This window comes from Vibrio cincinnatiensis (assembly GCF_022113815.1).
Classification (GTDB): domain Bacteria; phylum Pseudomonadota; class Gammaproteobacteria; order Enterobacterales; family Vibrionaceae; genus Vibrio; species Vibrio cincinnatiensis_A.
Genome location: NZ_SGOM01000006.1, coordinates 57,672 through 173,014, shown reverse-complemented (window position 1 = coordinate 173,014; position 115,343 = coordinate 57,672). Strand labels below are relative to the sequence as shown.

The following is a 115,343-nucleotide window of genomic DNA, read 5'->3' as shown; positions in this document are numbered from 1 at the left end:
TTGGCGAGTTTGGCAGTCGTTGGAGCTTAAGCAACCTGAGTATTTTGCAGGACACAGTCTTGGTGAATATTCGGCTTTGGTTTGCGCGGGCGTTATTGATTTTCAACAAGCGATTAAACTGGTTGAATTGCGCGGTCAATTGATGCAGGAAGCGGTACCGGCTGGAACCGGTGCTATGTATGCGATTATCGGTTTAGACGATGACGCTATTGCGAATGCTTGCCAGCAAGCAGCCCAAGGCCAGGTTGTCTCTCCGGTTAACTTTAACTCACCAGGTCAAGTTGTGATTGCTGGTCAAAAAGAAGCGGTAGAGCGTGCGGGTGTGTTATGTAAAGAGGCGGGGGCCAAACGAGCGCTACCACTGCCCGTTTCTGTGCCTTCTCACTGCGCATTAATGAAGCCAGCAGCGGAGAAACTGGCGTTGGCATTAGCGAACCTTGAATTTAATACACCTAATATTCCAGTGATCAATAACGTTGATGTTATTGCAGAAACGGATCCGGAAAAAATTAAAGATGCACTAGTTCGTCAATTGTATAGCCCAGTACGTTGGACTGAAGCCGTACAGAAAATGAGTGATGCTGGGGTTGAAAAACTGTTTGAAGTTGGCCCAGGCAAAGTCTTAACGGGTTTAACAAAACGTATTGTAAAAACCTTAGATGCAGCGGCCGTAAATGATCTTGCATCATTGGATGCTGCAAAATAAAGTAGGGAAAAAACATGGCTGAATTTATGAGTCTTGAAGGTAAGGTTGCTTTGGTTACGGGCGCAAGCCGTGGTATAGGAAAAGCGATTGCGGAAACATTAGTTGCTCGTGGTGCGACGGTTATTGGTACGGCGACCAGTGAAAGTGGTGCGGAAGCGATCAGTGCTTACCTCGGTGATAATGGGCAAGGATTTGCTTTAAATGTCACCGATACCCGTTCAATTGAAGCAGTATTAAAAGCGATTACTGAACAGTTTGGTGGTGTCGATATTTTAGTGAATAATGCGGGTATTACCCGTGATAATCTATTGATGCGAATGAAAGATGAAGAGTGGACGGATATTCTCGATACCAACCTCACTTCAATTTTCCGCTTATCGAAAGTGGTATTACGTGGCATGATGAAAAAACGCCATGGTCGTATTATTAATGTGGGTTCAGTGGTTGGTACAATGGGCAACGCTGGACAAACAAACTATGCGGCAGCAAAAGCGGGTGTGATTGGCTTTACTAAGTCAATGGCTCGTGAGGTTGCATCGCGTGGTGTGACGGTTAACACAGTTGCGCCAGGTTTTATTGAAACTGATATGACAAAAGCGCTGAATGATGAGCAACGTGCTGCTACACTAGCACAAGTCCCTACAGGTCGTTTAGGTGATCCGCGGGAAATCGCTTCAGCCGTTGCATTTTTAGCATCATCTGAAGCGGCTTACATCACCGGTGAAACATTGCATGTCAATGGCGGGATGTACATGGTTTAATACTGATTGTTTGGTGAAGTTGGGGTAATAATGTAAGCTTATACCGACTTCTCGTAACAGTTGGTTCTGATCTGCGCAACATTTGTGCATGATTTATATCAATAATGGTGTGAATTTCGGTTAAAATCGGCAAATTTGTGGTTTGACCAGCAAGGTCCCTCTTGCAACTTTCACTAGTTCGAATAAACTACGGAATCATCGCATTAGGCGAAATCTGTAAAGGAAAAGAAAACATGAGCAACATTGAAGAACGCGTAAAGAAAATCATCGTTGAACAGCTAGGTGTAGACGAAGCAGAAGTGAAAAATGAATCTTCTTTCGTTGAAGATCTAGGTGCTGATTCTCTAGACACTGTTGAGCTAGTAATGGCTCTAGAAGAGGAATTTGATACTGAGATTCCTGATGAAGAAGCAGAGAAAATCACTACTGTTCAAGCTGCGATCGATTACGTAACCAGCAACGCTCAGTAATGTTCTCCCCAGGCGGCCCTCTGGCCGCCTGAGTTTTTCTCATTCTTCTATCCCTCTCATAGAATTTTTCAATTCCGGAGAATAAGATCGTGTCCAAGCGTCGTGTCGTTGTCACTGGCATGGGTATGTTGTCACCAGTGGGCAACACAGTGGAATCTTCTTGGAAAGCCCTGCTAGCTGGTCAAAGTGGTATTGTTAATATTGAGCACTTTGATACTACAAATTTCTCAACTCGTTTCGCAGGTTTAGTTAAAAATTTTAACTGCGAAGAGTACATGTCTAAAAAAGATGCCCGTAAAATGGATCTCTTCATCCAATATGGTATTGCTGCGGGTATTCAAGCGTTAGACGATTCAGGTTTAGAAATTACACCAGAAAATGCTCACCGTGTTGGTGTGGCTATCGGTTCTGGTATCGGTGGTCTTGACCTGATTGAATCGGGTCACCAAGCTTTAATTGAAAAAGGTCCACGTAAAGTGAGTCCGTTTTTTGTACCATCAACCATCGTGAATATGGTTGCGGGTAACCTTTCTATCATGCGTGGTCTACGTGGCCCAAACATTGCTATTTCGACTGCTTGTACAACAGGATTGCATAATATCGGCCATGCAGCGCGAATGATCGCGTATGGTGATGCAGATGCCATGGTTGCGGGCGGTAGTGAAAAAGCGTCCACTCCGCTAGGTATGGCGGGTTTTGGTGCGGCTAAAGCACTCTCGACTCGTAATGATGAGCCACAAAAGGCCTCTCGTCCTTGGGATAAAGAACGTGACGGATTTGTGTTGGGTGATGGGGCGGGTGTGATCGTCCTTGAAGAGTATGAGCAAGCGAAAGCTCGTGGTGCTAACATCTATGCTGAAGTCGTTGGTTTTGGTATGTCAGGTGATGCTTATCACATGACATCACCAAGTAGTGATGGTTCTGGTGGCGCACTTGCGATGGAAGCAGCCATGCGTGATGCTGGTGTGACAGGTAGCCAAATTGGTTATGTGAATGCACATGGTACATCTACCCCTGCGGGAGATGTTGCTGAAGTAAAAGGTATTAAACGTGCTTTGGGAGAAGATGGCTCTAAGCAAGTTTTGGTTTCTTCAACTAAGTCGATGACTGGTCATTTGCTGGGGGCCGCGGGTTCCGTGGAAGCGATCATTACCATCCTTTCTTTGGTTGATCAGATCGTTCCGCCAACCATAAATCTTGATGATCCTGAAGAAGGGTTAGAGATTGATTTGGTTCCTCATACCGCGCGTAAAGTTGATGGTATGGAATATGCGATGTGTAACTCGTTTGGCTTTGGTGGTACAAACGGTTCATTGATTTTCAAACGCATATAATTCCATCTTTGACTTAACTTGTATTTCAACGGCTTAGTGCTTAGCATTAGGCCGTTTGTTTTTTTCAGGGAATCGAATATGTATTGGCACAATGGGAAAGTCGTTGATTCAGTGAGTGTTGCTGATCGCTCTTTTCAATATGGTGATGGTTGTTTTACGACGATGCTAACCAAGTGTGGACGTATTCAGCACTGGGACTATCATCGTGAGCGTATGGAAGCATGTCTTGAGCGGTTAGGTATTATGATGCCTGATTGGCAACGGGTGAATGACACGTTAGCGAATGTTATTACACTAGATGAAAAAGCGGGAATAAAACTGCATGTAAGCCGAGTTGGGAACGGGCGGGGATACAGTCCTGATCAACAGCGGCCAGCGAATATAACGATTCATCCTTTTGATTACCCTGAATATTATTCCCAGTGGCGAAAAGTAGGCCTCACACTTGGGGTTTGCTCACAAAGAATGGGGCGTAACCCTCTATTGGCCGGGCACAAACATAATAATCGTTTAGAGCAAGTCTTGCTTAAAGGTGAAATGGATCGGGCGGGTTATCCTGATGGCGTTTGTCTTGATCTCGATGGTTTTATTGTGGAAACCACAATGGCAAATCTTTTTTGGATAAAAGGAGATGAGTTATATACCCCAAATCTGTGCCATGCCGGGGTTTCCGGTGTTGCTCGACGTATTATTCTACAATCGGCGGCATCGTTAGGTTTAACCGTACAGCTTGGTCATTTCCCTGTGGAAGATCTTTACCAAGCAGATGAAGTATTTATATCTAACGCACTGTTAGAAGTGGCACCTGTCACTAGCATTACTTCTCACCATTATACTATTGGCACTTATGTGCGTGCTTTTCAGGAGATATTTGATTCGTGATTAAAAAGTTATCGGTCTTGCTATTAGCACTTTTGATACTGGGGCTTATCAGTGCTTTCTATATAGTGAAATCATCGGACGATTACCTTGCACAACGTTTATCCATTTCTAAGCCGCAGCAGATCACCATTCATTCTGGAACCAGTTTAAATGGCACTTTGTCCTTGCTGATGAAAAAGGGATGGATTGACGATAATTTTGCTGCCAAATTGATTCGTCATTTGCATCCTGAGCTGACACAAATCAAAGCTGGGACTTATCAGTTACTTCCGGATATGTCGCTACAAGACAGTCTTACTTTGTTGGTCTCTGGTCGAGAATTTCAGTTTGCGATTACCTTTGTGGAAGGGAGCCGGTTTAGTGACTGGCGTGAAATCTTAGCGAACACTTCAGAGTTGAAACAAACCATCAATAACCTTTCCGAAGCGGAGATTGCCCAACAACTTGGTCTTGAGCATAAACAATTGGAAGGATTGTTTTTGGCTGAAACCTATCACTTCACAAAAGGTGAGGTAGATATTGATATTTTAAAACGGGCGCATCGTAAACTGGATCAAACATTGACTCGGGCATGGGAAAAGCGTCAAGCTGACTTACCGCTTGCTTCACCATATGAAGCGCTGATTCTTGCATCTATTATTGAAAAAGAGACAGCGATTGATGCGGAAAGGGAACGAATCGCTTCAGTTTTTATTAATCGACTCAATAAGCGCATGCGACTACAAACCGATCCTACTGTGATTTATGGTATGGGAGAGCGTTATAATGGGCGCATTCGTAAGGCCGATCTTCGTGAACCAACGGCTTATAATACTTATGTGATCAATGGATTGCCTCCGACGCCTATTGCTATGGCTGGGGAAGCCTCGATTTATGCCGCCTTGAATCCAGAGCAGAGTACTTATCTATATTTCGTCGCTAGCGGTCAGGGTGGACACGTTTTTTCTAAAACATTAACAGAACATAATCGCGCAGTACGCGCCTACTTAAAACAGCTTAGAAACCAATAATGAAGACAAAATTTATCGTAGTTGAAGGGCTAGAAGGGGCTGGGAAAAGCACCGCAATTCAAGCTGTCATCAATACACTTTATGAACACGGTATTTCGCAGGTCACGCAAACGCGTGAGCCAGGAGGCACCGTATTGGCTGAAAAGATGCGAGCCTTGGTCAAAGAAGAGCATTCAGGTGAAGTCCTTCACGATATTACGGAAGTTTTACTCATGTATGCTGCCCGAGTTCAATTGGTCGAGAACGTAATTAAACCGGCCTTAGAAAGTGGGCATTGGGTAGTGGGAGATAGACATGATCTTTCTTCGCAAGCTTATCAAGGTGGTGGACGGCAAATCGATCATCGAACCATGTCTCAACTAAAGCAGATTGCTTTGGGGGATTTTTGCCCTGATTTTACCCTATATTTAGATATTGACCCTAGGGTTGGCCTCGAGCGTGCTCGCGGGCGAGGAGAGTTAGACCGAATTGAAAAAATGGACATCAGCTTCTTTGAGCGAACAAGAAAACGCTATTTGGAATTAGCTGGTATTGATACGTCGATAGTTATCATCAATGCTGAACAGCCGATTGAAGCGGTGAGTGATGATATTCAACAAGCACTCAATCATTGGTTAGCAACGAGTCAAGGCCAGCAATGAATTCCCTTTACCCTTGGTTAATACCAGCCTGGATGGGATGGAAAGCGCAACTGGATAGTGCGCGTTTTGCCTCTGCGACCTTGATCTCAGCTCCAGAGGGGTGTGGTGCATTTCAAGTGGTTGAACGATTTGCTCAAGCATTGATGTGCACGACACACCCGAGCGAGCCATGTGGTTTCTGTCATGGGTGTGAACTGATGCGCTCAGACAGCCATCCTGATTACCATCGGATTCGTCCTGAGAAAGCGGGAAAAAATATTACCGTTGATCAAATTCGTTATGCAAACCGTTTAGCGCAAGAGTCTTCTCAGCTATCTGGATTTCGACTGATTGTTATTGAACCTGCGGAAGCCATGAATGAATCAGCGGCGAATGCATTATTAAAAACGCTCGAAGAGCCAGCTGAAACGTGCATTTTTGTTTTAGTGACAGCAAAGACAAGCCAATTACTTGCAACCGTGGTGAGTCGATGCCAAAAAATTACTGTTCCAGAACCAAGTTCTCAAATGGTGAAAAAGTGGTTAGAGAAAGAGTTTGGTGAACCTATCCCTAATTTCGCTGCGCATATACACGGTAATGCGCCATTAGTCACCCAAAATGCCATTTTATCGGGTGAGATGGATCACTATGTTGAAATTGAGCGGCAATTTGTTTCAGCTTTACAAGGTGATCTCTCCGCCTTACTCGCTTGCAGTAAATTGCTTAGTGCTCAGCCATTAACCTATTTGAATTGGATTTGGTTTTTACTGACTGATGCCCAAAAAGTTGCTTTTGGAATCATTGATTCTTATTTTACACCGGGCAGTCAGAGCGTTTCCACTACGGTTTCTTTGGCACTTTTACAGCAGCAGACAGAGAGCTTAGCTAAGCTGATAGAGCAGTTACGCCTATTTAGTGGATTGAATGCTGAGTTGTTAATCACCGATTGGCTATTTAAATTTAATGAGGATTCATGTTTGTAGATTCACACTGCCATCTTGATAAATTAAATTATCAAGAGTGCTATAAAAGCATCGATGATGTGATTGCTAAAGCTGAGCAAGCAAAGGTTAAACAGTTTTTATCTGTTGGAGTCACGCTGGATTCATTTCCATCTATGTTGGAGATGATTGAGCCTTATGATCAAGTCTATGCATCTTGCGGTGTTCATCCTCTCGATGTGATGAGTGATTTTGAACTTGATCGGTTTCGTGAATATGCGAGCCATTCAAAAGTGGTCGCCATTGGAGAAACAGGGCTCGATTACCACTATCAACCAGAAACGGCAGATTTGCAGAAATTGAGATTTTCTCAACAGATTGATGTTGCAGTCGATCTCAACAAGCCTTTAATCATTCATACTCGACACGCTCGGCAAGATACCTTGTCTATACTTAAGCAAGGCGGAGCAGAGCGATGTGGCGGGGTGATTCACTGTTTTACTGAAGATCTCCCCTTCGCTGAAGCTGCTATGGCGTTGGGCTTTTATATTTCGATTTCCGGAATAGTGACGTTTCGTCAAGCAACAGAACTGAAAGAAGTGGTTAAACAGTTACCTCTTGAGCGGCTACTGATTGAAACCGATTCGCCCTATTTAGCTCCTGTTCCACATCGAGGTAAAGAAAATCAACCTGCGTATGTTGTTGAGGTTGCTGCTTATATTGCTCAGTTAAAAGGTGTCGCCTTGCATGATGTTGCAGAAAAAACTAGCAAAAACTTCCAAGATCTTTTTTTGCGATAGAAATCTAATAAGTTATTAAAAAAGTGATGCAAATAGGTTTTTTTGTGTAGTTTTTCGCATTTTGCTCTTTTTTTGTGCGTGTTTACTAAATCTGTTGTTTTTTGCAGCAAAAACATCAAAAGTGTAATTTTGTTACGAAAAATAACAATAGTATTTATTTTATTTACTCGACGAAATTAATCAATGGCTTGATTTTATTCTTATAAAACAATTGGTTATTGTTTATTGGTGGTGAGAAAAAGCACAAGATAGTTTGTGATCTGCCTATTACTTTGAAACTAAATTTCTTAACTAACTAGAAAGTTTGAGGGGCATCAAGATATATTTAGAGGCGGAAAATATAATACATTTTGTGGTTACATTTTCATTGGGTGCTAACATTTAGGCTACGGGGGTGTGCCGTTAGAACCCAAAAAATTCTAATAACTTAATCAGGAGCATAAACATGTTTAAAAACGCTTTTGCTAACCTGCAAAAAGTAGGTAAAGCTCTGATGCTTCCAGTATCAGTCTTACCTGTTGCAGGTATTTTGCTTGGTGTAGGGGCGGCTAACTTTAGTTGGTTGCCAGAGGTAGTTTCTCACCTAATGGAACAGGCCGGTGGTTCAGTCTTTGGTCAAATGGCTCTGCTATTTGCTGTTGGTGTGGCTTTAGGTTTCACTAATAACGATGGGGTATCGGGCCTTTCTGCCATTGTAGGTTACGGCATCATGGTTGCTACGCTGAAAGTAATGGCGGGCGTTATGGGTGTTGATGGCATCGAAACAGGTGTACTTGGTGGTATCTTAGCGGGTGGTGTTGCGGCTTGGTCATTCAACCGTTTCTACAAAATCCAGTTACCAGAGTACTTAGGTTTCTTTGCTGGTAAACGTGCGGTACCAATCATTACTGGTTTCTTAGCCATTGCTTTAGGTCTTGTTCTTTCATTTATTTGGCCTCCAGTTGGTAATGCGATCGCTTCATTCTCTGATTGGGCTGCAAACCAGAGCCCAGTAACAGCATTCGGTATTTACGGTATTGTTGAGCGTTCACTGATCCCATTCGGCTTACACCACATTTGGAACGTACCTTTCTTCTATGAAGCTGGTTCATGTGTGACCAACTCTGGTGAAGCGGCTCGTGGTATTATGACCTGTTTCCTAACGGCTGATGATGCTAGCCGTGCTGCTGGTAATGGTTTTGGTCAGCTTGCTGGTGGTTACCTATTTAAAATGTTTGGTCTTCCTGCCGCTGCCTTTGCTATCGCGCATTGTGCTAAACCTGAAAACCGTGCAAAAATCATGGGTATCATGGCGTCAGCGGCATTAACCTCTTTCTTAACTGGTATTACAGAACCTATCGAGTTCTCTTTCCTATTTATTGCTCCTGTACTGTATGCTGTTCACGCTGTTTTAGCTGGCTTAGCTTATGTGCTGACTAATGCTTTAGGTGTTGTACACGGACACACATTCTCAAATGGTTTCATTGACTTTGTTGTTCAATCACCACGTGCTGAGAATATGTTACTGCTTGTTGGTCTTGGTATTGCTTACGCAGTTCTTTACTACGTTGTGTTTACTTTTGTGATTCGTACTTTGAATCTAAAAACACCGGGTCGTGAAGATGAATCAGCAGATGCAAATACTTCTACTGGCTCAGAACTCGCAGGTGATTTGGTGGCGGCTTTCGGCGGTAAAGAAAACATCACTAACTTAGATGCTTGTATCACTCGTCTACGTGTTTCTGTTGCTAAGACAGAAGTTGTTGACCAAGCGAAATTGAAACAACTTGGTGCTGCGGGTGTTGTTGTTGTCTCTGGTGGTGTGCAAGCTATCTTTGGTACTAAATCTGATAACCTAAAAACAGAAATGGATGAGTGGATCCGTAACCACGGTTAATTCTCATTTTTTCTTTCCCCTATAAATAAGGAGGCTTCGGCCTCCTTTTTATTGGTCATTATCACCCCATCGTTCCCTTGCTTGATTCATTTCATAGTGATAAATCCTACAGCAGATTTGGGTTCCCTTTACCTACCATTGACATAATGATTGATGCCTACCGATAAAGTGGACTTATTGCTTGTCGGGTTCTGCTTGTGTAACACGATAGGCCTGACGTATTGATGAGAAGACAGGATAAAGTGAATGAATAAAATAGGAATAGTCGCATTAATATCAGCTGTTGCAGGCAGTGTTTATGCACAGCCAGAACCCAATATTAAAGTTGGGATGGCGGTCGATCAGCAACTCAGTGTGGTGCTAGAAGCGAATGATCAATATCGATTTATTGTCGGAAATGATGGTGCGGCATTTGATTATCTAGCGAAGCGAGGAAACTTTGAACAGGCTGAAATTCCTTTTGATTGGTATATTGGAGTCGGGGCATGGGCCGAATGGGATGATGATTTTGGCGCACGTATACCGCTTGGTGTTGATTGGCCCATTAATACCAACTTTACCCTTTATGGGCAAGTACATCCTGAATTGAATATGCATTCTGGTATTGAGCTACAAGTTGGTGCTGCAGTGGGTGCAACCTATCGGTTTTAAAACAAAAAACCGGTCGTACGATTGACCGGCTTTTTGGCATAAAAAGCGAGGGTTACGATTGTTTTTCCATGGCTTTTTTAATACAAATGATCGCTCCACCCCATGTCAGCCCTAGGCCGATGACCATCATGATAATTGCACTTGTTGTCATTAGTATGCTTCCTTACGGCTGGTTAAGTTAACGATTACTCCAATTACGAGTAAGAAAAGGATCATTGCCCAACCTAATGTGAGGTCGTAGCCGCCATATCCTTCAGTGAGCAGTGCTCTGAACTTCGTGGCGACAATAATTGCGAGTACCACCGGAGACACAAAGCGTAAACAGATATCAAACCATACGCCGATGGTAAAATCAGAAATGCTATTAACGTATTTACGCGCCTCTGAAACTTTCATCAACCAAGTCATTAAAATGAGCTCAATCAAGCAACTGCTCATGATCCCTACGTTATTTGCAAAGTGGTCGACTAAATCAAGCAGTAATAGGCCACCATTCGTTGCAAAAGCCATGGAGATAACAAAACCAGAACCGATAACAACATTAGCGGCTTTCTTACGGCTCCAGCCCAGTTTGTCGATAATTGCTGAGGTTACTGCTTCTAAAATGGAAATGTGTGAACTTAGTCCAGCAACCACCAGTGCTAAGAAAAACAGAGGCCCTAAAATATAAGGAATTGGTAATAGGTTAATGGCTGCGGGTAGCGTTACAAAGGCTAATCCTACTCCAGCAGAAACTACTTCGGTTAGTGGTTTTCCTTGCTCTTGTGCCATGTAGCCTAATACTGAGAAGATCATAATACCGGCCAAAATCGAGAAACCACAGTTGATCAACACGGTCATGAATGCGTTGTTGGTTATGTCTGATTTTTCAGGAAGATAACTCGAATAGGCTAACATAATCGCAAAGCCAATACTGAGGGTAAAAAAGATTTGCCCATAAGCAGCAGCCCATACTTTTACATCCCAGATCTTACTGAAGTCTGGCTCAAACATATAGTTTACGCCATCCAATGCACCAGGTAAGAAGATCATTCGTGCAATCAGTAGTAGGACCATAATAAATAGGATAGGCATCATAATTCTCGATGCGCGTTCGATCCCTGATTTTACACCTCCCACAATGGCGGCATAAGTTATTGCCCAAGCAATGGCCATGGTCAGAGCGATTTTCCACTGAATAGAGCCAAGTTGTGTCGGAGAGTTATCACCAAGATTGAGGTATTCGCTAAAGAAGAAGGTATTGGTATCACTGCCCCAACTTTGTGTAAAAGACATACCAAAGTAAGAAATTGCCCAGCCAATGACCGCCACATAGTAGACACCAATGACTGCTGCTATACCGACTTGAAACCAACCCAGCCATTCAAATTTTGCATGAATTTTAGAGAGTGTCGACGGAGCTGACCCTCGGTTTTTTTGCCCCATGCTAAATTCAAGGATCATAAAAGGAATCCCTGCCGTCAACATGGCAAACAAATAAGGAATGAAAAATGCGCCCCCCCCATTTTCATAGGCCATGTAGGGGAAACGCCAAATATTACCTAATCCTATCGCTGAGCCTACCGCGGCTAATATAAACCCAGCTCGGGAACCCCATTGTTCTCGCTTCATTATTGACTCCTTATTACTTCCCTGAGGTATGAAGCTTCTTAATAAACTGGCACATTCATAGACGATAGACATTGTTACTATAGTGGATAGGGCTAAGTGGACTCTTTGCTTAAGTACATGTGCGCTTAAGAATCAGAAGTGTAGCTTGCCGATTATCCGTGGCTAAGTAATCAGATTTGAATCCGGTCTAATTGTTAAAATATTGTTCCATCATCCATGATTAAGTCAAAACTTAGATTTATATTTCTCCAGATTACCAAGAACTCAGAATATTACTCTATATACATCGATGTGTGTTTGCGTTATCTGAAATAATCAGCTGCGCATTAGTTAAGAGACTACAGATATATGTTAGAAATGGCAATAGAATGTAAACATAACCCTATACTGGTTAGGTAGTGGAAAAATAGAATATTACGGATAAAGGTAGTTATATATTTGTTTAATTTCTATTTTAATAATCGGATTAACTGGTCTGAGCATAATCGTTAACGTATAACACTATATATATTAACAGAGGAAGTGACTAAAAAGTAGACACACATCAGAGAATGGCTCCAATATACTGGATTGGTTATTTTATTACTGTGCTTGTTTCATTGTCGGTAGCGAAGGTTATTCTGATTAATGTGATAACAACTTCATATTTATTGCAGTAAAAGCCGTAATGATTGTATCAATACTCTTTGAATGTTATTACTTGGTTGTGTCTTTCTTACTCGATGTTGCTGAGTTGTTGGCTGTGCTCGTTCATCCTAATGGGGCGTCTTTTTATACTCTTGGGAATGGACGCTTGTGCTGCTGACCTGCACTGCTAAGTAGTTTGGGTATAACTTAAAAATGAGGTGTCTATGGAACGCGATCTTCAGTATGCTTTAGTGATTACGGCAACAGTATTTGTTATCTTAATCGGGTACGGCGTTGTTGCTATTGCCAACTAATCAAGAAGAAGGGTTCGCCTATGGTGAACAATGGTACAGTCTCTGAGTTAGAAAAGAGGGTCGATGTTCATCGACTCTCAAAATTTATTACAGGTAAGAATACGTTAGTCGCTCAAGGAGGTGGTCAACGGGGGATTTTTACCGCAGGTGTGTTAGATGCCTTTATCCTATCCAATTTTGATCCATTTCATGAATTTTATGGTACCTCTGCAGGTGCACTAAACCTTTGTGCTTACCTTTGTCGACAACACGGTTTAGGTAAAGCCTTTATTCTTGAATTGACCACGAATCCACAATTTTTTCATTTATTTAGTTATATTCGACGTAAACAGCATCTAAATTTAGATTGGGCGTTGGATAAAATTTGTCAGTATCCTTATCGGCTAGATTTGGATATGGGGCGTTCAACACTTGGAGGCCGTAAAGCGTTTGCGGCCGTAACCGAAGTGAACTCGTTGAAAGATGCTTATTTTCCCATGCTAGGGGAGCAGTGGCGAGAAGTGTTGACGGCAACTTGTGCTATTCCGGGTTTATACACGAAAGAAGTCTTATTGGGTGAGCAGAATTACATTGATGGTGGTGTGTCAGCATCGATTCCAGTACAAGAGGCATGGCGACAAGAAGCCCGTTTTATTACTGTGATTAGAACTGAAACTCTTGATGAAGAGAGCCAGCAAAATGTACTGACAGAAGCGTCGACAGGGGCTCAGGTACCGTGGTTAAGAGAGTCAGTGAATTCCATTCAAACCCATTGGCAAAATACGTTGTTAAATTGGAAACAAGATTGGAAAGGTTTTCTTCATCAGCAGATCGCAAAATCTCAGCAATTAAAAAAAGACCATCAACATTTAGAAACGCTTAATGGTGGGCGTTGGTTGTTTGGGGCCGATAATATTTATCGGTTAAGCCATCTGCTGGGTAACAAATTTGATTCTGGGTTGGCTGATATGTTGATGGTTCATTATCAAACTTATGCGCTGACCAGTGATTTTTTACATTCTCCACCGGATGACGCATTTATTGTGCAAATTGTGCCGAGTAAGCCATTAAAGTCGAGTTCATTGTTGAGCCGTCGTGATGATTTGTTACATGACTATGAGCTGGGTTTACAGGCTGGATATGAATTTATCGAGACATTTATTGCCGCGAAAGAACAAGCAGAGCGGCGGCAAAAGACACACTCAACGTATTCTCGTTTTCTTGATTTATAGCGTCTCTATTACAGAACGGGCACAATACGCATACAGTTAGTGGTACCTTCAACATCCATAATGTCACCTTGAGTGATAATGACCAAATCCCCAAATTCAAGTAGGCATTTCTCTTTTAATGCCTGCAAAGCCGCTTGTGCTACTATCATTCCTTCTGTGTAATGACTATCAAAATAAAAAGGGGTAACACCGCGGTATAAGGCACAACGATTTAATGCTTCATCATTACGTGACATCGCAAAGATGGGCAAAATGGAATTGAGGCGAGAAGTCATTAATGCGGTTCTTCCCGACTCAGTGAGTGTCACCATGGCTTTTACTCCCTCAAGATGATTGGCTGTATAAATCGTCGCCATTGCAATGGCTTCTTCTTCGGTTTGAAACGAGCGATCAATTCGGTAGTTTTGTTGGTTGGCTTCAATCATTTTTTCAGCACCAATACAGACGTCGGCCATTGCTTTAACGGTCTCTATTGGGTATCTCCCCGCGGCGGTTTCTCCTGAAAGCATGACTGCATCCGTGCCATCGAGCACAGCATTAGCAACATCCATGACTTCTGCTCGGGTTGGCATTGGGTTGGTTATCATCGACTCCATCATCTGTGTGGCGGTTATCACAATTCGGTTTAAGGCTTTGGATCGATAAATCAATTTTTTCTGAACGGCAATGAGCTCTGGGTCACCAATTTCAACACCGAGATCGCCACGAGCAACCATAATGACATCCGAAGCGCGAATAATATCATCCATATTTTCATCACAAGATACCGTTTCTGCACGCTCAACTTTTGCGACTAAGCGCGCATGTAGGCCTGCATCTCTGGCCAATTTTCGAGCATAATCCATATCTTGGCTATTACGGGGAAAAGAAACCGCTAAATAATCCACGCCAATGTCTGCTGCTAGTATAATATCCCGCTTATCTTTTTCAGTCAGGGCTTCGGCAGAAAGGCCACCTCCTTTTTTATTGATTCCTTTATTATTTGATAAAGGGCCACCAATCAGTACACGAGTGAAGACTTTATTTTCCTTTACTTTTATGACTTTTAGCTGAACGCGTCCGTCATCAAGAAGTAACACATCCCCATTGTTAACATCGTTTGGTAGGGATTTATAGTCGATCCCGACGATGCTTTCTGTACCTTCTCCCGAGGCAAATTGAGCATCCAAAATGAACGTTTCCCCTTCGTTTAAAATAATTTTTCCTGTTTTAAATGTAGAAATACGAATTTTTGGGCCTTGAAGATCACCTAAAATAGCGACATTTTTACCAAGATCTTTCGCAATTTTTCGTACTCTAGCGGCTCGCAACCGGTGGTCTTCTGCATTGCCATGAGAAAAGTTCATTCGCACAACATTCACTCCGTAGCGAATCATCGTCTCTAATACCCCTTCTTTATCTGTAGAAGGGCCTAAGGTGGCGACAATTTTGGTTCTTCTTAATAGGACCGTCATACTTACTCCAATAAGATGGTGCCGTGTTGAAATAAGTATAGTTGAATCTCAAACATTAGAATGAGGTGTTTTTGACGTATTACATTCAGAAAATAAAGAAAAAATCGTTAATTCACTGAGTAAAAAAAGACATTAATTGGTAATATTGTCGTGATCTGACTACGCACTCTTTGACTAAAAACACAAACTTCTATCTATATGCGTGATGCTTGTCACGGGTATTCACCAAAGCACTTCACAATTAGTTCGCAAAGTAAAAAAATTGACGGGTTGTTGAATTTTGGAGTGCACCATGTACATGGCTCAACCAGGCCATATTGATCATATCAAACAGGTCAATGCTGGCCGTGTATATAAACTCATTGACCAAAAAGGTCCTATCTCTCGTATCGATTTGTCAAAGGAGAGCCAATTAGCCCCCGCGAGTATTACGAAGATTACTCGTGAATTGATCGATGCTCATCTGATTCATGAGACGACCGTTCAAGAGGCGATCAGTCGAGGTCGCCCAGCGGTGGGGTTACAAACCAATAATGAAGGTTGGCAGTTTTTGTCTATGCGCCTTGGGCGTGGCTATCTCACGATTGCGTTGCATGAGCTTGGTGGTGAGGTGTTAATTGACACCAAAATCGATATTCATGAAATTGATCAAGAGGATGTATTAGCTCGGTTATTATTTGAAATTGAAGAATTTTTTCAAACTTATTCTGCTCAGTTGGATCGTGTAACCAGTATTGCTCTTACTTTACCGGGGTTGGTTAACTCAGAGCAGGGCATTGTGCTACAGATGCCACATTACAATGTTGAAAACTTGGCTCTCGGGCCGGAAATTTATAAAGCAACGGGGCTTCCTGTTTTTGTGGCTAACGATACTCGGGCGTGGGCACTTGCGGAGAAGTTATTTGGCCACTCACAAGATGTTGATAATTCTGTGTTGATCTCTATTCACCATGGTTTAGGTGCTGGAATTATTGTCGATGGACGTGTATTACAAGGTCGCCACGGTAATATTGGTGAATTAGGTCATATTCAAATTGATCCTCAAGGGAAACGTTGCCATTGCGGTAATATTGGCTGTTTAGAAACGGTGGCAAGTTCTCAAGCGATTCGAGAGCAGGTGGCTATCCGCATTGCTCTGGGGGAGGAAACCTCATTAGCGGAGAAATCTGAGATCACCATTGAAGATGTTTGTTTAGCAGCGGCGGAAGGCGATCAACTTGCTGTTGAAGTGATCGAACAATTAGGACGCTATCTTGGGGCTGCGATTGCGATTGTGATTAATTTATTTAATCCGGAGAAAATTTTGGTTGGTGGCGTCATTAATCAAGCGAAAAGTGTGCTATACCCAGCCATCCAACGCTGTATTGAGGAGCAAAGCTTACCGGTTTATCACCAAGGCCTTCAATTGCTAGAATCGCGTTTCTATAAACAAGCTACGATGCCGGGGGCCGCATTGATAAAACAAGCGTTGTATGATGGTTTATTACTGATGAAGGTGGTCGAAGGGTAACTTTTGCTTCGTTTTTTCTCTGTGAGCGTTTACATTTGTCACTTAAATTTGTGTGTGTATCTAAATACCTTACGACGGTTTAGGTATATACTGTAAAGCGATAATGCTTTTCTATTGGTGGGATTTTGTATGTCGAGTATCTTAAACACGGTCGATCAACGGACCAATTTGGTGGGAGAAAACCGCCTAGAACTGTTGCTGTTTAGTTTGAATAGTCGACAAATCTTCGCTATTAACGTTTTCAAAGTTCGTGAAGTCATTAAAGTACCGCTGACCACAAAGATGCCAGGTTCGCATCCAAATATCATAGGGGTCGCATCTTTGCGTGGTGAAGCCGTTCCTGTGATTGATTTACGTCAAGCGATCGGTTTTCCTCCTTCGCGCTTGGAAAATCAAGAGCAAAATCTGATTATTACCGAGTATAACCGTACGGTACAGGGGTTCTTGGTGGGGCAGGTGCGTAATATTATTAATACCGCATGGACAGAAATTCAACCGCCCCCTAAATCGGTTGGTCGTTCCAACTATTTAACCGCGATTACTCATATTAAAGAGCAAGATCAACATCATATTGTTGAAGTGGTTGACGTTGAGAAAGTCTTAGCTGAAATCATCGATTATGACGTCTCTATTTCTGAAGAAGTGTTGGATCATGAGCTACTGAGTGAAATGGTCGGACGTAATATTTTGATTGTGGATGATTCTGCTACGGCAAGAAGTCAGATAAAAGGAACGTTATCTCAGCTTGGACTCAATATTATTGAGTGTTGGGATGGCTTACAGGCATTGAATTTACTTAAGTCATGGTGTGATGAGGGTAAAGACATTAATCAAGAACTATTAATGTTAATCACTGATGCAGAAATGCCAGAGATGGACGGTTACCGTTTGACGTATGAAGTGCGTAATGACCCTAGGATGTCGGATCTTTATATCACGCTGAATACTTCATTAAGTGGTAGCTTTAATGAATCGATGGTACAAAAGGTGGGCTGTGATCGATTCATTTCTAAATTTCAACCCGATCTGCTGGTAGAAGCCGTTCAAGATAGGTTGCGAGCAACTTTAGCGTAATAAAAAAGCCTTGCTGGAAAGCAAGGCTTTTTTATTACTTTAGCCAATCCCCACTAACGCTTGGGCTGGGCATCGATACATTGGCCATGTACAGATTGGCTTTCGGGTGCCATTAAATACAAGTAGAGAGGCATGAGTTCTTTGGGGGTTTTTAACTTATTGACATCTTCAGCAGGGTAGGCTTTAGCCCGCATTCCGGTTCGGGTGGCACCCGGATTGATGGCATTGACCCGAATCGTGGTTTCAGATAATTCATCGGCAAGCACTTGCATCATCCCTTCCGTTGCAAATTTCGATATTGCATAGGTGCCCCAAAAAGCTCGTCCACTGTGGCCAACGGTTGAGCTGGTGAAAATTAGCCGTGCATTTTCAGTCTTTTTTAATAAAGGGAGTATGGCTTGGGTGAGCATAAATTGGGCTTTGACATTCACTTGCATCACTTCATCAAAGGTATCTTCACCAATCTGGTCAAATGGGCTGAGTACACCGAGTAGGCCAGCGCTGTGTAGTACGCCATCTAATCGACCAAATTGACCTTCAATGGTTTCTGCCATGTCTAAGTAGTGCTGCTTAGTGGCACCGAGCATATCTAAGGGTACAATCGCAGCCTGAGGGTATCCAGCCGCTTCGATTTCATCATAAGTCTTTTCAAGTTTTTTCACCGTTCGGCCTAATAATATGACCGTTGCGCCGTGAGCGGCATAGGTGAGGGCGGCTTGTTTGCCAATGCCATCTCCCGCCCCCGTTACTAAAATCACTTTGTTTTTTAAGGCGTCAACAGAAACAGAATAATCCACGTTACGTTTCCTTATTGTTATGATTTGCTTTTCGTCTTCGTGACAAGATGGTTACAATACACCAATTCGCACTGAAGAGGATGAGTACATTGGAATTTTTATTAGAGTATGGTTTATTTTTAGCCAAGATTGTGACCGTTGTGGTTGCGCTCGTCATGGTGTTAGTCATTGTGAAATCGGTTGGAGGAAAACATGCCGCGGCGAAGGGAGAGTTGGTTATTACTAACTTAACCGATCAGCATAAAGAGACGGTTGAGCAGCTAGAGTCTTATCTGCATGATGACAGCTTTTTAAAAGCTCGCCATAAAGCGGAGAAGAAAAGTGAAAAAGAGCAGCAAAAGTCGCGTGAGAAAGCATTGAAAAAATCGGTTAAAGAAGGAGAGTTAACCGCAAAGCGTGACCCTCATCTGTTTGTGCTCGATTTTCATGGCAGTATTGATGCGAAAGAAGTGGCTTCACTACGAGAAGAAGTGACGGCTATTTTAGCGGTCGCTCAAGCAGGAGATGAAGTTCTGCTTCGCTTAGAAACGGGGGGCGGTATGGTTCATGGTTATGGGTTGGCTTCTTCTCAGCTGGATCGTTTGAAAGCGGCTGAATTGCCCTTGACGATTGCTGTCGATAAAGTTGCGGCCAGTGGTGGGTATATGATGGCGTGCATTGCGGATAAAATTGTTTCAGCGCCGTTTGCGATTGTAGGGTCGATTGGTGTTATTGCGCAATTACCCAATTTTCATAAATTGCTTAAGAAAAATGATATTGAATTTGAGCAACTGACGGCGGGTGAATATAAACGCACGCTAACCATGTTCGGTGAAAATACCGATAAAGCACGAGATAAATTCAAACAAGAGCTTGAAGAAACGCATGAATTGTTTAAACAGTTTATTCGTGATCACCGCCCTGCGTTAGAGCTAGAGAAAGTAGCGACCGGGGAGCACTGGTTTGGTACTCAAGCAAAAAATTTAGGCTTAGTCGATGAGATTTCAACATCAGACGATTTGATCGTGAAGGCTTGTAAAGATAAAACCGTACTCTCGGTTCGTTATGTGCAAAAGAAAAAACTGGCCGATAAATTGGCGGGTGTTGCGGGGGAGGCCGCCGATTCAGTATTACTTAAGTTAATCGCTCGGGGTCAGCGTCCAGTAGTCTAAAACGCTGTTGACAAAGCGCCTAATGAGGGCGCTTTGTTTGTAATGCATATCCTTTTTCTAAGGCCGCAAAGAGCAGTCCACCGAGTAGCCCAATCAAATGTGCTTCTGTGGCAACGCGAGCATCTATCCAAATTTCGGTACCAAGAGATGCGCCAAAACGTTGTTCCCATGCGACCTTGGCAATGATACCGAAAACCAGCCAACGGCTATTTTTTCTACCATGAAACCATTCTTGAGCAGCCAAAAGGGTGAACAAGCCGTGCAACGTTCCAGACAACCCGACATAGAGAGTCATGTCAGTAAAATAGACCCCCATTCCCACCCATCCACTGAGAAGAAGCAGAGCCACCAGTAGTAATTTAGACGTGGGCCTAAATAAAAAAGTTATGGCCCATAGCCCAGCAAGATTCATCATAAGATGGGCAAAGTTGGTATGGGTAAAATTTCCTGTTAGGATGCGCCACCATTCTCCTTGTACAATAGAACTTAGATGCCAAGCACTGACACTACTCAGCGGCTCAAATTGCAAACCGAAGCAGACTAAACTCACTAAACACAACAATAGGAAAAGATTCACAACATGTCTCGTTATTGTTCTCAATGTGGAAAAGCGCATAAAGCTTGTATCTGTGCGGATATTGTACCGCTAGAATCTGCTGTGGAGCTTATCATTCTTCAACATCCAACTGAAGAACATCGTCCGATGGGAACGGCGCGTATTTTGAATTTATCGCTTGCTAATTGTCGTTTATGGGTGGGCGAAGATTTTCGTGAACATGCCCCATTAAATCAGTTATTGGCAGAGCCGGATGTCGTTCATCAGGTGTTGTATCCCTGTGAGCATTCTACTTGCATCTCGGCAGGGGCACATTCGAACAACCAAAAAGTTCGAGTTATCCTGCTTGATGGAACGTGGAAAAAAGCGTTTAAGATGTGGCAAATCAATACTCAACTACACTCTTTACCTTGCCTACATTTGCCGGAAACATTAAAAGGCAATTATCGTATTCGTAAAGCACCGAATGATAATGCGTTATCTACGGTTGAAGCTGGGTTTCATTTACTGCAATGTTGGCAACCCAAACAAGACTTTTCACCGTTATTGAACGCATTTGAAGCCATGATTGACTATCAAATTCAACAGATGCCAAAGGGGGTATTCGAAAGGCACTATTCCAATGGAAATCCGGCTGAGTGACAGCGGTGCTAGTTTTACCGACAAAATAGAGCCGTAATTTTCATCAATAAAGGCTGTGAGCTGAAAAAAGTTGTTGGTGCAGACGCTGTGCATAGGCATCGGTCATTGCAGCGATATAATCACAAATCACCCGCATACCGCCTCCGGAATGTTGTTCTGCCATTTGCCACTTCTCTCGGGTGGCTTGCGGCAGTAATCGTTCAGGGTCAGCGGCTAATGCTTCAAAGAGATCCATGATTAACTGTTGTCCTTTATATTCAAAACGTTGGACTTGAGGGACTTGAATCACATATTGGCTGACAAATGATTTTAGAACCTCTAACGCATTCGCCATATCAGGCTGTAAATAAGCGTTAAAAGCCAGTAAATCATTCTCAAAAGCGACATCAACAGGTTTAACGCTTATACTAGTGAGTAATGCATTAACAAGTCCACCAATGGCATCTTTACGCACATGATGCTGACCAGAAAATAACATTTTGGTCATGGTTTTAGTGTGCTCGGCAAACCAAGCATCTCCGCTGTGCATGAGCGGAGCTTCTGCTGCTTGTTGCCACTGAGTTTGATTGACCATACCAAGGACTATGGCATCTTCCAAGTCATGAACACCGTAGGCGATATCATCCGCCAGTTCCATAATGGAACAATCTAATGATTTGAAACGCGTTTTTTTATGCTGATAAGGGGTGGTTGGAAGAGGACGCATTTGCTCTAGTTGTTGCCTGTCTTGTTCACTGAGGGGGGCGAGCACCCATGCTAAGCAAGCTTTGTCACAATCGTAAATGCCTTTGGCTGGGGGCCAGTCTTTTGCTTTTAGTTGTCGCTGATGAGGAACGGATTCGGGTCGTTTCTCCGCACAAGTTTGACTGAGTAGTGCCGGGTATTTAAGTAACCCTAATAAGGTGCGTCGAGATAGATTCATTCCGTGATGTTCAGTGTACGGTTCTAACGTGGTGACAATACGAAAGGTTTGTGCATTGCCCTCAAACCCGCCTTGTTCCCGCATCATATAGTTCAGAGCAATTTCACCCCCGTGCCCATAAGGTGGATGGCCAATATCGTGCGCAAGACACAAAGCGTCGATCAAACTATCGGAAGGCAATAAGCCAGAAAATTCGGGTTGTTTGAGCCTCAGTTGAGCAACAATGCCAGTACCGATTTGTGCAGCTTCAAGGGAGTGAGTTAAACGAGTCCGATGAAAATCATTTAAATTGGTACCATGGACTTGGGTTTTCGCCTGTAACCGGCGAAAAGCGGCAGAATGGAGAATACGCGCTCGATCGCGTTGATAAGGGCTGCGATGATCATTACGTCGGATCTTATGTTCATCATTATTGCGTTCTTGCCATTCAGGATTTATTGCTATTTGCATACCCAACTCCCATATGAAACCTATTTTTATAAAACGTACAGTGAGTTAGCTGATTTCGTCCAGTGTTAATTCAAAGCTTGGCGCGAAAGTTTCCAAAAAATACGCCATTTCTGGGGTATGTCGCTCTTTTAATGTGACATCAAGCCGTTTTTTTGCTAGGGCGTATTCATGGTTGCCAGCGCTCAGTTCTTCTAAACACTTTAAGTAAGCACATAAGCTATCTGCTTGTTTTACAATGGCAGCGTCTTCTGGATGAGCGGAGGTGGTCAGTAAAAAAGGTTCAAAGTCTGGCTGCAACTCTTCCGGTAACATCTCCAGTAAACGTTGCTCAGCGCAAGCTTCAATTTTTTTATACTCTTTTGCAATTTCTGGGTTGAAATACTTTACTGGGGTCGGTAAGTCACCCGTTAAAACTTCACTACTATCGTGATACATGGCCAACAGAGCAATGCGTTCAGGGTTGAGTGTTCCGCCAAATTTCTTATTTTTAATGACTGCCAATGCATGAGCGACAAAGGCAACTTGTAAGCTGTGTTCGGAAACATTCTCTTTGGAAACGGAGCGCATTAAGGGCCAGCGTTGAATTAACTTCATTCGGGCGAGATGAGCAAAAAAATGACTCTCTTTCATAGCGCGTATTCTTCCTTGCGGATTAAATAATAACAAACAGGCTCTCTGTGCGCGTGCAAAAGAGAGCCTGTTAAGCCTAACGGATCATCGCTTGAGTGTCGAAGCTGTTATTGACGATAAGTTGCCAAGAAACGCTCAAACCGACCGATGGCAATTTCCAAGTCTTCAACATGAGGTAGGGTGACAATCCTAAAGTGATCCGGTTTGGGCCAGTTAAACCCAGAGCCTTGCACCAGTAAAACTTTCTCTTGAATGAGAAAGTCTAGAATCATTTTTTGGTCATCTTTGATGTTGTACTTTTTCGTGTCAATTTTGGGAAATAGATACATGGCACCTTTGGGTTTGACACAAGACACCCCTGGAACTTGGTTGATCAGTTCCCAAGCTCTATCGCGCTGCTCAAGTAAACGGCCACCAGGTAAGATAAGCTCATTGATACTTTGGTATCCTCCTAATGCCGTTTGAATCGCATGTTGCATTGGTACATTTGCGCATAAACGCATGGAGGCGAGCATTTCTAAACCCGCGATATACCCTTGCGCGAGGTGTTTGGGGCCAGTTAAAAACATCCAGCCACCACGAAAACCGCACACCCGATAAGCTTTAGACAAGCCATTAAAGGTGATAACTAATACATCTTCAGTGAGAGCGGCAACCGAAGTATGGGTTGCTCCATCGTATAAAACCTTATCGTAGATCTCATCAGCAAAAATCATCAATTTATGCTGACGAGCAATTTCAATAACTTCTAACAGAAAATCTCGGCTATATACTGCCCCTGTTGGATTGTTCGGGTTGATCAGAACAATTCCTCGTGTTTTTGGCGTGATTTTCTTTTTAATATCGTCAATATCAGGATACCAATCAGCTTGCTCATCGCAGAGGTAATGGACAGCCGTTCCACCAGAAAGCGCAACAGCAGCGGTCCATAGTGGATAATCAGGCGCAGGCACGAGCATTTCGTCGCCGTTGTTAAGTAGAGCTTGCATCGACATCACGATGAGTTCTGACGCTCCATTCCCAATATAGACATCTTCTACGTCTAGGCTACGAATGCCGCGTTTTTGGTAATATTGAACAACCGCTTTACGAGCAGAATAGATCCCTTTAGAGTCACAATAACCTTGTGAAGTTGGAAGGTTTCGAATGACATCGACTAAAATTTCATCAGGGGCATCGAAGCCAAAAGGGGCCGGGTTGCCAATGTTGAGCTTTAGTATTTTATGCCCTTCTTCTTCCATGCGCTTAGCATGTTTAAGTACTGGTCCTCGAATGTCATAGCAGACATTATCGAGTTTTGATGACATCCCGATATTTTGCATTGCAATGTTCCTGAAAATAATTGAAACTTTTTATTAAACTACACCAGATTGCCTTTTTTTAGAATATAAATCTAGCGTTAAAATACTGAATCTTCGAAGAGAAAAGTGGCTAGGTGGAGGTTGTTCACCATAATTAGAAAACTATGGTGAACCTAGAGGAGAAAACAGCCCAATGGCGGCTCTAATGCTTTTCATTGTTAAAACAGAAAAGCCATAAAAGAGGGTCGGTAACCTTGATTTCAGCGGGTACTCTCAATAGAGTAGCCACTGTTAAATCGAATCTCATAGTAGACGAGGTCGCTTTGTCTAATTTTTATCAAGCCATTGCTCGGTTGATAGAGCAAATAAACGACGCGAGGGATAACGACGTTCGTTTCACCCAAGAGTTGGCAGTGAAGCCACCATTCGCGTTTATCGATTGGCTTGAAGCCCAGCCGGTATTCCCTAAATTTTATTGGCAGTCTCGAGATACTCGTGAAGAGGTGGTCGCGCTTGGGCAACTGTATACATTTTCAGATCCTGCGCCAGCTTATGCGATTGTCGGTGAGCAACAACGAATTTGGGGAGGACGTTCGTTTGATGGGCAAACCGAGAAAAACCGTCGTTGCGTGTCATCGTTTTTTTTCTTACCACAAGTAGAACTGATTCGTTTTGATGATCACTGGTCGATAGCGGCGAATATTAATCAAGATAGGCAGCGAACACTGGCGACGTTACAGCAGCTACAGTACGAAGTTGTACCGCTTGCATCTCTGCATAATGAAGTATTACAAGTTACGCATTCACCGAACCATGCGGATTGGACAGAGTTAGTGCATCAAGTGCTGGATGGTATCCGCCAGCATGCGTTTCAAAAAGTTGTGTTGGCTAGACAAACACGAATAACGTTGAATCAGCCGATCCGAGCGGCTCAATTACTCAAAGCCAGCTATTTAGAAAATCATCATAGTTTTCACTTCTTGTTGGCTTTAGACCATCAGCACAGTTTTATGGGATCAACGCCAGAGCGGCTTTATTATCGACAGGGACAAGAGCTACAAACCGAAGCGTTAGCTGGAACCATTGGTCGAGGGTGTGACGCTTCTCAAGATGAACAGTTAGCTGATTGGTTAACTCATGACAGTAAAAACCTCAATGAAAATCAGTTTGTTGTTGATGACATTATTGAACGGTTAACCCCGTACTCAGAGCAAGTCAATGTGGAATCAGAGGCTCATTTAGTTCGGTTACGTAAAGTGCAGCATTTGAAGCGGCGTATTCATGCGCAGCTAAAGCCTGGGGTGAATGGGGTGCAGTTACTTAGCGCATTACAACCGACGGCCGCAGTGGCGGGATTACCCCGCCAAGCCGCGCTTAATTTTATTACTCAAAATGAACCTTTTGCCCGTGGTTGGTATGCGGGCTCAATGGGGTATTTTAGCCAGCAGCAAGCCGAATTTTGTGTTGCGATCCGCAGTGCGCTCGTCGTGAATGATGAAGTACAATTATTTGCTGGCGCTGGCATTGTTCCCGGCTCCGTTGCTGAATATGAATGGCAAGAATTGGATAAAAAAATGTCGACCTTACTCAGTTTAATTACGGATCATTTACCGTTAGGTCTTGCTTCATGAATCACGATCAAGCTTTACTGAATCGAATTTGGTCACAAACGTTATTAGAAGAATTGACTCGTTTTGGTGTGACGGATGTGTGCATTGCTCCCGGTTCGCGTTCAACGCCACTTACATTGGAAGCGGCGGCGAATAGCAAGCTTAGCATTCACACTCACTTTGACGAACGTGGATTAGGTTTTCTTGCTCTTGGTTTAGCCAAGAGCAGCCAGAAACCGGTCGCGGTGATTGTGACTTCAGGAACAGCGGTGGCGAATTTATTGCCAGCCATTGCTGAATCAAAACTGACAGGGGAGCCGTTGATTGTACTGACGGCCGACCGCCCTGTGGATTTAGTCGGCTGTGGTGCAAATCAGGCGATTTATCAACCAGAAATCTATGCGCATCATGTGACTCAATCGGTTGCGTTACCTAGCCCTAATATCGGTTTATCACTCAATTGGTTATTAACAACGATCGATGATGCATTAAGCCAGCAAGCTCAGTTAGGTGGAACGATCCACATTAACTGTCCTTTCCCCGAACCTCTTTATTCCAGCAACGATCGGCAGCTTTATGCGGATTATTTAAAGAGCATAGAACGTTGGCGAGCGGGAGATGAACGTTATACTCAACGCCATTACCCCAGCACTTCCGTCGCTCCTATCGATAATGGTCTGTTGAGTAAAAAAGGGGTTGTGCTTATTGGTTCCGTTCGATTGCATGAAGCGCAAGCGGCTCTCTATTTTGCGAAACAACTAGGCTGGCCAGTTTTGTGTGATCCACAATCAGGGGTAAGCAGTGAATGGGCGCATTACGATTTATGGTTACAAAATCGTGCCGCCCGAGCCTTACTGAGTGAATGCGATCAAGTTGTTCAGTTTGGTTCACGTATTGTGTCTAAACGGCTTAATCATTGGATTGAGCAGCAAGTTTCCACAGGTCGGTGTGATTATATGTACCTTTCTTGGCAGGCAGCACGCAATAATCAATCGCATCTAGCACAGCAGCATTGGGTATGTGACATCCCAAGCTGGGTTAACATGCAGCTCAGTAAGCAGCATGTACTCAAACAGGCTTATATTGGTTGGGGCGATGAACTTAAACATTATGCACAAAGCATTACTCAACTGGCTCAGTTACCCCTTTCTAACCAAGTCCTCAGTGAGGTGGCGTTAGCGGTTGATTTGGGGGAACGGGGAGAGGCTATCCCTCTTTTCCTTGGTAATAGTTTAATTGTGCGTCTTGCGGATATGTTTAGCACGTTCTCTCCAAGAGAGGTTTTCTCTAATCGTGGTGCTTCAGGCATTGATGGTTTAGTGGCGACAGCAGCAGGAGTGCAACGAGCATCTGAGAAACCCATGCTAATGCTCATGGGAGACACCTCGTTACTGTATGATTTAAACTCATTAGCACTCGTTCGAGAAACGTCCCAACCTTTGGTGATTGTCGTTATTAACAATGATGGTGGAGCGATTTTTGACTTACTGCCCGTACCCGCTCAGCAGCGAGAAGCGCTTTATCAAATGCCGCATGGTTTACAATTTGAATTCGCAGCCAAGCAATTTGGGTTGATGTATCACAAACCTGAAACCTTAGCGGCTTATCAAGCGGCGGTTGATGAGCATTTGAGGGAAGGACAAGGCACGTTACTGATTGAAGTGGTCACACCATCACAACAAGCCGCCGCTCATATTCAGCAGCTATTATCACAAATTCATGCTCTATAGTCGTACGTCCTCTTCTGCCATCCCTTTATCTGCCAAGCCAGTATGGGTTTTTTTACATGGCTTACTTGGTAGCAGTCAGGATTGGCAACCGGTACTTTCTCGCTTGAGAGGTGAAGCCTGGTTGGCTATCGACTTGCCGGGACATGGACAAAGCCAAGACATAACATGTCATCACTTTGCTATGTGCTGTCAACAAGTTAAGCAAACGATTCTTACCCATTATGATGCAACAACGCCCATTTGGTTGGTGGGGTATTCACTGGGTGGGCGTATTGCAATGACAGGCAGTGCTGAGGGGTGGTTTGATGGGTTGAATATTCAAGGATTAGTGATTGAGGGGGGGAACTTTGGGCTCCTCAGCGACCCTGAAAAAAAAGCCCGCTGGCATCATGATCAACAATGGGCAAAACGGTTTATATCCGAGCCAATTGCTCAGGTATTAGCCGATTGGTATCAGCAACCGGTATTTTCTTCACTCAATCATGAGCAAAGACAAACTTTGATTCATTTGCGAAGTGATAACCTTGGTCATCGGATCGCCATGATGCTGCTAGCGACATCATTGGCAACACAGCCCTATGTGCTTCCTCAACTGATGAGACTGCCTTTCCCTGTTCATTATGTGTGTGGGCAAAATGATCAAAAATTTCGACAGCTCGCTGAGCAAAGCGGGTTGTACTACAGTCTAATCGACCATGCTGGGCATAACGTGCATCATGAACAACCGGATGCATTTGTTCAGAGACTAAAAAAACTCCTACCTACGTCTTCATTTGGCGTAGGCGACAACAACAATGGAAATCACCATGGCTAAAACAGTAGGCATTTCAGAACAAGAACTTTATGCGCCAGTTGTCTGGCACGATTGTACCGATACTTATCAAGATATTTACTATCACAAATCTCCAGATGGGATCGCTAAAATTACCATCGCTCGCCCTCAAGTACGCAATGCTTTTCGTCCTCAAACAGTGAAAGAAATGATTCATGCGTTGGCAGATGCTCGTTATGACGAAGGGGTCGGCGTGATTATTTTGACTGGGTTAGGTGAAGACGCTTTCTGTTCTGGTGGTGATCAGAAAATTCGAGGTAACTACGGCGGTTACCAAGATGATAGTGGTACTCACCACCTCAATGTGTTGGATTTTCAGCGTCAAATTCGTACCTGTCCTAAACCCGTCATTGCATCGGTTGCGGGTTGGGCTGTCGGTGGCGGTCATGTTTTGCATATGATGTGTGATTTAACCATTGCAGCAGAAAATGCACAATTTGGACAAACCGGCCCTAAAGTCGGCTCGTTCGACGGTGGCTGGGGTGCTTCTTATATGGCGCGCATTGTGGGTCAGAAAAAAGCGCGTGAAATTTGGTTCCTGTGTCGTTTCTATGATGCCAAAGAAGCGTTGGATATGGGGCTGGTGAATACGGTTGTCCCTGTGGCTGACTTGGAAAAAGAGACCGTTCGCTGGTGCCGTGAAGTGTTGCAGCATAGTCCAATGGCATTACGTTGCTTGAAAGCGGCGCTGAATGCTGATTGTGATGGTCAAGCAGGGTTACAGGAATTGGCGGGCAATGCCACCATGTTATTTTATATGACAGAAGAGGGCCAAGAAGGCCGTAATGCTTTTAATGAAAAGCGTCGTCCGGACTTTAATAAATTCCCTCGTAATCCATAACGAGAAGAAGGCTGTTTAAATATCACCGCTGAGCATAAACGGCGGTGATCCACAATGAATGCAAAGGAATATTAACGGATGACGCGTAGCGCAAAACTGTATCAATATCGATTGCCCATGGATAGTGGAGTGATTCTCCGTGATGAAAAGTTAACAGAACGGAGCGGGTTTATCGTCGAATTACATGAAAATGGCCAAATTGGACGTGGTGAAATCGCCCCTTTAGCCGGATTTAGTCTTGAGTCACTTGAAGACGCTGGAGCGTTAGCAAAAGAGCAGCTCGCGTTATGGGTACAGGGCGAAGCTCTCTGTTTGGATCGTCTTTTCCCATCGGTGGCTTTTGGCTTTTCAATGGCTGAACTGGAGATCTCGAAAGGCTTGCCGGAAACAGGGCAATATCAGGCTGCGCCGCTTTGCACCGGAGACCCAGATGAGTTAATTCCTCAGCTCAATGCCATGCCAGGCCAAAAAGTAGCGAAAGTTAAAGTTGGGCTTTATGAGCCTATCCGAGATGGTATGCTGGTGAATCTCTTTTTAGAGTCCATGCCGGATCTCTATTTACGATTGGATGCCAATCGAGCTTGGAGTAAAGAAAAGGCCGCGAAGTTTGCTCAATATATCGCTCCCTCATTACGCGGGCGGATAGCCTTTTTAGAAGAGCCGTGTCACACCCCAAGTGACAGCCTTTCGTTTGCCATTGATACAGGCATTGCGATTGCGTGGGATGAAACGCTACAACAGGCGGTACGCGGTGATGGTTTTCAGCTTGAAGATCTAACTGGGGCAAAAACCATTATCATCAAACCCACATTAATTGGTTCGGTGCCTCGTTGTATCAGCTTGATTAAAAAAGCTCAGACTTTGGGTATACAAGCGATAATTAGCTCAAGTATTGAATCAAGCTTAGGTTTGACGCAATTAGCCCGTTTGGCTCATGCTCAATTGCCCAATGAAATTCCGGGATTAGACACTATCGGTTTATTTAAGGCGCAGCTAGAAGTGGCGTGGCCGGGATGTGATTTACCTGTACAACCACTGGAACAACAAATGCTGGTTTGGCAATCGGAATCCGCATGACACCTTGGCAGCAACACGATCCTCTGCGAGTTGCCTTGTGGTTAGGTAAGCAGCCGCTCACTTGGCAGCAGTTGAGTCGAAAGGTGAATCAGTACGCCGAATCTTTACAGCAAGCTGGAATGATTCAAGGCCACGTATTGACCTTGGTGGGTAAAAATCACCCAGAGACGCTGTTTTGGCTGCTGGCCGCAATGCAACAGGGGGTAAGCTGTGCATTGACAATGCCTCAGCCGTTAACTCAACTGCATAAGAAACTGACCTCGTTATATGGTTCGGGTCAAGCGTGGGTGTGGCTTGCTCCTTCGGCTGGGTTAGCAGGATCTGCATTATTACAGCAGCGACCTCAAACACAGCTTGTGACGATAAACCCAGCGCTTGCTTTAAAAGCACAATGTGGCCCGTTGCTCTACCATGAAGATCAGCTAGCAACATTAATTTTTACTTCAGGCTCGACAGGTGACCCTAAAGCGGTTGCGCATACACATAAGCAACATTTTGTGTCAGCACAAGGGTTATTACGTGAGTTTCACTTTACCCAACAAGATACTTGGTTACTCAGCCTACCTTTATATCATGTGTCAGGGTTAGCGATTGTTTATCGTTGGTTATATTCGGGCGCTTGTTTAAAAATAGGTGACGGTAATTTAACGGAAGATGTGCAGGGTGTGAGCCATGCTTCCTTAGTTGCTACTCAGCTAAAACGTCTACTTGATAGTGAGCAGCCACTTACACTTACCCATGTTTTACTGGGAGGAAGCCATATTCCTCATGCATTAGCTTGCCAAGCTGCAGAGCGGGGGATTGATGCTTGGCTTGGGTATGGTATGACAGAAGCGGCTTCAACAGTCACGGCGAAACGGGTAGATACTACATCCAGTGCAGGCCATGTGCTGGATGGTCGCAAGATAAAACTTATCGATAAACGTATCTATATTGGTGGTGATACCTTGGCTTGTGGCTACTATCACCAAGGTGAGTTAAGCCCGCTGAAAGATGCTCAGGGGTGGTTTGATAGTAAAGATTTAGGTTATTGGCAAGACAATGAATTGGTGATTATCGGTCGAGCGGATAACCAATTTATCTCGGGAGGAGAAAATATCCACTGTGAAGAAATTGAGGCTGTGCTAAATCGCCACCCAACGATCCACCAAGCGTTTATCATCCCCATTATGGATGATACTTTTGGGGCGCGGCCTATTGCGATTGTACAAAGTACATCACCCTTTTCGATTGAACAAGGGAATGCATGGTGTGAGCCGAGACTTGAAAAATTCAAATGGCCGATCCGTTACTTATCTATGCCTGAATCGTTGACCTCAAGCGGAATAAAAGTGTCGCGTCAAGCGCTCAAACATTGGTTAATTGAGCGGTACCCACAGTACACCACTCTTAAATAAAGCAATATGCACAGGGAGCGTGCGATAAATAAATCCGTATCATTGGCTATTTCCAATCACCACGTAACTGAGCGACTCGTTGCTGCATCAATTTGGTTGATGCTTGGCCACTCGGTACGGCTTCTCCGGCTTCAATTTCAATTCTAGACCATAATTTACGTGGTAACCCTGTGCAGGCTCGACCTTTATAGCGGCTAAAGAAACTTCCCCACAACCCTTTGATCGCTATAGGAATAACAGGGACGGGGCTACGTTTTAATATCACATCAATTCCCCGCATAAAGGGGTTCATTTCACCATCTGCGGTTAAGCGCCCTTCAGGGAAAATACACACCAAGTGTCCTTCTTGCAGCGCTTGTTCAACATCGGCAAAAGCACGGCGAATCGAGCTGCGTTTATTGGCACAGATGGGAATAACCCCAGCTCTGCGTAAAAAGCGTCTTAAAATAGGCACATTGGCATAATCCTCTTCCATTACAAAGCGAATTAGCCTTGGGCAAACTGCGCTGAGTAGCAATGCATCCATATAGCTGACGTGGTTGCAAACAATTAAGGCTCCCCCTTGTTCTGGTAGGTGGTGAAGCTGTTTGTGTTTTACACGATAAATCGTATGTGTTAATGCCCAAACGAGTAGGCGAACAACGAAAATCGGAACTTGTAAAAATAAGTAGGTTGCCACTAAAAAATTCAGCAACGCCAGTAAGATAAAGAGCTGTGGGATGGTAAGGGAGAGCAGGGTTAAGCAGACAATCCCCAGCAGAGCGCTGCCAACCATAAATAGCGCATTGTAAATATTTAGTGCAGCAATCACTTGTGCACGTTCAGTGGTTTTAGCCCGCTGCTGCATTAAGGCATACAGTGGTACGATAAAAATTCCCCCTGATATCCCGAGCAGTAATAAGTAAGCAAATAGAGGCCAAAGTGATGAATGGTTAATAAAATCGGTAAATTGGGTAAATTGAGGCAAGGATACGGGAATGCTACTGGCCATGAAATACCCGAAAAGGCTGATTCCAAAGCTACCTAACGGGACAAGGCCGATTTCAATTCGATGGTTAGACAATTTATCACAGGCTAGTGAGCCGACGGCGATTCCTACGGAAAATAGGGCGAGCAAAAATGATACTGCACTTTCCCCACCATTTAAAAATAACTTAGTAAAGTTGGGAAATTGGGTGAGGTATGTGGCACCTAAAAACCAGAACCAACTGATTGCCATCATAGCTTGAAAAATGGTGCGATCACTTTTGGCAATAGCGATTGTTTGTCGAGTTTGTTGTATAGGTTGCCATTTAAAAATGAGCTTAGGGTTGCTCGCCGGAGCGGTGGGAATAAAACGACTTGAGAGGTAACCAAGTAGAGCAAACAGCATTACCGAGCTTGCTGCAATCATGGGGGCATTTTCAGAGGAAGCGATCACTCCAGCCCCGAGTGTACCTAGCAAAATCGCTAAAAATGTTCCGGTTTCAACCAGAGCATTGCCTGCGACGAGTTCATTGGTTTTGAGCTGTTGAGGGAGTAAGGCATATTTAACGGGGCCAAAAAATGCCGATTGCGTCCCCATCAAAAATAACATGAGCAGCAATAACGTGTAGTTTTCGGTCATAAATCCCACGGCTCCGATCCCCATTATGCCGATTTCAAATAGCTTAACACGACGAATGAACCATGCTTTTTCAAATTTATCGGCTAACACTCCTGCTGATGCTGAAAATAAGAAAAAGGGGAGCACAAAGAGCCCCGCAGCGAGATTGATAAAAAGATGGCTGGAAATGGCGAGTGTATCAGCACTGGCAAAAGCAACGAGCAACAGTAATACGTTTTTAAAGATATTATCGTTGAAGGCCCCAAAAAATTGGGTAATAAAATAGGGAAGAAAACGCTGCTGAGTCAACAACGATGACTGAGAATGCGGCATTACCGTTCCTTAATATTACCAATTCGACAAATATTGAGTAATGAGATCTTCGATCAGCGCTTTACCATCGATCGGTTCTTTGGCAAAAAATTTATCATCAACACTCAGTAAAGTGATCCCGTGTACTCCTGCCCAGAGAACTCGACTGGTACGCAGTACTTCGCTGTGGGTTCTATGGGGAGCAATCACGTGTAATAGTTCTTCCAACATGCTGGTCATATGATCAATACGTTCTGATTGCCATTCAGGCAAGGTTTCCCCATTCATATTGTGTTCAAAAATCAGTTGCCAGCGATAAGGATTCTTCTGTGCAAAATCATGGTAACAAATGGCTAGCTGATGCAGAGCTTTTTGTGGCTCACTACACTGATTCACCACCAATTTCGCTTCGTAAGCTAATTCATCGAGGGTTTGTGCTACCACATGCAGTAGCAGTAAATTATAGTTGCCGAATATGTTGACGAGTGTACTAGGAACATAGCCGATCATGGTTGCTATTTTACGTAAACTCAGTTCGTGGTAAGAATGTTTACCTAAAAACTCTTTTGCTGCTTTCAGCGTTAGAGAGACCAGTTCTTCTCGAGTATGATCGTTTCTTCGGGCCATAGTTGACTGCTAATATTCGCATAATAAAAAATGAACAATGTTCAATATTCTAAACACCCCCTTATAGAGCGTCAACTGAATCAGGCTGCAATATTCTGATACATGTCAATAAAGCCAAATGGTTTGCTTGGATAAATGAAGCGGATATGATGACAGCGTATAACAAAGCCTTTCTGGCGATGACTCGTGCTCTAAGGATAAATATGAAACGTCTATTCTCTTTTATGGCTTTACTGATGATATCGGTGATGGTTGTGCCGTCCGCTGACGCGAAAAAATTTGGCGGTGGTAAATCATTTGGTAAAAGCTTTAAAACTGCGCCTGCGCAGAAAAATCAAAACACCAACACATTAAAGCAACAAGATACGACGAAAACAGCGGCAGCAACGCCGAATAGAAAAGGTTTCATGGGCGGGATGCTTGGTGGCCTTTTAGCTGGTGGGTTACTGGCGGCTTTCTTTGGGGGCGCTTTTGAAGGTATCCAGTTTATGGATATTTTGATCATCGGTTTTATCGCTTTTGTTATTTTCAAATTAATGCGTGGTTTGCTTGGCGCTAAGCAAGGCTCAATGAATCAGCATCAACAGCAGCCTGCTTACAGTGGTATGAATCGTCAGCCGAATGTTCACAATTTTGAGCAGGCACATAACACGGGAGGGTTTGGATCACAAATGCACAGTGATGTTCCTCATAACTATCCACCGGGTTTTGATAAAGTAGCGTTTATTAATGGCGCTCGTGAGCACTATCGTATTTTGCAAGGGGCATGGAATCATAATCAGCTTGAAACCATTCAAGAATATGTCTCTGCGAGTTTATTTGATGACTTAAAAGCGGAGCGAGCAAAACTGGATAATGAACCTCAAACTGATGTGATGTATGTTGACGCGGAAATCGTTCGCGCTGATTATGATGCAAACAAAGCTCAATTAAGTTTGCAGTTTAGTGGTCGTTACCGTGATGCCGGGGAACAAATTGAAGAAGACATCGAAGATATTTGGCACTTAGAGCGAGATCTGAGTGTGCCAAATGCACCATGGCTCATCGTTGGTATTCAAGGCTAGCTCGTCGCTTTAATTGTGTCTTACGCCCAAGCTGGTCTTGGGCGTTTTGCTATTTTGTGATCCGTGCTTAATATTAGCTATAAAATAATGATGAATAAGAAAGGAAAGTCTCATGCCAGAATTTAGTCACCCAAATTTGACTCAAGAGCAGCAAGATAAAATTGATGCGGCGGTCTTTCGTCGCTTATTAGCGCATTTAGACGATAATAAAGATGTGCAAAATATTGATCTGATGATCTTGGCAGGGTTTTGTCGCAACTGCTTTTGCAAATGGTATCAAGCGGAAGCCGAAAATATTGGGGTTGAGCTTAATCTGGATGATGCTCGTGAACGTGTTTATGGCATGACCTATGACGAGTGGAAAACAAACCATCAATTGCCGGCCACACCAGAGCAATTAGCGGCTTTTGAAGCGCGACAGAATAAAACATTGTAGCTTATACAAAGCCCCAAGTTCAGCAAGCTTGGGGCTTTGTGTTCTAGGTGGGGGGCTATTGTTTTTTAAGGTTATACAGTGATGCTAAATCACCAGTGATTTTTTCACCGTTAATATCCAGCTTCATCAGGATATTCTCCCCCACAAAATATTGATTAGGCGTGTCAGATTTATCTTCTAACGTGATCACACTGCCATTTTTCTCCCAGTGAAATTTCCCTTCACTTGTTAACGCTTTGGCATCTTCTTTACCTTGATACACTTGGGTTAGTGTGTAGGTTAGATCGTCATTAAGCGTTAGGGTATATTCTATTCCAGCGCAATCAGCACAAGGAAGGACACCTTGATAAGTACCTTGCCAGTCTAGGCTGTTATATGCGGTATGTTCTGACGTAAAGGTTTCATTAATGATGGTTTCTGTATTGGAGGCTGTTTGAGACGGGACCGCCGATGGTTCAACCGAGGCTGTTGTTTGCTCTGCATTATCGCAGCCTGCTAAAATTAATGTCAGTGCGCTAAACGCGAAAAATGTCTTTTTCATGGTGTTCTTCCCTTGTCCAAACTGAAGTGGTTGGTGATGCTTTTATTATTGAGCAGATTTATGTCAGGAGGGTCAAATGTGCGTCATATTTTTGATATGAATGGTCAGAGAGGCGTCATACCGCTCTAACCATTTGGTAGAGACGAGCAGATTAGTCGAGAACACCGCACGATTGAAATGTTTCTAGCTTGGCAAAATAAGGGGATAAATCCGTAATATTGGTGGCTAGCCATTCTGGATCGTAGTAAGTGTCTAGGTAACGTTCGCCGCTATCACAAAGTAAAGTGACAATAGAACCACGTTCTCCCTTCTGTTTCATTTCACTGGCTAACTGTAACGCACCATACAGGTTAGTTCCGGTGGAAGCCCCCGCCTTTCTTCCTAAGATACGTTCTAACCAATGAATGGTTGCAATACTCGCCGCATCTGGGATCACTCGCATTTCATCAATCACATTTGGAATAAAACTCGGTTCGACACGTGGGCGACCAATGCCTTCAATCTTGCTACCACATGTTAAGGTGAGTGCATGGTTACGTGTTTGGTAATAATCAAAGAAAACCGAATTCTCTGGGTCCACCACACACAGTTTGGTGTTGTGTTGCTGATAGCGAATAAATCGGCCGATCGTTGCAGAGGTTCCTCCTGTTCCCGGGCTCATGACGATCCAAGTTGGGATGGGGTGTTCTTCCTTCAGCATTTGTTTAAAGATGCTGTCGGCAATATTACTGTTGCCACGCCAATCGGTAGCTCGTTCTGCATAAGTAAATTGATCCATATAATGGCCATTTAATTCTTGAGCAAGACGATACGATTCTGCATAGATCTGATCCGTTCTTTCAACCAAATGGGCTTTCCCGCCATAAAATTCGATCTGTTCGATTTTCTTACGAGCGGTGCATTTGGGCATGACCGCAATAAACGGTAAGCCAAGTAAACGAGCGAAATACGCTTCAGACACAGCCGTACTGCCCGATGAGGATTCAATAATCGGAGTATTGGGGCCAACCCAACCATTACAAATAGCGTAAAGAAAGAGTGAACGAGCCAAACGATGTTTGAGAGAGCCGGTTGGGTGAGTACTCTCATCTTTAAGATAGAGATCGATACCTGAAACACAAGGGAGGTCGAGTTTGATTAAATGCGTATCTGCAGAGCGTTGAAAATCGGCTTCTATTTTACGAATCGCACTGTTAATCCATTGATGGTCGGTACACATGGTTTCTTCCTATTATCTGAACGAGGGTGAACTCTCAATCGCCTATAAATGATGAATAAGGCATAAGAATAATTGAACCTCATGTTTAGGAGAAAAGCTTGGCTAAATTGCCTTTGTTTTGCTAATTTTGTAGAAAAATTTTCTATATAAGTGGGGTTTTGTGCAATTAGATAAGATCGACCGACAATTACTATCCATGTTACAAAAAGACAGCACATTATCGCTGAATGAATTAGCGGAAGCGGTTAACTTGACCACAACGCCTTGCTGGAAACGTTTGAAAAAACTAGAAGAATCTGGAGTTATTCAGCAACGGGTGGCTCTACTTAATCCTGAACGACTAGGTCTGTCATTCATTGCTTTTGTGATGGTAAAAACGAATGATCACTCCCATGAATGGTATCAGCGCTTTGTTGCGACTGTGGATGAATACCCGGAAGTGATGGAGTTTTATCGAATGGCTGGAGAATACGATTATATGATGAAAGTTCTGGCCAAAGATATGAAACACTTTGACCAGTTTTATAAAAAACTCGTTAATCGGGTGGATGGTTTAAATAATGTGACGTCAACGTTTGCGATGGAGTCTTTGAAATACACCACGGCTTTACCGCTATGAGTCGATTTTATTATTTAAAGCGCATCACCCCTTCTTGAACGGCGGTCGCGACTAAATCACCTTGCTGATTATAGATTTCACCTCGCACTAAACCACGAGTACCGCTGGCTGTTGGGCTTTCAATAGCATACAACAACCATTCGTCCATCTTAAATGGGCGATGGAACCAGATAGAGTGGTCAATCGTCGCTACTTGGAATTTGGGTGTCATCAACGAAACTTCATGAGGGTGTAAAGCGGTCACTAAAAACCCCCAATCTGAGGCATAGCCGAGCAAGTATTGATGAATTAATTGTTCATTTGGCACTTCACCGTTTGCACGAATCCATAAGTACTGTTTCGGCTCTTCTTTTTGTGGTTTAAGTGGGTTAATCACTGTGACTGGGCGAATCTCAATGGGTTTCTCTCCACAGAAGATTTTACGCATAGGCTCAGGAAGTAAGTGAGCGATTTGCGCGGCTAATTCAGATTCTGATGCAAAGTTTTCTGGCCCCGGAACATCAGGCATCGCTTTTTGGTGCTCAAAGCCGGAAGCATCCACGTGGTAGGATGCAGTAAGATAAAAGATAGGGCGACCATTTTGGATCGCTTTTACGCGTCGAGTGCTAAAGCTTCGTCCATCGCGTAGGTTTTCCACATCATAAATAATGGGTTTCTCAGGATCGCCCGGGTAGAGAAAATAGCTGTGAAAGGAATGAACGGTACGATCAGAGTCAACGCTGTAACGGGCCGCAGACAATGCTTGCCCAATGACTTGCCCACCGTAAACTTGTGGTAGGCCAAGGTTTTCACTTTCCCCTCGGTATAAGCCTTTTTCGAGTTTTTCTAGTTGAAGTAGGCGTAATAATTCGCTTAATGGTTTACTCATGAACCTCACCTGGTGCTGTCTTTTTGCAAGCTTACGTTATTGATTAACGGATTTATTAGCAACTATTTTGTGAAATAGGTCAAATAGTTGTCAAGATTGAATCTTAGCCATGACACAGTATGAAACGGCATTTATACTTACTCACACTTCCTGTTTCTATTAAGAGAATGATAATGAAAAAAATCGTACTATTGGTGACATCACTTGTACTTGGCGCTGTTTTAGCTGGATGTCAGTATGGTAGCCATCAAAACACAGAAAATACCTTAGCATCTATCACCGGAACGGTGGCTTATCGTGAGCGTATTGCTCTGCCTGAGCAAGCGGTGGTGACCATTTCGTTACAAGATGTGTCATTAGCGGATGCTCCAGCAAAAGTAATTGCGACACAGCGTATCGAAACACAAGGTAAGCAAGTTCCTTTTAATTTTGAGTTGGCTTATGATGCTTCAAAAATTATCGATCAAAACCGCTATAGTGTGAGCGCTCGCATTGAGATGGATGGACAACTACTGTTTATCACTGACATGTACTATGGCGTGATTACTGATACGGCTCATACCACTCAAGTCGATTTAAACCTCGTTGGCGTCCGCCATTAATTCTTTATCCCAATGGTAGCCTTATGGCTGCCATTGGTACTGTTTTAACCGAATTTTCCCTTCCGCACTGACTGCGATATCTTCAGCCATCAGCTTTGTTCGTTGGCGCTCTTTATCAGAACCGCTTAATGAAATTTCCCCTCGGCTATTAATGACTCGAAACCAAGGTAAGCGAGTCTGTTCAGGGAGTTGAGCAAGCACCTTGCCGACGTGGCGAGCATATCCGGGATAACCCGCCATTTTGGCAATTTGCCCGTAGGTTGCTACTTGTCCAAAGGGGATTTGGTGAATGATCGCAAAGATTTGTTGTGAAAACTGGTCCATACTCATAAAGCCCTAGTTCAATGGTTACCACGGATAGGTATAAGGAGCGGGTATGGTATTGTCCATCTTTCAATTTATGATCACAATGATTTTGGCGATGGTCTGCGGCCAGACTATCGGGCTTAGTGCGAATGAACTCCCGTTTATTACGCTAATTATTCCTGCGTTGTGGATTTTTCCTCGAAATGGGGTTGCGGGTATAGTCCTCTTGGTGGCGATGGCTATCTATGGTATGACGCTTGCGTACCAGCCTGCCTCTCTCTCAGTTAGTATGTGGGTCTTGTTTCCCCTTATGATGGTGGCTTTTTCGCGTTCCAGTAATCTCGGAATTATGGTGGTCAGCGGGTTAATCTTACTGACTTTACAGGTCGGGATTATGGTGACACAGTCGGCAGGTAAGTTAGACGGCATGCCCAGTATCACATTGATTCAGTTATTTTCTGTAATGGCAATGTGGTGGGCTGCAAATAGTTGGAAACTCTCTTCACATCGAAACTGGTGGGCATTGGCCTTACTTATTCCATTGTGGATAGCTGAAGCTACTTTTGCTGTTTTATTAGCGTTATGTATGACTGGGTTAATCGCTCTGGTAAACGATTTAGCCAAAGTTTCTCAATTTAATTGGGCAAAATTGCTTTGTTGGACACTGCCTGCTATTGCTTTCATGGTGGTGGTCATTTCTCCAGCTATAGATGTCCCCAATTCTGTTTTTGTGGTCTGGTTATGTTTACTGGCGACGGCTTGGATGACGGATTACTTATTAAAAAGCACAGAAGAGCCAATATCATAAGAGAGCAGAGTGGTGAAATTAGATATCCCAAAATTGTTCAATTGCTGGTCAGTTAAAGCTTCTCGTATGATTTTCTAAGGATTTAGGGTTGCAATAGCGTAAGGGATGCTTGATAATCCACGCACTCTTTAGCGGTAACGTTAAAGTGCACTATGGAGGCTCTGGTCCTCCCGCAACACTAGTTCGTGAACTTGGTCAGGTCCGGAAGGAAGCAGCCACAGCGGATGACGTGTGTGCCGGGATGTGGCTGGGGCTTCCACCCAATATTTTTCCGCTGAAAGCATAAAACGTCTTCCAAAACATATAATTCCCCCCCAAAAACACCGCCTAAACTTAATTCAGTTGTTTTTACCCTATTAATGGGCAAGTTATGTACGTTGTCCATCTTCGAAAACTATCAGTAACCCCAAAAAAGTGTATCCGTTTGCGAGTTTTAAAAGGTTGTACTACTCAGGGTGGTTAGCAAATCCACCCTATCTTAACCACTTTAAAATCATGAGTTCGATTTTTTAGTACGGAAAAAAGCTATTAATGTCTGAATCCAATAATCGTTGGAGCTGATTCAAGCCATCTCTCAATCGAGCCTCATTCCCAATTGACATCAAAGACAATCTGACATGTGGTGTGCTTTCATTATTTGCGCAGAAGTAACTACCACTAGTAACTATTACACCTCGATTTTTTGCTTCCATAGCAAATCGATCTGGCTGCCAATGAGCAGGTAATGGTAGCCAAATATGGTATCCAGAAGCCGTGAGCTCTATAGAAGTAAAGATATCCCTTACCATCTTCTGTCTTTCATTCGCAACTTCCCTTTGTTGGTCCGCTAACCGAAAAGCATCTCCGGATTCAATTAACAAGGTCGCTGCAATAAAATTAATTGGAGACGCAAGCCAGATATTAGTTCGAATATTCGCATTGAGAGTCGTTATCTGACTTTCCGGGGCTTTTAAGTAACCACAACGCATAGCAGGGCTAATTGCCTTAGATAACGCAGAAATGTGGAACGTATAATCTGGAGCAAAATTAGCTATTGGAGGCACTGGTTCATCATCTAAAAAGCAATAAATATCATCTTCAACCAGCCAGACTCTTTTATCGTTGATAACTTGTGCTATTTCCTTTTTTCTGGATTCCGGCATTGAGATCCCTGTTGGGTTTTGATGGCTAGGGACAGCTATCACCATTACAGCTTGATGCACATCAATTGCTCTCGCCAAAGCTTTTGGACATAAACCATTCTCATCAAGATCTACACCAATTACATGACGGTCAGACATATTTACAATAGCCAAAATACCTGGGTAGGTAAGTCGTTCAACTAGAATTGTGTCACCTGGCTTTGTCAAAGTATCAACGAGTAAAGACAAAGCGTGCTGAGCCCCATTCGTCAGTAATATATTATCGCTGTTTGCACCCTCTAAGCCGTATTTTTTCGCCCATTTAACACCAGCCGCTCTATGGAGCTCATGCCCAGAATGCTCAACATATCCAATAGCTGAAGGGGTCAGTAACTCCGCAGATTGCCGGTAGGCATTCTTCAAAGCAGGTACATTTCTCTCCAGACAAGGTTGAAGTATAGAGAAGTTAAAGTTTGTTTCTTCATCGGGAGCTTGGATGGCTTTATCAAGTTCCGAGTTCGCTCGAACAAACGTACCACGACCAATAAATGACTCCAAACACCCTTTGTCATTAAGCAACTTATAAGCTTTTGCAACGGTTGCAGGCGTCGTTCCAAGCTCCTCAGCGAGTAAACGATGAGTGGGTAGCTTTGAACTTGGCGGGAACTTACCTGTTTCAATTTTCTGCTCTATAACTTCTGCTATACGAATGAATTTGCTCTTACTCACTAGGTGGCTCCTCGGGCAATCCTGATTTATAACAGATTATAACATATGTCTTTTTTGTTTTTATTTTTTAAATAAATATACAAATCATTATTGACATAGTTCAATTGTGGGAATAATCTACAAAAAAACGACATTGAGCTAACTCAATGCAGGCTATAACAACATCAGAATAGGCTTAAGAAATGCTAAAAGAAGTGGTAAAGACACTTAAAAAGCAAAGTGTTCAAGAAGTATACGTATCATATGAAGCTGCAAATAGGCTAAAAAGTGCATTCAGTAACTTGCGGTTTAGAGAGGAAAATGAGTGGCTTAATGTAAGAGAATGGCTTGGGAACGTAGTAAAACACAGCCTTAATGATGAAGTGATCAATACTATTCAGGGCTTTAAGTCAGATGATGATCAATGCGCCCTGATTATCCGCGGTTTACCTGTTGATAGCAATTTATGTGCGACACCTTACAACGGTTATGTTCCACCATCAAAAGTTCCTTTAGCTAGCGCTACTCATATTGACATATATCAATTAGCCCAAATTGAACCTGTGTCATACCAAAATGAAAATAAAGGGTTCTTATTTAGGCATGTGGTACCTGCACTCAATGCTCTACATGAAAAGTCATCTCATGGCTCCACTTTTACCTTTGGTCATCATGTTGATAACCCAGATTTACCATTAGCATGTGAGCCTCTGATGAAAAGTTATGGCAAGCCATTGGCTTTAATGGGCAAAAATGGTCAGGGGCAGCGTAGTAAGATGGTCAATCAAATCTGTATTGCAGGCGTATTAAAAGGGCTAAGCGAAGGCCTCCTTATGGCAAAAAAAGCAGATCTCAATATAAACCAGTTAGTTGATGTGTTAAAGCATGGTGCGGCGGGTTCATGGCAAATGGAGAACAGAACCGTAACTATGCCCCAAGGTAAGTTCGATTTTGGTTTTTGATTGGATGCACAAAGATCTCAGCATTTGCCTAAATGAAGCAAATAAGATGGGTGTTGAGCTTCTGTTAACAGGAAAAGTAGACAGTGAATATCAGTCCCTACAGCAACAAGGTTTTGGTCGCATGGATACTTCTGTGCTTTTCAAAATCTACGATCAATAACTTCGACAGGAATTTTCAGTATGGAACTCTTCGGTAACGACATTACACTTTTAATACTAATAGCACTAATGGTATCGGCCTTTGCGGCCGGTTTCATTGACTCAGTAGCCGGCGGTGGAGGATTAATCTTAGTTCCATCTTTTATCCTTGCTGGATTGCCACCTCAATTAGCTCTTGGACAAGAAAAAATTGTCAGCACATTAGGTACTATCGCAGCAATACGTAATTTTATACGAAATAAAAAAGTAATTTGGACTGCCGTGGCAACTGGTATCCCAGCAGGCCTCATCGGTGCGTACGCGGGTGCACAAACTATTCTCTACTTTGATCCCGATACTATCGGTAAAATTATTCTCTTTATGCTCCCTTTCGGAATAATTTTATCGTTCATTCCGAAGAAGAATCGCAATGAAGATAACTCAGCTCCAATTAATAAAACAGTCATTTTATTTGGTGTTCCAACTGCTGTATTTGTAATTGGTTTCTATGACGGATTCTTTGGTCCTGGTACCGGTAGCTTTCTAATTCTGGCGTTACACTACTTACTTAGGTTCGATTTAGTTTCAGCATCAGCGACTTCAAAGTTGTTTAACTTTTCCTCTAACATCGGCGCGTTATTCGCCTTCATGATTGCAGGTAACGTTTTATATATGCTGGCAATGCCTTTAGTAGCAATGAATTTATTTGGTAACCATGTTGGTAGTTCATCAGCAATGAAGTATGGCGCCAAACTGATTCAACGAACCATTTCAGTATCACTTAGTCTACTGATGATTTCGCTGGGTTATAAATTCCTGCTCTAAAAACTAGCCACAAAATTTATACGATAGAACTCTCATTCAATGCGGGTGAGCGTTCTAGTATTAATCTATGATTATATGGTCAACGATATGAAAGGCTTGGTACAAACTGAATCTGATGTCGACTCACTTCTTGCTCCAAAAGCCATAAAATATTCTCAACTTAACTGGGTTGTTTTTCCACAGGAAAGGGACGGCTCATACATGCTCGAAATCTTGATAAACCATATGTAATAAAATATAGATGGTAAAAACCCCGTGTTTATTGTGCTCCACGGGGCTTTGTATGAACACTAAGTGGTTAAGCTGCGAGCTTTTCTAACACACGCATTAGCATACGAATACGAGGTTCGATAGATTCGAGTAACAAGTATTCTTGATCGCTGTGGAAACCGGCACCGATTGGGCCTAAGCCATCGAGTGTTGGTATGCCCAGAATAGCCGTGTTGTTAGCATCTGAACCACCACCGACTGCGTGCCAATTAAGCTCAATAGAAAGTTCTTGGGCGGCGCTTTCAACAAGGTGCATTAAACCTTCTGTCTGTTCACTCGGCACCATCGATGGCTTATAAGCTTCACGCTCAATCGTTACTTTAACACCATCAACAAATGGGGTTTGTGCCATGTTGTGTAGCTTAGTGTTAACATCGTCATATTCGGCGTTGTTCCAGAAGCGAATATCCACTGCTGCTTGAGCATTTTCAGGCACAATATTGGCACCAGCCCCTCCCGATACGACTCCTACATTTAATGTGGTACCCGATTCAAAATTGGTCATAGCATTAATGGCTATGATCCAGTGAGCCATTTCAGTGATTGCGCTACGACCTTTTTCTGGATCGTTACCCGCGTGTGCAGCGATACCATTAAAGTTAATTTTATAGCCTGCCATACCTTTGCGCGCTTTCACTAAACCACCATCCGCACGTGCCGCTTCTGCCACCAATACATTTTTGGCATTTTTGGCGACTGATTGAATCCATTCCACCGAATCATTTGATCCCGTTTCTTCATCTGGATTCATGCAGATACAGATGGACAATTTATCCAGTACCGTTTGCTCAAGATGACGTAGCGCGTACACAATGTTAAGTAGGCCTGATTTCATATCTGACACGCCTGGGCCATAGGCTTTCTCTGCATCTTGCGACATTGGCCGAGCTTCTGCAGTGCCGATAGGGAATACGGTGTCCATGTGACCAATCATCATTATGTCAATATGTTCAGCATCAGGTTGGTTACGAATTTCTAACCCAATACCTGCTTTGCCGCAATCTACACGTTTGACATTCCAGCCATTCATCGCCTGAAATTTTTGTTCAAATTGGTTTGCGATAAACTCAATCCCTTTGAGGGTATAAGTGCCGCAATCAACGTTGATCAAGGGTTTCAATTCTTCCAGATATTGCTCAAGAGAAAATTTCATTACAGACTCCTAAACGAACAGGTTCATGACTAGCATTGCACCGAATGCGTTCAATACTGAGATAGCAATCATCACGGGAATGTAACGGCCTTCCGTGTTGATGGAACCTAAGATTCGGCCGATATATTGTACTTGTGAACCCATGAGATAGATTGCTGGAGCTAAGATAGCAATGTGAGTTCCGTTTAAGATGCCTTGGTCAAATAAGCTGATCACTACACCAACTGCGCCACCCATAGACATCCAAGCGCCGATGAGTACGGCCGCCGCTTCACCTGGTAGGCCAAATATGGCCATCACAGGTGAAAAGACATTACCCATTAAATCTAGAGTGCCTGTGATTTGCAGCGCTTTAATAATAACAAACGCCATCAGAACGTTAGGAACGGTAGAGGTGGTAGCAATTACCCAGCCTTTTTTTGCTCCTTCAATAAAAATATCGGTAACAATCGGCTTTTTTGTTTTTATTTCACTCATTTTTTTGCCTTTTCTTTTAGCGTTTGTGGTTTGTTTTGATTCGTGTTGTCTTGGCTATCTCCTTTGCCTTCCGTTAGGTTTAGGTAGACTCGAAACACGTTAGCTCCAACTATCTTAAAGACGAACATAACGGCAACAGCTAAACCGATGGATGAAGTGACGGCCAGTGAACCGTCAGCCATAGTAAGAGTGAACAACACCGCGCCGGAAGAGAAGAAGTTTACGATGGTTGCACCAGCAGTAAACTGGAACATAGTGAATACGTCGGTTTCACGTTTAGTTAAATGACCTTCATCTTTTAATTGACGAGTCATTGCTGCGCCTGCGTCTGTACTTTGCAGTGAAGCAATCAACGCAAGCCCTGTATTCCCTGGAATATTCATCAAAGGGCGTAGTAAAGGCGTCAGCAATTTACGCGCAGCATCGAGTGCACCGTAATGCTCTAGTACGTTAATCATACCAAGGGCAAACATTACCGTGGGGATTAGCGTCAGTGCGAAGATAAAGCCATCTCGCGCACCACTACCGCCGATACCGCGGAAAGAAGTGCTCATTGCCTGAACCCCTTCCGCTGTTTCTTTTACATCGTAAGCCACGTTACCAAACGCACCATTGAGCGTTGTAAAGTCAAAAATACCGTACCACTGATTTGATTGTAGTAAGCCTGAGAAGAACACAACAGCAAACGCCAGAGCAATATAACTTCCAATCGTTACCTTGTGTTCTGTTGGAACAGGAGTTGTCATAAATTTACCTATGCTTATGGAATCGAACGCATAGGATCTTGAACGTAAAATATGGGTTACATACTGATCATGGTCAACCCTCACGCCGAACGATTAAATCTTCTACGCTTGAAATGCTTTTTTGTGACTAAAGTCTCATTTGTTTAATTTATTGATTTTAATGAATAATTTACTTTTTTAAACCATTCACAAAGCGGCTAATTAAGGATGAAATAACGGTTTTTATTAACACTTTGTTTTGTTCAATGGTTAGAATGATTAAGGGCTCCCCAAAGCATGGGGAGCCCTTATCGTGATGCTGACTAAAACAGCAGCGATAACACTTAATGAGATATTATTTTTTGACAGTAAACTTACTTATCCAAGTTTCAACTTCAGCACCTAGGACTGAGAGTGACTGAACACTGGCATGACTTTCTAGTACAATATGGCCTAAATTGGTGCCATGCTCTTCAATTTGGTTAAGCTGCTGTGAAATATCATTGCTCACTTGCGTTTGTTCTTCAGCGGCATCTGCAATTTGCAGGTTCATGGACGAAATGCTTTCTAGCGCAAGAACCACATCTTCTAATGCGTCAGAGGCATGCTCTGACTCCACCACGGTTTCTGTGCTGGTTTGAGCACAGATCTGCATGGTTTGAATCGCATTTTTTGAGCCTTCTTGTAACTTTTCAATGGTTTCTTGAATTTTTCTGGTACTGGCTTGGGTTCGCCCTGCAAGGTTGCGAACCTCATCGGCTACGACAGCAAACCCTCGACCTTGTTCACCTGCTCTGGCGGCTTCTATTGCTGCATTGAGGGCTAATAAGTTCGTTTGCTCAGTAATATCTCCAATCACTTCTAGAATGCCGACAATATTATTGACATCAGAATCAAGCGTAGAAAGTGCATTACTCGCTCGTTGTAATTGTGAAGAGAGCCCTTTGATATTCGTAACTGTGTTATTAATAATTACTTTTGTGTGTTGGCTTTGTTGATCGGCCTCTGTCGTTTTTTCTACCGTTTCTTTTGTCAATGCTGCCACTTGAGTGGATGAAGCGACCATTTCTGTCATGGCTGCGGCAATCATAGTTGTAGACAGTTGTTGCTCATCAGTCAGATTGGCAATTGTCATTGATCTTGTTTCAGTACTTTCAAGATCAAGGCGTAGCTTAGCCATGGAGGCATCTAGATTCTCAATCAACTGCGCTAGCGATATGCTCATTTCTTGAACGGAACGAAGAATGCTCTTTTTCGGTGCTAGGGTTTCAAAATAACTATGCAAATTACCTGCTGAAATTTGTTGAATAATTTCTTGAACCTCTGATGGGTCGCCACCGATTTGTGTCAGTATTTTTTTCGTTGCATAGACCAATAGCGGTAGAATGATGCATGCTAATACAAGGCTAATGGTGAGCGATGTTTGTGAATTAGAAACAAAGCTGGTTTCACTCGCACTCACACCTGTACCAACAATCCATCCCCAAAGTGGGGTTTTTTGGGCGATAGAGTATTTTGTTTCAGAAGAGTTGCCCGTGGATTGTTGCCATGAATATTCAACCAGTTTATTACCTGAGTTGCTGAGTGATTCCTGTACTACTTGGCCTAAACCTTTACCGTTTACATCTTTAAGATCATTAAAGTTGGTACCATGTAATTGAGGGTCTAATGGTGCAGCCATGATCTGCATGCTGTCATTAACAACATAAACATATTCATTATTACGATATACATTGGCACGCATAACTCGGGTTGCAAGAGCTTGAGCTTCTTCACGAGAAAGCGTTCCATCTTGCTCCATACGTTCGACTTCTGTCAGAATTTGGTAAGCACTTTGGAAGTGTTCTTTAACGCGAACATTATTATCCATGTCGCTGATGACAAAGCCGCTGATGGTCAAGGCCATCATGGCCGATAAAATTATCCCGGAAAGAATATAAGCTTGGTATTTTAACTTCATTTTTGTTTGTTTCTCATGGCTCGCTATATCAACCAATTGTGGTGAGATAGAGAGGAATAACACAGGGAAGGTGTGAGGAAAGTGTGATTCTGACCGAAAGAAACAAAAATGGCTTGTCAGGTTTTTCTGGTAATTCTAAGTTTTTCTGATGTTTTGATAGGGATTGAGTTTAGTTGCATACGTTGTCGATTTGTTTTGAACGTCTTTATGTAACAAGAAGCTTATGGTTGGTGAATTTGGGGCAGGTTTTCAGGCCAGCCAATACGCTGGCCTGAAAGCTTACTCATGTTCGATGAGTACGATACTGTGACGAGCCGGAATATTGACCTTCATCTCCCCTTGCTGATACTCATAACGTTGTGGCTGGTTATAGTGATGAAAAGCCCCTTGCGATAAACCGAGTTGCCATAAGGGTAAGGTTACGTCGCATTGTTCACCTAAATTTATTCCAACAATTACGGCTTGTTTGGCATATTGCCGCGCAAAAACAAAGCAATCAGAAGCTTGATATAGGAGATAAAAATCGCCTTTTTGTAGAGCGATGGACTCTTTTCTTAGGGCAATCAATTGTTGGAAAAAAGCAAAGTAAGGAGATGTTTCCACTCTCTCCCAAGGCATACAACGGCGGTTATCCGGATCATGGCTGCCTCTTAATCCCACTTCGGTTCCATAGTAAAGACAAGGGGTTCCCACGTAGGTAAAGAGTAGGGTACTGGCGATTTTGAATAAGGCTTGATCGCCTGAGACTAATTCAAGAAAGCGTGCAGTATCATGGCTATCGAGCTGATTAAGCTGAGCCAATTGATTGGCCCACGGTATTTTTGCTCTTGCCTCCATGAGCCAGTCAAGAAATTGTGGTACGTGAATATCAATGGGATCAAAAGCGATATCAAGTTTGGTGAGCAAAGCACGTAAGGGGTGAGCAAACCCGTAATAGTTCATGGCGCCATCTTCTTGATCACCTTGTAACCATTGAGTGGCTTCAAAGAAGTGTTCACCTAGGACATAAGATTCAGGGTTGACCTGTTTGGCCGCTTCTCGAAACGCTTTAACATAGTGGGCATTATTTTTGGCCCCTTCGCCTTCGCCAAGCATGTGAATGACATCAAACCGCCATCCATCAATTTGATAAGGTGGCTTTAACCAATACTTGATAACGGCATCTTCTGCCTGATAAATCGTGGCTTTAACTTCAGGATGCTGAAAATTCAGTACCGGTAAGCTAGTAATGCCTTTCCAACCGATATACTCCTGACCATCACCATTAAAGAAATAATAGTCTCGATAAGGAGAGTCTACCGATTGATAGGCTCCGCACTGTGGATGCCAGCCTTGCAGATTAAACCACGGATGCTCGGTGGAGGTATGGTTAAATACCGCATCAAGGATCACTTTCATGTCACGCTGGTGCAAGTTTTGACATAACTGAGCAAAGTGCTCATTGCTGCCCAAATGTGGGTCGATGGTATAGTAATCCATACAGTCATACTTATGGTTACTGGGCGCATGGAATATAGGGTTAAGATAGAGTGCCGTGATTCCCAGTGTTTGCAGATAGTCGAGCTTGGCTTCCACACCATATAAATCGCCCCCATAAAATTCACTCGCCCCATTTCCTTGATGGGTATCGACGGGCGTTCCCCACGGTTTCACGATCACCGGTTTTTTACCCCCGTTAAGCGCATATTCACCGTTTTTCACACTGATGTCTGGGTTAGCATTAGCAAAGCGATCTGGAAATATTTGATAAAAGACTTGTTTGCAGACCCATTCTGGTGGCTGATGCTGCGCATTATATTTGAAGTGGTAATCTCGCCCCGGCATACGGGCTGATATTGATCGGGCATCTAACCACCATTGACCTTTAGGGTATAAAACTTTGAATAGATAATGCGTCACAGGACGGTCTTGGTTAAGCGGAATACGGGCTTGCCAGTAATCCAGTCGGTCGGTTCCCCCAACTTTATGCATTTCAACTAACACTTCTTCGTTATCTGGCTCATGGCGAACCAGTACCTTGGTCGATGGGAAGGCTGAATCCACTGCCAGTGTGAGCGTTAATTGGTTATCTTTGCGAGTTACCCAATGGTCGGTTTGGCCGTGAAAAAGAAAAGGGATGTTCATTATCCAATCTCCTATATAAGAGTGAGCTCAGTGCAATTCAATAAAATGCGTTGAGAGCGGCGTGAAATCTAGCATCAAATACGCTTCTTGTTCGCAGACTTTGAGAGTCAAAAGGCGCTGATTTAGATGATCGAATGCGGTGTGTTGACCCTGCGTTAATTGCCAGTGCTGAACAAGGCTGTGCGGTAATTGCAGTTTGACGGTTTGAGTGTGGTGAGCACTGAAATTGGCAGCAATAATCAGTTTTTGTTCAGAATTAGAGCGGGCAAAAGCAAACAGCGTATCCTTATTTTTGGCAAAGTTAGGCCAATTTTCTGCGTATAAGTCGTGATAGTCGCCCATTAATGCTGGGCTGTCTTGGACCAAGTTCATTAATTGGCAATAGAATTGGCGTAGAGCGCGTTGTTGGTGATTTAACTGCCCACCATCAAACTTGCCTCCATTCATCCACTTTTGGTGCTCGGGTACACCAATGTAATCAAAAATAGAGGTGCGAGAGGGTTGCCCGTATCCAGCTTGTTCTGCTGCTGGCTCTCCGACTTCTTGGCCGAAATAGATCAAAGTGGGCGCGCTGGATAAACAGGCTGAAATGAGCATTGCGGGTCGCGCTTTATCGCCATCACCAACAAACTCGGGAGAGGCGATCCGTTGCTCATCATGGTTTTCTAAAAAATGCAGCATGTGATGCTCAATATCACGCATTTGATATTCAAGTGCCCCAATGATTTCGGTTGAGGCGGAGCCTTGCATAATCGCTTTCAAACCATCGTATAAATCGACTTTGTCGTACAGATAGTCCATTTTCCCAAGTTGAATATAATCACGATAGAGTGAGGGTTGATAGACTTCAGCCATTAAGAAGGCATCAGGATTTTCATGTTTAATGGCTGAATTCATAAAACTCCAAAATTCAATGGGCACCATTTCTGCCATATCATAACGAAAACCATCCACCCCTTGATGGAGCCAATACCGTGCAATATCTCGAAATTTAAGCCATGAATCAGGCACGGATTTATCTTGCCAAAACGCAAAATGATCGTGATAAGAGAGCCAACGGTAACGCTCAGGCAGGAGAGGAAAGTCCTTCTCTCCCTCTGGGGTTATTCCATAGTTAATTTTAACGGTTTCATACCAATCTTCAGCATCAGGTTGTGCTTGGCGTGAACCATTGCCTGTCCATTTCGCTGGATATTCACGATAAGGCTGAGCCAAATCAGGATGATCTTTGCCACCCAGTGGTTGACGTTCACTGGGTAAGTCTGGCAGTTGAAAAGCTTTCTTTGGCAGGTAATAAAAATTGTTATCCCGCGCATATTCAACGCGAGTATCGTCTTTTGCGCCAAAATCACACACACCATCCGGGTTATTTAAGCCTTGGTAGTGGCGCGCAACATGGTTCGGAACGATATCAATGATCACTTTCATTCCCGCTTGGTGGGTGCGTTGAATCAAATCGAAAAACTCTTGATTACGTTGAGAAGGATCATCCGCTAAATCTGGGTTAACGGAGTAGTAATCTTTCACCGCATAAGGGGAACCTGCTCGACCTTTGACAATACTTGGGTGATCAGACGTTATACCGAATTGACGATAATCGGCCACCAAAGCGTGATGATGCACACCCGTGTACCAGATATGGCTCACTCCCAGTTCGGCAATCGCTTGTAGTGCTCGTGGGGTAAAATCACTGAATTTTCCCACCCCGTTTTGTGCTTGGCTTCCCCAAGGAATATTGGCGTTATTGGTATTACCAAATAGGCGAGTGAAGACTTGATAGACGGTCTGTTTACGTTTGGGTTTATGGTCTGCATACATCATCGAAAACCTAACCATTACTAAATGAAGTCATGACTAGGGTAGGGAAACTGAGCGATGTTTAACTCCTCCCTTACTCATCAATTTAGGGCGTAGAAGTAAGGAAGGGTGAAAAATGTGAGCAAGTTTGCAAAGCTTTTGGGCGATGGTTAGCGCTTGATCAGGATAAATGCAGAAAGTGTATGACCTGACTACATGATCAACCCCGTTGAAGAGGTATTGATCGACTCAACCCAAATATCCGCACCACCAAGGTCAATTCCTAATACATCTAATTGGGGGGTGATGATCTTTGACAAAATAGTCGAGAGAGCCTCTCCCACCACACTGCTAAGTGTCTCACTTACTCCCGGTAAGGTGCCAAGGCCTGCCAATCTAATATCAATATGGGTATCAAAAGTATTATCTCTGGTGATATGGGAATAGGGGGCAGAGTCAATATGGTTGGTAAATGCGAGCGTGACCAAGTGGGGTTCAGGATCTTCATTGATGACTTCAACTTCTAGAGTGGCGGTTAAGTTGATGAGGGAAAGGAGGCGTATATCAACTATAATCGGCTCCACGATCACAGAGGCTAACGAACTATGTACCATAAAGTCGGCAGAAAAATGGTCTTGCTGAGTGGTAATCCCCATCAATGTTGCCTTCGATTCTGAAGTCTTAACCCTCATAGTGATTGGAGAGGCATCCACCTGTAAACCAAGCAATGAGGTGAGAGCGGTGAGGTGATCGAGTAGCTCAAGGTCAGCCGATAATTCCAACTCAACTTGAGCATTTTTTATCTCGGGTTCATGCCCAGAAATAATCGGTAGTGTGGCAAGCCTATAGCTGGGGGGAGAGATAATATTGGTCTTCACCGTAACCTTGGAAACACCTGTAATATCAATCCCTGTCTCTGGAATTTCAACAAAATGTTGAGCATTGGATGCGTAAATGGTGGAGGTGATGAGATCTAAAGCATTGAGAGAGGTGTTGAGAGCTGCCCCATCTGTATTGGTTTTTGATAGGGTAAGGATGTCACCTAAGGTGATATTAGGAACGGTTTGCACCAGTGCCAATTTATTGAGGAGTTGATTCAACCCCTCTGAGTCGGCTTCTTCACGACTGAGCACATTGAGGTAAGTCGTTAAGATATCCCTTAGGGATATTTGGGTTTCTAATACTTCTTGCGGGCTACCTAACCCTAGATTGAGTGCAAGCTCCGTTAACACAGACCCCACCCGAATGGTACTTTGAGCTAACCCTCGGTAGCTGGCTACGGTTAGGTTGAGATCTGTACCTAATAGAATATTAAAAAGGTTATTGAGGCGTTTAGCTTCACCGTCAGCTTCATCGTCATCGTCATTTTCTTGCGGTTTTTTGAGTGACATCTGAGCCAAATAAGATCCCATTGCAAAGCGTAGAAAACCATTTTTATGGGTAGCGGCTTCGGCGGTTAAGGTCATGGTTTGGTTATTAAATAGCCCACCGGCAATCATGCTTTGTGGAACGGTTTTATAAACGACTACTTTCGCGGCTGAATAGCCATGTTCAGGCGTTTCACTGGTATCGATGGTCCAGTGATTATTGACAATGCGGGCTCGCCCCAAAGCAATGCGGATATCGTCAATTTCAGGTTGAAATTCAGCCAGCAGTTCAGCTTCCATTGAGGCTTTTTGCTGCTGCGCGAGAAAATGAGGATTGTTCTGCATAATTTTCATGGCGGCCATATCCGCAACAGATTGCAATTGTTGACGCTGAAAGGTCAACCGCGCTAAATCAAGCGCCGCTGCGCTAAATAGGACCAAACTCATGAGGGCGGCTGCTAACCAAAGCGTAATAGCCCCATCTTGGGTGTACCGTTTCATCATTATTCACCAAATTTATTTTTGATAAATTTCTCTGGAATCTCGTGAGTAAAGCTTTTGACCATTCTGGCTTGTGCCGCTTTAGCTGCTTCGGCAGAAAGTTGGTCATCATACGCAGTGGCTGAGGTGTTTTTTCTTTGCAACTCAAGCCAAAGGCGTGTTTCTGATTGATCTGGTTGTGAAACTTTAGCCGCGGTTTTTGGCTGTGCCGCTTGGCTCAATGACCAAGGCGCAATCAGGAGCAGTAATATTAACGTCTTTTCCATTTTTCCATCTCCGCAATACTTAAAGGGGTAAAGTTATTGGCTGCATTGGCCAGTTTTTGATGTTCTTGCTCTGACCATGAAAAGCGTTGTTGAAGGCTTGATGCCGCTTGCTGGCGCTCTGTTCGGTGTAGTAGCATCCACAAGTTTTTGGCCGCGACCTGATTTCGCGGGTTAAGCTCCAATGCCGTAAGAAATTCATTCCTTGCCTCATCATTATTACCGGTTAAGAGCAGAATGAAGCCGTAGTCATTACGAATGTTTGACTGTGACGGCTCAATGGAGACCGCTAAGCTGAGCCATTGGTAGGCTTCTGGATATTGGCTTTTATAACTGGCGATCAACCCTAAACCATGGGCTGCTTTTCCTTTTAAGCAAGTCGTTAACAGCATAATGTAGATTTGCTGCGCTTTATCCCATTGCTGAGTCTTTAAATAAGCGTCAGCCTCAAGAGAATCTTTTGTGATGTAGTCTCCTTTTATTTCCTGCAATAACGCGAGAGCTGAAAAGTACTGCTGGCTCTCAAAAGCTTGCTGTGCCGCTGAAAATTGTAGCCCCGTTGTTGGAGAAAACGATTCTCCACAAGCCCCCACACTTTGCGTTACGGTCGTGGGGGTTTGGCTGCATGCTGTGATTAGCATGATCAGAAAACAAGGTAGAATAGGCTTCATTTAACCTCCAAAAGCTTTCATTAGTGCTAAGGCGGCGGGGCCCCCTAAGATAATGAATAGGGCTGGAAACATCAGCACCATCATCGTGACGGAGATTTTTCCGGACATTTTGGTCACTTTTTCTTGCAGAGCGACCCGTTTTCGTTCGTAGATCAATTCAGATAATGATTGGAACGATTTTTTCAGCTCTCCCCCCGTGTCTGCTGCTTGAGAAAGCATGGTTAATAAATCTTGAAAACCAATGGATAAACTCAAGGTAGCCATATCTCGAAAGACCCATTCTCGATTTTGTCCGGCATCAATACGAGCCAAAATCAGTGAAATTTCTTTACAAATTTCAGGGGTTAGATCTTTGGCCTCTTGATGATAAGCACGCAGCATACTTTCTAAAGAAAGACCCACTTGCCAAAGAATGGACATTAAATGAATGGTGATGAGCATTTCCTCATCAATGATTCTGGCGCGTTTTTGTGCTTGGATTCGAAACCAGCGAATGGAGGCCCAAAAACCAAAAGTGATGAACAGCAAGCAATACAAAATGGTTTTAAGCATTGAATCGGAAGTGAGGAGTTGTTGCCCTGAAAATATCAGGACAAGGCTTCCCCAAACCACAAGTACTTTCAGCAGACAGAGGATCTGCTGGCGGTTGCTAATATAGCCAGCTTGGCGCATCGCAATAATGATATTGGAAAGGTTTTTTTGATGGTTTTGTTTAGAGTGATTCCACCATTGCTGAGTATGCTGAAGTAATACTTCACGCTGGGGTTTGCTTTGAACAGAAAGCAGGCGAACTTCTCGGCGAGCTAGCGCATAGAAGATCACCGATAGAAGAAAACAAGTCAGCGACAACCAGACATGTACATTGAACATACTGCTTATCCTTATAAGGTTCGAAACATTCGCCAAATCAAAATGACCCCTAAGCATTGCATGGTGATACCAAGAACCAAGGCTTTTTGTCCTTCTGGGGAGTCCCACATGTTGATCAGCAATTCAGGGTTTTGCATCATCATATAGGCGCTAACAATGATGGGGGCGCTGCCGATCACCCAAGCGGTAATTCGAGTTTCTCCAGTAATGGATTTGAGTTCTCGACGGCTGAGATCTTGTTGGCGTAGTAATTTAACTAAGCTATCCAATGACTCATTAATGCTGCCACCATAGCGAGTATTGATATTGAAGATAGAGCCAAGCAAACGAAAGGCAGAGACTCCGGTGATCACACTTTCTTTATGGAAAGCGTCTTGCAGCTCAATGCCAAGGGCTCGTCGATGCGCCACCCGCGCTAAGATGGTTTTGAGTGGTGCGGTTGTTGTTTTAGACGATTGTTCAATCGCTTGGTTGACACTTAACCCAACTTTAATGCGTCGATTGACTTGATCGACGAATGAGGGTAGTTGCTGGATCACTCGTAATTTAATATTGCTCCGTCGCCATTGAGCAATAGCAAATGTCATAAACAGGCCCGTCATAAAAGAGACTATTAAACCTATCCAACCCAATGGTTGTGCAAAAAACAGGCTAATGACAAGCAGCAAGCCAAGTAAGGAGATGTTTTTCAGTGGTGAGCGACTAAACCCTAATTGCTGTAAACGCTCCATCGTAACCATAGAATGGGCGTGTTTTTGTGCGGCACGTTTCTGGGTCGCCGTGTTTTCAACCACCGCATCATCTATGTTGTTCTTTTGGGCTAAATAGAAACAAACGCCACTCATTCCAATGGTAATAAAAGCGATGAGTAGATAGAGCGCACTCATTTTACCACCTCCAGTTGCGTGGACAGTAGCGGAGACGGGCTTGCTGTCTGTTCAAAGTGATGGTCAGTTGGGTAGTAGCGATATAAGGTTTTGGTGGTGATATTGGTGGTTTTTACATCAGAAACTTCAACGATTTCTGTGATGACACGTTTCCCATTGGCTAAGCGACTGACTTGTACAATCATATCAATAGCAGACGCGACAACTTTACGAATGAAGGTTTCACTGGAATGAAACCCAGCCAAGGTGACCATCATTTCTAAACGAATTAAGGCATCACTGGGGGAATTGGCGTGTAAGGTACTCATGGAACCAAGGTGTCCGGTATTCATGGCTTGAAGCATATCGAGCACTTCACCCCCTCGGCTTTCTCCTAAAATAATGCGGTCAGGGCGCATTCTTAATGCGTTCTTAAGCAGTTCTCTAGCGGTGACTTCACCGCAGCCTTCCGAATTGGGTGGGCGAGTCTCTAGTCGGACAACATGATCGTTGCGGAGCTGTAATTCAGCCGCATCTTCAATGGTTACTACACGTTCATGACTATTGATGTATTGGCTGAGTACATTGAGTAAGGTTGTTTTGCCTGACCCTGTTGCGCCACTGATTAAAATATTACAACGAGCTTTAACACTGCGTTGCAAAAAGGACAGCATCTCTTCTGAAAGGCTGCCGTTTCGCAACAAAAACTCGGCAGTCAAAATATCTTGTTTAAATTTTCTAACGGATAAACATGCACCATCGAGTGCCAGTGGTGGAATAATGGCATTAATTCGGCTTCCATCAGGTAAGCGGGCATCAACCATGGGGTTTGATTCATCAATTCTCCTGCCCAATGGGGAAATCATACGGCGGATCACACGAATGACATGTTCATCATTAAGAAAGTGGTGGTTGACTCGCTCTAGCATGCCATTTCTTTCCACAAAAACATGTTTGGGGCCATTGATCAAAATGTCATCAATGCTGGGATCTCTGAGCAAATTTTCGATAGGGCCATAACCGACCATTTCATCTAATAATTCCCGGGCCAACTCATCCATAGGGAAGGCGAGATCTAACGCTTGATCTTCAACGTACTGCTGAATATAGGAGGTAATGGGCAGTAAAATATTCTTCTTCTCGGAAACAGAGACATCAAAAAGAATGCCATCGTCTTCCATCCGTTCAAGCACATACTTGTGTAAACGAGCTTTAAGTTCGAGATCTAATGGGGTGTATGTCGTTTGCCCTAAAGAGTTAAACCAATTGATTCCTTGCATAGAGCCATCCTTACGCTTAGTTTGAAAAACCGATTCCGCTGGGTAAATCTTCGGGTTCACTTTGTAAGAACACCAAACCAATAAAATCAGGCTGGTACTGACGGTAGATCTCCCCCGGTAGAGGAGGAAGTTTGGCATCTTTAGCCAGAGGCTTCACAAGGTGTGGTGTAACCACCATCATGAGTTCTTTATCGTTTTTTTCTAAGCGGTTAGAGCTAAAAAAAGCGCCCAGAATGGGAATGTCACCCAACCCTGGGAAGCGGTCGGAATTTTTCATCGTATTACTGCTAATTAAGCCACTGATCACAAAGCTTTCACCATCACCGAGCTGTACGGTGGTATCGGTACGGCGAACACTCAGCCCAGGAACAATAACGCCTCCACTACTGACCCCATTGTGGTAGTTGAGTTCGCTGACTTCAGGGGCAACTTTAATCATGATGCGATCATCATGTAAGACGGTCGGTGATAGGTTGAGCCGGACACCAAACTCTTTAAATTCAATGCTGATTTCGCCGTCTTTTGAACTTTTAGGATATGGAAACTCGCCCCCTGCAAGAAAAGTGGCGGTATGTCCTGACATGGTGACTAAACTCGGTTCGGCTAAGGTATAAGCAAACCCATTCGCATTAAGCGCACTGATTGAGCTGAGTATGCCTCTAGAAGCATCACCAATGATCACGTTAAAAGCCTCAGAGAGTGGCGAAAAGTTATTATTGCTCAGCAATCCTCCTGCACCTCCTGCAAAATCCCCCCCGGCTAATGCATTGGAAGAGCCAACACCAATGGTGGTGTTGGAACCACTTTTGCCAAAGAAAAAACCTGCTTCTTTTAATGCTGATTTACTGATTTCTACCACTTTAATATCGGTTTGAACCTGTATCCCAGACTGACGAACCGTATTGGGTTGAACCTCAATGGTATGTTTACTGGGGTAGGTTTGATCTTTTTTCCAGACCAAAAGAGAGGTTTTCCCAATCGAATGCCCGGTCAGTAATAGTGTTGAGTTGTCAATCACATCTAAAGTCACCACGTTTGGGTTTGCCACGGCCGCTCTAACAATGGCCGCATCGGTGACAACGAAGTGATCTTGCATCCCTTGGGTTAACGAGAGTGTTTGGTTTGCATAGCTTTTCATTGATAACAAAAGAAAGAGAGCAATGAATAAGGTTGATATGGGGTTTATTTTCATTGTTTGCTCCACTCGTTTTTAGTCTTAACCATTGAACGTTCACTGCCTTGAATAATTTCAATGTAGCTCGCGGGCTCTCGGTAACGAGCCGTTTTAACCGCCTTGGTTGGGCTAGGTTTGGAAGAGGGGGACTGGAAGCGTTTTAGATCCACCGTATAGTGTGAATGTAGTGGGTCGGCTGTATTTTTTGATGAAGTCGAATCTGAAATACTGGCGGCCTCAAGTGTGGTGAGTGTTGGCTCAGCAGACGAAGCGATGACGTTTTCAGTCCGCATTCTTTCTTGGCTGCCGACTGCCGCAAGTCTTAATTCTCCTGCGCTATCGGCTAAAAGAATAAGCGGAGCGATACTTTCGTGGATGGAGAGGACGACCGACTTAGCATTGGCTTCTCGGTGAGCTCCTTCTGCATTTGTGACATGCTCGCCCACCGCGAGGACTAAAACATGGCTGGCGACCCTTCTCGCCGTGGTGTGTAACCCAGACTCTTTATTGGGTTTTAGTAGCAGCATAATATCAACCCGATCGCCGGGTTGTAGATAGCCACCAACGGTCATCACTTCATTCGCTCGGATGGCAATGGCTCGATAATTTTCCGGCAATTCGCCCATAATGGGGTGCACTTCAGCGAGCAAGTTTTGGGTGAGTAAGGTTTCTTGCGTCACGGCACGCGTCAGGCGTTTGCCGATGGCCATTTCAGGTGAAGAAAGCATCTGTGTATTCGCTTGTAGCGTAGCAAAAGGAACCAAATGGTCTCTTGTAATTAACTGCCCAGCAGGAAGCGACTGACTAAATTTCCAACCCTGATAGAGTGGGCGTTCGGCTTCGTTTTCCTGCCCAACGGATGCATTGGAATGGCTTAAATACCCTAATACCGCAAACACTAAGGCCAGAATAAATAGCGTCACGGCGGTAATTTTTAGCCACTGAGTTTTATTAATATGACTGTCCATGTTGTGTTCCTAATTCAGTTTCAATACTGCTGATGCCATGATTTGGTTGGGAAAAACCGATCCCTCTCCGGGAATGAGCCCATCAATAATGTTTAGCGGTAAAAAGGGGGTGGAATGATAGTTAGGCAAATTAATGATGACCTTACAGCAGCCCCCCCCTTCAATTGTGGTCAATGTGATCAGCTCTTCTTTATCGGGCAACGTGACGCCAAACAGAGTCCATTCATCACCGGATGTTTCACTGGCAAACCCTTTGATGACTTGTAGTGCATGGGTTTGTACTACCGGTTTAATTTGAACCAATAAGGTTTCATCTTGACAGCCTGCTGAGGAAAAATAGCACTCTTCATCCACATAAGAGACAGCATGTCTTATGCCTTCTTTTGCCGCATGGTTAAATAAACTAGCCGCAAAAAAAATCATGGAGTAGTGGATAATGGCAAAAAGCAAAATAAGGATAATAGGCAAGAGAAAAACGGTTTCTATTGCGACTGATCCTGCTTGCTTGTTATTGAATCCATTGTGATAAGTTCGTAAGCGAAGCATATCTACTCCTATTACAGGGTAATAAAACCATATGCACCATAAGTAAAAAACAGAGAAGGAACAAAAGGGGCTTCCTGTCTTTTATTAAAAAAGAGATAGCTATAAATAATAAACAATATAAAACAAGCACTAAGAAAAATTAGCATATCTAATAATGATAGAATACACGATATACCCAGCAGTATTTTTATATCCGCCGCCCCGAAAGTGCCTTTTAAATAACCGGGTACGGTTAGTAGCAGTGTTACGAGTATGGCGTTAATGTCAAAGTTAATATTCACTTCAGAATAAAAAACATAAGAAATTAAAGGCAATAACATGAGAGTAAAACTGAGTAGGTTAGGTACCCTCATGGTTTTTATATCGTAAAGACTTGCGACTAACAGCAACCCAATAAAAAATAAAAACAAATTTAATAGTTCACATACTATTATTAACCATCAATAGCAGTACCAGTACCAGTACCTGGTAGCGCGTCTTTAACGGTATTTAAAATCCCTTCAATACGATCGGCAATATTGTCATCACCAGTGGCAAAGATAGCAATTGCAATCGCGGCAATGGTGGCGATGATGGCGTACTCAATACCAGAAGCCCCTTTGTTATCGTAAAGGAATGCACAAACTTCACACCATGATTTTATTATTAGTTGTTTGATAATAAACATAATTTAGCCCTCACGTTGTTTATTCTTTTTGATTACGTGCTGATGATCGCCCAGAGAGAAGTTCCATTTTTTGATCATTTTTGTGCACTTGGTTCAAATTTAAGACTAGACAGTTTTTATCGAGTAAAGGTTTTTTTTATGCGATCTATGTCACATGTTGAAATGAAACTAGTAGAACTGAAACACTGACTTTTTGTGTGGTTAATTAAACTGGGTTGAAAAGGGGAAATAATAATTTGTGTTAAGTGAATGAGTTAGAAAATAGTGATTTAATTTTGAAAAATAAATATATCAATGAGCTGGATTTTTTATAAAACTTGGCTTAGATATTTAATCTGCATCATTGTAAAAACCTTAAAAATAGTTCCCATCTATTTTAAGGTATGTAAATTAAAAACTGAGCATTAATCAGTAATGGGTTGCCATTAACGAGGCTAGGTGAATGATCGATGGTTTTATTGGCAGACGTTGGTCAATAATGTCGGAGTATATCGCTATTTTCCTTTTTAATCGGCAAACCAGAGGAGAAGGATCATGGCTGTTTCTATGCGTTTTTTAGCAATGTTATTGTGTTTTCCCCTGTTATTTGTTGGTTGCGCAGGAACAAGCACAATAGCCAGTAATAATTCAGAAGAGGAAGATGTGTCTGAGCCTAATGACGATGACCAAACAGAAACTCAGACATCAAAAAATATTATCACAGAATCGGGGGCGGTGATTTCCCAGAGTCAGTTAACCGAGAATTTGGATAGCATTACCACAGGTTCAGGCGAAATTTTAGTTAACCTAGGGAATGTGGTCTCCACACTCGGTGAAGGAGTTCCTATTGTAAATCAGCAGCTTGCACTCGACGATTCCTATTTAACCACGACGCTACAAGGCGTTTCTGAAGCATCCACGGGAGTGGGGACAACGGTTGTTTCTACCGGTTCGGCCATCCAACAATTGGATGCTTTACCTGTCTTTGTGCAGTTGAATAACCATACCGGGCTGCTCACCTATACCGGGGAAACGGTGTCCAGCTTAGGGGGCGAAGTGGAAAGTCTTGGTGAATGGCTGACTCTGCATACCTCTGAATCGGGCGGCCTCTATGGTTTGTCTGAGCACCTTTCTGCGATGACGGCTCCCGTCGTTATGCAGGCTAATGACATGATTGACCTGAAAGGGAATGCATTGATTTTATTTGAAGATTTGGGGAGTGCGAAAACACAACTACCGAAATTTGTTTATGTCTCTGGGCATTCTGTGGGGGCGGGAACCAAAGCGCTATTAATGGACACCCAAGGCATTGTGCAAGATTTAGGGACCGTATTTGTAGGAGAAAATGGTATCACGGCTCTATTACTTGAACAAAATGGTAAAGATCGTTTGTCAGAGTTGGGGTTAGATAAGGAGCTCTTTGAACAGGTAAACGTGGATGAACTTCCTCTCTGGTCAGAAAATGAACCACACTTAACGCTTGAAGTTGAAGCGCTATTGGAAGGGGACATCGCTATTGTGACACAGAATTTAGGCGACATGCTTAACCTTGGCCCGAAATTGGATGACGTGGTCAATGGCACCTCGATCATCGATAGAGAGTCACTCGGGCTTCCTGAATCGCTCATCTCCATTGATAAGCTACTGGATGAAAAATCACAGCGATTAAGTGACTTGGTTGATAGGGTCTCGAGTGTGACACAAAATAAACTCTTAGAGGATGTGAAAATAGCGGAAATTATTCCTAATGATACGCTTTCCGTGATCTCAGAGTCAGAGAATAAGGGATCATTATTAAACTCTTTAAAAAGTAAACTGATTAAACCGATTTTAGAGTAATGGTTTGCTGCGATATATCACTTTATTCTGAACCCATGCGGGTTCAGAGAGGCGCTCTGTATGATAAAAAACCATTCAATAGGTTGGATCTTATTTGCTCTGTTTACGCTTCCCTTGCTGAGCCGAGCAAATGAGCCACCTTTGATCGTCAAACCAAAGAAAAATGAAGACTATGAAAAACAGATTTATTCTCCAGCGGATATTGAACCTATACCTCAGGAGATCTCCGTCGATAAAAAGTCTGGCACAATATCATCCATCCATTTTCTTGGCGGAGGAGCGATCGATTTAGTGGATTTAGCCAAAGTGGTTGATTTTCTCACTCATCAATCTTATTCGGAGCCATTATTAAAGGATGCTCTAGAGCGGATAAACCAACTATACCAAGAAAAAGGGATTGCCTTATCTTATGCCACCATCCAGAAAAATCATTTTATGGATGGAAAGCTCACTATCACCTTAGTTGAAGGGTATATTGCAAGAACAGAAATTATTGCCACTCATCCATCTATCAAGGAACGGGTCGCGCATATTCTTGAGCCTTTAGTTAATGAGCGTCCGTTGACTCAAAAGCGTTTAGATCGGGCTGTTTATCTTCTTAATCAGATTCCGGGTTATCGCTTTTCTATTGCTTTGCCAAGGCCCAAAACCTTGTCGGGAGCGACCAGTATTCGAACTACAGTACAAGAGAGGCAGGTCTTTGAACCTTTTGTTGGTTTTTCTTCACAGAAAAATGCCGATAAAAATATGTCTGTAGGGTTACAGATTCATCCGGCTTTGGGTTATATCGATACTCTCATTGTTTCAGGGTTAGTACCGTTAGAAAGCCAAGAAAAGGAAGAGTACTACTCTGTGGGCATTCAGAGTGATTGGCAGATGAATGGTTTGAAAAGTCGGTTGATGGCGGATTATTTTTCAGATGAAAACAGAGAAACACTGACATTTAATAATGGAGAAATGGATTATAGCCATCACCTTAATAGGAAAAGTATCAGCTTGGCACTCTCTTATCCGATGTTGATTCGGCAAGATCAACAGCTGCTTTTGAAATCTAGCGTTTTATACGAAAAAGAGTCACGGAAATATGATTTCCATGCACTAGGTTCATTAAATGAAAAGCTCCATTATGGCTTGGCTAATCTTTATATCGATTATTATAAAATCAAAGAATCTATGATTTTTTTTACAAATTTGGGGGTAAATACCAGCATTACCCCTTGGTTTGACTATCAATCTGAAATTAATAGCTCTGATCGCTATGACGAAGATTTTATCTTTTATGAAGCGAACCTTTATGGGTCCTATGAAACCAATACCCGTTGGGTAATGTCTTTTAAAGCGAATGCCATATACAGTCAGGATCATTTGGTTTCGAGCCAGCAACCCAGCTATGGTGGCTTTTATTATGGTCGAGGTTATAAAGAAGGCGAATTGAAAGGGGATCAAGGGGTGGGGGCAGAAATAAAAGTGATGAAAAAACTGCAGCTAAGAGAATATTATTTTAACCCTTATCTAGTTTTTGATTACGCTTATATTGATCATGTTGAACCCTCTCTTTTGGCACATGATGATATTGCTTCGTTTGCGGTAGGCTCAGAAATGGGGATCGGTGAGCAACTGAATATTGGGTTAGAATATGCAGAACCGATGCGCGATCGTGATAAACATTCTGGTGGTATTTATAACCTTAAAATTGTCTGGCAATTATAGTCATACCGTTTTCTAAGGTAAAAAAGGAAGCCAATGTTAGGCTCCCTTACGTTTTGTTCATTAGAGCTGAATTTTTTTCACCATGCCTGCTTCTGCATGGCCGGGGATATTACAGGCAAGTTCGACCTGTCGCTCACCATGAAAATGCCAAAGTAATTGCTTGGCTTTACCGGGGGCAACCGTGACGGCTCGGCCGGAATCGTGATCGTGGTGCATGGTCATTGTGCGCATCATTTGGCGATGCTCCAACTGCTCTTTGGCTGAACCAATCGCAAATTCATGATCAATCTTCCCGGTATTCATCACCACAAACTGGACGACATCATTGGGTTCGATGGTGACCTCTTTTTTAAAGGTGATCGTCATATCATCACTTAATATGACATGGACGACTTTATCCGGTTTGGCCCCTTTTGCTGGCATACCAACCTCAGACATATCATCCATTCCTGCCATATTAGCGTGGTCCATTTTCATGGTGCCCATATGCATTGTTCCATGATCCATTTGGCTGTGGTCAATGCTGCCGTGCTGAGCTGGTGAATGATCCATCTTAGCGGCCAATACAGAACTGGCAGCCAGTGTCAGCGTGAGTGCGAGTAACGGTGTTTTCATGTCATTTCCTTTTCGGTTTGTCATCATAGGGGCAATTCGCCCCATTGGTTAATGGTGAGAGGTTTCTTTGTTTTTCCATAACTTAAAGGTTGCAGGTAGCACTAATAGGGTGAGTAACAATGCCGATGCCATACCTCCAATCATCGGTGCGGCGATACGTTGCATGACTTCTGACCCCGTACCTTCTCCGTACATGATCGGAATCAAACCGATGATGACCGTCAGGACCGTCATCATGATGGGGCGAACGCGTAGCCCTGCTCCTTCATGAATGGCTTCGATGAGATCGTGGGCTTGAAGAGGCTGACCGACTTCTTCGGCCCGCAGTTTTCGGTAGTGCCAAGCTTGGTTTAAGTACACCAGCATGATGACCCCAATTTCCACCGCAACCCCCGCCAGCGCAATAAAGCCCACGCCAACCGCAATCGAGAAGTTATAACCGAGGTAGTGCATCAACCAGAGGCCTCCCACCATGGCAAGGGGAAGCGTCCCCATGATGATCAGAACTTCACCTAAACGGCGGAAACTGAAGTAGAGCAAGAGCATAATGATGGCCAGTGTGATGGGCACAACGACGCTTAACCGCGCTTTGGCACGTTCCATATATTCATATTGTCCAGACCACGCTAGTGAATAACCCGTAGGCAATAGCAGTTGCTGCGCTACTACTTGCTGTGCTTCTTGCACATAAGAGCCGAGATCTCGCCCGTCAATATCGACAAATACCCAGCCGTTCGGGCGAGCATTTTCTGTTTTGATCATTGGTGGACCATCCTCATAACGGATATCTGCGACATCGGCCAGTGCAATACGAGCCCCGTTCGGTGTAACAAGGGGGAGGTCTTGCAGTTTTACAACCGAATCACGATAGTCTTGTGGGTAGCGAACGTTAATCGGGTAGCGTTCTAACCCTTCAATGGTTTCACCGACATTCATGCCACCCACAGCGGTTGACACCACTTGTTGGACTTCTTTAATGCTGAGGCCGTAACGAGCCGCGGCCCGTCGTTTGATATCAATCGTTACGTAACGTCCCCCCGCAACACGTTCCGCATAGACAGAAGCAGTGCCCGGAATTTGCTGAAGCAGAGGCTCAAGATCGGCACCAATTTTTTCAATGACCTTGAGATCTGGCCCAGCAATCTTGATACCTATCGGTGTTTTTATTCCGGTTGCCAACATGTCGATACGAGTTTTAATCGGCATTACCCAAGCATTGGTTAAACCGGGGAATTGCACCAACTGATTAAACGTTTTACGCAGTGAATCGGAGGTGACACCTTCACGCCATTGATCTTTTGGTTTGAGCTGAATGACCGTTTCTAGCATTGTCAGAGGGGCGGGGTCGGTGGCTGTTTCTGCTCGACCTATTTTCCCCCAGACGGTTTTAACTTCGGGTACGGTTTTAATGAGCTTATTGGTTTGTTGCAGCAATTCTCGCGCTTTACCGATAGAAATTCCCGGATACGTGGTTGGCATATACATCAAGTCACCCTCATCTAAGGGTGGAATAAATTCACTACCAAGCTGGCTGGTTGGGTAGTAAGCCGAGGCCATGAGCACCAAAGCCAAGGCAATGATGGATTTCGGATGACGTAGGCTCAAATTGAGTAATGGGCGATAGAGAGCGATGAGCCCTCTATTGAGTGGGTTTTTATGTTCAGGTTGTACATGCCCCCGAATAAAATACCCCATCAACACCGGCACTAAAGTGATGGCAAGCCCAGCGGCTGCGGCCATGGCATACGTTTTGGTGAACGCGAGAGGAGAAAACATTTTTCCCTCTTGCCCTTGGAGTGCAAAAACAGGCACAAAGCTTAATGTGATGATAAGCAGTGAGAAGAATAGGGGCGCACCCACTTCTTCTGCGGCTTTGCCTATCACTTGCCAGCGATTTTTATCGGTTAAGGGAGTGCGCTCAATGTGTTTGTGGACATTTTCTATCATCACGATAGCGCCATCCACCATTGCGCCAATGGCAATAGCAATTCCGCCAAGCGACATGATATTGGCGTTAATACCTTGCCAGTGCATCACGATAAATGCGCTCAGGATGCCAACGGGTAAACTGAGGGCGATCACCAAGGATGATCGGATATGGAATAGAAATAAGGCGCACACAATCGCCACTACGATAAATTCTTCAGCCAATTTCTGCCATAAATTATCCACCGCAGCATTAATGAGGGTTGAACGATCGTAAGTGGTCACAATCTCAACCCCTTCGGGTAAGCTGTTTTGTAATGTTGCCAGCTTAGCTTTGACGTTATCAATGACTTGACTGGCATTTTCACCAAAACGCATCACGATAACGCCGCCCACCGCTTCGCCTTCGCCATTCAATTCCGAAATTCCGCGCCGCATTTGTGGCCCGATATTAATATCGGCAATATCTCCAAGCAGTAACGGTGTACCTCGCTCCGTGACTTTTAACGGCAGTGACTGGATATCTTCAATATTGGTGAGGTAACCGGTTGTGCGTACCATATGCTCTGCTTCGGCGACTTCTATCACCGAGGCTCCGCTCTCTTGGTTACCATTTTGAATCGCCATATTGACCTGCTGCAAGGTCAGGTTATAGGCCCGTAATTTGGCAGGATCAATCTGGACTTGATACTGCTTAACCATTCCGCCGACGGTGGCGACTTCTGAGACCCCTGCGACGGTTTGTAGCTCATATTTTAAGAACCAGTCTTGCAGGCTTCTTAATTGAGCCAAATCATGCTTGCCTGTTTTATCTTGCAGCACATAACTGTAGACCCAACCCACCCCTGTTGCATCAGGGCCAAGCGTCGGTTTTGCATTGGGCGGCAGTTTAGGGGCGACTTGGCTGAGGTATTCCAATACCCGCGAACGCGCCCAATACATATCAGTTTTATCATTGAAAATGATGTAAACGTAAGAATCACCAAAAAACGAATAACCCCGAACCGTTTCTGCACCCGGAACGGCCAGCATGGCGGTGGTTAATGGATAGGTGACTTGATCTTCCACCACTTGCGGTGCTTGTCCGGGGTAACTGGTTTTGATGATAACTTGCACATCTGATAGGTCGGGTAGGGCATCCACGGGCGTATTTTTAACGCTATATAACCCACCTAAAATGAGAAATAGCGTTGCGATTAACACCCAAAAACGGTTGTTGATTGACCAGCGAATAACGGCACTAATCATTGCTGACCTCCTTGTTCTTTAAGCTGTTTTAGAACATAGTCAGAACCGTTTTTGGCAACGAGAAATTGGACCTTCTCTCCTTGTTTAAAATCGGAAAGGTTGATCTCGTCGCCCACGGAAAAATTGAGCTCACCGGCTTCCCAACTCCATTCAGGAACAGCTGGGTGTGACAAGGTGACCATGCCAAAATCCGCCATCAGCATAGAGATATCGCCTTTTATCCAAACCTCACCCGCTACAACATGGTCATCGGCTTTGATGGCAATGATTTGATATTGGTCGGAGGGCGTTTTTTCCATCTCAAACTCAATCGCTTGCCCTTGACTTAATCCGTGTAGATCGACCCCTTGTGCCACGGTGAAATTCATCGTCATTCCCGGCCAGTTCCACTCAGGGATCGGTTGATGGACGAGCGTTAACATACGGTGGTTGAGCATAATGTCGGTGATTTCACCTTTAGCCCAAACTGTTTGTGCAGGATCCTCAATGCCATTAATACGGGAGAGGTCAGCACGTTGGCTCGATTCTGAATCGAGCATAAAATGCGCCGATGTGACGATGCGATCTTGCAGGGTTAACCCTTGCAAAACTTCAATTTTATCGCCCGCTTCTTGGCCGGTTTTAATTCGTACCGAACGATATTTTCCTTGCCCTTGAGCAAGCACCACGCGTGTCATGCCACCTGAGCGAATGACAGCCGATTTCGGAACCGTCAGAACCTTGGAATCACTGACGGGTTGCAGCGTCAGGTTAGCGAACATATTGGGTTTCAACTCACCATTGGGGTTGGTGAATTTGAGCCGCATACGAAGGGTACGCGTTTTGGGATCAAGAATCGGGTAGACATAATCTACTTTCCCTTGCCACTCTCTGCCGGGCAGAGAATCTAAGGTCATCGTCGCTTGGCTGCCTTGGTTTATCCAATGGGCTTGCCGTTCAAACACTTCAGCATCCACCCAAACTTCCTCTAAAGGACCCGCGCTGATCACCGCTTGAGCGGGAGAGAGAAAGCCGCCTTCACGTATATTCAGGCTGGCGATCACACCATTGGCCAGTGCTTTTATCTCAATGGTTTGAGAGGCTTTACCTCGGCGAATTAACTGCCGAATCTGCTCTCGATCGACACCCAGCGAAATCAACCGTTCTGTTGCCCCTTGAATCAATCCTTCTCGACCAGTACGTTTTGCATTGAGCAGCTCTTCTTGCGCTTTAATCAATTCAGGAGAGTAGAGCGTAAATAGCACATCGCCCTTGTTCACTTTTTCGCCCACCGCATTGATATAGAGTTTTTCGACCCAGCCAGACACGCGCACGTTTGTTTGCCACAACTGGCTTTCGTCGAAGGCAATGTAGCCGACGGTTTCGATACGAGGAGAGAGTTTGGAGAATTCGACGTTGGCGGTTTTGACCCCCAGATTATTTTCAACCGCAGGATCAATGTGGACGGTGCCCGGTTGGTCACGTGTTGGGGAAGCCTCTTCGGCATACACAGGAATGAGATCCATCCCCATTGGAGACTTGCCCGGTTTATCTCGTTGATAATTGGGATCCATCGGGGCAACCCAATAAAGTGGCTCCTTGGTGTTTTCTGCGGTATGACCAGAGTCTGTAACCATCTCTGGTTGTGTGAAGTAGTGCGCCGCACTGAAGCCCAACGTACCGCCAATCAATAAAGCGATAGCTGTTATCGGTAATGTTTTCATTGTCGTATCCTTTGCTCAAAAGTGATTAGCATCAATAGTGGGTAGCGTTGGTTTATCCACCGTATAGCGGACGCTGCCCAGTAACGTGGCAAGCTGGCTGTTCGTCTGATTTAAGTCCGTCAGTAAGCGCTGTTGCTCTAGTTCTAGAGCGAGTTCATCTCGTGTTGCACTAATCACATCATTAAATTGAGCGGTATTATTCTGGTAGCCTCGTTCAACGGCACGAGTTCGTGATCGCGCCTGTTTAAGCATGGTTTGATAATGCGTTAGGCGCTGCTCTAGCGAGGTTTTGTCTACCAGTAAGGCATTAACTTTGGCATTCATCTGCATAAGCAATAAATCTTTTTGTGACTGAGCCGCCCCCACTTGATATTGAGCCGCTGCATGGCTGCGATCCTGACGGTTACCCGTAAACAGTGGAATATCCATCGTGAGGTAAGCACTGACGAGATCGGAAGCGGGTTCACCTTTCATATTGTCAGCTTGGCGGTAGGCATACATCACTTCGATACCAAATTGAGGTGCATAAGCTTGCTCAGCTAACTTAACCTGAGTTTGGTTAACGGTAATGTTGGTTTCCGCAATTTTGACCATAGGATGCTGCGCGAGCAAAGAGAAATACTGATGCGATGAGGCAGTATTGATTTGCTGCTCTAATGCTTGCCAATCCAGTTGATTGGTTGCTTGAAAAGCGGCTGAATTGAGTAACCACTCACTACCCAGCCATTCAGACAGTTGCGACAAAATACGTTGCTGTACCTGTTGGTTCGCTTGCCGTTTCTCATCTAATTGACTGACAAGCAGTTGGGCATTGAGTAAATCTTGGGCTTCGTTTTTCCCAATCGAATAGTTGGTGCGGATAACACTTTCTAGCTCTTTCATCAGCTTTTGGTTTTCTAATAAAAGTCGCTCAGCTTGTTGCTGGTAGCCCAATTCAAGCCAGAGTTGGGTGAGGCTATTGATGACTTCTCGTTCACGAACGGCAATTTGCAGTTCAATACCATCGGCTTGTTGGCTGGCTTTTTCCTGCTGTAAGTCGAGGGTATTTCCTCGCTCAAATTGCTGCATCAGGCCGATGGAAAGATTGGTCATGGGATCTTGGTCTAACGCAAAGTTATCAACGGGTAAACCGGTGACGCCCATTTTTAATTTAGGGTCCATTAAGGTCGCACTGGCGATGCCCATTTCCCGAGTGGCTTGTGCCTGAGCATAGAACTGCTGGCGCTGAGCATCGTGATTTAAGGCAACCTCTATCAGTTGCGGTAAGGTGATCAAACGGGGAGAAGACGCGTTACTTGCCTGCTCGATTGATTGAGCAGAGACAGGTAGCGAATTCCAAGCCGATGCACTGATAAGCAGCGCAAGCATGCAGGGTTTTAGCTTCATGATGTAATCCATAATTGAGCGCGTAAAGCGCAGCAAAACAGAGTTCTGTACTTAGGAGACAGAACGCGATAACAAAGGTGAAATCGTGATGGATTACGCTATTGGAGGGCGAAACAAGGTTTGAGTGTGGTGAATAACGTCACCAGAGACTAGGGTAATTTGATAATGTGTTGAAGGGGCGTCGGTTGCGGAAAGAACCCGTTGATTAAGAATAATCGGCACATTTATGCACATGGAGGGACAGCAATTATCGTTTGCTAACGATCGGCAATCTTCGGTATCTGACGGCGCATGGTGCATTGGCGGTTGAGAGTGGGTGAGGTGACTGCTTTCTGCACAGTGAGTTTGCGCCATGGGCGGTGCATGGTGGTCATGCAGAGTAGAATGGGATGGGGCACTCGCAGCAAAACCAGAAACCAGTAACGCCGAAAGCGTTACCCATATCCATGTGATGCGAAAAAACGTTGAATGCATAGTAAACCACCCCAAAAATCTGTCCCAATCATAAAGGTTCCCCTTGGGGGAAGGTCAATTCTTTTTTGATTGAGACAGGTTATATGGTCATACGCCTGCGCGTTTCAATAGCCCGGCCATCAGTGGAGAGCTGGATTTTACTTGCTTTGATTTGCTCTGTAAGCTTTTGACCAACTGGGGTTGATTAATGCTTTTCGCAATGTAAGCCATCGCATGGTAGAAACCTGCGGCAGAGTTCACTTTGGCTTTATCATTGAGAGGGGCGAGCAGTTGAACCATTGCGGTTCCACTCATACCGTTATCAATAGCGTATTGCTGAACGGCATCGAGAAGATGATCCAAATCCGCTAAAGCTTCGGTACTTTCCATCCCTTGCTTTTGCATCTCTTTTCGATTGCGTTTGCGCATTTGCTTAATGACAAAGGCGGGTTGATTGATTTTTTTGAATCCAAAATACCCCGCAGCAAGAACCAAAACGATTCCTCCTACAACATAACCCCAAATGGACCCAGAAGTGGCGTCAGCCATAGGTTGAATCGCATCAATACTGGTTGCAATGTCAGACATAAAAATTCCTTGCTAAAACGTGCTTGAGAAAACCGAGCCGCTAGGAGAGGCGCTCGGTACGAAAAGGTCATAATTAACGGGCTTAAGCCCGCCATGTCTTGCGATATATCAAGAATGACCGAAAAGCGTTAGCCTGTTATACCATTTAATGACAAGGATGTGATCAAAGCGCAAAAAATCGTTATTTCATCCGAGTGGGCCTGTTTTATCAATAGCCTAATATCCGAATCATAATTTCAAAAAGAGGGAAATTATATTGCTCATATGTTTTATTTTTTCATGTATTGATTTTGGCTGGAAATGTTTTTTTTTAATTAATGTATTTAATTTATATCATGTTGATTTATATTTATTTTTGTTTTTTTTAGTGGGTATTTATTTGCAGTCGCTCACATTACGTGTGGTTTTTTTTGTTTAGCCTTCCTGACGTTTAGCTTATTTTTACCCCGTTACTATTTCATTCAAAATAGTAACGGGGATAGATTTGGGTAACCCTAGCGTAAAGGATGACGTCACGTTTTGATTGAATTGAATAGTGAAAATAAGGAAGGCCTTTATGGCAATAACGTTAAAAAGTGGTTTTGCCTGTTTACCTTTAATTATGACCGCCTTATTGGCGGGGTGTAATTCAAGTTCAGATTCCGGCTCAAATGATCAACCCATTGCCGTGTGTGGGCACGATGGCGTGGGGGATTTAGCCGACGGAAATGGCATTAACGATACCGACCAAGAGAATGCAGCGGGTAACTGTTTAAAAATCCGTGCAATTGTAGACCCTGCTGATGGGCATAACAAATGGCTTACCAGTTCTCCTTCGGCTGCGGTTATGGAGGCGCTGGGATATGAAGAGTCAGACAGTTCAGATGCCGATATCAACGGTGGTAATAGCTATGCTGAGCTTTTTAAGGACAGTTACGTTGGCCGCCAATTTGCTCTGTTACGTAACGATGGGCAGTATGAGCGTTGGTGCAAGAAATTAGCCGATATAGAATTTGCTGGTCAATCTAATTGGCGCAGAGCAACAATAGATGAGCTTCAAAAGCTACCAGATGATGGCAGTTCTGGCTCGAAAAAACTAATGTATACTGACTTCGGGTGGCCGATAGATCAAGCATACTTCACCTCGACACCTCAGCCAGGGAATGATGGTGACAGCCAGATCATGTACTTCAACCTGGGTGCCGAAGGCTATCAACCAGATAGCAATTCTGGCTACGCCTCCTGCGTCTCAGATTTAGATGACGATAACAATAACAATAACAATAATAACAATGGCTTACCAGATATCGCTGGGGCGAACATAGATATTTTCAATAGTAAGGATGATGGGACACTGTATACTAACTCACCATCTAAGCCTTACCTAACCAGCATTGAAGCAACTTGGATGACAGATGGTACCTATACTGAACACGGAAATAGTGGTGCTGCAGGCGAGTTTTATACATTCGTTTGGGCTAATTCGCACAATTTGTGTTCTGCATATGATGGGAAGCTTGAAGGTCGAAGCAACTGGCGTGTAGCCAACTTGGGCGAACTAACAGAACTTCAAAAAGTAAACGGTAGTCTGTCTGAAAAACGTGATTGGCCGACCGGTAAAGAGTACTTGACGTATGATGCTCTTGACATCTATGTTATGAATCTTGCTACTGGAGAGTTCTCCAACTACAACGATGGCGTTACTTACTACGTCTCCTGCATCTCTGATCCTGAATAGCTGTAGATTTTGTTGACTTATTCCCGATGGCGCTAACGGTGCGTTGTCGGGAATGGCTTGGTTTTCAGCCCTCTGTCGTTGGGTATTTTTCGCTTCAGAGTAAAGCTGATCAATAAAATAGTTTATCACTCAAACGCCCCATTTCTGGGGCGTTTATATCGAGACTGACTATGGTAGGTCAAACAGCAAAGCAGTGACGGGCAGATCAGAATCGTTGCGCAGTTCTAGCGTTGATTCATTACTGATTTTTGCGCCATCTCCAGGGGAGAGCAGGGTTCCATTTACATTTAACTGGCTGTGGACTTGGTGGATGTACACCCGTCGGCCAGAGGTGACTTCATAAGTCAGCGCTGTATTGGGCTCTAAAATCAACTGATGCAGTGAGGCATCTTGTTTAATGTGTAGTGTGCCTTGTTCACCACTCGGGGTCGCAATGGGGGTTAAGCCCACTTGTTTCCCAAAATCTTTTTGTTGATACCCCGGTTCGCCGCCTTGAACATTCGGTTGAATCCAAATCTGCAAAAAGCGTAATGGTTCATTGTCTGAAGCGTTAAACTCACTGTGATAAATACCACGACCGGCTGACATTAATTGAAACTCACCCGCTGGTAGTGTTTTGATATTACCAGCACTGTCTTTATGGGCGATGGTGCCTTCTAAAACATAGCTGATGATCTCCATATCTCGGTGACCATGTGTTTCAAAACCTGCACTGGGGGTCACGATATCATCGTTGATCACCCGTAATTCTGAAAAACCCATATGTTGTGGGTCGTAGTAACTACCAAAGGAAAAGGTGTGTTTGCTATCTAACCAGCCAAAGTTTGCACGGCCACGTTGTTCCGCTTTTCTTACTTCAATCATCTTTTGCTCCTTGAACTTGGTCAACCCAAGTGCTTTTAAACTATTTGAAATTTGAGAAGGTGTTCCTCATTGCTTGGTAGTTACTTTACTGCTTTGTTCGTGATTGAAAAAGCGGAGGAACTTGTCGTGCTTGTTCAAAAAATTCGAACGAAAAAAGGAACTAATTTTCCCTCTTACCCAGTATAGATAAAATAGGGGAAAGATCGCCTGATTGAGTCACATAAAAGTGGTGAACGGGTCCGTGTCCCTGACCAACATGTAATTGGTCAGCATAAAAGATCGCTTGGGAAATATAGTGTTTAGCACTGTCAATGGCTTGCTCAAGTGGCTGACCTTGCGCAAGGTAAGAGGTAATGGCAGAGGAGAGAGTACAGCCTGTTCCATGGGTATTGTTTGTTTGAATTCTATCGGCAGAAAAACAATGGACCTGCTGTTTGGTGATAAGCCAATCATTACTGTGAGAAGATTGAGTAAAATGGCCACCTTTAAGTAGCACCGCCTGACAAGGTAACTGCTGGAGTGCGCTCACTAATTGGCTCAATTCAGATTCATTTTCTGGTAAAGGCTCGCCAGTTAATACAGCGGCTTCTGGTAAGTTGGGGGTAATCACGGTGGCAAGTGGGAAAAGCCGTTGTTTAAGGTGGTTAATCGCTTCATCTCGCAGTAAGACATCACCGCTGGTTGCGACCATAACGGGATCTAAGACAACAAATGTGGGTTGATATTGACGCAGTTTATCCGCCACTGCGTGGATAATCTGGCTGTCGGCTAACATGCCAATTTTCACCGCAGCCACATTTAAATCACTGAATATCGCATCCAGTTGACTATGAATATGTTCAATCGGGATAGGGAAAATTGCCGAAACTCCAAGCGTGTTTTGCGAAGTCACCGCCGTAATGGCACTGCAAGCATAACTGCCAGTCGCTGAGATAGTTTTGATATCCGCTTGAATACCCGCACCGCCGCCGCTGTCTGAGCCAGCAATGGTTAATACAATCGGAGGGGAAGAAAGAGAGGTGGTTGGCATAACGGGCTCCAAATGTGACGAAGAGGAACTCGCTACTGGCATTGTATTGTGCCGTGATTGCGTTGGCAGCGTAAATGGCCCGCGATAGTTCCCTACGTCAGTGTTAACTGAATCAGGTTCAACGGGTCTCGCAGTGCGATCTCAGCTCAAAGGCTCCCCGACTATGGCGAGGATAATAGCAAAGAAATGGGGCTAGATACTATAAATGGATCGCATGAGTCAGTGTGCGGTAAGCATTGACCCATGCAAAAGAGGGTTTATTGCGCAGAATAAAGGGTAAGAAAGGTGGTGACGGCTCGGTGAACGGTGGTATCTATTTGTGCTTGATTGGGTTTGTCTATGGCCCCTAAGGCAAACGGTTCAACGTATTCGGCTGACAGGAGAGCTTTAAATTGCATGGCGGAAACCCAAGGATCGCAGGGTTTTAGCATTCCTTTATTCATTTGTGCGGCAAGATACTCGCTGACGTGCGTCCAGCCTTTTTTAGGGCCTTGTTCGTAAAAATGTCGTCCAACGGAGGATCGTTCCGCTTCATGGATCGCCATTCGATAAATCGCCATGGCTTCAGCTTCTAGGATCGAGTTAAGAAAATTCGAGCCAAACTCTTCCAGAGAAGGGGCAATATCACGGTTTTTATCTAAAGATAAGAAAGCATTGGCGATCTGTTCGGTGGCTGAAGAGGCCATAACTGCAGAAAAGATCTCTTCCTTAGAGCTAAAGTAGTTATAGAGCGTGGCTTTTGATCCGCCCAGCATTTTGGCAATGTGAGACATGGATGTCTGTTCAAAGCCTTGTTGTGTAAAGGAATTTTTTGCAACTTCTAAAATGGCTTGTCTTTTTTCTTCACTTTTTACTCGCATTCGCGCATTGATCCCAGCCTAAAAATTTCCATAAGTTTCTCTTGACGATCCATTTCTGTCAAGAGTATAACTGTACCGTACAGTTCAGTTATAAGGTAATCAAATGTGAAATTCAATACTCAAATAAAGCCGATACAGAGCCAATCGGTTCCTTATTTTTCGATGAGTTTTCTCAGTGCCATGCTGCTTTTTGGCTGCGCAAGTCCAGATCTAGACCAAGATCTGACCAAGATAAAGCCCATGCAGGAGTGGAATACCGAACAGACTTTTATCAATCATGCCAGTATAGAATGGCCGACGGATGCTTGGTGGGAACGCTATCAAGACACACAGCTTAATCAATTAATTATTGAAGCCTTTGAGTATTCCCCCACGCTACAAATAGCGAAGGCTCGGTTAGACAATGCGAGAGGTATTGCCGAGCAAGCGGGGGCGGCTCGCTCGTTAGAGGTTGGGTTAGCGGCTTCTGTAACAGAAAGTAAAGTCAGTTATCAGTACCAAACGTATGCGCCACCTCATGGTTGGAATGATTACGGCTCACTCACGCTTAATTTTCAGTATGACTTTGACTTTTGGGGTAAGAACCGAGCGTCGATTGCGGCGGCAACCTCAACGTTGGCCGCCGCAGAGGTTGAAAGCGTTTCTGCTCGTTTGATGTTAGCGACATCCATTGCCAATGCCTATGCAGAGCTGGCACGTCTCTATGCCAATCAAACCACGGTAGAAGCGGCTTTAGAGGTGCGGGAGAAAACGGTTGAGTTATTACAGAAACGCTACGACAACGGGCTTGAAACATTGGGTGCAGTTAGCCAAGCAAAATCTATCGCTGCCAGTGTTGATGCTGAACTTTTGGCATTAAATGAGTCCATTGAATTACAAAAAAATGCGCTGGCCGCTTTAGTTGGGCAAGGGCCGGATCGCGCACGAACGATTTATGCTCCAACCATTACGCTCGACGCTCGTTTTGGTTTGCCAGCAGACGCCAGTATTGGCCTGTTAGGGCATAGAGCCGATATTGTTGCTGCGCGCTGGCGGGCTGAGGCGGCGGCTGAGCGGGTGGGGATCGCACAAGCCATGTTTTATCCCGATGTGAGCTTTTCCGCATTCATCGGTTATCAAGCTTTTGGTCTCGATAATCTGTTTAACAGTGGTAATGATGCAGGCGGCATTGGTCCGGCCATCTATTTACCCCTCTTTACGGGCGGCCGATTGGAAGGGCAACTCACTTCGGCTCAAGCCCGTTATCAAGAGTCGGTCAGCTTATATAACGCTACGTTAAATCAAGCTTTGCATGACGTTGCGGATGTGTTGACCAGTACTCAGGCGTTGGATGAGCGGATTGCAAAAACGCAACAAGCCGTCATACAAGCTGAGCGAGCTCGCCACATTGCCAATAATCGCTATCAAGGGGGATTAGCGACTTACCTGGATGTTTTGGTCGCAGAAGAGACGTTACTCAATAACCAACGGGCGTTGGTTAACCTTCAGTCTCGTGTATTTAGCTTAGATCTCGCGCTTATTCATGCTTTAGGCGGTGGGTTTTCGCTCTCTCATTCTTGATTTGGTTTTAAAAGGTTTTTCTTATGAATTTGTCTGAACAAACAACAGAACATGTTGATGCTCACCGTGCTTCACAATCTCGCAAAAAAGGGTTCTTACTTCTTTTATTGGCGCTCATCATTGCTGGTGGGGGATACAGCACTTATTGGTACTTTATTGGTTCACGCTTTGTTTCAACCGATAATGCGTATGCTGCGGCCGAAATCGCGGAAGTGACTCCAGCGGTGGGCGGTATTATTGCCAGTGTTAATGTGGTGGATACTCAATATGTCCACAAAGGTGAAGTATTGGTACAGATTGATGATACCGATGCTCGTTTGGCTTTGAATCAAGCTGAAGCTGATTTAGCGCTGGCGAAGCGTCGTGTTCGGAGCTATTTAGCCAACGATGAAGGGCTCACCGCTTTGGTGGAAGCGCAAAACGCCAATGAACAACGGGCAAAAGCACTGCTAAGTGCAGCGCAAGCGGACTTTGAACGAGCGCAAATAGACTTAACTCGTCGTGAAGAGCTTGTGCGCTCGGGGTCGGTATCAGGGGAAGAGCTGAGCAATGCACAAACTGGGTATAATCAAGCACTAGCGAATCTGCATGCCGCTCAAGCAGCAATGGCACAAGCAAAAGCGACGAGACTGTCGAGTATCGGTTCACAAAAAGCCAATGCCGCTTTAACGGATAATACGACCGTAGAAAACAACCCTGAGGTTTTATTAACTAAAGCACGTTATGAACAAGCAATGATTGATCTCGAACGAACTCGTATCCGTGCCCCTATCAGCGGTGTGGTGGCTAAGCGTCAGGTTCAAGTTGGGCGTCGAGTTCAAGTTGGGATGCCATTAATGACCGTGGTGCCTGTTGACCAGATTTACGTTGATGCCAACTTTAAAGAGGTAGAACTGCGTGATGTAAAAATTGGCCAGCCAGTCACATTAACGGCCGATTTGTATGGCGATGACGTGACTTACCATGGCGTGGTAGCGGGTTTTTCGGGCGGAACAGGTTCGGCGTTTTCTATGATTCCGGCACAAAATGCGACCGGTAACTGGATTAAGGTAGTGCAGCGTTTGCCCGTACGAATTGAATTGGATCCGAAAGAGTTGCAGAGTCATCCCTTGCAGGTGGGGCTTTCAATGATTGTCACTATTGATACCGCCGCTGAAATTAACGCACAAACGTTAGTGCAATATCGGGCAACCCAATTAGCAGAACAAGGTTAAGGTGAGAGGATGAGTCACGCTTTTGACCATGAGATCAAACCTTTGTCAGGTGGGGCACTGTTTGTGGGGGCCTTGTGTCTGGCAATGGCGAACTTTCTGGCTATTTTAGATACCACCATTGCCAATGTTTCTGTTTCTACCATTGCCGGAAGCTTAGGCACATCAACGAGTCAAGGAACCTATGTCATCACCTCTTATGCGGTTGCCGAGGCGATATCCGTACCATTGACGGGGTGGCTGGCTTCACGTTTTGGGTCTATCCGAGTGTTTGTGACTTGTTTTCTGCTGTTTGGCGTTTTTTCACTGCTATGTGGAATGGCAAACAGCATGAGTACATTAGTCATGTTTCGGGTCTTTCTAGGTTTTTCTGGTGGGCCATTAATGCCGTTATCGCAAACCTTAATGATGCGAATTTTTCCTAAAAATAAAGGACATGTCGCCATTGGTATTTGGAGTATGACCACATTGATTGCACCGATAATGGGGCCGATTTTAGGTGGAGTGCTGTGTGACCAGTTTAGTTGGCCATATATCTTTATGGTAAAAATGCCGTTTGCGATAGGGGCTGCTTTGATCTGCTGGACGTTGTTACAGAAATTTGAGACCAAAACCGTTCGTTCTAAAATTGATAAAGTTGGACTTTTATTATTAGTGGTGTGGGTGGCAGCTTTGCAACTTATGCTGGACGAAGGTAAAGATCACGACTGGTTTGAATCATCACGGATTGTCACATTAGCCGTGATTGCGGCGATTGGTTTTGTGGCATTTCTGATTTGGGAGTTGACGGAACGTAACCCTGTGGTGGATCTCAAGGTCTTTCGGCATCGCGGTTATAGTATGAGCATGGTGACGTTGTCACTGGCCTTTGGTGCTTTCTTTAGTATTTCTGTGTTAACGCCATTGTGGTTGCAAATCTATATGGGTTACACCGCGACGATTTCTGGGTATGCCACGGCGACCATGGGAATATTGGCCGTATTCCTCGCCCCCATTATTGCTAACTTATCATCGAAATACGATCCTCGGCCTTTTGTTTTTGCTGGGGTAATGTGGCTGGGCTTTTGGACCTTTATGCGTAGTTTTGGCACCGTAGACATGACGTTTTCGCAAATTAGCTGGCCGATGTTTTTCCAAGGTATCGGGATGCCGCTATTTTTTGTTCCATTGACTGCGATTGCGCTAGGCAGCGTCAGAATGCATGAAATGGAATCGGCAGCGGGGTTGATGAACTTTATTCGTACTTTATCTGGCGCTTTTGCGACCTCCATGATCAATACTTTTTGGGAGCGAGAATCTCGCTATGTGCATGCGGAATTATCGGGTTTAACGGATAAAGCGGGCGTAGCGAGCCAAGCGATGCAAAATGCAGGAATGAGTACCGATCAGGCGCGATCAGCAATAGATTGGACCTTACAAAACCAGAGTGTCATGGTGGCGACCAACCAGTTATTCTTGATGATTGCGGTTATTTTTGCCGTCGCTGCATGCATGATCTGGTTTGCTCCTAAACCGAAGTACGCGGTGGATACTTCAGCCGTACATTAAGCATTTTTTAGGTGGTGGTCAGTGCTTGATAGACCCTTACTGACCGCTGCCTTTTTTTGATAATTTTATTGATAAGACTTCTCATTATCGATATCGTTGTGCGACACTATAGCCTTATGATGAGGTGGTAGCTCAATGAATGTTCCTTCTGTTTCTTTTGAACGTATCTGTAAGTTATTGGATTACATCCATAATCATTTAGATCAACCGCTGACATTAGATGAGTTAGCCCAGCAGAGCTGTTGGTCGCGCTGGCAACTGCAACGTGTGTTCCAAAGTAAAACAGGGTTAACGGTGGCGAACTATGTTCGAGAACTCAAACTCAGTACCGCGGCGGAAACTTTACTGGCAGATTCAAGCCGCGTGATCGATATTGCGGTGAGTTTAGGATTTAATTCCGAAATCAGCTTTAGTCGAGCATTTAAACAGCATTTTGGCGTGAGTCCGAGAGACTACCGAAAGCAAGGGCGTCGTATCGGGCTGCGTAAGCCTTTTCATCGAAGCGATGGCTCATCGGTGAATGAACACAGATCACAACTCATTGAAGTCAAAGTCGAGTCAGCCGATTCATTCGCCGTTTATGGGGTGAGTGGGACAATACAAGGGCTATTTTCTGAAGCGCCCGATTTTTCCTATCGAGTGCCTCAATTGTGGCAGCAGTTCTATCAGTCATTTTCAAGCGTTCAACAGCAAGCCTTAGTGGGCGTGATTGATGTGACTGGAACCAAACTGAATGGGCATGTTTTACCTTATTTAGCGGGTACGTTGCACCCTTTGGTGGGCGCAAAACAGCTTGTTATTCCTGCCCAAACCTATGCTGTGGTGAAACATAAAGGCCCAGTGATTCACCTCGCTAATACGCTGGAATGGTTTATTTTTCATTGGTTACCTCATTCTTCGTATCGCAGTGTCGATGGGATTGAGTTAGAACGCTACCCAATTGGATATCGTGGTGATCATGCTGAGGCAGAAATGGAATATTGGCTACCGATAGAAGTGATTTAGCGATAGGAAGATGCTCCAAATTGTTAACTTTCTCCATGTTTATTACCATAGAATAAAAATGATATTTATTCTCATATAAGAAAAAGCAGGGTAGTTGAAACATCATGGAATTTAACAAACCAATCTCTTATTCGCCGATCGCGTTGGCCATGCTGGCCAGTTTTATTATGCCAGCCGCTTTTGCTCAAGAAGCGGTCTCGGCGGAATTAGAAACCGTCACTATTTTAGGCCAAACCTATCGTAATACGGCGACCAAAACCGCCCTTGAGCCGGATGAAACACCGCAAGGTATTACCGTGCTTGATGGTATTGAATTAGAACAGCGTGGGGTGACTTCTTTAGGGCAAGCGCTGCGTTACGCTCCGGGAGTGGTGACTGAAACCAAAGGTGGTGCGGTTACCATGTACGATAATTACTATATCCGAGGCTTTCAAGTTGATCAGAGTTATTACGATGGGTTGCTGTTGCAGTATTTGAAAGGTTGGAACTTACAGCCGCAGATTGACCCGATTGCCATGCAACAGGTAGAAATATTTAAGGGGCCGACTTCGGTACTGTATGGCTCAATGCCGCCTGGTGGCATGGTCAATGTGATCGCCAAAGCGCCACAAAAAACGCGCCATACGGAAGTGACGGCTTCAACCGGATCTCGTCACTTAAAACAAGTCACGTTGGATACCACGGGGGCAATCAAAGAGGGGCAAGCGGCTTATCGCATCATTGCTAAAGCCCGTAAGCAGGACGGTCAGGTTGATGGCACAGAAGAGGAGCGTTACCTTATTGCCCCGTCGTTGGATTGGCAGATTAATGATAAAACTTTGTTAAACCTCAACCTCTATTACCAAAACGATCCATCGATGGGAATGAACTCAGCACTGCCCGCCTCAGGAATGGTCACGAGCAATGCTAATGGTTCTACCTCCCCCTCGACTCATGCGGGGGATGTCAATTGGAGCCAATTTGAGCGAGAGGTGCTGATATTAGGTTATAAAGTGCAGCATCAGTTGACCGAGCAGTGGAGTGTTTTACAAAACTTGCGTTATACCGATGCCTCCTTATCACAAAAAAATACCTATCACCTCGCCAGTGGTTTTGATGAAACCAGCGGTGAGTTATATCGTAATATCTATAGCACCGATGAAGACTACACCGGCATTGTGGTCGATAACCAGTTATCTGGGGTGATTCAGTGGGGAAGTGTTGAGCATAACCTCTTGTTTGGCCTTGACTACCAGCGGCTAAAAGGGGATTCAGAATATAGGGAATATGAATATGCCACTACCAATGCCGGTTTTTATCAATTTAATATTTTCAATCCCAATAATAACCTGTTGGATCCCAGTAGCCTGAGCCCATTTTATTTAGCTAAAAATAACATTTCGATTAAACAGTTAGGGGTCTACTTTCAAGATCAAGTGCGCTGGAACCAATGGGTATGGATTGCTGGGGCTCGTTATGACCATTATGAAAGCCGTAGCCAGTATGTGGATGCCTTGACCGCTACCAAAGCGAATCATCATGAGGTGTCGTATCGAGTTGGCGCTTTATATCAATTTGATTCTGGGTTTGCACCCTTTATCAATTTTGCGACCAGTTTTTCACCGGTTGCTGGCAAAGACAGTAAGTTTGGCCAGCCATTTAAACCCGAAGTGGGAGAGCAGACAGAAGTTGGGGTGAAATACCAATCCGCCGATATGAGTCAGCAGGCCACCGCTTCACTGTATCGGATCGAGAAGAAAAACGTGGTCGTGACTGACCCCGCTTCTGCGAATTATCAAGATGATATCCAAGTGGGGAAAGTGCGTTCTCAAGGGGTAGAATTACAAGCTCGTTGGTGGATTTTACCCAATTGGGATATCGCCGCAGGTTATACGTATGCGGATGTTGAAGTGAGCAAAGACAGCGCGAATGGGCTAGAAGGGACAACCCCTATTTATGTGCCGAAACATAGCGCCACTTTATGGAGTACTTATCGTCAAGAGCAAGGTGTGCTGAGTGGTAGCCGCATCAGTGCCGGGGCTCGTTATGTCGGGGAGATGTTTATGGATGCCACCAATACGCAAGGTAAAGTACCCAGCTACACGGTCGTTGACCTCTCTTTAGGATACGATCTGGGCCAATTGAGCGATAATCTACAAGGTGCTAGTGTGGATGTGATGGCTAACAACTTGTTCAATAAAGAGTATTACAGCTGCTACAACAACGTGAACTGTTGGTATGGTGCAGAGCGGGGTATTGAACTAAAAGTGGGTTATCAATTCTAATCTCACCGTCAGTTTTCTGATTTTCTCGAATATGAACGCCCAGAATTTCTGGGCGTTATTTTTCTTAAGTTAACCCTCTCTTAACCCCTGTTTATTTACGCTAAGGTTCATCAACAGGAGTACACCACTATGATGTCATCGCATTGGCTAAGGTTATCCGCCGTGAGTTTATTGATTGCGGGGTTAATCGGCTGCGCCACCCATTCTCAGCAAACGTATCAAGCGCGAGTTTCTGAATCCCTTGAGCAACTTACGGCTTGGTCTGTTATTGATACTGAGCCTGCTATTGATATGGTTTCGATTACGGAATTAATTGATATTCCTGAATTAAAGCAATGGATTGATCGTGCTTTGGAACATAACCCTAGCCTACAGCAAACGGCATTAGCGCTTAAAATTGCTTATGCACAAAAACAACAGATCGCCGCAGATCAACTACCCAGTGCAGAGTTGACCTTAAGTGGAGAGAAAGAAGAGCACAGCCATTCTCAATACAACACGGAGTTGAGTGTAAGCTGGGAATTGGATATTTGGCAAAAAATCGCAGACGGTAAAGCAGCGGCTAGCGCCAACTTGCGTAGCCGTGCTGCGGACTACCAAGCCGCAAAAGACACCTTAGCGGCAAGCATTATGCGGCAATGGCTCATGATTAACCTTTACCAGCAGCAAGTTCATATCGAAACGCAGCGGTTAGAACTTTTGCAACGTAATGAAAAGGTGGTGACAGAACGCTATCGTCAAGGTTTAGGTGGGCTAGAAGACCGAGATAGCGCACTAACCAATATGGAGTCTACTCGAGCGACATTAGCTGAATATCAAGAAACATTAGCGTCAGCTCGCCGAGATTTAACTACCCTATTAGGGCAGTTAGGAAGCCAAGACCCTCTTATTATTCCTGCTCAATTTCCCACGGTATTGCTTTCGTTGGCTCATTTGCCAGAGCAAGATCTGGCTCGTCGGCCTGATCTTATTGCCGCTTATGCCAACATTGAAGCACAACAATACACCACTCAAGTGGCATATAAAGCCATGTTGCCCAGCCTGAGTTTTAGTGCGGCATTGAGTGACAGCGATCACCACTTAAGCGATAGCTTACTGACCAGCCCTTTATGGAGCATTTTAGGCCAGTTAACAGCACCGCTGTTTCAAGGTGGAAAACTTAAAGCGGAAGCAGAGATGGAAGCCTTAACGACAGAACAGGTCTTTTGGGCTTATCAGGAAACCTTATTGACGGCAGTGAATGAAGTAGAAAGCGCTCTTGGCCAGGAACAGGCGTTGGAGCGTCAGCAACAGCATTTGAGGTTAGCCCTAGACAGCGCACAACGCAGCAGCGCTAATTATCTGGATAAATATCGCAAAGGGTTAGTAGACATTCTTGAACTACTCACCATACAGCAACAAACCTACGATATCGAAATCAAACTCGCTCAAGTCACTTATAACCGATTAAGTAACCGGATTGATTTGGGATTAGCATTGGGATTAGGAGTTAAAAATGAGGATCAATAAGGTCACTTTCGGAACCACTTTACTGGCATGTGCCATTTTTTTGGGAGTGATGGCTTACACTCATAGTCAACTATCCCAAATGAATGAGCCCAAAGAGAGCGGGTTGCTTCATGATACGGTTCAACCTGAGCATGATCCCGTCGTTGCCGTTTCCGTTATCGACGTAAACATAGGGCACTATTCAGCACAAGTTCAAGGGTATGGTGAAGCGAAACCTCGTTATGCACTTAATATTACCGCTGAGGTCTCTGGACGAGTGTTGACATTAGGGCCGGGCCTTGAAAGTGGTCAGCGGGTAAAAAAAGGTGAGGTACTGGCCACTTTAGATCAAACAAAATATCAGCAAGCGGTGAGTGAAGCTCAGTCTGAATTAGCAACGGCCACCTTAAACTTATTGGAAGAAGAGCGTCAAGGGGAACAAGCAAAACTTGAGTGGCAGCGGTCGGGGTTATCTGGGGAGCCTGATTCACCATTGGTCCTTCGTCAACCGCAGCGGGATCAAGCAAAAGCCGCTTTAACGAATGCACAGAAAGTGTTAGCAAAAGCTCAGTATGATCTGAAAAACACCGTGATCTATGCACCCTTTGACGGATTAGTTGTGAGCCGAGACATTCAACTTGGTAGTTATCTGCAAGAAGGTGGACAAGTCGCCACTTTATACAGTACCGATGTGGTCGAAGTCGTTATTCCACTTTCAGAAGCGCAATGGTTGAATTTACCGATACGAAGCAATACCGAGCTGGCTCGTCACCCACAGAGCTGGTCTGTAGAGTTGCGTTATCGACAAATGGCATGGAACGGTTATGTAACTCGTGTTGAGCAACACCTTGACAGTAATACTCGCCAACGTGCATTGGTTGTAACCGTTGCTCAACCTTTGGATATCGAACCTCCGTTATATCCAGGAACCTTTGTGACCGCCATTGTGGATGGAACTCCCCTCGAACAGAGTTGGAAATTGCCTCAGTCAGCCATTTCTCAGCAAGGGGAAATCTGGTACATCGATAGCCAAGGCAAATTGGCCAGTATCCTAGCAGAGAAACAGTTTGAATCGGGTGGTTTTGTGTATGTTAAAGCCTTTACCCATGAAAGCGTACAAATTGTTCAGCGCCCATTGAGCAGTTACCAAGTCGGTACTTTGGTGCAAGTGATCAGTGAGGTAGCATTATGAGTATGACACCTCCTCCATCGGGTATTATTGCTTGGTTTGCTCGAAATTCAGTGGCGGCCAATTTATTACTTCTATCGGTGATCGTGATGGGCGTTTTGTCACTCAGCCAGTTACGTCGAGAAGCCTTCCCGAGTATGGAACCAGATCGAGTGACGGTTTCAGTCACCTATAACAGCGGCGACCCCAAGCAAGCAGAAGAGGGGGTTGCGATTAAAATTGAAGAGGCATTGGAAAGCGTTCCGGGAATAAAACGGATTACCTCTACCTCTAACGCTGGCGGCAGTACGGTCACTATTGAGAAAACCAGTGATTACAATCTCAACACGTTACTCTCAGACATTAAAACAAAAGTGGATGGGATCAATAATTTCCCCAGTGATGCAGAAAAACCGATCATTGAAAAAGATCGTATGCAAGATCACGCTATTTGGGTTCAGCTCTATGGTAGCGTGGATAGAGCGACCTTGCAGTCGTTAGCACAAGAGTTAAAAACCGATCTTTTGCAACAACCTGCCATTCGAGATTTAGAAATCAAAGCGAGCGCTGATCCGGTTATTTCTATCGATATTGATGAAGCCACTTTACAAAGTTATAACCTAAGTTTGTCTGACGTTGAAGATAAGGTGAATGCGGAGTCATCGACCCCTCTTACGACCAGTTTGCGTCATCCTGATAAAGCGGTTCGACTGAAAGTGGCAAACCAGAGGTATGAGGCGGAAGAATTTGCTCAAATACCTCTTATTAATACTTCACAAGGTACAACACTTAAACTGGGTGAGATAGCCGTTGTTCGAGAAACATTTGATGAAGACACCTTCACATTGTCTCGTTATAACCAACAAAATGGCATGTCGATTGAAATCGTGATGGACGAGTATGGTGATGTCACTCTGATTGCTGAGCAAGCAAAAGCAGTCGTCCAGCAATGGCGAGATCAACAATTATTGCCAGAAGAGGTTTTCTTAGAGACTTGGTACGATCAAAGCCAGATGATTAATGATCGCCTCAGTTTACTGGTGAAAAATGCTATATCAGGCATCATTCTTGTCTTTTTTGTTCTGGCGCTGTTTTTAAACGTTCGAGTGGCTTTTTGGGTTGCTGCGGGCTTACCGTTTGTCTTTTTTGGCTCACTATTTTTCATGACAGGTTCGTTTGCCAACCTCACCATCAATGAGATGACAACTTTTGGTTTTATTATGGCACTCGGGATTGTTGTTGATGATGCGGTGGTGGTAGGCGAAAGCATTTATGACACTCGGCGTAACGAGGGTGACAGCCTAGATAACTCGATTAAAGGGGCCATGAAAGTCGCAATACCTACCGTGTTTGGTGTGCTGACTACCGTTGCTGCATTTATGGCGTTATCCAATGTGACAGGTGGGCTTGGGCAAATTTTTGCTCAGTTTGCTGCGGTTGTGACGGTCTGTTTATTGCTTTCCATGGTGGAATCAAAACTGATTTTACCGTCTCATCTTGCTCACCTAAATACTCATCGCAATGCAACAAAAGGTGGTTGGAGCCGAGTTCAGCGTAGCGCAGATTCAATATTGAATTTTTTGAATTATCAGGTGTACACGCCCGTAATTAAACTGTGTTTACGATTTCGTTACGCAACATTATTGCTATTTCTTAGCCTACTGATCGTGATTGCGACATTGCCTATGTCTGGAACGGTTAAAATGGCTTTCTTTCCCGATATTCCTCGTGATATCGCTTCGGCAGATATCACGATGTTAGACGATGCCAGCTTTGGACAAACTCATCGAAATTTATTAGTGATTGAACAGGCCGCGAAAAGGGCTGATACCCATCTTCGTGCTCAGCTGGGATTACCTACTGAACAAAGCAGTATTTCCAGCCTACAGGTATTGGCTTCATCCGATACCGAAGGTAGTGTTACGGTCGCCTTCATTGACTCTCCGGGGTACGACATCAATCAGTTTACAAAAATATGGAATGAGCAGATAGGCCTGCTGGAAGGCACTAAAAAACTCAAAGTATTGGCCAGCATGGATATGGTTGATAACTTTAAAATTGAGTTAAAAGCCAGCGATGCTGAACAGGTGACGGCTGCGGGAAAGGCGGTGAAAGCTTATCTGCAAGCTTTACCGGGAATCAGCGGTATTGATGACAACTTAAGCCCCGGAGTACCACAGTATCGCTTTACATTAACCGAACAAGGACGAGCTTTGGGGTTAACGACGGCACAGCTGGCTGATCAAGTCCTGCATTCTTTTGGGGGGGAGAAGTTCAAAAATTTCAGCGTAAACAAGATGAAGTCACGGTGAGTGTTCGTTATCCAGAACAAGAACGTCAAACCTTAGCAGATATCATGAATGCGAATATTCGTAGCAGTGACGGCACGGTTATCCCCCTCAGTTCGGTTGCAATGATTGATTCTGATTACCAAGCGTCAGCCATTACTCGAATTAACAATCAACGAGCGGTGTATGTGAGTGCCGTTGTGGATAAAGCCATGTTGTCACCCAGCCAAGTTGTCAATCAAGTTAAGCAACAATTTTTGGCACAGTGGCAGAAAGAATACCCTCATTTGCGGGTTGATTTTGCCGGAGAAGCTGAGCAACAAGCGGAAACCATGCAATCGATGGAATTGATGTTTGTGGCTGCGATGATCGCCATTTATGCCTTACTAGCGATACCGTTGCGCTCTTACATTCAGCCCCTACTGATTATGATGGCCATTCCCTTTGGTATTGTCGGCGCGATTTTAGGCCATTGGGTGAATGGGTTGACCTTAAGCATTTTGTCTATGTTTGGTATTTTAGCTTTAAGCGGTGTGGTGGTGAATGATAGCTTGTTGTTGGTCAGCCGTTATAACGGTTTACAAGAAGAAGGGAAACCCATATTGGATACCATTATTGAAGCGTGTAATAGCCGGCTACGTGCAATTCTTTTGACATCCATTACCACATTTGCAGGTTTGATTCCTCTGCTGAGCGAAACATCAATGCAAGCACAGTTTTTAAAACCTGCGGCGGCTTCACTAGGGTATGGCATTATGTTCGCTACGATGATTACTTTACTGTTAATACCCGTGTTACTCTATATTCAGTATGAAATACAGAAGGGAGTCGTGGGTATAGTAAAAAACGTTACGTGCAAAGTGATAGGTAAAGCATCATGCTAAAGGTTTTATTGGTTGAAGATGACCTCGATCTTGCGACGGCGCTGATCGACTATATGCAATTGGAAGGGATAGAGTGCGATTTTGCTGCCGATGGTCTAGTGGGTTATAACCTGATCACGTCTTATCAATACGACGTGATTATTCTGGATCTCAACTTACCGAAAATTGCAGGTTTAGACGTGTGTCGACGTATTCGTGAACAAGGCATTGAAACACCAGTTTTGATGCTGACAGCGCGTGATACTTTGGATGATAAGCTGCAAGGTTTTCACCACGGAGCCGATGATTACTTAGTAAAACCGTTTGCTATGCAAGAGCTCATGGTGCGCATGTTGGTGTTGTCTAAACGGCGGAGTGGACAGGCTACAAAACTGCGGATTGGTGAACTCGAACTCGATTTATCGCTGCGTAAAGCTCGCCGTTATGGGCAAGAGTTGAAACTCTCACCTATCTCGATAAAAATTTTGGAATTATTGATGCGAGAATATCCGTCTGTCGTCACTCGGGAAAAAATCATTCAGATGATCTGGGGAGAGGCACAGCCAGACAGTAACAGCCTAAAAGTGCATATGTTTAATCTACGTAAGCAGATAGACCAAGAGGGATGGCCGACGATGGTTCAGACGGTGCCAGGGTTTGGGTTCAGTATCCAACAGCAGGATAACGATGAAACTACGCCGTAGCCTGAAGATTTTCCTTATCTGTGTGATGATGGCAATGGCCAGCATCACGGTTGTCAGCTTCTCCCATTTAGCGGCAAACTATTTTGAGCAGGGATTGGATGGTGGAATGCGGATGATGATGATGGATATTGGTCGAGAGGTCGCATTAACGGGACAAAAACCAGAAATGATGATGGGTTTTCACGTTGCTCATCATTGGCAAGCCATTCCATCAGACATTGCCGCGTTATTTGAACCATTAGAACAATCCATGCAATTTACAAAATATATCGAAAATCAGCATTGGTTTTCAGCACCTGAGCGTGCTGTGTTTTTAATGCGTTATGATCAAACGGCTGGCGACCCTCTCTACATTTATCGTGTGTTGGATGATGTTCAACGTCCTGAACTGATACAAAATCGACCTCGGGGAGAAATTCCCCATTTTGTTAAACTGGTTAGTTATGCCGTGCTTGGTATTGGTTTATTTGGTTTGTGTATGTATTTTTTAGTACAACGAGTGGCAAAACCTGTCGAGCGGCTAGCACTTTGGGCAAAACAATTAACGCCTGAACAGTTAGTGATCCCTGCGCCTGATTTTCATTATAACGAACTGAATCGCTTAGCTGAGGTGGTCAAAAACAGTCTCGTTTCAGTTGATAGTGCGCTTCGTCGAGAACAAAAATTCCTCGCTCATGCAAGTCATGAATTACGAACACCGATAGCCGTTGTTCGTAGTAATAGCGAATTATTGATGAAACTGCTTGAAAAACAAAGTGCACCAGAAAAGCGTCAACAAGTATTGGAACGTATTTTACGCGCTGGCGTAACAATGAGCGACCTGTGTGAAACTTTATTGTGGCTCAACCGAGGAAAAGAAACAGAGCTCCCTCTGGTGGAGGTTGACTTAGGAAGCTCAATTGAACAGATCTGCCAAGAACTTAGCTATTTGCTTGATAATAAAAAAGTGCAGCTAGAGGTGAATATACATTATCAATCCTATCGGCTTCCTGCAACGTTATACCGAATTGTACTGAGTAATTTAATTAGAAATGCATATCAGCATACCCAATGTGGAAAGGTGGTGATTCGCCAAGAGGGCGCTCAGGTTTTGATTTCAAATCGAGAAGATAGCCGCCCCAAGAAAACAGAAGATTTAGGGTTTGGCCTCGGATTAGAACTCACTAACCGAATTATTAAGCAGTATCACTGGCGGTGTGAAACGGTGAAATATTTACATGGGCGAGATGTCACTATTCATTTTTTGAAGCCATAAAAATACCCGCTCTTTCGAGCGGGTAAAGCGTAAACGCTATAGGGGGCGTATTACGCGTTAGCTTGAACACCCAGTTTGGCTTTGGCTCGCATACCAAGCAGTAGAGTAAGACCAAAAGATGCGATAAACGCGATGATCATACCGACGACGTAGTAACCAATTTTATCTGGGCTGATGGAGATAACACCAGGTAAACCCGCAGCACCTAAAGCGTGTGCTTTAACGGTAAAGAGCGTAATAAAGGCACTAGCAATCGCGGAGCCACAGATTGCAGCAATAAAAGGATAACGCAGTTTTAAATTCACCCCGAACATCGCTGGTTCAGTAATACCGAGTAAAGCGGTGATACCGGAAGGAATCGCAATCCCCTTCATTTTTACTTCTTTAGTGGTGAGGCCCACCGCAAGAGCGGCTGCACCTTGAGCCACGTTTGACATAGCAGCAATCGGGAAGATGAATGTGCCTCCAGTTACGGCAATATCTGCCAGCAGCTGGGTTTCAATCGCGATAAAGCTGTGGTGCATGCCTGTGATTACAAATGGAGCATAAATAAAGCCAAAGAGTGCACCACCGATAAAGCCTGCGGATTCATACAACCAGTTCAGCCCATCACCCAATAGGAAGCCGACATCACGAGTAAGAGGGCCAACGACCGTAAAGGTGAGGAAACCGGTGATAAAAATCGCCAGCATAGGCGTTAATAAGTTGTCCAAGACCGATGGAACGATACTGCGTAGGCCATTTTCAACTTTAGCCAGAATGAAAGCCGACACCAAAACGGGCAGAACCGATCCTTGGTAACCGACTTTTTGAATTTCTAAACCAAGAATATTCCAAACGGGTATGTCACCAGAAACCGAAGCACTCCCAAACCCCCAACCATTGAGTAAGTCAGGGTGTACCATCAACATCCCGAGTGCTGCGCCAAGAAATGGGTTGCCCCCAAATTTTCGTGAAGCAGAGAAAGCCAATAAAACCGGTAAGTAAACAAAAGGGGCGTTCGCAAAGGTGTTGATCATGCTGGCTAAATCAGCCAAGCCCGGATTGGCATCGATCAATGATTTTCCATCGATAAATAAACCCGTAGCCGTCAGGACGTTATATAACCCCATCAGTAGACCACCCGCCACAATCGCAGGAATAATGGGAACGAAAATATCCGATAAGCCTTTTACCGCTCGTTGCACAATATTTTGTTTTTGTGCGCCAGCAGAGGCAACATCGTTGGTGGACATTTCGGCTAAGCCCGTTAGTTTTGCCATTTCGGCATAGACTTGGTTGACCACTCCGGATCCAAAAATGATTTGGTATTGGCCTGCGACTTTAAATTGACCTTTTACTCCATCAAGTTCTTCAATCGCTTGTTCATTAATCAAAGATTCATCTTTGACGGCTAGGCGTAATCGAGTTGCACAGTGTGCGAGCGCTTGGATGTTTGCTTTACCACCCAAGTGTTCCATAAGTTGTTTTGCTATGACTGGATAGTCCATAACTCACCCCGGTTCTTGTTACTTGTCTGTATGATAGTCTTTCGTTTTGCTAATTTTATTTATGGGAACGTTTGCAAGACTAATTCTTGTCAATAAATCAGCAATGGTCAAAATGAAATCAAGAAATATGTGAAGATGATCGCCAAAAGCTTAAGCGACAATGCATAAAACAAGGGTAGAATCACGCTATCAGCAAAATGATTATCGAGTGATTTTGCAATCAATCCCAAACTGATGATGGAAAAGAGTCGCAATGGCAAGTTTACATGATGTTGCCCGTTTAGCCGGGGTATCTAAATCTACGGTTTCTCGGGTTATCAATGATGAGTATGGCGTCAAAGAATCCACAAAAATCAAAGTATTAAAGGCTGTCGCTGATTGTGGCTATGTTGTCAATCAGGTGGCGAAAGATCTGAAATCACAAAAAACGAACCTAATCGGGGTGATAGTCCCTCGCGTCTCTTCCCACGCAACGGCGCAAGGGGTGGATGGATTAACCACTATTTTTGAGCAGGCGGGTAAGCATGTTTTACTGGCCAATACCCATCAAGTTCACGCAAAAGAACTCGAATATATCCAGATTTTTAATCAAAAACGGGTTGAGGGCATTGTTTTTTATGCGACCCACCTAGATACCGCTTTGATCAAAGCGATTCAACAGTCTCCTGTACCCGTTGTCTTAATTGGTCAAGATGGCTCGCTCTATAATATTCCTAGTGTGGTTCATGATGATCAACGCGTCGGTTTTGAGGCTGGTCATCGCTTAGTGGCTGCCGGTTGTAAAAATATCGGCTTTATTGGGGTCCAAAGCGATGATGTGGCTGTGGATGTTTTACGTTCTCAAGGGCTTGAACAATCACTAGCTTTGCATCAACAAGAGTTACTGTTTCATGTGCGGGGTGACTTTTCGATTGAATCGGGATACTGCCTAGCCAAGCAGCAGATCGCCGCTTATCCACATTTGGATGGGCTGTTTTGTGCGACTGACCGTTTAGCGGTGGGGGCGATTAAGGCGCTACAAGAGCTGGGAATTGCAGTTGGTCAACAAATTAAAGTGTTGGGGGTTGGGAACGATGAATTGGCCTATGTAAGTAATCCAAGTTTGTCTACCTTTAACTATGCTTTTGATAAAGCGGGAGAAAATGCCGCCAAAATGTTGTTGGAGCGCATAGCTGGGCAAGGGTTAGAGATGAGCAAAGTGGTGCTTACCTTCCAGCGCATTGATCGCCAAACTTGTTGAGAGCCAAGGATGGGGCTCACCATCTATGAGCATAGAGATGCTCGCTCATGAGGCGAGTGAACCTAGCCAGCATCTCAATATTGTTGTATCCCAACATTGTGGCAGCTTCAAGTGGGAAAGGCATACAGAATTATCCTGTCACTCAAAGAGGGGTTTCTGTGCTCTGCTTCACATTCAACTACCCCATATGCGGTTATGTGGCGGAAAAACTTGCCTACCCGAGTGATGTTTTATATTTTTGGAACGTTCCCGAATTTAATGGTTAGGTAAGCATATGTCTCTTGATTCGTTGATTGATCTCGCTGGTGGTATCACCAATATTCTACGTATTCTCGCCCCAAAAGGGCGTATTACTATTGCTGTTCGTGATGCTCAGCAAGTGAAACCCTTGCCCAGTCAGGTATTGGCTGAATCAGTTTTAGGTGAGTGGCAACTTTCGATGGTACGTCATGATGCCATTACTGATCAGCATTTAGCTGAGGTTGGCCGACAGATTGCTGACCAGCAACGAGAACAAGCTTCGGCTTACCTTAAGCCCACTTCGTGTCCTTATCGCCCTCAATGGCATATTTCTCCACCGCAAGGTTTACTGAATGACCCGAATGGGTTTGTCTGTCATCAAGGGGAATATTACCTTTTTTATCAGTGGCATCCCTTTGCTTGTGAGCATAAAGATAAATATTGGGTTCTGCTTAAAAGCCAAGATTTGATCCATTGGCAGTGGCAGTCGATTGCACTAACTCCATCGGATTGGTTTGATAGCCACGGGGTTTTTTCTGGACATGCCGTCAGTGATGGTGAGGATCTTTGGCTGTTTTATACCGGTAATACACGCTTAGGTCATGATCGTCAGCGACAAACTATGCAATGTGTTGCTAGAGCAACTGAAGAGGGGACTTTTGAAAAATTAGGCCCAGTGATCCGCACTTTACCGCCCGGCGTGACAGAACATATACGTGACCCTAAAGTGGTGTATCAACAAGGACGTTGGCACATGCTGCTCGGTGCGCAGACCGAGTCATTGCAGGGACGTTTGGCTGTTTATCATTCACAAAACTTACAAGACTGGCAATTTGACCGCTTATACGGTGAAGAATTAGATCCTTATGGGTATATGTGGGAGTGTCCAGATTGGTTTGAGTTAAATGGTCAAGCCTTCATTGTTTTTGGTCCTCAAGGGATTCGCTCTCAAAATCCTCATCATACGATTGAACACCAAAACCGAATTTTTACCGTCGAGCAAGATGAACAAGGGCGCTTTCATTTTCTACAAGGTTGGCAGTTGGATGCTGGGTTTGATTTTTATGCTCCGCAAACGACTCAAACCCCTGATGGACGACGTGTGCTTTGCGGTTGGATGGGGCTTCCTGATGAGATAGATCACCCAAGCTGTGACAATGGCTGGATACATCAATTCACGGCATTGCGTGAGCTGAGTTGGCAGCAAGGGAAAGTCATTCAACGCCCGGTAGCTGAACTGGAGGCTTTACGGAGAAACGTTCAAACCCTGACATTAAATGAACTCGGGGTTGATGTGGCGACGAAAAGCTTCGAATTGAAACTGAACCTACCGTTGGGTGGTGAGTTACATTTAATGGAAAATGCGCAGCATAAAGTGGTGTTGTCATTTGATGCTGATAGCAAGGTGCTTCGCTTTGATCGTAGCCAAACGGAGATTCGTCAAGGAGACACTGTCCGTGAACTCGCTTTAGAATCAGAAGATGTGCATTTACAGATCTTAGCTGACCATTCCTCGTTAGAAATCTTTATTAATCAAGGGGAAAAAGTGATGACTGGGCGTGTTTTCACGGCGACGGATGCTACCCGTATTTCGTTGATTGGTGCTGAGGTTACCGCAGAATTTGCACAATTAAGCGCAATGAACGGAGGGCTTGCACCTCAGTAGTTGCAGTGTTGTGTGAATGGATAAGCGTAAATAATATAGCCTTCTATACAAAATCCCCTCACGTCAAGTGAGGGGATTTTATCATGCTCAAAGTATTGATGAATTAAAACCACGTCTCCATTTGGAGAGCAAACACGGTTTCACCACCATTACCCATCGTGCTGGCATCATTAACGGCGTAGTTATCTAAATCACTGCTCCAATCCACATAGCTGACAGCAAAACGTAGCTCTGGGCGATCAAAGAAGCCTGATGCGGTCGATAACTTTAAGGTTGGCGCTAAGGTTGCTTTGTAAAAGCTGCCATTGGCTTGTTCTACACTGTTATCTAAATCCATATATTGGTATGACCCTTCATACACCATTTCAAAGTTTTCTGTTAATTCTTGGGCTAAACGTACGTTAAATGAAGCCCATTTGAACTCATCACTCTTTTTAATACGATCTTTGCTGTATTCCGCCATGAATGCAGGCGCAAAGCGCCAGTTGTCGGCAAAGCGAGTCACCCCATAACTAAAGAGGCGAAGCGCTTTAGCATCATCGTTTAAATTACCATTAGAGCCAATCCCTTTTAACTCTGCGCCAAGTCCTTGGCCAAGCAGTAACCCAGTTGAAGAGGAGCCCTGATTAAAACCAAAGAAATCACTGCCGTGATAAGCGAATAAAGCATGTATTCCGTTTTCTGCTCGTTTAGTGACCAAGGCAGTAGCATCTACCATTGGATCTTCATTATCTGCGGCAACCATACCACTGATCATCACTTGGAAAGGACCGAATCGGTTATTCATGGTCGCCACATAGTTTTCGATATTGGTGCTGGAGCTATCAATCTCTCCAAAATCTCGCCCATAGAGTGAGAAGTTGGCTTTCCAGTTATCGGCGAGTTGAACATCATAAACCCCGGCTCCGGTACCTGAAAGGAAGACAATATCGGAATCGAAGAAATGAATATCAAAATTATCGCGGTCAAAACGCTTACCAGCCCAAACGGTGGCATTTTCAAATGCGCCGCTAAACGATGTTAAATTAGACAACTCCGCATAGACCTGGCGTACGTTCAATTGGCTGTCATCAGAAGTCCACTCATTATTGGTTTCTACGCTATCAGCCAGCATGATATGAAAGCGAGCTTTAGAGCCATCATCCAACATGCGATTATGGATAAGGTTGGCTTCCAAGTATTTATCGGCTTCCAGACCTAAACGTCCGACAGGGGCTCCTAAACTGCCGGCCGCGGTCATATAAGGCCCTGTTCCCGTAGCACCGTTAAGATCATCATTGGTTAACAGTCCTGCTCGTGCATAGCCATGGAACTCGAATTGAGAGGCAGTATTGACAGCCTGTTGAGCGGTTTGTTCTGTCGTGGTGAGGCGTGATTCCAGCTCATTAATTCGAGCTTCTAACGCCGCAATATCACTGTTTGCCCATACGGCAGAGGTTGGGAGTAGGGTTGAGGCAATGGCTAGTGCTAATGTTTTCGTTTTCATTGTGCTTTTTCTCCACATTGAATTGGATGATAAAATTAAGAGTCTTGCAAACGTTCCCAATTAATCATTGAATTAGCGTAGAAAACGAGACCAAATTTTCTCATTTCATACTGAATACTGCGATAGAAAATGAGATTTACGTGATCTTTAGTTCGATATTACTGTATAAGATATTTAGGGAACGATCCCTATAAAATTGTGGGGAATTTAAGCGTAATCACACAATAGCGTTATTTTGTGATCTTACGCATTGGGCGTGATCACACTATTTCAGCATAAAAAAGCGAACCTTCTTGTCAAGAAGAGGTTCGCTTAAAAGAAAGAGGGATAAGGTGTACTTAGCGAATGAAATCGAGCAAAGCTTGCTGAGTGGGTAGGGCGGTCATCGCTCCTTTTTTTGTGGTGGCTAATGCACCACAACCATGTGCCCATAAAATCGCGGTTTCTAAATCCTTGTGCCACGGATCGCTGGTTGCGAGTTTATGTAGTAACCCACCAACAAATGCATCGCCTGCCCCTGTGGTATCTATCGGCTTAACTACTTTTCCTGTGATTAATGTCTGTTGATCACCGGTTACGACTAATGCCCCTTTTGCCCCTTGAGTAATGATAATAAGAGGAATGTTCAGCGTTTTTAGAGCATTGATCCCAGCTTCAATAGTGTCTGTTTGGGTGAGATGTGTGATCTCTTCTTCTGAAAATTTCACCACATCCGCTTTGGCGACGGCCTGCATCACCACTTCAATTAATTCTGAGGGATTCTGCCAGACTTCTTCACGCAAATTAGGGTCAAAACTGATGTATCCTCCCGCTTGTTTGATGCGATCCATAGCCTCGAAGGTTGAGCTACGACTTGGCTCGTTGGCCAGTGCGATAGAGCAGGCGTGTAGCCATTCACCGGAATGGAATTCAGGAATATCATTGGGTTGTAAAAATTGATCGGCACTGGGTTTTACCATAAACGTAAAACTGCGTTCACCTGAGCCATCCAAATCCACCACGACGGTAGAGGTGCGCTGTTGATCATCCAACAGCAAGTGTGTGCTATCCACGCGTTCATTGGTTAGTGTCTGGTGTATAAATCGACCAAGAGGATCGTTCCCAACTCGACCAAAAAAAGCACTCTGTCCGCCTAAGCGGGCAATCGCAACGGCAACGTTAGCAGGTGCGCCGCCGGGGCATTTTAAATAGTGTTGCTCACCATCAGGAATAAGATCGACAACCGCGTCGCCAGTGACCCATACTTTACTCATTGACTGTCTCCCACAATAATTTTCTTCAGTGTAATGGTTGAAAAACTCTTGGAAAGTCTTTCAATGATATGCTGGTTCTTTAGCTTGTTAAATTGTGATCAGCGAAAGATAAATCGATAAAAGAGGGAGCCTTTTGATGGATATTTCGGTATCGTTCCCAGTTTGATAAAAACGATGGATCACCGATTGACGAATCTGAGGACTCAGCGCACACTGCACGCGTTTTGTGCTTCATCTCTTTCTCTTGTGGAGTTTTTATCATGTTTGCACTTCCTCCTATGTTGATAACGATTGGATTATTATTGATTAGCAATGTTTTTATGACCTTTGCTTGGTATGCACACTTACGTGAACTGGGGCATAAACCTTGGATTATCGCTGCATTGCTTAGTTGGTGTATTGCTTTGTTTGAATACCTGTTTCAGGTGCCAGCTAACCGAATTGGTTATACGGTGCTCAATTTAGGACAGCTTAAAATTTTACAAGAAGTGATTACTTTATCGGTTTTTGTGCCTTTTGCGCTTATCTATATGAAAGAACCATTTCGGATGGACTTTGTTTGGGCGGGGCTTTGCTTATTGGGGGCGGTCTTTTTTATTTTTCGCCCGCAAATTGTCGAAGTATTCACTCGTGTTATTGCGTAACGTATAGCCCTTTTTATCTCCTCCATGTAAAACGGTTCTAATCCGTCGTATTCGTGATTAGAACCGACATATCACCGTACTCCAATGCTGTTTAAGCCAGCACGAATGTAACCTTATATTCCTTTTTTCTATGTTTGTTTGTTTTAAATTCGATTTTTTTGAATGCGATTAAATGGGGCGTTCGTCTCATTTTAGTGCAAGGTAGCGATTGCCTTCACAGATTCGTATTATTAAAGAGTCGATTATGACATTTAATTCGACGTGCTCTGTTTCAAATGTTAATTTTTTGATCGATTTCTAGCATAAGATTCTATAATTTTATAGAAATCTAGAAGTTATGGCATCGCGCATCACGAAATTGAGCCGATTTTGGATCATCATGGTCAACTCTATTTCGACTGAAGTTATACGCTGATTATTGATGTAGATTAAGAATATCATCTGCTGAAGCTACATTTTATTGGCAAGTTACTTCAATGATTGCTAATGTGCCAAGTTCCTTATTGGGCGTGGTTTATGACCTTATTCTAGCCGTTCTGGAAACCCAATAAGGAAGTCATGGATGCAAGATAAAAACTTGGAGTTTTCTACGATGAATAAGAATAAAATCACAAAAACCTTGCTGTTGGGTGCAAGCTTAGCAGTGGCAACCACTTCTTTTACCTCTTTCGCGGCAAATGTTCCTGCCGGAACCAAATTAGCAGAGATACAAGAGCTTGTCCGAGGCAATGGGACCGAAGTGGCTACCATTGACCCACATAAATCTCAGGGCGTACCCGAGTCGCATGTCATTCGTGACTTGCTGGAAGGACTCGTGAATCAAGACGCGGACGGCAATACTATTCCTGGCGTTGCTGAATCTTGGGAAACAACCGATAACCAAACGTATACATTCCATTTGCGAGAAAATGCCAAATGGTCTAATGGTGATCCGGTCACTGCGCAAGATTTTGTTTATAGCTGGCAACGAGCTCTCGATCCTGCTACCGCTTCTCCTTATGCTTGGTATATGGAATACACCAAGATTAAAAATGCGAAAGAGATTGTCGAGGGCAAAAAAGAAAAAAGTGAACTTGCCGTGAAGGCGTTGGATGACCATACCTTAGTGGTGGAACTGGAAACCGCAGTGCCCTATTTTGTGATGATGACAGGGCACACTACAATGAAGCCTGTTCACCAAAAAACCATTGAAACATATGGTGATAATTGGACCAAACCAGAACACTTTGTTGGAAACGGCGCATATGTAGTTGATCGTTGGGTGGTTAACGAGCGTTTAGTTCTGACGCGCAATGAGCAATACTGGGATAATGCGCATACCGTCATCAACAAAGTCACTTTCCTTCCGATTGAAAACCAAGTTGCGGAGATGAACCGCTTTTTAGCGGGTGAAATTGATATTACCTATGAGTTGCCGATTGAGCACTTCCGACGCCTGAAAAAAGAGTATCCTGAGTCTGTTTCCGTCGTGGGTAACCTATGTACTTACTATTATTCATTCAATACTAAGAAAAAGCCGTTTGATGATGTGCGTGTTCGTAAAGCCATTTCTTATGCTATCGACCGTAACATTGTGACGGATGCCATTATGGCACAGGGTGAGAAACCCGCTTATTTCTTAACCCCTGAAATTACCGCTGGTTTTCATCCAGAATTCCCTGCTTATGGCAAAATGAGCCAAAAAGAACGCAATGCAGAAGCGGCGCGTTTGCTTAAAGAGGCGGGGTATGGAAAGGGTCACCCTTTAACATTCAGCCTATTGTACAACACATCTGAAAACCATAAGAAAATCGCCGTGGCGCTTGGTTCTATGTGGAAGAAGACACTGGGGCTTGATGTGACGCTTGAAAACCAAGAGTGGAAAACCTACCTATCATCAAAAGATCAAGGGGATTTTGAAGTGGCTCGCGCGGGTTGGTGTGGTGACTACAATGAAGCCTCTTCATTCTTAACTCTGATGATGAGCAATAATACAACGGGTGGTCAGCATTGGGGCAATACCGATTATGACGCCATCATTATGAAAGCCTTAACCTCAACTTCTGAGTCTGAACGCCAAGAGTACTACGCTCAGGCCGAAGCATTAATTGCCAAAGAAATGCCCATCGCGCCTATTTATCAATATGTAAAATCTCGGTTACTTTCTCCTAAAGTTGGCGGCTTCCCGTCTAACAACCCAGAAGAAAAAATCTACTCGAAAGATCTTTATATTAAAGCTCAGTAGGTTCGGGTGTTTACCTCTAAATAACGGTTTAGACACTGTATGTGCTTGTGCGCATACAGCGTCTTCTTGTTTTCAATTGTCACAGACTGAAAGAGTGAGTTTATGCTTAAATTCATCACGAAAAGGATATTTGAAGCGATCCCTACCATGTTGGTATTGATCACAATATCTTTCTTTCTTATGCGCTTCGCTCCGGGAAACCCTTTTTCAAGTGAGCGTTCACTTCCACCGGAAGTGATGGCCAACATTGAGGCCAAATATGGTTTAGATAAACCGGTGTTTGAACAATACACCACTTACCTGATGAATGTTTTACAAGGAGATTTTGGTCCTTCTTTTAAATACTTAGACTATTCAGTGAATGAGTTAATTGCGGTGGCTTTACCCGTTTCGGCTAAAGTGGGGTTAGTTGCGTTTGTCTTTACCCTCATTATGGGAGTGAGTGTTGGCACCATTGCCGCCTTAAAACATAACACTTGGATTGATTACACCATTATGTCCACCGCCATGTTAGGGGTGGTTATGCCTTCGTTTGTCCTAGCACCAGCCTTGATTTATCTTTTTTCCCTTCACTGGAATTTATTTCCTGCGGGTGGCTGGATGGATGGTAGTGCGAAGTACTTGGTACTTCCGGTGATCGGGATGTCACTCTTGTATGTCGCCACCTTTGCACGGATCACTCGCGGTTCAATGATTGAGACGCTCAACAGCAATTTTATTCGTACTGCGCGAGCCAAAGGGTTGAGCTATCGTTACATCGTGATCAAACACGCGTTGAAGCCAGCTCTTTTACCGGTCGTATCATATATGGGGCCCGCATTTGTCGGCATCATTACGGGCTCGGTGGTGATCGAAACCATTTTTGGCTTACCGGGCATCGGAAAACTTTTCGTCAATGCTGCATTTAACCGAGATTATTCATTGGTAATGGGCGTGACGATTTTAATTGGTTTCCTGTTTATTTTGTTCAACGCCATCGTGGACATTTTACTCGCCATGATTGATCCAAAAATTCGCTATTAAACGACAGGGAAGTAGAGCTATGTTAACAAAAAGAGACAATGTCGCGGCGATTGAAAAATTTTCTGAAAATTTAGAAATAGAAGGCCGCAGCTTATGGCAGGATGCGCGTTATCGGTTTATGCGAAACAAAGCCGCAATGGTGAGTTTGGTCATTTTATCATTGATGATTTTGGCGGTGATTATTTTACCCATGATGGCCCCTTATGCTTTTGATGACACCGATTGGTATGCCATGCATGTTGCCCCTAATGCCGAGCATTGGTTTGGTACCGACAGCCTCGGGCGCGACATCTATGTTCGAACCTTAATCGGTGGTCGAATATCATTGATGGTGGGGGTGATGGGAGCATTTGTCGCAGTGTTGATTGGTACCCTGTATGGTGCCACTTCTGGCTTTATTGGCGGCAAAGTTGATCGGGTCATGATGCGCATTTTGGAAATTCTTTATGCCGTACCCTTTATGTTTTTAGTCATTGTGTTGGTGACCTTTTTTGGTCGTAATATTATTTTGATTTTTGTGGCGATTGGTGCCATTGCGTGGCTGGATATGGCACGTATTGTTCGTGGTCAGACATTGAGCCTACGTAGCAAAGAATTCATAGAAGCGGCGCATGTGTGTGGGGTGAGCCAATGGCGGATCATCACTCGACACATTGTGCCTAATGTCTTAGGGATTGTGGCGGTTTATTCAACTTTGCTGATCCCTAGTATGATTTTGACCGAATCTTTCCTCTCTTTCCTTGGGCTTGGGGTGCAAGAGCCGATGACCAGTTGGGGCGCATTATTACAAGAAGGCGCTCAAACCATGGAAATCGCTATATGGCAACTGGCGTTCCCTGCTGTGTTTATGGTCATCACCCTTTTTTGCTTTAACTATGTGGGCGATGGTTTACGTGACGCATTAGACCCGAAAGACAGATAACCCCACAGGAATCAGAGGTTAAGGAAAGAATAATGAGCTTATTAGATGTCAAAGATCTGCGGGTTGAATTTACCACTCAAGATGGCACAGTCACTGCAGTTAATGATTTGAACTTTTCTCTGACACAAGGAGAAACGTTGGGTATTGTGGGCGAATCCGGTTCTGGCAAATCGCAGACCGTTTTTGCCATTATGGGATTGCTTGCAAAAAATGGTCGAATTTCAGGCAGTGCTAAGTTTGAAGGGAAAGAAATTCTTAACTTGCCTGAGCGAGAGCTGAACAAAGTCCGCGCTGAGCAAATTGCCATGATATTTCAAGACCCAATGACCTCACTGAACCCTTATATGAAGGTGAGTGATCAATTGATGGAAGTTTTGATGCTGCATAAGGGAATGAGCAAAGCGCAAGCGTTTGAAGAATCCGTTCGTATGCTGGAGGCGGTAAAAATACCCGAAGCACGTAAACGCATTACTATGTACCCACATGAATTTTCTGGTGGTATGCGTCAGCGAGTGATGATTGCGATGGCCCTGCTTTGTCGCCCGAAATTATTGATTGCTGATGAGCCAACAACGGCTTTGGATGTGACCGTTCAGGCACAGATTATGGACTTGCTCAATGAGCTGAAAAAAGAGTTTAACACTGCCATTATTATGATTACCCATGATTTGGGGGTGGTGGCGGGTTCTTGTGACAAAGTGCTAGTGATGTATGCAGGAAGAACGATGGAGTATGGCTCCGTTGAGGATATTTTTTACCGCCCCAGCCACCCTTATGCCGAAGGATTGCTCAAGGCTATCCCTCGTTTAGATACCGAAGGGGATGTGTTACCCACCATTCCGGGTAACCCACCCAACTTACTTCGTTTACCTCCGGGCTGCCCGTATCAAGAACGCTGCCATCGAGTGATGGACCGATGTATGCGTGAAGCACCGATCTTAACGCCATTTGCAGGTGGACGTCAGCGTGCCTGTTTTTCTGATTGGGAGGCTTGGAGTAAATGAGCAATCAAAAATCACTATTATTAGATATTAAAGACTTAAAAGTCCATTTTTCTATCGCCACTAAGTCCGCGTGGCCTTGGAGCAAGCCAGTGACCTTAAAAGCCGTTGACGGGGTGAACGTTCGTTTATATGAAGGGGAAACCTTAGGCGTGGTAGGAGAATCAGGCTGTGGTAAATCGACGTTTGCCCGAGCGATCATCGGCTTAGTGGAAGCCACCGCGGGGCAGGTCGTTTGGCTTGGACAAGATCTGACGCGTTTGAATGCGGTGAAGCGTCGTAATACCCGCAAAGACATTCAGATGATCTTTCAAGACCCACTTGCTTCACTTAACCCTCGTATGACAGTCGGAGATATTATTGCTGAGCCATTACAGACATTTTACCCTGAACTGTCGAAGCAAGAAGTCAAAGATCGTGTCAAAGAAATGATGGCTAAAGTTGGCTTATTGCCTAATGTGATCAATCGCTATCCGCATGAATTCTCAGGCGGGCAGTGTCAACGGATTGGAATAGCCCGAGCGTTGATTTTAAACCCTAAAATGATCATTTGTGATGAACCCGTCTCTGCATTGGATGTGTCAATTCAAGCTCAGGTGGTGAATTTATTAAAAGAACTGCAAAAAGAGTTAGGGTTATCTTTGGTCTTTATTGCTCACGATCTCTCAGTGGTTAAGCATATTTCTGATCGTGTCTTGGTGATGTACTTAGGCAATGCGGTGGAATTAGGGGTTGCAGATGCGTTATTTGCCAACCCTTTGCACCCTTACACCAAAGCATTAATGTCAGCCGTACCCATCCCTGACCCTAAAATTGAACGCAGTAAAACCATTCAAATGCTGGAAGGGGATTTACCTTCGCCGATTAACCCGCCTTCGGGTTGTGTTTTTCGAACTCGCTGCCCGCAAGCGACCGAGGCTTGTGCGCAAACGCGGCCCAGCATTCAAGGCAGCGATCAACACGCGGTCTCTTGCCTGCAAGTTAATCTTTGATTCATGAATACGCTTCCCCCTAGCCATAAATTAGGGGGAAGTGGATATTGATAAACGGCTATTGTCCCTTCATTCTCCCTCCTCTTTTCTAAAATATCGAATCTTCGACCTGTTGCTGATCACTTGGCTGATATCGGTATATAAGGCCTATATTTACTGATTGTAATGAATGTAACTTATCCATCACCATGCGTGATACCTATCACGTTTTGTATGGTCTTTATTGGGTTAATTATCGGTTAAGTTGTGGTTGATACTCTGTTTTGTCTCGTGGTTGAGATTGTGTCTTTAAATCCACATTTTTGATCATGTCTTTTGTAGACATATAAAATGTGAATGTTAAAGTTGCGCCAGTGGAATGAAATTTGGTGATGTCACTCTCAAATTTCGTTTATATGATAAAAAAAGGAAAATTCCATGTTGACAAAATTATATGTTAAATCTCGCTTACTGTTGGACTCTTTCGCTCAAGATCAACGCGGTGTTACCGCCATTGAATATGCGATTATCGGGGTGGCTGTTTCAGCTATTGTTCTTGCTGTATTTCAAAGTGATAACGGCCTTAAAAAAGCTTTAACAGATGCGGTAGCAACGATTACAACAAATATTGGTAGTGCGAATAAGCAATAGCTTATATAGATGGAACTTCATTTAATAATACAATTACTAGGTCTGTTTTTATTATTAGTACTTTCAGCATCTGATATTTATAAACGGTATCTGGATAATAAATGTATTTTATTATTATTGGTTCTTGTCCTCTTAGGCTGGTTAACCCAGCCTAATTGGTCTGTTCTGCCCTATACCTTGGCGATTTTATTAATCGGTTTAGTACTGTTTTATTTTCAATTATTGGCTGCGGGAGATACTAAACTTTTGGCAGTCCTCAGTTTAGGTATTCATCCGGATTATCTGCCATTGACCATAGTTGGTATCACAGTGATAGGTGGAATTATGGCTCTTGGTTACCTGCTTTATGGTCTTTGTACCGATTTAACAGCAGTACGCCAGAAAGGTATTCCTTATGGAGTTCCCATTAGTTTAGTTGGCGGTTTTGCCATTTATCTCTCTTCTTTATAATTTCTCTCACTTGGGACGGTGAAATGAATTCCAAGCTTTTAATCGCATTGGCTCTCCTTGCGATAGCCGCTGGTGGCTATGGATTATTTGCCCCAGCTACGCCTCCTCCGGCTCAATCTACGTTGGCGGTAGAGTCACAACCTGTGCCCGCTAAGCAGTGGCAAGTATGGTTTGCTCGCCATCCATTAGAAAAAGGACAACAAATTACTCGAGCGGATCTAGAACTACGCCCTATAGATGAACCTCAAGCACTGGCTTTGGGGGTAAATCAAGATATGACTATCGATTTTACACCGGAGATGCGAATTACTCAGCCATTAGGACAAGGGGCTGTGGTTTGGCCTGAAATGCTGCTGGTTCCTAACCAACCCGGTTATATCGACTTGATATTAACACCGGATCATGTGCCTTTTCCCATTCAGGTCCAAGAAGCGTCAATCATTGGTGGTGTTATTCAACCGGGGTCTTTGGTCGATATTTTAGCGCTCGCTTCTTTGAAACAAAACTTGGCTAATGATGAAACGGTGCGCAGTTTTGAAACCGTGTCACTCACTCCTATTTTGATGGGAGTCAAAGTGTTGCAAGTGAATCAACAGCAGATCCGTGAAGAAAAAGGACGTAATGAAATAACAACCTCGCAAGCCAGCGTCATTTTAGAGTTGACCCGTAAGCAAGTTGCCACATTAACCATTGCTCGGAATATTGCACAAATAGAGATCCACCTTTCTACTGGCAAGCGCATAGCAAGTGAGCTTTCGGCCAATGCGGGTGATGTGTTAACCGATTACAAAGCCATACAAGAATATCGTGCAGATAAAGCCACGGTACGCTAAGGAACGGATTATGATTCATCGCTATTTTTCTTTATTACTTTTGATCCTACTTGGGGGATTGAGCGTACCCGTTATGGCTCAGCGCATGATCAATTTAGCCGAAGGTGATGCGCAAACCTTAAGAATGGAGAGTGAAATCCAATCAGTTTTTATTTCAGACCCTAAAGTTGCGGACTATCAAGTGATTGATCGACGCACGGTTGTTGTTTTTGGCAAACAGGTGGGTAATGCCAATCTCATTGTTTTTGGTGATAACAGCCAAACTTTAGCCAGCCGGCGGCTAGTGGTGAATAAAAGTATGGTGCACATCCAGCAGCAAATTCAAATGAAGTACCCTCATGCAGAAGTTACCGTCTACAACTTAGGTGAACAAGTGGTGCTAAGTGGTACCGTTGCAACCGAAAAAGAACGAGATGAAATTAATCTACTGGTTGGCGAACTGCTCGGAAAAAATTCATTAGATACCGATATTGAATGGGATCTTGGTGATGATAATACTTACAAAATGGAATTTATGCAGCGTCGCCGATTTGAAGGGGTTGTGAATAACATAGAAGTTGCCAGTACCAAACAGGTTAATGTGAAATTGTCGATTGCCGAAGTTTCTCAATCTTTTATGGAAAAGTTTGGTATCCAGCTTGGGAGTAGTGGACAAAATAGTGGGATTTTTGTGAATCCACTAAGACAGTTTAGCAGCAGCGACATTATGACTCTGATCAGTGCCATTGGTGACGATACGGTTGGACAGGTGTTAGCTGAGCCGAATTTGTCGGTCATTTCTGGAGAAACTGCCAGTTTTCTGGTGGGGGGAGAATTACCCGTTGTCACGATTGTTGATGGAGGCACTAACGTTCTTTATAAAGAGTTTGGTGTTCGGTTAGAAATGATGGCGAAAGTATTGCGTGACGATAAAATTCGGCTCTCATTAATGCCAGAAGTTAGCTCACTGGATACCCAATATGCGAATGATACCTACAACTTACCTTCACTAAAAACTCGCCGAGCGAGAACAACGGTTGAATTAGGTGATGGACAAAGTTTTGTTTTAGGTGGGTTGCTCAATAAAGAAGAAAGTGAACGACTGAGAAAAATCCCTTTTATTGGCGATATTCCTGTCCTTGGTGCGTTATTTCGTCACACTGAAACCAGCCGCAATAAAACGGAATTAGTGATCATTGCGACCGTGAACTTAGTTCAACCCATTCAACCATCAAGCATTCAGCTACCGAGTATGCAACGAACCTCAACGTTAGAGCGTTTCTTTGCTCTAGATCCGGAAAAAAGCCGAGTAGAACAGCAGTTGAGCCAGCAAATTCTCGCCACGGGAGGGTTTAAGCAATGAAAAAAACAATCGTGATGCTTGGGATTTTAGTCGTACTAATGGGGTGTAGTTCAGGTCGAGCTGATCAACCGGGCCCAGCCATCGATGTGTACCCTGTGTATGCCACGTTGGCTTTACAAACCGACCACCAGCAGCAAGCTAAAGCTCAAACTCGATTAGAGACATTTTTACGTGAACAGCATTCCGCGCTTGTGACACAGCAAATCATTCTGTATTGGAGTACATCTCATGGCCAACGTTTTGCAGAAAAAACGATGCAAAAGCTGCGAACATTAGGTGTGGCTCCAGAACACTTACGGATTAAACAAGTTCCATCAGGGTTCGGGCAACATTTTGATTTTCAAATGGAAATTTTAGCGCATAAAGTGGTTGTCCCTGTGTGTCCATATGCTCAGGTGAGCCGCTTTGGGCAAGAAGGTTCGGGATGTTTTACAGAAAGTATGCGCTGGCAGTCGATGGTAAATCCCCACAAAATGTTATTACCAGAAAATAAAGTTCAGCGTGGGGAGTAGCTAAAATATGTTTGATTTAGTCGATTTACTCAGTAAGAAACAGCAAACCGAAACGATAGAGCAGCAAAAAATAACCTCGGTACTGTTTTATCAGACGGTTGAGTGCCAAGAACTCGTGCAGGAAGCCTTTCGATTTGAAGGCATTGTTCCTCCGGCAATGGCGAGAAACCAAGATGACCAAATCGCTGATCATGTTCGTCAATCTGACATCGAGATCGTGATTGTTGAGCTAAATAATAGTAAAGATGTGAGCACGGATGCAGAACGAATTAGCCACTTGCTCCCTAACCATGCCTCCGTGATAGTGGTGGGCAGTGAAGATGCTATCTCTACCATTCGTAACTTAAAAGCGATGGGCTTCTACTATGTGTTTTGGCCCGTCAGTAAACAAGAATTCATCGATTTTGTGCGTAGTGTTTATGATAATCGGCAGCGCAGTAGCCACCGAGGACCTGGTAAAAAACGTCGGGCCAAATACATCAGTATTCTTGGTAGTAAAGGTGGCGTAGGAACCAGTTTTATTACCGCTGAAGTCGCGCATCAGCTCAGTTCAGCTCGTAAAACCTCTTGTCTAGTGGTTGAGCAAAACTACCATGGCGGCAACTTAGATATCTTGATGGGCATTCGTAAATTAGAAAAACGGAAAATCCAAAAAGGTTCACTGGCCTCATCATTGGACAGCGCATCTGCGCAAAGCCTATTGCATAAACAAAATCCGATGTTGTCCATGCTGGCCCTCGCTTCAGAACAGCTCGATACCTTATCTTTGTTGGACTATTCCAATGCGGTTGTCGATCAGCTTTCAGAGGAGGTTAATTTTATTTTAGAAGACCTTTCTTCTTCAGTAGGCTTTAGCTTGGAGGCAGATAAATTTCTTGCTCATGCTGATATGGTTGTGCTGGTGATTGACCCAACCGTTTCTTCTGTCCGTGAAGCCGCTCGGTTGAAAGAGCGAGTGCATAAACTTAATAGTAACTCTGCATTGCGCTTAATTACCGTACTTAACCATACCGTTGCCAGTAAATTAGCAACGGCTGGGAAGCAGGAAGCGGAAACAATTCTTAAGCAACCTATCGATGTTGAGATCCCCTATTGTGACGCGATTAATTCCACGATTTTGGAAGACAAGCGCGTGGTCGCGTCCAAGTTGAAAGCGGCTGAGCCATTGAAACAACTGACCTCACTATTACTAGGTGAAACGCTTGTTCAAGCGAAGGGAAGCTTCTTGCAACACATCCAGCAATGGTTGAAAAAATCATGATAGGTGCAAAAGCGATTTATGTAGGACTGCGCAAGCAAATTTTTGATGCGTTGGAGCCCGAAGCCATCGCTCAGATGACCAAAGATCAACTGGCCAAACAACTCAATGGAGCGATTGAGTTGTTGATTGAGCGTGAACGGTTAACCGTGCCTAAAGTCATTCGCCAAGAGTTTGTGAAAAACTTGGTGGATGAGTTGGTCGGGTTAGGCCCTTTGCAAACCTTGATGGATGATGAATCCATTAGCGATATCATGATCAACGGTCATGAAAACATCTTTATTGAGCGAGGCGGTCTGGTTGAAAAAGCCCACATAGATTTTATTGATGAAAGGCAATTATTAGATATTGCCAAACGGATTGCAGCCCGTGTTGGTCGACGAGTGGATGAATCATCCCCAACCTGTGATGCTCGTTTACAAGACGGAAGCCGGGTTAACATCGTTATTCCACCGATAGCCATTGATGGAACGGCTATCTCGATTCGTAAGTTTAAAAAACAGAGCATCGACTTAACCAAACTTTGTGAATTTGGAGCAATGAGCCCAGAAATGGCGCAAGTACTCATGGTTGCCGCTCGATGCCGGTTAAATATTTTAATTTCAGGAGGAACAGGGTCGGGAAAAACTACCATGCTGAACGCGTTATCCCAGTTTATCTCCGAAAATGAACGCATTATTACCATTGAAGATGCGGCGGAATTACGTTTACAGCAGCCACATGTCGTGCGTTTGGAAACGCGTACCGCGGGCATAGAAAACACAGGGCTAGTCAACCAGCGAGACTTAGTGATCAACTCGCTGCGGATGCGGCCGGATAGAATCATTGTGGGTGAGTGTCGAGGCGCAGAAGCGTTTGAAATGCTACAAGCCATGAATACGGGGCATGATGGTTCCATGTCGACACTTCACGCGAATACGCCACGAGATGCTTTGGCTCGAGTGGAGTCTATGGTAATGATGGCAACCAGCAGTTTACCGTTGGAAGCCATTCGCCGCACCATAGTGAGTGCGGTCGATCTCATCATCCAAATTAATCGCCTTCATGATGGTAGCCGTAAAGTCATGAGCATTACAGAGGTGGTAGGGCTAGAAGGTTCGAACGTAGTACTGGAAGAAATTTTCCGTTTTCAACCGAATCTTAGACAAAGCGAAAACGGTAAAGTGAACGGCAGCTTTATTACTTCAGGCTTAATGCAACGATCGGTTCTGTACGAAAAGGCGCGTTTTTTCGGGTTAGAAGAGAACTTGACTAAAGCCTTTCGTGAAGTCGGGGAGAAGTGAGCATGATAGCCATACTGCTTATTTTCGTTGGCGTAATTTTACTTCTGCTTGCTCAACGTAAACGTAAGAGCGAACGTTATGATTACTTGGATCAGTTCTCTCGAACTGTGTATGTTGACTCCATGACATCTGAGCAACAAGCGATTGATATTAAATCACTTTCTGATAGATCTTGGAAAGATAGAGCCACGCAGGCTTGGAGTAACCTCAATAAGCAACTCGGTCATCTTGCCATTGTTAAAGTCGTGAGTTACCTCTGTGTGCTGATTTTTTTAGGAATAGAATTTAACCAGCGTTTTGTCCGTGGTTCCGTCTGGTTGGTCGTGGTGATCACTGTCCTCGCTGGGCTTTTATTTGCTTACCTTTGGCTAAGAAAGCGTGAACAAAACCAGTTTGAAGAAAATTTTCCTGATGCGCTCAACATGCTCAGTAGCGCCGTTTCCGCAGGAGAGAGTATTACTCATGCCATCATGTATGTTGGTAATACGCTCAATAATGAAGTGGGTAAAGAATTTAAAATTATGGGCAAGCGCTTGCAGTTAGGTGAGTCACCCGATGATGTTTTTCGAAAAGCCTGCTTGCGGTTTCCTTATCCTTCTTTCCACTTCTTCGTTATTACGCTACGCGCCAATATGCAGCGAGGAGGGCAACTTAAAGAAATTATTTTACGCTTAAACCGGCTACTTTTTAATGCTCGTGCTATTGAGAAGAAAAAATATGCACTCACTTCAGAAGCGCGAACGTCCGCCAAAATTGTGGCAGCCATACCTTTCTTCTTCTTGTTTATTTTGCAATACCTCAGCCCGGAAAACTATGAGTTTGTCATGTTTGATCCCGGTGGACGCCCCATTCTCTACTATGTGTTGATCAGTGAGGCGATCGGTATTGCCATTGTATGGGGGTTGATGAAGAGTGTTCGATAAAATATTCCCTTGGTTGGAAGCTTCACTCGGTAGTCTATTTTCGATTATCGCCATTGCCATTGGTGCCTTATTACTGATTGCTTCGTTGCGTCGTGAACGAAAGAAACAACTATGGCAAGATTTTCACCATCATGAACAGGAAAAAGTCAGGTCAACATGGCTTGAGCAACTGTCTCGCTTGCTCAATAGTTTTTTTTCTTCTGATAAACAGCAAGTACAACAAAAGTTTTTAGCTGCAGGGTTTTACAACCCGAAACTGGCGACCTATTTTATGCCGATAAAATATACGGTATTGCTATTGGGATGCTTTGTTTGTTACGCCTTGTCGCTACGTTTTCATTGGTCTGGTAACAGTCTGTCTATTGCTGTGGCGATTTGGTTGGTGATCAGCTTAATTCTGCCAGACAGTTATTTAGCCATACGTTCAAAGCAACTGAGTTACAAAATTTCT

102 protein-coding genes, 1 other RNA gene, 2 pseudogenes and 1 riboswitch (2 of these 106 cut by a window edge) are annotated in these 115,343 nt (G+C 44.1%); of the genes and pseudogenes, 61 read left to right on the top strand and 44 right to left on the bottom strand.

All coding sequences use genetic code 11. From position 1 onward, the window contains the following. The 11 genes from fabD to EXA13_RS09735 form a co-directional block, all read left to right on the top strand. Positions 1-706: the 3' portion of an ACP S-malonyltransferase gene (fabD, locus tag EXA13_RS09785; RefSeq protein WP_238133006.1), read on the top strand. Its footprint begins 218 nt before the window's first position; the window shows 706 of its 924 coding nt (coding positions 219-924); its start codon lies beyond the left edge, outside the window; it ends in the stop codon at positions 704-706. Positions 707-732: 26 nt separating this feature from the next. Then, positions 733-1,467 carry a 3-oxoacyl-ACP reductase FabG gene (fabG, locus tag EXA13_RS09780; protein WP_238133068.1) on the top strand — a complete coding sequence of 245 codons (735 nt, stop codon included), beginning with the start codon at positions 733-735 and terminating at the stop codon, positions 1,465-1,467. A 233-nt stretch (positions 1,468-1,700) separates the two neighbouring features. Beyond that, positions 1,701-1,937: an acyl carrier protein gene (gene acpP / locus EXA13_RS09775; protein WP_000065130.1), complete on the top strand. Its 237-nt coding sequence runs from the start codon at positions 1,701-1,703 to the stop codon at positions 1,935-1,937. An 89-nt stretch (positions 1,938-2,026) separates the two neighbouring features. Next, the gene (gene fabF, locus EXA13_RS09770) at positions 2,027-3,271 is read left to right on the top strand and encodes a beta-ketoacyl-ACP synthase II (protein WP_238133005.1); all 1,245 of its coding nucleotides are present in this window, start codon (positions 2,027-2,029) and stop codon (positions 3,269-3,271) included. Positions 3,272-3,349: 78 nt separating this feature from the next. Beyond that, on the top strand, positions 3,350-4,153 hold the full coding sequence (gene pabC / locus EXA13_RS09765) for an aminodeoxychorismate lyase (RefSeq protein WP_238133004.1): 804 nt from the start codon (positions 3,350-3,352) through the stop codon (positions 4,151-4,153). Continuing rightward, positions 4,150-5,163: an endolytic transglycosylase MltG gene (mltG, locus tag EXA13_RS09760; RefSeq protein ID WP_238133003.1), complete on the top strand. Its 1,014-nt coding sequence runs from the start codon at positions 4,150-4,152 to the stop codon at positions 5,161-5,163. The genes pabC and mltG overlap by 4 nt, the downstream gene beginning before the upstream one ends. Beyond that, complete coding sequence (tmk, locus tag EXA13_RS09755; protein ID WP_238133067.1) at positions 5,160-5,804, top strand: dTMP kinase; 645 nt, start codon at positions 5,160-5,162, stop codon at positions 5,802-5,804. The genes mltG and tmk overlap by 4 nt, the downstream gene beginning before the upstream one ends. After that, a complete protein-coding gene (holB, locus tag EXA13_RS09750) occupies positions 5,801-6,766 on the top strand; it encodes a DNA polymerase III subunit delta' (RefSeq protein WP_238133002.1) in 966 nt (321 codons plus the stop codon). Before tmk ends, holB begins: the two co-directional genes overlap by 4 nt. Beyond that, positions 6,757-7,524, top strand: coding sequence for a TatD family hydrolase (locus EXA13_RS09745; RefSeq protein WP_238133001.1), 768 nt, complete (start codon positions 6,757-6,759; stop codon positions 7,522-7,524). The genes holB and EXA13_RS09745 overlap by 10 nt, the downstream gene beginning before the upstream one ends. A 445-nt stretch (positions 7,525-7,969) precedes the next feature. Then, a complete protein-coding gene (gene ptsG, locus EXA13_RS09740; RefSeq protein WP_238133000.1) occupies positions 7,970-9,400 on the top strand; it encodes a PTS glucose transporter subunit IIBC in 1,431 nt (476 codons plus the stop codon). A gap of 246 nt (positions 9,401-9,646) precedes the next feature. Next, the gene (locus tag EXA13_RS09735; RefSeq protein WP_238132999.1) at positions 9,647-10,051 is read left to right on the top strand and encodes a hypothetical protein; all 405 of its coding nucleotides are present in this window, start codon (positions 9,647-9,649) and stop codon (positions 10,049-10,051) included. A gap of 52 nt (positions 10,052-10,103) precedes the next feature. Here EXA13_RS09735 and EXA13_RS09730 read toward each other — a convergent pair whose 3' ends face one another. Beyond that, entirely contained in the window at positions 10,104-10,202 is a 99-nt protein-coding gene (locus EXA13_RS09730) for a MetS family NSS transporter small subunit (RefSeq protein WP_238132998.1), read from the bottom strand. Then, complete coding sequence (locus EXA13_RS09725) at positions 10,202-11,662, bottom strand: sodium-dependent transporter (protein WP_238132997.1); 1,461 nt, start codon at positions 11,660-11,662, stop codon at positions 10,202-10,204. The genes EXA13_RS09730 and EXA13_RS09725 overlap by 1 nt, the downstream gene beginning before the upstream one ends. Before the next feature lie 851 nt (positions 11,663-12,513). Here EXA13_RS09725 and EXA13_RS09720 point away from each other — a divergent pair. Next, entirely contained in the window at positions 12,514-12,603 is a 90-nt protein-coding gene (locus tag EXA13_RS09720) for a YnhF family membrane protein (RefSeq protein ID WP_238132996.1), read from the top strand. A gap of 20 nt (positions 12,604-12,623) precedes the next feature. Next, the gene (locus tag EXA13_RS09715) at positions 12,624-13,814 is read left to right on the top strand and encodes a patatin-like phospholipase family protein (protein ID WP_238132995.1); all 1,191 of its coding nucleotides are present in this window, start codon (positions 12,624-12,626) and stop codon (positions 13,812-13,814) included. An 8-nt stretch (positions 13,815-13,822) separates the two neighbouring features. Here the strand turns inward: EXA13_RS09715 and pyk are convergent, their stop codons facing one another. Beyond that, positions 13,823-15,268, bottom strand: a complete 1,446-nt coding sequence (gene pyk, locus EXA13_RS09710) for a pyruvate kinase (protein WP_238132994.1) — start codon at positions 15,266-15,268, stop codon at positions 13,823-13,825. A 292-nt stretch (positions 15,269-15,560) separates the two neighbouring features. Between pyk and mlc the strand changes: the two genes are divergently transcribed. Together mlc and EXA13_RS09700 are read left to right on the top strand one after the other, a co-directional pair. Further along, positions 15,561-16,778, top strand: coding sequence for a sugar metabolism global transcriptional regulator Mlc (mlc, locus tag EXA13_RS09705; RefSeq protein WP_238132993.1), 1,218 nt, complete (start codon positions 15,561-15,563; stop codon positions 16,776-16,778). Positions 16,779-16,907: 129 nt separating this feature from the next. Next, entirely contained in the window at positions 16,908-17,852 is a 945-nt protein-coding gene (locus EXA13_RS09700) for a chemotaxis protein CheV (protein WP_238132992.1), read from the top strand. A 53-nt stretch (positions 17,853-17,905) separates the two neighbouring features. Here the strand turns inward: EXA13_RS09700 and EXA13_RS09695 are convergent, their stop codons facing one another. Continuing rightward, positions 17,906-18,649 carry a YciK family oxidoreductase gene (locus tag EXA13_RS09695; protein WP_238132991.1) on the bottom strand — a complete coding sequence of 248 codons (744 nt, stop codon included), beginning with the start codon at positions 18,647-18,649 and terminating at the stop codon, positions 17,906-17,908. An 89-nt stretch (positions 18,650-18,738) separates the two neighbouring features. On the opposite strand from EXA13_RS09695, the gene sohB reads away from it, so the two are divergent. Continuing rightward, positions 18,739-19,800, top strand: coding sequence for a protease SohB (gene sohB, locus EXA13_RS09690; protein WP_238132990.1), 1,062 nt, complete (start codon positions 18,739-18,741; stop codon positions 19,798-19,800). Positions 19,801-19,819: 19 nt separating this feature from the next. On the opposite strand, the gene rrtA is transcribed toward sohB, so the two are convergent. Continuing rightward, entirely contained in the window at positions 19,820-20,377 is a 558-nt protein-coding gene (gene rrtA, locus EXA13_RS09685; protein ID WP_346346947.1) for a rhombosortase, read from the bottom strand. Positions 20,378-20,380: 3 nt separating this feature from the next. Here rrtA and EXA13_RS09680 point away from each other — a divergent pair, with 3 nt between their 5' ends. Next, complete coding sequence (locus EXA13_RS09680; RefSeq protein WP_238132988.1) at positions 20,381-20,998, top strand: tRNA-uridine aminocarboxypropyltransferase; 618 nt, start codon at positions 20,381-20,383, stop codon at positions 20,996-20,998. A 43-nt stretch (positions 20,999-21,041) separates the two neighbouring features. Here the strand turns inward: EXA13_RS09680 and EXA13_RS09675 are convergent, their stop codons facing one another. The 3 genes from EXA13_RS09675 to EXA13_RS09665 form a co-directional block, all read right to left on the bottom strand. After that, a complete protein-coding gene (locus EXA13_RS09675; protein WP_238132987.1) occupies positions 21,042-22,370 on the bottom strand; it encodes an anti-phage deoxyguanosine triphosphatase in 1,329 nt (442 codons plus the stop codon). Between the two features lie 45 nt (positions 22,371-22,415). After that, positions 22,416-23,000: a 5'-deoxynucleotidase gene (gene yfbR, locus EXA13_RS09670; protein ID WP_238132986.1), complete on the bottom strand. Its 585-nt coding sequence runs from the start codon at positions 22,998-23,000 to the stop codon at positions 22,416-22,418. Between the two features lie 107 nt (positions 23,001-23,107). Continuing rightward, positions 23,108-24,322: a pyridoxal phosphate-dependent aminotransferase gene (locus EXA13_RS09665; protein WP_238132985.1), complete on the bottom strand. Its 1,215-nt coding sequence runs from the start codon at positions 24,320-24,322 to the stop codon at positions 23,108-23,110. Between the two features lie 302 nt (positions 24,323-24,624). Here EXA13_RS09665 and EXA13_RS09660 point away from each other — a divergent pair, with 302 nt between their 5' ends. The 6 genes from EXA13_RS09660 (at position 24,625) to menE (ending at position 31,788) form a co-directional block, all read left to right on the top strand. Beyond that, positions 24,625-25,932: an isochorismate synthase gene (locus tag EXA13_RS09660; RefSeq protein ID WP_238132984.1), complete on the top strand. Its 1,308-nt coding sequence runs from the start codon at positions 24,625-24,627 to the stop codon at positions 25,930-25,932. Further along, positions 25,929-27,641: a 2-succinyl-5-enolpyruvyl-6-hydroxy-3-cyclohexene-1-carboxylic-acid synthase gene (gene menD, locus EXA13_RS09655; protein WP_238132983.1), complete on the top strand. Its 1,713-nt coding sequence runs from the start codon at positions 25,929-25,931 to the stop codon at positions 27,639-27,641. Before EXA13_RS09660 ends, menD begins: the two co-directional genes overlap by 4 nt. Next, a complete protein-coding gene (menH, locus tag EXA13_RS09650) occupies positions 27,631-28,455 on the top strand; it encodes a 2-succinyl-6-hydroxy-2,4-cyclohexadiene-1-carboxylate synthase (RefSeq protein ID WP_238132982.1) in 825 nt (274 codons plus the stop codon). Before menD ends, menH begins: the two co-directional genes overlap by 11 nt. Further along, on the top strand, positions 28,448-29,314 hold the full coding sequence (gene menB, locus EXA13_RS09645; protein WP_238132981.1) for a 1,4-dihydroxy-2-naphthoyl-CoA synthase: 867 nt from the start codon (positions 28,448-28,450) through the stop codon (positions 29,312-29,314). The genes menH and menB overlap by 8 nt, the downstream gene beginning before the upstream one ends. 78 nt (positions 29,315-29,392) lie before the next feature. Then, entirely contained in the window at positions 29,393-30,391 is a 999-nt protein-coding gene (menC, locus tag EXA13_RS09640) for an o-succinylbenzoate synthase (RefSeq protein ID WP_238132980.1), read from the top strand. Continuing rightward, positions 30,388-31,788, top strand: coding sequence for an o-succinylbenzoate--CoA ligase (menE, locus tag EXA13_RS09635; protein WP_238132979.1), 1,401 nt, complete (start codon positions 30,388-30,390; stop codon positions 31,786-31,788). The genes menC and menE overlap by 4 nt, the downstream gene beginning before the upstream one ends. Before the next feature lie 46 nt (positions 31,789-31,834). Here menE and EXA13_RS09630 read toward each other — a convergent pair whose 3' ends face one another. Together EXA13_RS09630 and EXA13_RS09625 are read right to left on the bottom strand one after the other, a co-directional pair. After that, a complete protein-coding gene (locus EXA13_RS09630) occupies positions 31,835-33,706 on the bottom strand; it encodes an MFS transporter (protein ID WP_238132978.1) in 1,872 nt (623 codons plus the stop codon). Between the two features lie 15 nt (positions 33,707-33,721). Then, positions 33,722-34,312 carry a TetR/AcrR family transcriptional regulator gene (locus tag EXA13_RS09625; protein ID WP_238132977.1) on the bottom strand — a complete coding sequence of 197 codons (591 nt, stop codon included), beginning with the start codon at positions 34,310-34,312 and terminating at the stop codon, positions 33,722-33,724. A gap of 203 nt (positions 34,313-34,515) precedes the next feature. Between EXA13_RS09625 and EXA13_RS09620 the strand changes: the two genes are divergently transcribed. Together EXA13_RS09620 and EXA13_RS09615 are read left to right on the top strand one after the other, a co-directional pair. Next, positions 34,516-35,376 (top strand): Tim44 domain-containing protein, encoded by an 861-nt coding sequence (locus EXA13_RS09620; RefSeq protein WP_238133066.1) that lies wholly within the window; start codon positions 34,516-34,518, stop codon positions 35,374-35,376. Positions 35,377-35,488: 112 nt separating this feature from the next. Continuing rightward, positions 35,489-35,812 carry a DUF1244 domain-containing protein gene (locus EXA13_RS09615; protein ID WP_238132976.1) on the top strand — a complete coding sequence of 108 codons (324 nt, stop codon included), beginning with the start codon at positions 35,489-35,491 and terminating at the stop codon, positions 35,810-35,812. 55 nt (positions 35,813-35,867) lie between these two features. Here the strand turns inward: EXA13_RS09615 and EXA13_RS09610 are convergent, their stop codons facing one another. Next, complete coding sequence (locus EXA13_RS09610; RefSeq protein ID WP_238132975.1) at positions 35,868-36,353, bottom strand: copper resistance protein NlpE; 486 nt, start codon at positions 36,351-36,353, stop codon at positions 35,868-35,870. Between the two features lie 151 nt (positions 36,354-36,504). Beyond that, positions 36,505-37,572 (bottom strand): PLP-dependent cysteine synthase family protein, encoded by a 1,068-nt coding sequence (locus EXA13_RS09605; protein ID WP_238132974.1) that lies wholly within the window; start codon positions 37,570-37,572, stop codon positions 36,505-36,507. A gap of 160 nt (positions 37,573-37,732) precedes the next feature. On the opposite strand from EXA13_RS09605, the gene EXA13_RS09600 reads away from it, so the two are divergent. Next, a complete protein-coding gene (locus tag EXA13_RS09600) occupies positions 37,733-38,191 on the top strand; it encodes an Lrp/AsnC family transcriptional regulator (RefSeq protein WP_338127221.1) in 459 nt (152 codons plus the stop codon). A gap of 10 nt (positions 38,192-38,201) precedes the next feature. Here EXA13_RS09600 and tesB read toward each other — a convergent pair whose 3' ends face one another. Then, complete coding sequence (tesB, locus tag EXA13_RS09595) at positions 38,202-39,059, bottom strand: acyl-CoA thioesterase II (protein ID WP_238132973.1); 858 nt, start codon at positions 39,057-39,059, stop codon at positions 38,202-38,204. Between the two features lie 173 nt (positions 39,060-39,232). Between tesB and EXA13_RS09590 the strand changes: the two genes are divergently transcribed. Then, positions 39,233-39,661 carry a YbaY family lipoprotein gene (locus EXA13_RS09590; protein ID WP_238132972.1) on the top strand — a complete coding sequence of 143 codons (429 nt, stop codon included), beginning with the start codon at positions 39,233-39,235 and terminating at the stop codon, positions 39,659-39,661. Between the two features lie 21 nt (positions 39,662-39,682). On the opposite strand, the gene EXA13_RS09585 is transcribed toward EXA13_RS09590, so the two are convergent. After that, positions 39,683-39,985: an MGMT family protein gene (locus tag EXA13_RS09585; RefSeq protein WP_238132971.1), complete on the bottom strand. Its 303-nt coding sequence runs from the start codon at positions 39,983-39,985 to the stop codon at positions 39,683-39,685. Positions 39,986-40,037: 52 nt separating this feature from the next. Between EXA13_RS09585 and EXA13_RS09580 the strand changes: the two genes are divergently transcribed. Together EXA13_RS09580 and ffs are read left to right on the top strand one after the other, a co-directional pair. Continuing rightward, positions 40,038-40,775 carry a hypothetical protein gene (locus EXA13_RS09580; protein WP_238132970.1) on the top strand — a complete coding sequence of 246 codons (738 nt, stop codon included), beginning with the start codon at positions 40,038-40,040 and terminating at the stop codon, positions 40,773-40,775. A gap of 159 nt (positions 40,776-40,934) precedes the next feature. Further along, positions 40,935-41,031: signal recognition particle sRNA small type (ffs, locus tag EXA13_RS09575), an RNA gene on the top strand. A 253-nt stretch (positions 41,032-41,284) separates the two neighbouring features. On the opposite strand, the gene EXA13_RS09570 is transcribed toward ffs, so the two are convergent. Then, positions 41,285-42,625, bottom strand: coding sequence for a PLP-dependent aminotransferase family protein (locus EXA13_RS09570; RefSeq protein WP_238132969.1), 1,341 nt, complete (start codon positions 42,623-42,625; stop codon positions 41,285-41,287). 182 nt (positions 42,626-42,807) lie between these two features. On the opposite strand from EXA13_RS09570, the pseudogene EXA13_RS09565 reads away from it, so the two are divergent. Further along, positions 42,808-43,726, top strand: a pseudogene (locus EXA13_RS09565) (NAD(P)-dependent oxidoreductase). A gap of 20 nt (positions 43,727-43,746) precedes the next feature. Next, complete coding sequence (locus tag EXA13_RS09560; protein WP_238132968.1) at positions 43,747-44,529, top strand: sulfite exporter TauE/SafE family protein; 783 nt, start codon at positions 43,747-43,749, stop codon at positions 44,527-44,529. Positions 44,530-44,827: 298 nt separating this feature from the next. Here EXA13_RS09560 and EXA13_RS09555 read toward each other — a convergent pair whose 3' ends face one another. The 17 genes from EXA13_RS09555 to EXA13_RS09480 all read right to left on the bottom strand — a co-directional run bounded on the left by EXA13_RS09555 (position 44,828) and on the right by EXA13_RS09480 (position 62,208). Further along, on the bottom strand, positions 44,828-45,952 hold the full coding sequence (locus EXA13_RS09555; RefSeq protein WP_238132967.1) for a M20 family metallopeptidase: 1,125 nt from the start codon (positions 45,950-45,952) through the stop codon (positions 44,828-44,830). Positions 45,953-45,961: 9 nt separating this feature from the next. Next, a complete protein-coding gene (locus EXA13_RS09550; RefSeq protein ID WP_238132966.1) occupies positions 45,962-46,429 on the bottom strand; it encodes a YjiG family protein in 468 nt (155 codons plus the stop codon). Beyond that, a complete protein-coding gene (locus EXA13_RS09545) occupies positions 46,426-47,175 on the bottom strand; it encodes a nucleoside recognition domain-containing protein (protein ID WP_238132965.1) in 750 nt (249 codons plus the stop codon). Before EXA13_RS09545 ends, EXA13_RS09550 begins: the two co-directional genes overlap by 4 nt. A 334-nt stretch (positions 47,176-47,509) precedes the next feature. Continuing rightward, complete coding sequence (locus tag EXA13_RS09540) at positions 47,510-49,114, bottom strand: methyl-accepting chemotaxis protein (RefSeq protein ID WP_238132964.1); 1,605 nt, start codon at positions 49,112-49,114, stop codon at positions 47,510-47,512. A 279-nt stretch (positions 49,115-49,393) separates the two neighbouring features. Next, on the bottom strand, positions 49,394-51,238 hold the full coding sequence (gene malZ / locus EXA13_RS09535; RefSeq protein WP_238132963.1) for a maltodextrin glucosidase: 1,845 nt from the start codon (positions 51,236-51,238) through the stop codon (positions 49,394-49,396). A 27-nt stretch (positions 51,239-51,265) separates the two neighbouring features. Next, positions 51,266-53,059, bottom strand: a complete 1,794-nt coding sequence (locus EXA13_RS09530) for an alpha-amylase family protein (RefSeq protein WP_238132962.1) — start codon at positions 53,057-53,059, stop codon at positions 51,266-51,268. Between the two features lie 188 nt (positions 53,060-53,247). Further along, positions 53,248-54,906 carry a pilus assembly protein TadG-related protein gene (locus EXA13_RS09525; protein ID WP_238132961.1) on the bottom strand — a complete coding sequence of 553 codons (1,659 nt, stop codon included), beginning with the start codon at positions 54,904-54,906 and terminating at the stop codon, positions 53,248-53,250. Next, positions 54,906-55,169, bottom strand: coding sequence for a DUF3613 domain-containing protein (locus EXA13_RS09520; RefSeq protein WP_238132960.1), 264 nt, complete (start codon positions 55,167-55,169; stop codon positions 54,906-54,908). The genes EXA13_RS09525 and EXA13_RS09520 overlap by 1 nt, the downstream gene beginning before the upstream one ends. Then, positions 55,154-55,837: a tetratricopeptide repeat protein gene (locus EXA13_RS09515; protein ID WP_238132959.1), complete on the bottom strand. Its 684-nt coding sequence runs from the start codon at positions 55,835-55,837 to the stop codon at positions 55,154-55,156. Before EXA13_RS09515 ends, EXA13_RS09520 begins: the two co-directional genes overlap by 16 nt. Next, the gene (locus tag EXA13_RS09510; RefSeq protein ID WP_238132958.1) at positions 55,838-56,707 is read right to left on the bottom strand and encodes a type II secretion system F family protein; all 870 of its coding nucleotides are present in this window, start codon (positions 56,705-56,707) and stop codon (positions 55,838-55,840) included. A gap of 11 nt (positions 56,708-56,718) precedes the next feature. After that, positions 56,719-57,594 carry a type II secretion system F family protein gene (locus EXA13_RS09505; protein WP_238132957.1) on the bottom strand — a complete coding sequence of 292 codons (876 nt, stop codon included), beginning with the start codon at positions 57,592-57,594 and terminating at the stop codon, positions 56,719-56,721. Continuing rightward, on the bottom strand, positions 57,591-58,853 hold the full coding sequence (locus tag EXA13_RS09500) for a CpaF family protein (RefSeq protein ID WP_238132956.1): 1,263 nt from the start codon (positions 58,851-58,853) through the stop codon (positions 57,591-57,593). The genes EXA13_RS09505 and EXA13_RS09500 overlap by 4 nt, the downstream gene beginning before the upstream one ends. Before the next feature lie 16 nt (positions 58,854-58,869). Further along, positions 58,870-60,045: a type II and III secretion system protein family protein gene (locus EXA13_RS09495; RefSeq protein WP_238132955.1), complete on the bottom strand. Its 1,176-nt coding sequence runs from the start codon at positions 60,043-60,045 to the stop codon at positions 58,870-58,872. Continuing rightward, positions 60,042-60,995 (bottom strand): Flp pilus assembly protein CpaB, encoded by a 954-nt coding sequence (cpaB, locus tag EXA13_RS09490; protein WP_238132954.1) that lies wholly within the window; start codon positions 60,993-60,995, stop codon positions 60,042-60,044. The genes EXA13_RS09495 and cpaB (EXA13_RS09490) overlap by 4 nt, the downstream gene beginning before the upstream one ends. 9 nt (positions 60,996-61,004) lie before the next feature. After that, positions 61,005-61,541: a TadE/TadG family type IV pilus assembly protein gene (locus tag EXA13_RS09485; protein ID WP_238132953.1), complete on the bottom strand. Its 537-nt coding sequence runs from the start codon at positions 61,539-61,541 to the stop codon at positions 61,005-61,007. Positions 61,542-61,552: 11 nt separating this feature from the next. Then, a complete protein-coding gene (locus EXA13_RS16975; RefSeq protein ID WP_430794484.1) occupies positions 61,553-61,951 on the bottom strand; it encodes a prepilin peptidase in 399 nt (132 codons plus the stop codon). Positions 61,952-61,974: 23 nt separating this feature from the next. Then, positions 61,975-62,208, bottom strand: coding sequence for a Flp family type IVb pilin (locus tag EXA13_RS09480; protein WP_238132952.1), 234 nt, complete (start codon positions 62,206-62,208; stop codon positions 61,975-61,977). 534 nt (positions 62,209-62,742) lie between these two features. On the opposite strand from EXA13_RS09480, the gene EXA13_RS09475 reads away from it, so the two are divergent. Together EXA13_RS09475 and EXA13_RS09470 are read left to right on the top strand one after the other, a co-directional pair. Next, the gene (locus EXA13_RS09475; RefSeq protein WP_238132951.1) at positions 62,743-64,026 is read left to right on the top strand and encodes a collagen-like triple helix repeat-containing protein; all 1,284 of its coding nucleotides are present in this window, start codon (positions 62,743-62,745) and stop codon (positions 64,024-64,026) included. Between the two features lie 60 nt (positions 64,027-64,086). Continuing rightward, the gene (locus tag EXA13_RS09470; protein ID WP_238132950.1) at positions 64,087-65,736 is read left to right on the top strand and encodes a POTRA domain-containing protein; all 1,650 of its coding nucleotides are present in this window, start codon (positions 64,087-64,089) and stop codon (positions 65,734-65,736) included. 60 nt (positions 65,737-65,796) lie between these two features. Here the strand turns inward: EXA13_RS09470 and copI are convergent, their stop codons facing one another. From copI to EXA13_RS09440, 6 genes are all read right to left on the bottom strand, one after another. After that, a complete protein-coding gene (gene copI, locus EXA13_RS09465; protein WP_238130770.1) occupies positions 65,797-66,351 on the bottom strand; it encodes a copper-resistant cuproprotein CopI in 555 nt (184 codons plus the stop codon). Between the two features lie 48 nt (positions 66,352-66,399). Further along, positions 66,400-69,525 carry an efflux RND transporter permease subunit gene (locus EXA13_RS09460; protein ID WP_238132949.1) on the bottom strand — a complete coding sequence of 1,042 codons (3,126 nt, stop codon included), beginning with the start codon at positions 69,523-69,525 and terminating at the stop codon, positions 66,400-66,402. Next, a complete protein-coding gene (locus EXA13_RS09455; protein WP_238132948.1) occupies positions 69,522-71,228 on the bottom strand; it encodes an efflux RND transporter periplasmic adaptor subunit in 1,707 nt (568 codons plus the stop codon). The genes EXA13_RS09460 and EXA13_RS09455 overlap by 4 nt, the downstream gene beginning before the upstream one ends. Before the next feature lie 15 nt (positions 71,229-71,243). Further along, positions 71,244-72,614, bottom strand: a complete 1,371-nt coding sequence (locus EXA13_RS09450) for a TolC family protein (RefSeq protein WP_238132947.1) — start codon at positions 72,612-72,614, stop codon at positions 71,244-71,246. A gap of 93 nt (positions 72,615-72,707) precedes the next feature. Further along, positions 72,708-73,088, bottom strand: a complete 381-nt coding sequence (locus EXA13_RS09445; RefSeq protein WP_238132946.1) for a hypothetical protein — start codon at positions 73,086-73,088, stop codon at positions 72,708-72,710. Positions 73,089-73,175: 87 nt separating this feature from the next. Further along, entirely contained in the window at positions 73,176-73,655 is a 480-nt protein-coding gene (locus tag EXA13_RS09440) for a hypothetical protein (RefSeq protein WP_238132945.1), read from the bottom strand. Positions 73,656-74,211: 556 nt separating this feature from the next. On the opposite strand from EXA13_RS09440, the gene EXA13_RS09435 reads away from it, so the two are divergent. Next, positions 74,212-75,372, top strand: a complete 1,161-nt coding sequence (locus EXA13_RS09435; protein ID WP_238132944.1) for a DUF1566 domain-containing protein — start codon at positions 74,212-74,214, stop codon at positions 75,370-75,372. Positions 75,373-75,540: 168 nt separating this feature from the next. On the opposite strand, the gene EXA13_RS09430 is transcribed toward EXA13_RS09435, so the two are convergent. The 3 genes from EXA13_RS09430 to EXA13_RS09420 form a co-directional block, all read right to left on the bottom strand. Further along, positions 75,541-76,236, bottom strand: coding sequence for a pirin family protein (locus tag EXA13_RS09430; RefSeq protein ID WP_238132943.1), 696 nt, complete (start codon positions 76,234-76,236; stop codon positions 75,541-75,543). Positions 76,237-76,396: 160 nt separating this feature from the next. Next, positions 76,397-77,308, bottom strand: coding sequence for a bifunctional hydroxymethylpyrimidine kinase/phosphomethylpyrimidine kinase (thiD, locus tag EXA13_RS09425; protein WP_430794483.1), 912 nt, complete (start codon positions 77,306-77,308; stop codon positions 76,397-76,399). A 30-nt stretch (positions 77,309-77,338) separates the two neighbouring features. Further along, positions 77,339-77,436: riboswitch (TPP riboswitch) on the bottom strand. Positions 77,437-77,523: 87 nt separating this feature from the next. Then, on the bottom strand, positions 77,524-78,126 hold the full coding sequence (locus EXA13_RS09420) for a TetR/AcrR family transcriptional regulator (RefSeq protein ID WP_238132941.1): 603 nt from the start codon (positions 78,124-78,126) through the stop codon (positions 77,524-77,526). A gap of 162 nt (positions 78,127-78,288) precedes the next feature. Here EXA13_RS09420 and EXA13_RS09415 point away from each other — a divergent pair, with 162 nt between their 5' ends. From EXA13_RS09415 to EXA13_RS09370, 10 genes and pseudogenes are all read left to right on the top strand, one after another. Next, the gene (locus EXA13_RS09415) at positions 78,289-79,686 is read left to right on the top strand and encodes an efflux transporter outer membrane subunit (protein ID WP_238133065.1); all 1,398 of its coding nucleotides are present in this window, start codon (positions 78,289-78,291) and stop codon (positions 79,684-79,686) included. Positions 79,687-79,709: 23 nt separating this feature from the next. After that, positions 79,710-80,900, top strand: a complete 1,191-nt coding sequence (locus EXA13_RS09410) for an HlyD family secretion protein (protein ID WP_238132940.1) — start codon at positions 79,710-79,712, stop codon at positions 80,898-80,900. A gap of 9 nt (positions 80,901-80,909) precedes the next feature. Further along, complete coding sequence (gene vceB, locus EXA13_RS09405) at positions 80,910-82,445, top strand: multidrug efflux MFS transporter permease subunit VceB (RefSeq protein WP_238132939.1); 1,536 nt, start codon at positions 80,910-80,912, stop codon at positions 82,443-82,445. Positions 82,446-82,580: 135 nt separating this feature from the next. Continuing rightward, positions 82,581-83,450 carry an AraC family transcriptional regulator gene (locus EXA13_RS09400; RefSeq protein ID WP_238132938.1) on the top strand — a complete coding sequence of 290 codons (870 nt, stop codon included), beginning with the start codon at positions 82,581-82,583 and terminating at the stop codon, positions 83,448-83,450. A gap of 104 nt (positions 83,451-83,554) precedes the next feature. Next, positions 83,555-85,714 (top strand): TonB-dependent siderophore receptor, encoded by a 2,160-nt coding sequence (locus tag EXA13_RS09395; RefSeq protein WP_238132937.1) that lies wholly within the window; start codon positions 83,555-83,557, stop codon positions 85,712-85,714. Between the two features lie 129 nt (positions 85,715-85,843). Next, complete coding sequence (locus EXA13_RS09390) at positions 85,844-87,223, top strand: TolC family protein (protein ID WP_158117278.1); 1,380 nt, start codon at positions 85,844-85,846, stop codon at positions 87,221-87,223. After that, positions 87,210-88,394, top strand: coding sequence for an efflux RND transporter periplasmic adaptor subunit (locus EXA13_RS09385; RefSeq protein WP_078924849.1), 1,185 nt, complete (start codon positions 87,210-87,212; stop codon positions 88,392-88,394). Before EXA13_RS09390 ends, EXA13_RS09385 begins: the two co-directional genes overlap by 14 nt. Beyond that, positions 88,391-91,542, top strand: a pseudogene (locus EXA13_RS09380) (efflux RND transporter permease subunit). Before EXA13_RS09385 ends, EXA13_RS09380 begins: the two are co-directional and overlap by 4 nt. Further along, on the top strand, positions 91,536-92,225 hold the full coding sequence (locus EXA13_RS09375; RefSeq protein WP_238132936.1) for a response regulator transcription factor: 690 nt from the start codon (positions 91,536-91,538) through the stop codon (positions 92,223-92,225). The pseudogene EXA13_RS09380 and the gene EXA13_RS09375 overlap by 7 nt, the downstream one beginning before the upstream one ends. Beyond that, a complete protein-coding gene (locus EXA13_RS09370) occupies positions 92,209-93,480 on the top strand; it encodes a sensor histidine kinase (RefSeq protein WP_238132935.1) in 1,272 nt (423 codons plus the stop codon). Before EXA13_RS09375 ends, EXA13_RS09370 begins: the two co-directional genes overlap by 17 nt. A gap of 50 nt (positions 93,481-93,530) precedes the next feature. On the opposite strand, the gene EXA13_RS09365 is transcribed toward EXA13_RS09370, so the two are convergent. Continuing rightward, positions 93,531-94,970 (bottom strand): sucrose-specific PTS transporter subunit IIBC, encoded by a 1,440-nt coding sequence (locus EXA13_RS09365; protein WP_238132934.1) that lies wholly within the window; start codon positions 94,968-94,970, stop codon positions 93,531-93,533. 253 nt (positions 94,971-95,223) lie between these two features. Between EXA13_RS09365 and EXA13_RS09360 the strand changes: the two genes are divergently transcribed. Together EXA13_RS09360 and EXA13_RS09355 are read left to right on the top strand one after the other, a co-directional pair. Further along, a complete protein-coding gene (locus tag EXA13_RS09360) occupies positions 95,224-96,210 on the top strand; it encodes a LacI family DNA-binding transcriptional regulator (RefSeq protein WP_238130766.1) in 987 nt (328 codons plus the stop codon). A gap of 274 nt (positions 96,211-96,484) precedes the next feature. After that, entirely contained in the window at positions 96,485-98,116 is a 1,632-nt protein-coding gene (locus tag EXA13_RS09355) for a glycoside hydrolase family 32 protein (RefSeq protein ID WP_238132933.1), read from the top strand. A 103-nt stretch (positions 98,117-98,219) separates the two neighbouring features. Here the strand turns inward: EXA13_RS09355 and EXA13_RS09350 are convergent, their stop codons facing one another. Further along, positions 98,220-99,602: a carbohydrate porin gene (locus EXA13_RS09350; RefSeq protein ID WP_238132932.1), complete on the bottom strand. Its 1,383-nt coding sequence runs from the start codon at positions 99,600-99,602 to the stop codon at positions 98,220-98,222. Between the two features lie 338 nt (positions 99,603-99,940). Beyond that, entirely contained in the window at positions 99,941-100,855 is a 915-nt protein-coding gene (locus EXA13_RS09345) for an aminoimidazole riboside kinase (RefSeq protein WP_238132931.1), read from the bottom strand. A 260-nt stretch (positions 100,856-101,115) separates the two neighbouring features. Here EXA13_RS09345 and EXA13_RS09340 point away from each other — a divergent pair, with 260 nt between their 5' ends. The 15 genes from EXA13_RS09340 to EXA13_RS09270 all read left to right on the top strand — a co-directional run. Next, complete coding sequence (locus tag EXA13_RS09340) at positions 101,116-101,499, top strand: DMT family protein (RefSeq protein ID WP_238132930.1); 384 nt, start codon at positions 101,116-101,118, stop codon at positions 101,497-101,499. Positions 101,500-102,091: 592 nt separating this feature from the next. Beyond that, positions 102,092-103,723 carry an ABC transporter substrate-binding protein gene (locus EXA13_RS09335; RefSeq protein WP_238132929.1) on the top strand — a complete coding sequence of 544 codons (1,632 nt, stop codon included), beginning with the start codon at positions 102,092-102,094 and terminating at the stop codon, positions 103,721-103,723. A gap of 102 nt (positions 103,724-103,825) precedes the next feature. Beyond that, a complete protein-coding gene (oppB, locus tag EXA13_RS09330; protein WP_238118057.1) occupies positions 103,826-104,746 on the top strand; it encodes an oligopeptide ABC transporter permease OppB in 921 nt (306 codons plus the stop codon). 19 nt (positions 104,747-104,765) lie between these two features. Beyond that, positions 104,766-105,668 carry an oligopeptide ABC transporter permease OppC gene (oppC, locus tag EXA13_RS09325; protein ID WP_238132928.1) on the top strand — a complete coding sequence of 301 codons (903 nt, stop codon included), beginning with the start codon at positions 104,766-104,768 and terminating at the stop codon, positions 105,666-105,668. Positions 105,669-105,700: 32 nt separating this feature from the next. Beyond that, positions 105,701-106,672 carry an ABC transporter ATP-binding protein gene (locus EXA13_RS09320; protein ID WP_238132927.1) on the top strand — a complete coding sequence of 324 codons (972 nt, stop codon included), beginning with the start codon at positions 105,701-105,703 and terminating at the stop codon, positions 106,670-106,672. After that, positions 106,669-107,661 (top strand): murein tripeptide/oligopeptide ABC transporter ATP binding protein OppF, encoded by a 993-nt coding sequence (gene oppF, locus EXA13_RS09315; protein ID WP_238132926.1) that lies wholly within the window; start codon positions 106,669-106,671, stop codon positions 107,659-107,661. Before EXA13_RS09320 ends, oppF begins: the two co-directional genes overlap by 4 nt. 417 nt (positions 107,662-108,078) lie before the next feature. After that, positions 108,079-108,291 carry a Flp family type IVb pilin gene (locus EXA13_RS09310; protein WP_238132925.1) on the top strand — a complete coding sequence of 71 codons (213 nt, stop codon included), beginning with the start codon at positions 108,079-108,081 and terminating at the stop codon, positions 108,289-108,291. Between the two features lie 9 nt (positions 108,292-108,300). After that, a complete protein-coding gene (locus EXA13_RS09305; protein ID WP_238132924.1) occupies positions 108,301-108,741 on the top strand; it encodes a prepilin peptidase in 441 nt (146 codons plus the stop codon). Between the two features lie 23 nt (positions 108,742-108,764). Beyond that, positions 108,765-109,574, top strand: coding sequence for a Flp pilus assembly protein CpaB (gene cpaB / locus EXA13_RS09300; protein ID WP_238132923.1), 810 nt, complete (start codon positions 108,765-108,767; stop codon positions 109,572-109,574). A gap of 10 nt (positions 109,575-109,584) precedes the next feature. Further along, on the top strand, positions 109,585-110,916 hold the full coding sequence (locus tag EXA13_RS09295) for a type II and III secretion system protein family protein (RefSeq protein WP_238132922.1): 1,332 nt from the start codon (positions 109,585-109,587) through the stop codon (positions 110,914-110,916). Then, positions 110,913-111,428, top strand: coding sequence for a hypothetical protein (locus EXA13_RS09290; RefSeq protein WP_238132921.1), 516 nt, complete (start codon positions 110,913-110,915; stop codon positions 111,426-111,428). The genes EXA13_RS09295 and EXA13_RS09290 overlap by 4 nt, the downstream gene beginning before the upstream one ends. Positions 111,429-111,435: 7 nt before the next feature. Beyond that, a complete protein-coding gene (locus tag EXA13_RS09285; RefSeq protein ID WP_238132920.1) occupies positions 111,436-112,689 on the top strand; it encodes an AAA family ATPase in 1,254 nt (417 codons plus the stop codon). Further along, entirely contained in the window at positions 112,686-113,969 is a 1,284-nt protein-coding gene (locus EXA13_RS09280; protein WP_238104614.1) for a CpaF family protein, read from the top strand. The genes EXA13_RS09285 and EXA13_RS09280 overlap by 4 nt, the downstream gene beginning before the upstream one ends. Positions 113,970-113,971: 2 nt before the next feature. Continuing rightward, positions 113,972-114,892: a type II secretion system F family protein gene (locus EXA13_RS09275; RefSeq protein WP_078924829.1), complete on the top strand. Its 921-nt coding sequence runs from the start codon at positions 113,972-113,974 to the stop codon at positions 114,890-114,892. Continuing rightward, positions 114,882-115,343, top strand: the 5' portion of a protein-coding gene (locus EXA13_RS09270; protein WP_238132919.1) for a type II secretion system F family protein. 438 nt of this gene lie beyond the right edge of the window; the window shows 462 of its 900 coding nt (coding positions 1-462); the start codon lies at positions 114,882-114,884; its stop codon lies off the right edge, out of view. Before EXA13_RS09275 ends, EXA13_RS09270 begins: the two co-directional genes overlap by 11 nt.

Coding starts and splice junctions, on each gene's coding strand:
- fabG (WP_238133068.1), top strand. CDS start 733: ATGAGTCTTGAAGGTAAGGTTGCTTTGGTTACGGGCGCAAGCCGTGGT.
- acpP (WP_000065130.1), top strand. CDS start 1,701: ATGAGCAACATTGAAGAACGCGTAAAGAAAATCATCGTTGAACAGCTA.
- pabC (WP_238133004.1), top strand. CDS start 3,350: ATGTATTGGCACAATGGGAAAGTCGTTGATTCAGTGAGTGTTGCTGAT.
- holB (WP_238133002.1), top strand. CDS start 5,801: ATGAATTCCCTTTACCCTTGGTTAATACCAGCCTGGATGGGATGGAAA.
- EXA13_RS09745 (WP_238133001.1), top strand. CDS start 6,757: ATGTTTGTAGATTCACACTGCCATCTTGATAAATTAAATTATCAAGAG.
- ptsG (WP_238133000.1), top strand. CDS start 7,970: ATGTTTAAAAACGCTTTTGCTAACCTGCAAAAAGTAGGTAAAGCTCTG.
- EXA13_RS09735 (WP_238132999.1), top strand. CDS start 9,647: ATGAATAAAATAGGAATAGTCGCATTAATATCAGCTGTTGCAGGCAGT.
- EXA13_RS09730 (WP_238132998.1), bottom strand. CDS start 10,202: ATGACAACAAGTGCAATTATCATGATGGTCATCGGCCTAGGGCTGACA.
- EXA13_RS09725 (WP_238132997.1), bottom strand. CDS start 11,662: ATGAAGCGAGAACAATGGGGTTCCCGAGCTGGGTTTATATTAGCCGCG.
- EXA13_RS09720 (WP_238132996.1), top strand. CDS start 12,514: ATGGAACGCGATCTTCAGTATGCTTTAGTGATTACGGCAACAGTATTT.
- EXA13_RS09715 (WP_238132995.1), top strand. CDS start 12,624: ATGGTGAACAATGGTACAGTCTCTGAGTTAGAAAAGAGGGTCGATGTT.
- pyk (WP_238132994.1), bottom strand. CDS start 15,268: ATGACGGTCCTATTAAGAAGAACCAAAATTGTCGCCACCTTAGGCCCT.
- mlc (WP_238132993.1), top strand. CDS start 15,561: ATGTACATGGCTCAACCAGGCCATATTGATCATATCAAACAGGTCAAT.
- EXA13_RS09700 (WP_238132992.1), top strand. CDS start 16,908: ATGTCGAGTATCTTAAACACGGTCGATCAACGGACCAATTTGGTGGGA.
- EXA13_RS09680 (WP_238132988.1), top strand. CDS start 20,381: ATGTCTCGTTATTGTTCTCAATGTGGAAAAGCGCATAAAGCTTGTATC.
- EXA13_RS09675 (WP_238132987.1), bottom strand. CDS start 22,370: ATGCAAATAGCAATAAATCCTGAATGGCAAGAACGCAATAATGATGAA.
- yfbR (WP_238132986.1), bottom strand. CDS start 23,000: ATGAAAGAGAGTCATTTTTTTGCTCATCTCGCCCGAATGAAGTTAATT.
- EXA13_RS09665 (WP_238132985.1), bottom strand. CDS start 24,322: ATGCAAAATATCGGGATGTCATCAAAACTCGATAATGTCTGCTATGAC.
- menD (WP_238132983.1), top strand. CDS start 25,929: ATGAATCACGATCAAGCTTTACTGAATCGAATTTGGTCACAAACGTTA.
- menH (WP_238132982.1), top strand. CDS start 27,631: ATGCTCTATAGTCGTACGTCCTCTTCTGCCATCCCTTTATCTGCCAAG.
- menB (WP_238132981.1), top strand. CDS start 28,448: ATGGCTAAAACAGTAGGCATTTCAGAACAAGAACTTTATGCGCCAGTT.
- menC (WP_238132980.1), top strand. CDS start 29,393: ATGACGCGTAGCGCAAAACTGTATCAATATCGATTGCCCATGGATAGT.
- menE (WP_238132979.1), top strand. CDS start 30,388: ATGACACCTTGGCAGCAACACGATCCTCTGCGAGTTGCCTTGTGGTTA.
- EXA13_RS09630 (WP_238132978.1), bottom strand. CDS start 33,706: ATGCCGCATTCTCAGTCATCGTTGTTGACTCAGCAGCGTTTTCTTCCC.
- EXA13_RS09625 (WP_238132977.1), bottom strand. CDS start 34,312: ATGGCCCGAAGAAACGATCATACTCGAGAAGAACTGGTCTCTCTAACG.
- EXA13_RS09620 (WP_238133066.1), top strand. CDS start 34,516: ATGAAACGTCTATTCTCTTTTATGGCTTTACTGATGATATCGGTGATG.
- EXA13_RS09615 (WP_238132976.1), top strand. CDS start 35,489: ATGCCAGAATTTAGTCACCCAAATTTGACTCAAGAGCAGCAAGATAAA.
- EXA13_RS09610 (WP_238132975.1), bottom strand. CDS start 36,353: ATGAAAAAGACATTTTTCGCGTTTAGCGCACTGACATTAATTTTAGCA.
- EXA13_RS09605 (WP_238132974.1), bottom strand. CDS start 37,572: ATGTGTACCGACCATCAATGGATTAACAGTGCGATTCGTAAAATAGAA.
- tesB (WP_238132973.1), bottom strand. CDS start 39,059: ATGAGTAAACCATTAAGCGAATTATTACGCCTACTTCAACTAGAAAAA.
- EXA13_RS09590 (WP_238132972.1), top strand. CDS start 39,233: ATGAAAAAAATCGTACTATTGGTGACATCACTTGTACTTGGCGCTGTT.
- EXA13_RS09585 (WP_238132971.1), bottom strand. CDS start 39,985: ATGGACCAGTTTTCACAACAAATCTTTGCGATCATTCACCAAATCCCC.
- EXA13_RS09580 (WP_238132970.1), top strand. CDS start 40,038: ATGGTATTGTCCATCTTTCAATTTATGATCACAATGATTTTGGCGATG.
- EXA13_RS09560 (WP_238132968.1), top strand. CDS start 43,747: ATGGAACTCTTCGGTAACGACATTACACTTTTAATACTAATAGCACTA.
- EXA13_RS09555 (WP_238132967.1), bottom strand. CDS start 45,952: ATGAAATTTTCTCTTGAGCAATATCTGGAAGAATTGAAACCCTTGATC.
- EXA13_RS09550 (WP_238132966.1), bottom strand. CDS start 46,429: ATGAGTGAAATAAAAACAAAAAAGCCGATTGTTACCGATATTTTTATT.
- EXA13_RS09545 (WP_238132965.1), bottom strand. CDS start 47,175: ATGACAACTCCTGTTCCAACAGAACACAAGGTAACGATTGGAAGTTAT.
- EXA13_RS09540 (WP_238132964.1), bottom strand. CDS start 49,114: ATGAAGTTAAAATACCAAGCTTATATTCTTTCCGGGATAATTTTATCG.
- malZ (WP_238132963.1), bottom strand. CDS start 51,238: ATGAACATCCCTTTTCTTTTTCACGGCCAAACCGACCATTGGGTAACT.
- EXA13_RS09530 (WP_238132962.1), bottom strand. CDS start 53,059: ATGATGTATGCAGACCATAAACCCAAACGTAAACAGACCGTCTATCAA.
- EXA13_RS09525 (WP_238132961.1), bottom strand. CDS start 54,906: ATGATGAAACGGTACACCCAAGATGGGGCTATTACGCTTTGGTTAGCA.
- EXA13_RS09520 (WP_238132960.1), bottom strand. CDS start 55,169: ATGGAAAAGACGTTAATATTACTGCTCCTGATTGCGCCTTGGTCATTG.
- EXA13_RS09515 (WP_238132959.1), bottom strand. CDS start 55,837: ATGAAGCCTATTCTACCTTGTTTTCTGATCATGCTAATCACAGCATGC.
- EXA13_RS09510 (WP_238132958.1), bottom strand. CDS start 56,707: ATGTTCAATGTACATGTCTGGTTGTCGCTGACTTGTTTTCTTCTATCG.
- EXA13_RS09505 (WP_238132957.1), bottom strand. CDS start 57,594: ATGAGTGCGCTCTATCTACTCATCGCTTTTATTACCATTGGAATGAGT.
- EXA13_RS09500 (WP_238132956.1), bottom strand. CDS start 58,853: ATGCAAGGAATCAATTGGTTTAACTCTTTAGGGCAAACGACATACACC.
- EXA13_RS09495 (WP_238132955.1), bottom strand. CDS start 60,045: ATGAAAATAAACCCCATATCAACCTTATTCATTGCTCTCTTTCTTTTG.
- cpaB (WP_238132954.1), bottom strand. CDS start 60,995: ATGGACAGTCATATTAATAAAACTCAGTGGCTAAAAATTACCGCCGTG.
- EXA13_RS09485 (WP_238132953.1), bottom strand. CDS start 61,541: ATGCTTCGCTTACGAACTTATCACAATGGATTCAATAACAAGCAAGCA.
- EXA13_RS09480 (WP_238132952.1), bottom strand. CDS start 62,208: ATGTTTATTATCAAACAACTAATAATAAAATCATGGTGTGAAGTTTGT.
- EXA13_RS09475 (WP_238132951.1), top strand. CDS start 62,743: ATGGCTGTTTCTATGCGTTTTTTAGCAATGTTATTGTGTTTTCCCCTG.
- EXA13_RS09470 (WP_238132950.1), top strand. CDS start 64,087: ATGATAAAAAACCATTCAATAGGTTGGATCTTATTTGCTCTGTTTACG.
- copI (WP_238130770.1), bottom strand. CDS start 66,351: ATGAAAACACCGTTACTCGCACTCACGCTGACACTGGCTGCCAGTTCT.
- EXA13_RS09460 (WP_238132949.1), bottom strand. CDS start 69,525: ATGATTAGTGCCGTTATTCGCTGGTCAATCAACAACCGTTTTTGGGTG.
- EXA13_RS09455 (WP_238132948.1), bottom strand. CDS start 71,228: ATGAAAACATTACCGATAACAGCTATCGCTTTATTGATTGGCGGTACG.
- EXA13_RS09450 (WP_238132947.1), bottom strand. CDS start 72,614: ATGAAGCTAAAACCCTGCATGCTTGCGCTGCTTATCAGTGCATCGGCT.
- EXA13_RS09445 (WP_238132946.1), bottom strand. CDS start 73,088: ATGCATTCAACGTTTTTTCGCATCACATGGATATGGGTAACGCTTTCG.
- EXA13_RS09440 (WP_238132945.1), bottom strand. CDS start 73,655: ATGTCTGACATTGCAACCAGTATTGATGCGATTCAACCTATGGCTGAC.
- EXA13_RS09435 (WP_238132944.1), top strand. CDS start 74,212: ATGGCAATAACGTTAAAAAGTGGTTTTGCCTGTTTACCTTTAATTATG.
- EXA13_RS09430 (WP_238132943.1), bottom strand. CDS start 76,236: ATGATTGAAGTAAGAAAAGCGGAACAACGTGGCCGTGCAAACTTTGGC.
- thiD (WP_430794483.1), bottom strand. CDS start 77,308: ATGCCAGTAGCGAGTTCCTCTTCGTCACATTTGGAGCCCGTTATGCCA.
- EXA13_RS09420 (WP_238132941.1), bottom strand. CDS start 78,126: ATGCGAGTAAAAAGTGAAGAAAAAAGACAAGCCATTTTAGAAGTTGCA.
- EXA13_RS09415 (WP_238133065.1), top strand. CDS start 78,289: ATGAGTTTTCTCAGTGCCATGCTGCTTTTTGGCTGCGCAAGTCCAGAT.
- EXA13_RS09410 (WP_238132940.1), top strand. CDS start 79,710: ATGAATTTGTCTGAACAAACAACAGAACATGTTGATGCTCACCGTGCT.
- vceB (WP_238132939.1), top strand. CDS start 80,910: ATGAGTCACGCTTTTGACCATGAGATCAAACCTTTGTCAGGTGGGGCA.
- EXA13_RS09400 (WP_238132938.1), top strand. CDS start 82,581: ATGAATGTTCCTTCTGTTTCTTTTGAACGTATCTGTAAGTTATTGGAT.
- EXA13_RS09395 (WP_238132937.1), top strand. CDS start 83,555: ATGGAATTTAACAAACCAATCTCTTATTCGCCGATCGCGTTGGCCATG.
- EXA13_RS09390 (WP_158117278.1), top strand. CDS start 85,844: ATGATGTCATCGCATTGGCTAAGGTTATCCGCCGTGAGTTTATTGATT.
- EXA13_RS09385 (WP_078924849.1), top strand. CDS start 87,210: ATGAGGATCAATAAGGTCACTTTCGGAACCACTTTACTGGCATGTGCC.
- EXA13_RS09375 (WP_238132936.1), top strand. CDS start 91,536: ATGCTAAAGGTTTTATTGGTTGAAGATGACCTCGATCTTGCGACGGCG.
- EXA13_RS09370 (WP_238132935.1), top strand. CDS start 92,209: ATGAAACTACGCCGTAGCCTGAAGATTTTCCTTATCTGTGTGATGATG.
- EXA13_RS09365 (WP_238132934.1), bottom strand. CDS start 94,970: ATGGACTATCCAGTCATAGCAAAACAACTTATGGAACACTTGGGTGGT.
- EXA13_RS09360 (WP_238130766.1), top strand. CDS start 95,224: ATGGCAAGTTTACATGATGTTGCCCGTTTAGCCGGGGTATCTAAATCT.
- EXA13_RS09355 (WP_238132933.1), top strand. CDS start 96,485: ATGTCTCTTGATTCGTTGATTGATCTCGCTGGTGGTATCACCAATATT.
- EXA13_RS09350 (WP_238132932.1), bottom strand. CDS start 99,602: ATGAAAACGAAAACATTAGCACTAGCCATTGCCTCAACCCTACTCCCA.
- EXA13_RS09345 (WP_238132931.1), bottom strand. CDS start 100,855: ATGAGTAAAGTATGGGTCACTGGCGACGCGGTTGTCGATCTTATTCCT.
- EXA13_RS09340 (WP_238132930.1), top strand. CDS start 101,116: ATGTTTGCACTTCCTCCTATGTTGATAACGATTGGATTATTATTGATT.
- EXA13_RS09335 (WP_238132929.1), top strand. CDS start 102,092: ATGAATAAGAATAAAATCACAAAAACCTTGCTGTTGGGTGCAAGCTTA.
- oppB (WP_238118057.1), top strand. CDS start 103,826: ATGCTTAAATTCATCACGAAAAGGATATTTGAAGCGATCCCTACCATG.
- oppC (WP_238132928.1), top strand. CDS start 104,766: ATGTTAACAAAAAGAGACAATGTCGCGGCGATTGAAAAATTTTCTGAA.
- EXA13_RS09320 (WP_238132927.1), top strand. CDS start 105,701: ATGAGCTTATTAGATGTCAAAGATCTGCGGGTTGAATTTACCACTCAA.
- oppF (WP_238132926.1), top strand. CDS start 106,669: ATGAGCAATCAAAAATCACTATTATTAGATATTAAAGACTTAAAAGTC.
- EXA13_RS09310 (WP_238132925.1), top strand. CDS start 108,079: ATGTTGACAAAATTATATGTTAAATCTCGCTTACTGTTGGACTCTTTC.
- EXA13_RS09305 (WP_238132924.1), top strand. CDS start 108,301: ATGGAACTTCATTTAATAATACAATTACTAGGTCTGTTTTTATTATTA.
- cpaB (WP_238132923.1), top strand. CDS start 108,765: ATGAATTCCAAGCTTTTAATCGCATTGGCTCTCCTTGCGATAGCCGCT.
- EXA13_RS09295 (WP_238132922.1), top strand. CDS start 109,585: ATGATTCATCGCTATTTTTCTTTATTACTTTTGATCCTACTTGGGGGA.
- EXA13_RS09290 (WP_238132921.1), top strand. CDS start 110,913: ATGAAAAAAACAATCGTGATGCTTGGGATTTTAGTCGTACTAATGGGG.
- EXA13_RS09285 (WP_238132920.1), top strand. CDS start 111,436: ATGTTTGATTTAGTCGATTTACTCAGTAAGAAACAGCAAACCGAAACG.
- EXA13_RS09280 (WP_238104614.1), top strand. CDS start 112,686: ATGATAGGTGCAAAAGCGATTTATGTAGGACTGCGCAAGCAAATTTTT.
- EXA13_RS09275 (WP_078924829.1), top strand. CDS start 113,972: ATGATAGCCATACTGCTTATTTTCGTTGGCGTAATTTTACTTCTGCTT.